Origin of the sequence: Streptomyces sp. NPDC021012 (assembly GCF_044333355.1) — a bacterium.
Taxonomy (GTDB): domain Bacteria; phylum Actinomycetota; class Actinomycetes; order Streptomycetales; family Streptomycetaceae; genus Streptomyces.
In genome coordinates this window covers 1-113,442 of the sequence record NZ_JBIRQU010000006.1, presented here as the reverse complement: position 1 = coordinate 113,442, position 113,442 = coordinate 1, and the positions used below count along the sequence as shown (strand labels likewise).

The 113,442-nt window shown below is 72.8% G+C and carries 98 protein-coding genes, 2 tRNA genes and 1 riboswitch; of the genes, 57 read left to right on the top strand and 43 right to left on the bottom strand.

The features are described 5' to 3' along the window. Position 1: 1 nt before the first annotated feature. The gene (locus tag ACH4TP_RS20935) at positions 2-925 is read right to left on the bottom strand and encodes a serine hydrolase (protein WP_389227732.1); all 924 of its coding nucleotides are present in this window, start codon (positions 923-925) and stop codon (positions 2-4) included. A 194-nt stretch (positions 926-1,119) separates the two neighbouring features. After that, the gene (locus ACH4TP_RS20930) at positions 1,120-2,868 is read right to left on the bottom strand and encodes a dolichyl-phosphate-mannose--protein mannosyltransferase (protein WP_398188081.1); all 1,749 of its coding nucleotides are present in this window, start codon (positions 2,866-2,868) and stop codon (positions 1,120-1,122) included. A 52-nt stretch (positions 2,869-2,920) separates the two neighbouring features. On the opposite strand from ACH4TP_RS20930, the gene rsmI reads away from it, so the two are divergent. From rsmI to ACH4TP_RS20900, 6 genes are all read left to right on the top strand, one after another. Beyond that, positions 2,921-3,808 carry a 16S rRNA (cytidine(1402)-2'-O)-methyltransferase gene (gene rsmI / locus ACH4TP_RS20925; RefSeq protein ID WP_398188078.1) on the top strand — a complete coding sequence of 296 codons (888 nt, stop codon included), beginning with the start codon at positions 2,921-2,923 and terminating at the stop codon, positions 3,806-3,808. Between the two features lie 138 nt (positions 3,809-3,946). Further along, positions 3,947-4,366: a hypothetical protein gene (locus ACH4TP_RS20920; protein WP_389227740.1), complete on the top strand. Its 420-nt coding sequence runs from the start codon at positions 3,947-3,949 to the stop codon at positions 4,364-4,366. Between the two features lie 40 nt (positions 4,367-4,406). Further along, on the top strand, positions 4,407-5,276 hold the full coding sequence (locus ACH4TP_RS20915; protein ID WP_398188075.1) for a TatD family hydrolase: 870 nt from the start codon (positions 4,407-4,409) through the stop codon (positions 5,274-5,276). Positions 5,277-5,358: 82 nt separating this feature from the next. After that, on the top strand, positions 5,359-6,642 hold the full coding sequence (locus ACH4TP_RS20910; RefSeq protein WP_398188072.1) for a ubiquitin-like domain-containing protein: 1,284 nt from the start codon (positions 5,359-5,361) through the stop codon (positions 6,640-6,642). 71 nt (positions 6,643-6,713) lie between these two features. Further along, a complete protein-coding gene (rsmA, locus tag ACH4TP_RS20905) occupies positions 6,714-7,598 on the top strand; it encodes a 16S rRNA (adenine(1518)-N(6)/adenine(1519)-N(6))-dimethyltransferase RsmA (RefSeq protein WP_389227749.1) in 885 nt (294 codons plus the stop codon). Then, on the top strand, positions 7,595-8,539 hold the full coding sequence (locus ACH4TP_RS20900; RefSeq protein ID WP_398438767.1) for a 4-(cytidine 5'-diphospho)-2-C-methyl-D-erythritol kinase: 945 nt from the start codon (positions 7,595-7,597) through the stop codon (positions 8,537-8,539). Before rsmA ends, ACH4TP_RS20900 begins: the two co-directional genes overlap by 4 nt. Positions 8,540-8,546: 7 nt before the next feature. On the opposite strand, the gene ACH4TP_RS20895 is transcribed toward ACH4TP_RS20900, so the two are convergent. Next, on the bottom strand, positions 8,547-9,518 hold the full coding sequence (locus ACH4TP_RS20895; protein WP_398438765.1) for a hypothetical protein: 972 nt from the start codon (positions 9,516-9,518) through the stop codon (positions 8,547-8,549). A gap of 303 nt (positions 9,519-9,821) precedes the next feature. Here ACH4TP_RS20895 and ACH4TP_RS20890 point away from each other — a divergent pair, with 303 nt between their 5' ends. The 9 genes from ACH4TP_RS20890 to ACH4TP_RS20850 all read left to right on the top strand — a co-directional run bounded on the left by ACH4TP_RS20890 (position 9,822) and on the right by ACH4TP_RS20850 (position 21,937). Further along, the gene (locus ACH4TP_RS20890) at positions 9,822-11,111 is read left to right on the top strand and encodes an acyltransferase (RefSeq protein WP_398438764.1); all 1,290 of its coding nucleotides are present in this window, start codon (positions 9,822-9,824) and stop codon (positions 11,109-11,111) included. Between the two features lie 92 nt (positions 11,112-11,203). Then, the gene (locus tag ACH4TP_RS20885) at positions 11,204-13,009 is read left to right on the top strand and encodes an ABC-F family ATP-binding cassette domain-containing protein (protein ID WP_398438763.1); all 1,806 of its coding nucleotides are present in this window, start codon (positions 11,204-11,206) and stop codon (positions 13,007-13,009) included. Between the two features lie 139 nt (positions 13,010-13,148). After that, positions 13,149-14,984 (top strand): hypothetical protein, encoded by a 1,836-nt coding sequence (locus tag ACH4TP_RS20880; protein WP_398438762.1) that lies wholly within the window; start codon positions 13,149-13,151, stop codon positions 14,982-14,984. A gap of 13 nt (positions 14,985-14,997) precedes the next feature. Beyond that, positions 14,998-16,833, top strand: coding sequence for a PQQ-binding-like beta-propeller repeat protein (locus ACH4TP_RS20875; protein WP_398188056.1), 1,836 nt, complete (start codon positions 14,998-15,000; stop codon positions 16,831-16,833). A gap of 142 nt (positions 16,834-16,975) precedes the next feature. After that, positions 16,976-17,659 (top strand): LuxR C-terminal-related transcriptional regulator, encoded by a 684-nt coding sequence (locus ACH4TP_RS20870; protein WP_398188451.1) that lies wholly within the window; start codon positions 16,976-16,978, stop codon positions 17,657-17,659. A gap of 114 nt (positions 17,660-17,773) precedes the next feature. Next, the gene (gene galT, locus ACH4TP_RS20865; RefSeq protein ID WP_398188053.1) at positions 17,774-18,817 is read left to right on the top strand and encodes a galactose-1-phosphate uridylyltransferase; all 1,044 of its coding nucleotides are present in this window, start codon (positions 17,774-17,776) and stop codon (positions 18,815-18,817) included. Continuing rightward, positions 18,814-19,794, top strand: coding sequence for a UDP-glucose 4-epimerase GalE (gene galE, locus ACH4TP_RS20860; protein ID WP_398188050.1), 981 nt, complete (start codon positions 18,814-18,816; stop codon positions 19,792-19,794). Before galT ends, galE begins: the two co-directional genes overlap by 4 nt. Next, positions 19,791-20,930: a galactokinase gene (gene galK / locus ACH4TP_RS20855; RefSeq protein WP_398188047.1), complete on the top strand. Its 1,140-nt coding sequence runs from the start codon at positions 19,791-19,793 to the stop codon at positions 20,928-20,930. Before galE ends, galK begins: the two co-directional genes overlap by 4 nt. 242 nt (positions 20,931-21,172) lie before the next feature. Then, positions 21,173-21,937, top strand: a complete 765-nt coding sequence (locus ACH4TP_RS20850) for a LuxR C-terminal-related transcriptional regulator (RefSeq protein ID WP_389227779.1) — start codon at positions 21,173-21,175, stop codon at positions 21,935-21,937. On the opposite strand, the gene ACH4TP_RS20845 is transcribed toward ACH4TP_RS20850, so the two are convergent. Further along, on the bottom strand, positions 21,896-22,393 hold the full coding sequence (locus ACH4TP_RS20845) for a MarR family winged helix-turn-helix transcriptional regulator (protein ID WP_389227782.1): 498 nt from the start codon (positions 22,391-22,393) through the stop codon (positions 21,896-21,898). The two genes, ACH4TP_RS20850 and ACH4TP_RS20845, sit on opposite strands and share 42 nt — an antisense overlap. 164 nt (positions 22,394-22,557) lie before the next feature. Between ACH4TP_RS20845 and ACH4TP_RS20840 the strand changes: the two genes are divergently transcribed. Beyond that, complete coding sequence (locus ACH4TP_RS20840) at positions 22,558-23,391, top strand: trans-aconitate 2-methyltransferase (protein WP_398188041.1); 834 nt, start codon at positions 22,558-22,560, stop codon at positions 23,389-23,391. Between the two features lie 59 nt (positions 23,392-23,450). On the opposite strand, the gene ACH4TP_RS20835 is transcribed toward ACH4TP_RS20840, so the two are convergent. From ACH4TP_RS20835 to ACH4TP_RS20820, 4 genes are all read right to left on the bottom strand, one after another. Continuing rightward, on the bottom strand, positions 23,451-25,163 hold the full coding sequence (locus ACH4TP_RS20835; protein ID WP_389227788.1) for an FG-GAP repeat domain-containing protein: 1,713 nt from the start codon (positions 25,161-25,163) through the stop codon (positions 23,451-23,453). Positions 25,164-25,370: 207 nt separating this feature from the next. Beyond that, positions 25,371-27,095: an FG-GAP repeat domain-containing protein gene (locus ACH4TP_RS20830; protein WP_398188035.1), complete on the bottom strand. Its 1,725-nt coding sequence runs from the start codon at positions 27,093-27,095 to the stop codon at positions 25,371-25,373. 184 nt (positions 27,096-27,279) lie between these two features. Further along, positions 27,280-27,975 carry a TetR/AcrR family transcriptional regulator gene (locus ACH4TP_RS20825; protein WP_389228071.1) on the bottom strand — a complete coding sequence of 232 codons (696 nt, stop codon included), beginning with the start codon at positions 27,973-27,975 and terminating at the stop codon, positions 27,280-27,282. After that, positions 27,975-28,958, bottom strand: a complete 984-nt coding sequence (locus ACH4TP_RS20820; protein WP_398188032.1) for an acyl-CoA desaturase — start codon at positions 28,956-28,958, stop codon at positions 27,975-27,977. Before ACH4TP_RS20820 ends, ACH4TP_RS20825 begins: the two co-directional genes overlap by 1 nt. A 243-nt stretch (positions 28,959-29,201) precedes the next feature. Between ACH4TP_RS20820 and ppc the strand changes: the two genes are divergently transcribed. Then, complete coding sequence (gene ppc, locus ACH4TP_RS20815; RefSeq protein WP_398188029.1) at positions 29,202-31,931, top strand: phosphoenolpyruvate carboxylase; 2,730 nt, start codon at positions 29,202-29,204, stop codon at positions 31,929-31,931. Between the two features lie 63 nt (positions 31,932-31,994). Here ppc and ACH4TP_RS20810 read toward each other — a convergent pair whose 3' ends face one another. From ACH4TP_RS20810 to ACH4TP_RS20790, 5 genes are all read right to left on the bottom strand, one after another. Beyond that, positions 31,995-32,906 (bottom strand): LPXTG cell wall anchor domain-containing protein, encoded by a 912-nt coding sequence (locus ACH4TP_RS20810; protein WP_398438761.1) that lies wholly within the window; start codon positions 32,904-32,906, stop codon positions 31,995-31,997. Between the two features lie 124 nt (positions 32,907-33,030). After that, a complete protein-coding gene (locus ACH4TP_RS20805; protein WP_398188023.1) occupies positions 33,031-33,474 on the bottom strand; it encodes a hypothetical protein in 444 nt (147 codons plus the stop codon). A gap of 40 nt (positions 33,475-33,514) precedes the next feature. Then, positions 33,515-34,111: an aminoacyl-tRNA hydrolase gene (gene pth, locus ACH4TP_RS20800; protein ID WP_389227805.1), complete on the bottom strand. Its 597-nt coding sequence runs from the start codon at positions 34,109-34,111 to the stop codon at positions 33,515-33,517. A gap of 98 nt (positions 34,112-34,209) precedes the next feature. After that, a complete protein-coding gene (locus tag ACH4TP_RS20795; protein ID WP_389227808.1) occupies positions 34,210-34,794 on the bottom strand; it encodes a 50S ribosomal protein L25/general stress protein Ctc in 585 nt (194 codons plus the stop codon). Between the two features lie 185 nt (positions 34,795-34,979). Further along, positions 34,980-36,587, bottom strand: coding sequence for a penicillin-binding transpeptidase domain-containing protein (locus ACH4TP_RS20790; protein WP_398438760.1), 1,608 nt, complete (start codon positions 36,585-36,587; stop codon positions 34,980-34,982). Between the two features lie 87 nt (positions 36,588-36,674). Between ACH4TP_RS20790 and ACH4TP_RS20785 the strand changes: the two genes are divergently transcribed. Next, positions 36,675-37,622 carry a LysR family transcriptional regulator gene (locus ACH4TP_RS20785; protein ID WP_398438759.1) on the top strand — a complete coding sequence of 316 codons (948 nt, stop codon included), beginning with the start codon at positions 36,675-36,677 and terminating at the stop codon, positions 37,620-37,622. After that, the gene (locus tag ACH4TP_RS20780; protein WP_398188014.1) at positions 37,619-38,491 is read left to right on the top strand and encodes a serine hydrolase; all 873 of its coding nucleotides are present in this window, start codon (positions 37,619-37,621) and stop codon (positions 38,489-38,491) included. The genes ACH4TP_RS20785 and ACH4TP_RS20780 overlap by 4 nt, the downstream gene beginning before the upstream one ends. 70 nt (positions 38,492-38,561) lie before the next feature. Here the strand turns inward: ACH4TP_RS20780 and ACH4TP_RS20775 are convergent, their stop codons facing one another. From ACH4TP_RS20775 to ACH4TP_RS20760, 4 genes are all read right to left on the bottom strand, one after another. Next, on the bottom strand, positions 38,562-39,536 hold the full coding sequence (locus ACH4TP_RS20775; protein WP_030690291.1) for a ribose-phosphate diphosphokinase: 975 nt from the start codon (positions 39,534-39,536) through the stop codon (positions 38,562-38,564). 121 nt (positions 39,537-39,657) lie between these two features. Next, positions 39,658-41,106, bottom strand: a complete 1,449-nt coding sequence (gene glmU, locus ACH4TP_RS20770) for a bifunctional UDP-N-acetylglucosamine diphosphorylase/glucosamine-1-phosphate N-acetyltransferase GlmU (protein ID WP_389227818.1) — start codon at positions 41,104-41,106, stop codon at positions 39,658-39,660. 110 nt (positions 41,107-41,216) lie between these two features. Beyond that, positions 41,217-41,287 (bottom strand) — tRNA-Gln (locus tag ACH4TP_RS20765). A gap of 11 nt (positions 41,288-41,298) precedes the next feature. Further along, positions 41,299-42,171, bottom strand: coding sequence for a hypothetical protein (locus tag ACH4TP_RS20760; protein WP_398438758.1), 873 nt, complete (start codon positions 42,169-42,171; stop codon positions 41,299-41,301). Positions 42,172-42,286: 115 nt separating this feature from the next. Here ACH4TP_RS20760 and ACH4TP_RS20755 point away from each other — a divergent pair, with 115 nt between their 5' ends. After that, positions 42,287-43,600 (top strand): sensor histidine kinase, encoded by a 1,314-nt coding sequence (locus ACH4TP_RS20755; protein ID WP_398188446.1) that lies wholly within the window; start codon positions 42,287-42,289, stop codon positions 43,598-43,600. Here ACH4TP_RS20755 and ACH4TP_RS20750 read toward each other — a convergent pair. Both ACH4TP_RS20750 and ACH4TP_RS20745 read right to left on the bottom strand, forming a co-directional pair. Continuing rightward, positions 43,597-44,091, bottom strand: a complete 495-nt coding sequence (locus ACH4TP_RS20750; protein WP_389227823.1) for an SUKH-3 domain-containing protein — start codon at positions 44,089-44,091, stop codon at positions 43,597-43,599. The two genes, ACH4TP_RS20755 and ACH4TP_RS20750, sit on opposite strands and share 4 nt — an antisense overlap. Before the next feature lie 10 nt (positions 44,092-44,101). Further along, complete coding sequence (locus ACH4TP_RS20745) at positions 44,102-44,614, bottom strand: YwqJ-related putative deaminase (RefSeq protein WP_389227826.1); 513 nt, start codon at positions 44,612-44,614, stop codon at positions 44,102-44,104. Between the two features lie 282 nt (positions 44,615-44,896). On the opposite strand from ACH4TP_RS20745, the gene ACH4TP_RS20740 reads away from it, so the two are divergent. The 4 genes from ACH4TP_RS20740 (at position 44,897) to ACH4TP_RS20725 (ending at position 50,096) form a co-directional block, all read left to right on the top strand. Then, the gene (locus ACH4TP_RS20740; protein WP_389227829.1) at positions 44,897-45,895 is read left to right on the top strand and encodes an SMI1/KNR4 family protein; all 999 of its coding nucleotides are present in this window, start codon (positions 44,897-44,899) and stop codon (positions 45,893-45,895) included. A gap of 7 nt (positions 45,896-45,902) precedes the next feature. Further along, the gene (locus tag ACH4TP_RS20735; RefSeq protein WP_398438757.1) at positions 45,903-48,527 is read left to right on the top strand and encodes an SUKH-4 family immunity protein; all 2,625 of its coding nucleotides are present in this window, start codon (positions 45,903-45,905) and stop codon (positions 48,525-48,527) included. A 116-nt stretch (positions 48,528-48,643) separates the two neighbouring features. After that, a complete protein-coding gene (locus tag ACH4TP_RS20730; protein ID WP_398438756.1) occupies positions 48,644-49,588 on the top strand; it encodes a cellulose-binding protein in 945 nt (314 codons plus the stop codon). A 121-nt stretch (positions 49,589-49,709) separates the two neighbouring features. Then, entirely contained in the window at positions 49,710-50,096 is a 387-nt protein-coding gene (locus ACH4TP_RS20725; protein ID WP_398438755.1) for a VOC family protein, read from the top strand. 10 nt (positions 50,097-50,106) lie between these two features. Here ACH4TP_RS20725 and ACH4TP_RS20720 read toward each other — a convergent pair whose 3' ends face one another. After that, complete coding sequence (locus tag ACH4TP_RS20720) at positions 50,107-51,015, bottom strand: LysR family transcriptional regulator ArgP (protein ID WP_398438753.1); 909 nt, start codon at positions 51,013-51,015, stop codon at positions 50,107-50,109. Positions 51,016-51,096: 81 nt separating this feature from the next. On the opposite strand from ACH4TP_RS20720, the gene ACH4TP_RS20715 reads away from it, so the two are divergent. Further along, a complete protein-coding gene (locus ACH4TP_RS20715; protein ID WP_398187992.1) occupies positions 51,097-51,720 on the top strand; it encodes a LysE/ArgO family amino acid transporter in 624 nt (207 codons plus the stop codon). Between the two features lie 21 nt (positions 51,721-51,741). Here ACH4TP_RS20715 and ACH4TP_RS20710 read toward each other — a convergent pair whose 3' ends face one another. Next, positions 51,742-52,602, bottom strand: coding sequence for an ArsR family transcriptional regulator (locus ACH4TP_RS20710; RefSeq protein WP_398438752.1), 861 nt, complete (start codon positions 52,600-52,602; stop codon positions 51,742-51,744). 78 nt (positions 52,603-52,680) lie between these two features. Here ACH4TP_RS20710 and ACH4TP_RS20705 point away from each other — a divergent pair, with 78 nt between their 5' ends. The 3 genes from ACH4TP_RS20705 to ACH4TP_RS20695 all read left to right on the top strand — a co-directional run bounded on the left by ACH4TP_RS20705 (position 52,681) and on the right by ACH4TP_RS20695 (position 58,576). Beyond that, the gene (locus tag ACH4TP_RS20705; protein WP_398438751.1) at positions 52,681-53,916 is read left to right on the top strand and encodes an MFS transporter; all 1,236 of its coding nucleotides are present in this window, start codon (positions 52,681-52,683) and stop codon (positions 53,914-53,916) included. A gap of 45 nt (positions 53,917-53,961) precedes the next feature. Further along, positions 53,962-56,211 (top strand): FG-GAP repeat domain-containing protein, encoded by a 2,250-nt coding sequence (locus ACH4TP_RS20700; protein ID WP_398438750.1) that lies wholly within the window; start codon positions 53,962-53,964, stop codon positions 56,209-56,211. A gap of 85 nt (positions 56,212-56,296) precedes the next feature. Further along, complete coding sequence (locus tag ACH4TP_RS20695) at positions 56,297-58,576, top strand: FG-GAP repeat domain-containing protein (protein WP_398438749.1); 2,280 nt, start codon at positions 56,297-56,299, stop codon at positions 58,574-58,576. Positions 58,577-58,853: 277 nt separating this feature from the next. On the opposite strand, the gene ACH4TP_RS20690 is transcribed toward ACH4TP_RS20695, so the two are convergent. The 3 genes from ACH4TP_RS20690 to ACH4TP_RS20680 form a co-directional block, all read right to left on the bottom strand. Beyond that, a complete protein-coding gene (locus ACH4TP_RS20690) occupies positions 58,854-59,162 on the bottom strand; it encodes a hypothetical protein (protein ID WP_398438748.1) in 309 nt (102 codons plus the stop codon). Positions 59,163-59,467: 305 nt separating this feature from the next. Continuing rightward, positions 59,468-59,803, bottom strand: a complete 336-nt coding sequence (locus ACH4TP_RS20685; protein ID WP_398438747.1) for a hypothetical protein — start codon at positions 59,801-59,803, stop codon at positions 59,468-59,470. A 71-nt stretch (positions 59,804-59,874) separates the two neighbouring features. Further along, positions 59,875-61,380 (bottom strand): MFS transporter, encoded by a 1,506-nt coding sequence (locus ACH4TP_RS20680; protein WP_398438746.1) that lies wholly within the window; start codon positions 61,378-61,380, stop codon positions 59,875-59,877. 193 nt (positions 61,381-61,573) lie between these two features. On the opposite strand from ACH4TP_RS20680, the gene ACH4TP_RS20675 reads away from it, so the two are divergent. Both ACH4TP_RS20675 and ACH4TP_RS20670 read left to right on the top strand, forming a co-directional pair. Then, the gene (locus ACH4TP_RS20675; protein ID WP_389227881.1) at positions 61,574-62,362 is read left to right on the top strand and encodes an ABC transporter ATP-binding protein; all 789 of its coding nucleotides are present in this window, start codon (positions 61,574-61,576) and stop codon (positions 62,360-62,362) included. Further along, the gene (locus ACH4TP_RS20670; protein ID WP_398187956.1) at positions 62,359-64,932 is read left to right on the top strand and encodes an ABC transporter permease; all 2,574 of its coding nucleotides are present in this window, start codon (positions 62,359-62,361) and stop codon (positions 64,930-64,932) included. The genes ACH4TP_RS20675 and ACH4TP_RS20670 overlap by 4 nt, the downstream gene beginning before the upstream one ends. Positions 64,933-65,145: 213 nt before the next feature. On the opposite strand, the gene ACH4TP_RS20665 is transcribed toward ACH4TP_RS20670, so the two are convergent. Next, positions 65,146-65,391, bottom strand: coding sequence for a type II toxin-antitoxin system Phd/YefM family antitoxin (locus ACH4TP_RS20665; RefSeq protein WP_398187953.1), 246 nt, complete (start codon positions 65,389-65,391; stop codon positions 65,146-65,148). Between the two features lie 251 nt (positions 65,392-65,642). On the opposite strand from ACH4TP_RS20665, the gene mfd reads away from it, so the two are divergent. Further along, entirely contained in the window at positions 65,643-69,173 is a 3,531-nt protein-coding gene (gene mfd / locus ACH4TP_RS20660; RefSeq protein ID WP_398187950.1) for a transcription-repair coupling factor, read from the top strand. Between the two features lie 31 nt (positions 69,174-69,204). Here the strand turns inward: mfd and ACH4TP_RS20655 are convergent, their stop codons facing one another. After that, entirely contained in the window at positions 69,205-69,798 is a 594-nt protein-coding gene (locus ACH4TP_RS20655; RefSeq protein WP_398187947.1) for a TetR/AcrR family transcriptional regulator, read from the bottom strand. A gap of 94 nt (positions 69,799-69,892) precedes the next feature. Here ACH4TP_RS20655 and ACH4TP_RS20650 point away from each other — a divergent pair, with 94 nt between their 5' ends. The 3 genes from ACH4TP_RS20650 (at position 69,893) to ACH4TP_RS20640 (ending at position 72,365) form a co-directional block, all read left to right on the top strand. Further along, entirely contained in the window at positions 69,893-70,756 is an 864-nt protein-coding gene (locus ACH4TP_RS20650; RefSeq protein WP_398438745.1) for a hypothetical protein, read from the top strand. A 142-nt stretch (positions 70,757-70,898) separates the two neighbouring features. Continuing rightward, positions 70,899-71,564 carry an HNH endonuclease family protein gene (locus ACH4TP_RS20645; protein WP_398438957.1) on the top strand — a complete coding sequence of 222 codons (666 nt, stop codon included), beginning with the start codon at positions 70,899-70,901 and terminating at the stop codon, positions 71,562-71,564. Between the two features lie 54 nt (positions 71,565-71,618). Continuing rightward, positions 71,619-72,365: an N-acetyltransferase gene (locus ACH4TP_RS20640; protein WP_398438744.1), complete on the top strand. Its 747-nt coding sequence runs from the start codon at positions 71,619-71,621 to the stop codon at positions 72,363-72,365. 70 nt (positions 72,366-72,435) lie between these two features. Here ACH4TP_RS20640 and ACH4TP_RS20635 read toward each other — a convergent pair whose 3' ends face one another. Together ACH4TP_RS20635 and ACH4TP_RS20630 are read right to left on the bottom strand one after the other, a co-directional pair. Further along, the gene (locus ACH4TP_RS20635; RefSeq protein WP_398438743.1) at positions 72,436-73,188 is read right to left on the bottom strand and encodes a hypothetical protein; all 753 of its coding nucleotides are present in this window, start codon (positions 73,186-73,188) and stop codon (positions 72,436-72,438) included. Between the two features lie 80 nt (positions 73,189-73,268). Next, complete coding sequence (locus tag ACH4TP_RS20630) at positions 73,269-74,018, bottom strand: DUF4190 domain-containing protein (RefSeq protein WP_398438742.1); 750 nt, start codon at positions 74,016-74,018, stop codon at positions 73,269-73,271. Between the two features lie 184 nt (positions 74,019-74,202). On the opposite strand from ACH4TP_RS20630, the gene ACH4TP_RS20625 reads away from it, so the two are divergent. From ACH4TP_RS20625 to ACH4TP_RS20610, 4 genes are all read left to right on the top strand, one after another. Then, on the top strand, positions 74,203-76,317 hold the full coding sequence (locus ACH4TP_RS20625; RefSeq protein WP_389227901.1) for an N-6 DNA methylase: 2,115 nt from the start codon (positions 74,203-74,205) through the stop codon (positions 76,315-76,317). 121 nt (positions 76,318-76,438) lie between these two features. Beyond that, a complete protein-coding gene (locus ACH4TP_RS20620) occupies positions 76,439-77,011 on the top strand; it encodes a hypothetical protein (RefSeq protein WP_389227904.1) in 573 nt (190 codons plus the stop codon). Then, positions 77,008-78,630 carry a protein kinase gene (locus ACH4TP_RS20615; protein ID WP_389227907.1) on the top strand — a complete coding sequence of 541 codons (1,623 nt, stop codon included), beginning with the start codon at positions 77,008-77,010 and terminating at the stop codon, positions 78,628-78,630. Before ACH4TP_RS20620 ends, ACH4TP_RS20615 begins: the two co-directional genes overlap by 4 nt. Before the next feature lie 157 nt (positions 78,631-78,787). Then, positions 78,788-79,099, top strand: a complete 312-nt coding sequence (locus ACH4TP_RS20610; protein ID WP_389227910.1) for a hypothetical protein — start codon at positions 78,788-78,790, stop codon at positions 79,097-79,099. 62 nt (positions 79,100-79,161) lie between these two features. On the opposite strand, the gene ACH4TP_RS20605 is transcribed toward ACH4TP_RS20610, so the two are convergent. The 3 genes from ACH4TP_RS20605 to ACH4TP_RS20595 are packed head-to-tail and all read right to left on the bottom strand — an operon-like array spanning position 79,162 to position 80,624. Next, on the bottom strand, positions 79,162-79,524 hold the full coding sequence (locus ACH4TP_RS20605) for a hypothetical protein (RefSeq protein WP_398438741.1): 363 nt from the start codon (positions 79,522-79,524) through the stop codon (positions 79,162-79,164). Continuing rightward, the gene (locus ACH4TP_RS20600) at positions 79,521-80,147 is read right to left on the bottom strand and encodes an RNA polymerase sigma factor (RefSeq protein ID WP_398438740.1); all 627 of its coding nucleotides are present in this window, start codon (positions 80,145-80,147) and stop codon (positions 79,521-79,523) included. Before ACH4TP_RS20600 ends, ACH4TP_RS20605 begins: the two co-directional genes overlap by 4 nt. 60 nt (positions 80,148-80,207) lie before the next feature. After that, the gene (locus ACH4TP_RS20595) at positions 80,208-80,624 is read right to left on the bottom strand and encodes a hypothetical protein (protein WP_398438739.1); all 417 of its coding nucleotides are present in this window, start codon (positions 80,622-80,624) and stop codon (positions 80,208-80,210) included. Positions 80,625-80,889: 265 nt separating this feature from the next. On the opposite strand from ACH4TP_RS20595, the gene helR reads away from it, so the two are divergent. Next, positions 80,890-83,055 (top strand): RNA polymerase recycling motor ATPase HelR, encoded by a 2,166-nt coding sequence (gene helR, locus ACH4TP_RS20590; protein WP_398438738.1) that lies wholly within the window; start codon positions 80,890-80,892, stop codon positions 83,053-83,055. A 43-nt stretch (positions 83,056-83,098) separates the two neighbouring features. Next, positions 83,099-83,533, top strand: coding sequence for a VOC family protein (locus tag ACH4TP_RS20585; RefSeq protein ID WP_389227916.1), 435 nt, complete (start codon positions 83,099-83,101; stop codon positions 83,531-83,533). Positions 83,534-83,571: 38 nt separating this feature from the next. On the opposite strand, the gene ACH4TP_RS20580 is transcribed toward ACH4TP_RS20585, so the two are convergent. The 4 genes from ACH4TP_RS20580 to ACH4TP_RS20565 all read right to left on the bottom strand — a co-directional run bounded on the left by ACH4TP_RS20580 (position 83,572) and on the right by ACH4TP_RS20565 (position 85,997). Beyond that, positions 83,572-84,297 carry a hypothetical protein gene (locus tag ACH4TP_RS20580; RefSeq protein WP_398438737.1) on the bottom strand — a complete coding sequence of 242 codons (726 nt, stop codon included), beginning with the start codon at positions 84,295-84,297 and terminating at the stop codon, positions 83,572-83,574. An 80-nt stretch (positions 84,298-84,377) separates the two neighbouring features. After that, positions 84,378-84,986, bottom strand: a complete 609-nt coding sequence (locus ACH4TP_RS20575; protein ID WP_389227921.1) for a GNAT family N-acetyltransferase — start codon at positions 84,984-84,986, stop codon at positions 84,378-84,380. 55 nt (positions 84,987-85,041) lie between these two features. After that, positions 85,042-85,626, bottom strand: a complete 585-nt coding sequence (locus tag ACH4TP_RS20570; protein ID WP_398187915.1) for an HAAS signaling domain-containing protein — start codon at positions 85,624-85,626, stop codon at positions 85,042-85,044. Continuing rightward, the gene (locus tag ACH4TP_RS20565) at positions 85,623-85,997 is read right to left on the bottom strand and encodes a PadR family transcriptional regulator (protein ID WP_389227927.1); all 375 of its coding nucleotides are present in this window, start codon (positions 85,995-85,997) and stop codon (positions 85,623-85,625) included. The genes ACH4TP_RS20570 and ACH4TP_RS20565 overlap by 4 nt, the downstream gene beginning before the upstream one ends. A gap of 66 nt (positions 85,998-86,063) precedes the next feature. Here ACH4TP_RS20565 and ACH4TP_RS20560 point away from each other — a divergent pair, with 66 nt between their 5' ends. Together ACH4TP_RS20560 and ACH4TP_RS20555 are read left to right on the top strand one after the other, a co-directional pair. After that, on the top strand, positions 86,064-86,792 hold the full coding sequence (locus ACH4TP_RS20560) for a DUF2625 domain-containing protein (RefSeq protein ID WP_398438736.1): 729 nt from the start codon (positions 86,064-86,066) through the stop codon (positions 86,790-86,792). Then, a complete protein-coding gene (locus tag ACH4TP_RS20555) occupies positions 86,789-87,304 on the top strand; it encodes a GNAT family N-acetyltransferase (RefSeq protein ID WP_398438735.1) in 516 nt (171 codons plus the stop codon). Before ACH4TP_RS20560 ends, ACH4TP_RS20555 begins: the two co-directional genes overlap by 4 nt. A gap of 46 nt (positions 87,305-87,350) precedes the next feature. Here the strand turns inward: ACH4TP_RS20555 and ACH4TP_RS20550 are convergent, their stop codons facing one another. Further along, complete coding sequence (locus ACH4TP_RS20550) at positions 87,351-89,663, bottom strand: YfhO family protein (RefSeq protein WP_398438734.1); 2,313 nt, start codon at positions 89,661-89,663, stop codon at positions 87,351-87,353. 126 nt (positions 89,664-89,789) lie between these two features. Between ACH4TP_RS20550 and ACH4TP_RS20545 the strand changes: the two genes are divergently transcribed. The 3 genes from ACH4TP_RS20545 (at position 89,790) to ACH4TP_RS20535 (ending at position 92,502) form a co-directional block, all read left to right on the top strand. Further along, complete coding sequence (locus tag ACH4TP_RS20545; protein ID WP_398438733.1) at positions 89,790-90,773, top strand: glycosyltransferase family 2 protein; 984 nt, start codon at positions 89,790-89,792, stop codon at positions 90,771-90,773. Between the two features lie 81 nt (positions 90,774-90,854). After that, on the top strand, positions 90,855-91,505 hold the full coding sequence (locus ACH4TP_RS20540; protein WP_398187901.1) for a SurA N-terminal domain-containing protein: 651 nt from the start codon (positions 90,855-90,857) through the stop codon (positions 91,503-91,505). Between the two features lie 19 nt (positions 91,506-91,524). Beyond that, positions 91,525-92,502 (top strand): nucleoside triphosphate pyrophosphohydrolase, encoded by a 978-nt coding sequence (locus tag ACH4TP_RS20535; RefSeq protein ID WP_389227945.1) that lies wholly within the window; start codon positions 91,525-91,527, stop codon positions 92,500-92,502. Here the strand turns inward: ACH4TP_RS20535 and ACH4TP_RS20530 are convergent. Beyond that, positions 92,499-93,713, bottom strand: coding sequence for a globin domain-containing protein (locus tag ACH4TP_RS20530; RefSeq protein WP_398438732.1), 1,215 nt, complete (start codon positions 93,711-93,713; stop codon positions 92,499-92,501). The genes ACH4TP_RS20535 and ACH4TP_RS20530 overlap by 4 nt on opposite strands. An 86-nt stretch (positions 93,714-93,799) precedes the next feature. Between ACH4TP_RS20530 and ACH4TP_RS20525 the strand changes: the two genes are divergently transcribed. From ACH4TP_RS20525 to ACH4TP_RS20485, 9 genes are all read left to right on the top strand, one after another. After that, positions 93,800-95,071, top strand: coding sequence for a cytochrome P450 (locus ACH4TP_RS20525; protein ID WP_389227951.1), 1,272 nt, complete (start codon positions 93,800-93,802; stop codon positions 95,069-95,071). A 94-nt stretch (positions 95,072-95,165) separates the two neighbouring features. After that, entirely contained in the window at positions 95,166-96,200 is a 1,035-nt protein-coding gene (locus tag ACH4TP_RS20520) for a transglycosylase family protein (protein ID WP_398438731.1), read from the top strand. A 258-nt stretch (positions 96,201-96,458) separates the two neighbouring features. Beyond that, a riboswitch (cyclic di-AMP (ydaO/yuaA leader) is annotated at positions 96,459-96,632 on the top strand. 3 nt (positions 96,633-96,635) lie between these two features. Beyond that, a complete protein-coding gene (locus ACH4TP_RS20515) occupies positions 96,636-97,355 on the top strand; it encodes a transglycosylase family protein (protein WP_398438730.1) in 720 nt (239 codons plus the stop codon). Positions 97,356-97,663: 308 nt separating this feature from the next. Continuing rightward, a complete protein-coding gene (eno, locus tag ACH4TP_RS20510; protein ID WP_388862385.1) occupies positions 97,664-98,950 on the top strand; it encodes a phosphopyruvate hydratase in 1,287 nt (428 codons plus the stop codon). Positions 98,951-99,040: 90 nt separating this feature from the next. Next, positions 99,041-99,511 (top strand): septum formation initiator family protein, encoded by a 471-nt coding sequence (locus ACH4TP_RS20505; protein ID WP_389227960.1) that lies wholly within the window; start codon positions 99,041-99,043, stop codon positions 99,509-99,511. A gap of 33 nt (positions 99,512-99,544) precedes the next feature. Further along, positions 99,545-100,084 (top strand): DUF501 domain-containing protein, encoded by a 540-nt coding sequence (locus ACH4TP_RS20500; protein ID WP_093875752.1) that lies wholly within the window; start codon positions 99,545-99,547, stop codon positions 100,082-100,084. Continuing rightward, entirely contained in the window at positions 100,081-101,001 is a 921-nt protein-coding gene (locus ACH4TP_RS20495) for an exopolyphosphatase (RefSeq protein WP_389227963.1), read from the top strand. Before ACH4TP_RS20500 ends, ACH4TP_RS20495 begins: the two co-directional genes overlap by 4 nt. Positions 101,002-101,371: 370 nt before the next feature. Continuing rightward, positions 101,372-102,757 (top strand): NAD(P)/FAD-dependent oxidoreductase, encoded by a 1,386-nt coding sequence (locus ACH4TP_RS20490; RefSeq protein WP_389227966.1) that lies wholly within the window; start codon positions 101,372-101,374, stop codon positions 102,755-102,757. Between the two features lie 182 nt (positions 102,758-102,939). Next, positions 102,940-104,232, top strand: coding sequence for a class I SAM-dependent methyltransferase (locus ACH4TP_RS20485; RefSeq protein ID WP_398438729.1), 1,293 nt, complete (start codon positions 102,940-102,942; stop codon positions 104,230-104,232). Between the two features lie 65 nt (positions 104,233-104,297). On the opposite strand, the gene ACH4TP_RS20480 is transcribed toward ACH4TP_RS20485, so the two are convergent. Both ACH4TP_RS20480 and ACH4TP_RS20475 read right to left on the bottom strand, forming a co-directional pair. Next, complete coding sequence (locus tag ACH4TP_RS20480; protein WP_398438728.1) at positions 104,298-106,829, bottom strand: ABC transporter permease; 2,532 nt, start codon at positions 106,827-106,829, stop codon at positions 104,298-104,300. Positions 106,830-106,882: 53 nt separating this feature from the next. Then, on the bottom strand, positions 106,883-107,653 hold the full coding sequence (locus ACH4TP_RS20475) for an ABC transporter ATP-binding protein (RefSeq protein WP_389227975.1): 771 nt from the start codon (positions 107,651-107,653) through the stop codon (positions 106,883-106,885). 379 nt (positions 107,654-108,032) lie between these two features. Here ACH4TP_RS20475 and ACH4TP_RS20470 point away from each other — a divergent pair. Then, positions 108,033-108,117: transfer RNA gene (locus ACH4TP_RS20470), tRNA-Leu, on the top strand. Positions 108,118-108,124: 7 nt separating this feature from the next. Here ACH4TP_RS20470 and ACH4TP_RS20465 read toward each other — a convergent pair. Further along, positions 108,125-108,739 (bottom strand): hypothetical protein, encoded by a 615-nt coding sequence (locus tag ACH4TP_RS20465; protein ID WP_389227978.1) that lies wholly within the window; start codon positions 108,737-108,739, stop codon positions 108,125-108,127. A 182-nt stretch (positions 108,740-108,921) separates the two neighbouring features. On the opposite strand from ACH4TP_RS20465, the gene ACH4TP_RS20460 reads away from it, so the two are divergent. Beyond that, positions 108,922-109,824, top strand: a complete 903-nt coding sequence (locus tag ACH4TP_RS20460) for a Bax inhibitor-1/YccA family protein (protein WP_398187883.1) — start codon at positions 108,922-108,924, stop codon at positions 109,822-109,824. Between the two features lie 75 nt (positions 109,825-109,899). Here the strand turns inward: ACH4TP_RS20460 and ACH4TP_RS20455 are convergent, their stop codons facing one another. Further along, a complete protein-coding gene (locus tag ACH4TP_RS20455; protein WP_389227984.1) occupies positions 109,900-110,130 on the bottom strand; it encodes a DUF4287 domain-containing protein in 231 nt (76 codons plus the stop codon). Positions 110,131-110,239: 109 nt separating this feature from the next. Here ACH4TP_RS20455 and ACH4TP_RS20450 point away from each other — a divergent pair, with 109 nt between their 5' ends. After that, the gene (locus tag ACH4TP_RS20450; RefSeq protein WP_389227987.1) at positions 110,240-110,569 is read left to right on the top strand and encodes a hypothetical protein; all 330 of its coding nucleotides are present in this window, start codon (positions 110,240-110,242) and stop codon (positions 110,567-110,569) included. Positions 110,570-110,584: 15 nt separating this feature from the next. On the opposite strand, the gene ACH4TP_RS20445 is transcribed toward ACH4TP_RS20450, so the two are convergent. After that, positions 110,585-111,418, bottom strand: a complete 834-nt coding sequence (locus ACH4TP_RS20445) for a hypothetical protein (RefSeq protein ID WP_398187877.1) — start codon at positions 111,416-111,418, stop codon at positions 110,585-110,587. Between the two features lie 363 nt (positions 111,419-111,781). Next, positions 111,782-113,002: an acetyl-CoA C-acetyltransferase gene (locus ACH4TP_RS20440; RefSeq protein WP_389227993.1), complete on the bottom strand. Its 1,221-nt coding sequence runs from the start codon at positions 113,000-113,002 to the stop codon at positions 111,782-111,784. Positions 113,003-113,442: the final 440 nt, after the last annotated feature.

Genomic DNA, 113,442 nt, shown 5'->3' with positions numbered 1-113,442 from the left:
GTCAGCCCTGGGGCACCGCCACGTACGCCTCCATGGGCGTGGCGGTCGGCGTGTAGCGGGTGGTGGTGGTCGTGGTCGGGACGAGGTCCCGGTGGATGACCTTGGCCACGGCCTGGATCGTGTTCACGCCGTAGGTCATCGTGCTGTTGCCGTCGGTGAGGACGGAGATGGTGTAGTCGTGGCCGCCGCCGTTGAACGTGCCGACGCTGTGGACGCGCCAGCCGCGCGTGGCGCGCTGCAGCCAGCCGTTCTTGACGTGCACGGCGACGGAGGAGGGCGCGCCGGCCGGGGTGCCCCAGCGCTGCGAGGTGATGACGCTCCCCATGAGCTTGAGGATGTAGGCGCGGGCGTTGTCGCTCAGGACGGTGTTCCTGGCGGTGATCAGCGAGAGCAGTCGCTGCTCGTCGGTGACGTTGATCTGGGTGAGCCCCCAGTAGCCGCCGGACCCCGGCACCGTCCGCGTCATGCCGGCGGCCGCCAGGAAGCCCTTCACCTTGGTGACGCCGAGCTGGTTCCACAGGGAGGTGGTGGCCGTGTTGTCGGACTTGGTGATCATGGCGGTGGCGAGGGTGGTCTCGCGCGAGGTCAGGTACCGGTTGGTCTTCTTGGCGTCCCAGAGGAGCGTGGCGAGGACGGTCACCTTCACGACGCTGGCCGAGTCGTAGGAGGTGGTGGCACGCAGGGTGCAGGTGGTGTTGGTGGTGCGGTCGCGCAGGCCGACGGCGACCGTACCGGTGCGGGTGGCGAGGGCGGCGGTGATGTCCCGCTGGAGCTTGGCGGCGAGCCCGGCCGTGTTGGACGTGCAGCTGACCTGCGGCGCGGTGGCGGCGGAAGCGGGCGTCGCGCCCGCGACGACGGGCACGAGCAGCCCGGCCGCGACCACGGCGGGAAGCGCGCGGGCGCGCAGGGATATGCGGTGAGTCATGTGGGGTCCCCCTGGAGACGGAACGAACACGCCTACGGCGTGCCGCTTTACATGACTCCTGAGCGTGCGGATGGTTGTACGAATCCGGCGAAGTCGGCGGGGCCGGCGAGGCCGGGGGAGGGGGGCCGGGGCGGCCGCCCGCAACGGCGGAGAGGGCGCGACCGCCGGTCGCGCCCTCTCGCCTCAATTCCCCACTAGACCCACGTGTCGAGCCACATCCGGTTTCTCCACTGGTCCAGCGGAATCGGCGTCCCGGTGTACAGGGGCCAGAAGTAGATGAAATTCCAGACGATGAGCAGGACCAGACATCCCGCCGCCACCGCGCCGAAAGTCCGGCGCCTTTCCGAGGAGCCGCGGGGGCCGATGACCGCGCCCAGCATCATGGCCACCGCCAGGCACAGGAAAGGCACGAAGACGACCGCGTAGAAAAGGAAGATGGTGCGTTCCTGGTAAAGGAACCAGGGGAGCCAGCCGGCGGCGATGCCGCAGGCGATCGCGCCCGCGCGCCAGTCGCGGCGGAAGGCCCAGCGCCACAGGACGTACAGGATCGCGAAGCACGCCGCCCACCACAGGAGCGGGGTGCCGAGGGCCAGGACCTCCTGGGCGCACTTCTCCTTCGCGGTGGCCGGGCAGCCGGCCGTGCCGGGGGCGGGGGACTCGTAGAAGTACGAGACGGGGCGGCCGAGGACGATCCAGGACCAGGGGTTCGACTGGTAGGTGTGCGGCGAGGTGAGGCCGACGTGGAAGGTGTACACCTCGGACTCGTAATGCCAGAGGCTGCGCAGCCAGTCCGGGAGCCAGCCCCAGGTGCCGCCGCCGACCGCCTTGTCGTGGTCCTCGGCCCAGTGCCGGAAGTAGCCCTTGTCGGTGACCAGCCAGCCGGTCCAGGTCGCCAGGTACGTGCCGATGGCCACCGGGACGACGGAGACGAACGCCGGGACCAGGTCCTTCCTGATCACCGCGGCGTACGGGCGGACCGCACCGGCCGTGCGGCGGCCGCCGACGTCCCACAGGACCGTCAGGAGACCGAAGGCGACCATCACGTACAGGCCGTTCCACTTGGTGGCCGCCGCGAGGCCGAGGGAGACGCCGGCCGCGAGGCGCCACGGCCGCCAGCCCAGGCGGAGGGTCTCCGCGATCTCCGCGTCCGGCCGCAGCACGCCCTCCTCGTCCTCGGGGAGGGCGGCCGCGAGCCGCGCCCGCGTCCGGTCCCGGTCCAGGACGAGACAGCCGAAGGCGGCGAGCACGAAGAACATCAGCACCTGGTCGAGCAGCGCGGTGCGGCTCATCACGAAGTGCAGTCCGTCGACGGCGAGGAGCAGGCCCGCCAGGCAGCCCAGGAACGTCGAGCGGAACAGGCGGCGGCCGATGCGGCACAGCATCAGCACCGACAGCGTGCCGAGCAGCGCCACCATGAAGCGCCAGCCGAAGGGCTCGAAGCCGAAGAGCTTCTCGCCGACGCCGATCACCCATTTGCCCATCGGCGGGTGCACGACATAGCCGGGGTCGGTCGGGATCAGGACCGAGCCGGGGTCGGTGAGGATCGTCTTGTCGATGTCCTTCGGCCAGGCCCCCTCGTACCCCTGGTTGATCAGGGCCCAGGCGTCCTTCGCGTAGTACGTCTCGTCGAATATCACCGCATGCGGCTTGCCCAGGTTCCAGAACCGCAGCAGGCCCGCGACCGCCGTGACCAGGAGCGGACCGCCCCAGGCCAGCAGCCGCCAGAGGCGCTCGGCGCCGCCGGGGCCGATGCCGAGCAGCGACCACGTCCGCTCGGAGGGCCGGGTGTACGGGGGGACGAGCCGCTCCCGCAGCCCGATCGGCTCCGCGGCCGGCGGCGCGTAGCCGAAGCGCCGCAGCCGCTGCTGCCAGGAAGAGGGCTCTGCCACGGGCGCCGCCACGGGGTGCTGGCCCTCCAGGGCCTCGGGTGCGGTACTGGTCACCGCGCCATCGTAGGGACTGCGCCTGTGCGCGTCGCCTGTCCGGGCTGGGAGGATGTCCCGTGTGACAGGAACGCTGGTACTCGCAGGGACCCCCATCGGCGACATCGCGGACGCCCCGCCCCGCCTCGCCGCCGAACTGGAGCGGGCCGACATCGTCGCCGCCGAGGACACCCGGCGGCTGCGCGGGCTGACCCGCGCGCTCGGCATCCACACCACGGGCCGGGTCGTCTCGTACTTCGAGGGCAACGAGTCCGCCCGTACGCCGGAACTCGTCGAGGCCCTGGCCGGCGGCGCGCGCGTGCTGCTGGTGACCGACGCGGGCATGCCGTCCGTCTCGGACCCCGGCTACCGGCTCGTCGCCGCCGCCGTCGAGCAGGACATCAAGGTGACGGCCGTCCCCGGCCCGTCCGCCGTGCTCACCGCGCTCGCCCTCTCCGGCCTCCCCGTGGACCGCTTCTGCTTCGAGGGCTTCCTGCCGAGGAAGGCCGGCGAGCGCCTCGGCCGCCTCCGGGAGGTCGCGGGCGAGCGCCGCACCCTCGTCTACTTCGAGGCCCCGCACCGCCTGGACGACACCCTCGCCGCGATGGCCGAGGTCTTCGGCGCCGACCGCCGGGCCGCCGTCTGCCGCGAGCTGACCAAGACGTACGAGGAGGTCAAGCGCGGCCCGCTCGGCGAGCTCGCGGACTGGGCCAAGGACGGCGTGCGCGGCGAGATCACCGTCGTCGTCGAGGGCGCCCCGGAGACCGGCCCCGCCGAGCTCGACGCGGAGGAGCTGGTGCGCAGGGTGCGGGTGCGCGAGGAGGCGGGCGAGCGCCGCAAGGAGGCCATCGCCGCCGTCGCGGCGGAGGCCGGACTTCCCAAGCGCGAGGTCTTCGATGCGGTGGTCGCGGCAAAGAATGCGGACGCGTCGGGCCCTGGAAACGGTAAAGGACTAATCTGAAAGGCAAAGCCGAACCCGGCGCCGGGACTCTTCGCAGGGCGCTTGGCAAGGGAACGCCAAAGAGCATTCCATGGTTCGTCCCCCGCTGATGCGCTCCGGCCGGAAAAGGCGTCCACTGATCAGTGGAGAGGAGCTGGCATGAGCGAGATCACCGGCACCGGCATATCCGTCGCCCATGAGGCGTACGCCTTCGCCTGCATGCGCTGTGGATACGGCTGGGAGCAGGCGTACGACATCGAGCACCACGTCGACGCAGCCGGCCAGGAATTCGTCGTCTACAAGGCCGACGGAGAGCGGGTACCGTCCCCGCTGTCCAGCCCCACCTGCATGAACTGCGGCGGCCACGTCGTCCGCATCATGCGCGCGGGGCAGGTGTCGTCGGTGCTCGACCTGATCGCCGCGACCGAGAAGCACCAGCAAGGGGCGCGGGCGACGAAGCCCGTCTCGCCGGCCGGACCCATCGGCCAGGAGTTGACAGAAGACGCCCCGGAGAAGCCGCCGGTGCCGCACCACTGGCACCTGTCGGACCTGCTCCACCCCTTCCGGCGTCACCAGTAGGCCACGCGCCGGCACTCGTGGCCCTCGTACGATCGGGGCCATGAGTGCCAAGGACGCCCCGCCGCCGCTGCCCGAACCCCTCCTCGTGGAGGTCGCGGACTCGCACACCCACATGGACCTGCAGTCCGGGACCGTCGAGGAGGCCCTGACCAAGGCCGCCGCCGTCGGCGTGACCACGGTCGTCCAGGTCGGCTGCGACGTGAAGGGCTCGCAGTGGGCCGCCGAGACGGCCGCCGCCCACGAGAACGTGCACGCCGCCGTCGCGCTGCACCCCAACGAGGCCCCGCGGATCGTGCTCGGGGACCCCGACGGCTGGTCCCGGCAGGGCGCCCGCCAGGGCGGCGGCGACTCCGCCCTCGACGACGCCCTGGGCGAGATCGACCGGCTCGCCGCCCTCCCGTACGTGCGCGGGGTCGGCGAGACCGGCCTCGACTTCTTCCGCACGGGCCCCGAGGGCATCGCCGCGCAGGAGCGTTCCTTCCGCGCCCACATCGAGATCGCCAAGCGGCACGGCAAGGCCCTCGTCATCCACGACCGCGAGGCCCACGCCGACGTCCTGCGCGTCCTGGACGAGGAGGGAGCCCCCGAGCGGACCGTCTTCCACTGCTACTCCGGCGACGCCGCCATGGCCGAGATCTGCGCCGCCAAGGGCTACTACATGTCCTTCGCCGGCAACGTCACCTTCAAGAACGCCCAGTACCTGCGCGACGCCCTCGCGGTCGCCCCCCTGGAGCTGGTCCTCGTCGAGACCGACGCCCCCTTCCTCACCCCGGCGCCCTTCCGCGGCCGCCCGAACGCCCCCTACCTGATCCCGGTCACCGTCCGGGCCATGGCCGAGGTGCGCGGGATGGAGGAGAACGAGCTCGCCGGGGCGATCGCCGTGAACACGGCCCGCGCCTTCGACTACTGAGCATCACCGATGCATAACGGTTACGTGTCGTAGTCGGGTCGTTCGGGAGAGTCACGTCCGGCGGGGCTAGGGTCCCGGCCTCGTGAGCACTTCCCAGGGCAGTCACCGAGCCGGAGGGCCGGGCGCGACCGCGACCCTGCCCGTGCACGAGCAGCCGACGCAGGCCGCGCCCCTCGTCGTACCCGCCGCACTGCCGGGCGCCGTGCCCGGGCAGGGCGCCCGCGCCGGGGCCCGCCGCACCGCCCGCCGCCGCAAGGCCTCCGGCGGCACGGGCGAGGGCCTGCGGAGACTCCTCCCGCAGGCCCTCGTCGTCGCCTTCCTCGCCGGCGGCACCAGCGCCTTCCTCGCCGACGACAAGGCCGTCGAGCTCACCGTCGACGGCACCCCGCGCACCCTCCACACCTTCGCCGACGACGTGCGGGAGCTCCTCGCCGACGAGGGCGTCGCCGTCGGCGAGCACGACATCGTCGCCCCCGGCCCCGGCGCGGCCCTGGCCAGCGGCGACGAGGTCGTCGTCCGGTACGGGCGGCCGGTCTCCCTCACCCTCGACGGGCAGCGCCGCCAGGTCTGGACGACCGCCGAGACCGTCGAGGGGGCGCTGCGCCAGCTCGGGGTCCGCGCGGAGGGCGCCTACCTCTCGGCCTCCCGGGGCGCCGCCATCTCCCGCCAGGGACTCGCCCTCGACGTCCGCACCGAGCGGGCCGTCACCTTCCTGGCCGACGGGCGCGAGCGGACGATCCGTACGAACGCCGCCACCGTCCGGGAGGCCCTCGCCGAGGCCGGGATCACCCTCTCCGGGCAGGACACCACCTCCGTCCCCTCCGGCTCCTTCCCCCGCGACGGCCAGACGGTGAACGTCATGCGGATCACCGGCTCCCGGCAGGTGCGGGAGGAGGCCGTCCCGTACGCCGTCGAGCGGGTCCGCGACCCCGAGCTGTTCGCCGGCACCGAGGTCGTCGAACGGCCGGGCGTCCCGGGCGTCCGCCGCGTCACGTACAGCCTGCGCACCGTCAACGGCGTCAGGCAGCGGCCCCGCCGCACCGGCGAGGAGATCGTCCGCGAGCCCGTCAGCCGCAAGGTGCGGGTCGGCACCCGGCCGCTGCCCGCCTCCGTCGCCGGCGCCGACGGCCTCGACTGGGGCGCGCTCGCCGCCTGCGAGTCCGGCGGCCGCCCGAACGCCGTCGACCCCTCGGGGACGTACGGCGGGCTCTACCAGTTCGACCCCGGCACCTGGCACGCCCTCGGCGGCACCGGCACCGCCCAGAACGCGCCCGCCGCCGAGCAGACCTTCCGCGCCAAGAAGCTCTACGTGCAGCGGGGGGCGAGCCCGTGGCCCCACTGCGGGCGCCGGCTCACGCACGGCTAGCCGCCCGGGTGGCCGCCGCCCGTACCGGTGAGCCGTAGGTCGGCCCCACCCGGGCCCCGTACGCTGTACCGGTGAGCACCACCACCGGCCCCGAAAGCCCCGACGCCCTCCTCGGCCCCGCCGACATCCGTGAGCTGGCCGCCGCCCTCGGCGTGCGCCCCACGAAGCAGAAGGGCCAGAACTTCGTCATCGACGCCAACACCGTCCGGCGGATCGTCCGCACGGCCGAGGTGCGGCCCGAGGACGTGGTCGTGGAGGTGGGGCCCGGCCTCGGCTCCCTCACCCTGGCCCTCCTGGAGGCCGCCGACCGCGTGACGGCCGTCGAGATCGACGACATCCTCGCCGCCGCGCTGCCGGCGACGATCGCCGCCCGCATGCCGCGGAAGAAGGACCACTTCGCGCTGGTCCACTCCGACGCGATGCTCGTCGAGGAACTCCCGGGGCCGCCGCCCACCGCGCTCGTCGCGAACCTGCCGTACAACGTGGCCGTGCCCGTCCTGCTGCACATGCTGGAGCGCTTCCCGAGCATCGAGCGGACCCTCGTCATGGTCCAGGCCGAGGTCGCCGACCGGCTCGCCGCGAAGCCCGGCAACAAGGTGTACGGGGTCCCCTCCGTCAAGGCCAACTGGTACGCCGAGGTCAAGCGCGCCGGCGCCATCGGCCGCAACGTCTTCTGGCCCGCGCCGAACGTCGACTCCGGCCTCGTCTCCCTCGTCCGCCGCACCGAACCGCTGCCGACCACCGCCACCCGGCAGGAGGTCTTCGCGGTCGTCGACGCGGCCTTCGCGCAGCGCCGCAAGACCCTGCGGGCCGCGCTCGCGGGCTGGGCCGGCTCCCCGGCCGCCGCCGAGGAGGCCCTGGTGAAGGCCGGGATCTCGCCGCAGGCGCGGGGCGAGTCGCTGACGGTCGAGGAGTTCGCGCGGATCGCGGAGAACAAGCCGGAGGCGAAGGCATGAGCGGCGGTACGGAACCCCGGGGCGCCCGGTCCGCGCCGGCCGCCGTGCCCGGCGTGACCGTACGCGTCCCCGCCAAGGTCAACGTGCAGCTCGCGGTGGGCGCAGCCCGCCCCGACGGCTTCCACGACCTGGCGAACGTCTTCCTCGCCGTCTCCCTGTACGACGAGGTCACCGCCACCCCCGCCGACGAGCTCACCGTCACCTGCGAGGGCCCGGACGCCGACAAGGTGCCGCTGGACCGCAGCAACCTGGCCGCCCGCGCCGCCGAACTGCTCGCCGCCCGGCACGGCATCTCCCCGGACGTGCACCTGCACATCAGGAAGGACATCCCGGTCGCCGGCGGCATGGCGGGCGGCAGCGCGGACGGCGCGGGCGCCCTGCTCGCCTGCGACGCGCTCTGGGGCCTGGACACCCCGCGCGAGACGCTCCTCGACATCTGCGCCGAGCTCGGCTCCGACGTGCCGTTCAGCCTCGTCGGCGGGGCGGCGCTCGGCACCGGGCGCGGCGAGAAGCTGACGGAGCTGACGGTCGGCGGCGCCTTCCACTGGGTCTTCGCCGTCGCCGACGGCGGTCTGTCGACCCCGGTGGTGTTCGGCGAGTTCGACCGCCTCACCGAGGGCGTCGAGGTCCCCGAGCCGGCCGCCTCCCCGGCCCTCCTGGAGGCCCTGGCGACCGGCGACACCACCGCGCTCGCCGCCACCCTCGCCAACGACCTCCAGGCCCCGGCGCTCTCCCTGCGCCCCTCGCTCGCCGCGACCCTGGCGGCCGGCACGGAGGCGGGCGCCCTCGCGGCGCTGGTCTCCGGCTCGGGGCCGACGACGGCGTTCCTGGTGAAGGACGCGGAGGCGGCGGCCGCGGTCGCCGCCGCCCTCACCGCCTCCGGCACCTGCCGCACGGCCCGGGTCGCGACCTCGCCGGCGCCGGGCGCGACGGTCCTCTAGAGCCTGTTCAGAGCTTGTTGCGGGAGATCCGGGCCAGCAGGAGGTTCGGGTCCGGGTTCTGGGTGGCGTAGTAGGCCGCGCTCGGGACGTACAGGGTCTTGGCGCGGACCGCGACGGAGGTCGGGTTCCGGAGGCCGTCCGCGGCCGTGAGGACGGTCTTGTGGCTGCCGTCGGGGCGGACCAGTTCGAGCCTGCTGTCCAGGATCAGCGCGGCCAGCGCCGTGTCGCCGTGCCCGGTGAAGGTGAAGTCGTCGATGCCGGTGAGGCCGGTCGCCCGGGTCTCGATCGGTCCCGCGGTCCGGTCCTCCTCGACGGGGATGCGGAGCAGGGTCGAGCGGGCGCTGTTCGACACCCACACGGCGCCGTCGTGGAGCTTGAGGCCGTTGGCACCGAAGGGCAGGGCGGTGGTCGGCAGGAGTGCCGTCCCGGTGGCCCAGACGGTGGGCTCGCCCCCGTCCGCCGGCACGCTCCACACGACGCCGCGCGCCGAGTCCGCGGTGTAGAGGGTGCCGCACTCCTCGTCGATGGCGAGCCCGTTGGGGAAGGTGTCGGCCGGGAACTGGGCGATCTGCTCGGGCGTGCCCCCGCCGGGCGGGATGCGCCAGACGCCGGTCTCGGCGGTGCCGGTGACGTAGTTGACGTACAGGGTGCCGTCGTGGGCGCGCGCGATGCCCGAGACGATCGCCGCGCCGATGTTCGGGGTCTGCGGGTCGGCCACCTCGGGCAGCGTGGCGAGGACCGTCCGCACGCCCTCCTTCGTGACCCGGACGACCTGCCGGGCGTAGGAGAAGGTCAGATCGGCGGAGCCGTCGGGCTCCAGGGCGATGTTCTCCGGCCTCTCCCCGGCGGCGGCGTCGAAGTGGGCGACGACGCGCGGATCGGACACGGTCGGATCACCCGCCGAAGCGGGACCCGCGGCGAGCACGGTGAGGGCGGCGGTGGCGGTGACGACGGCGGCCAGACGGGGGTGCCTCGACATGGACTTCTCCTCGGGCATACGGGATACCGGGTGACTATGGGAAGAGGCTTCCGCCTCCACGACCGGCGACCCGGGCAGCCCCGGCCGGGAGGTCGCCCGCGTGGCCGACGGCATGGGGCCGGTTGGCAGCGCGCGGCGCACGAGCGGGCTTCGGGGCGTACGCAGCCCCGGGTGGCGGTCGGGGCCCGTACCCGGCCCCGGTCGGCGGCGCAGGCCCTCCGGGCCGTACTCAGCGGCTGGTTGAGTATCCGCTGAGTACGCGCGCCCTGACGGCGGGCCGGGCGGCGGCGGGACCGTGGCCGTATGGGATCCAGCGCACGCGAACTCGCCGCCGCCACGCCCGCCTCGCGCGACCGCTACGTCGACTTCCTCCGGGTCGCCTCGCTCGCGGTCGTCGTCCTGGGGCACTGGCTGATGGCGGCCGTCACCGCCGACGGACAGGTCGGGAACCTGCTCGCCGTGGTGCCGGAACTGCAGGTGGTGACCTGGGTGTTCCAGGTGATGCCGGTGTTCTTCTTCGTGGGCGGCTTCTCGCACGCCCTCGCCCACCGCTCCCGCCCGGGGTACGCGGCCTTCCTGCGGGCCCGGCTCCAGCGGCTGCTGCGGCCGACGATGGTGTTCGTCGGGGTGTGGGGCGCGGCCGCGCTGCTGCTCCAGCTGTCGGGCGCGGACGGGGGGCTCACCGGGGTCGCGCTGCGGCTCGTCACCCAGCCGCTGTGGTTCATCGGGATCTACCTGGCGATGGTGGCGTTCACGCCGCCGCTGCTGAGGCTGCACGAGCGGTGGGGCTGGGGCGCGTTCGGCGCGCTCGCCGGCGGGGCGGTCGCGGTGGACGCGCTGCGGTTCGCGGCGGACGTCCCGTTCGTCGAGTTCCTGAACTTCGCGTTCGTGTGGCTCGCGGTCCACCAGCTCGGCTTCCTCCGCGCCGACGGCATGATCCGCCGCCCGGCCCTGCTCGCCGGCGCGGGCCTCCTCGGCGCGACCGCGCTGGTCGCCCTCGGCCCGTACCCGCTGTCGATGGTCGGGATGCCGGGCGAGGAGGTGTCGAACATGGCCCCGCCGACCCTCGCCCTCCTCTGCCACGGCCTGTGGCTGGTCGGCGCGGTCGAACTCCTCAAGGGCCCGGGCGCGCGGCTCCTCGCCCGCGCCCGGGTGTGGCGGACGGTGGTCGCCGCCAACGGCATCGCGATGACGGCCTTCCTGTGGCACCTGACGGCCATGCTCGGGGTCTACGGGGCACTGCTCGCCCTCGGCGCGGAGCTCCCCGCCCCGGCCTCGGGCGCCTGGTGGGCCCAGGTCCCGCTCCGCTTCGCCGCGGCGGCGCTCCTCACGGCCCTGCTCGTCGCCGTCTTCCGCCGCTTCGAGGCCCCGGCCGCGGCCCGCCGCGAAGGCGGCTCCGCGCCCCTGGCCGCCCTGGGCGTCACGCTGGCCCTGTTCGGGATCCTCGGCCTGTCGATGACCGGCCTCGGCGGCCTCCTGGAGGGCCACACGGCGACCCTGATCGCGGTCCGCGTCACCGCCCCGGCGGCGGTGGCGATGACCCTGGCGGGCTGGCTCCTGGTGGAGCGGCCTCCCTCCCGCCGCTCGCGGTAGCCGCCGGACCGCGACCAAGGCATCACGGAGAGTCACCGGTCGCCCCACGGTCTACCCTGGACGTCGATCGATCACCCCGTACAGGAGTCAACGTGGCCGTCAACCTGGTCAATGTCGAGAACGTCAGCAAGGTGTACGGCACCCGTGCCCTGCTCGACGGGGTCTCGCTCGGTGTCTCCGAAGGGGACCGGATCGGGGTGGTGGGGCGCAACGGCGACGGCAAGACCACGCTGATCCGGATGCTCGCGCGGCTGGAGGAGGCCGACAGCGGCCGCGTCACCCACAGCGGCGGGCTGCGGCTCGGGGTGCTCACCCAGCACGACTCCCTCGACCCGGAGGCCACCATCCGGCACGAGGTCATCGGGGTCATGGCCGACCACGAGTGGGCGGGCAGCGCGAAGATCCGGGACGTGCTCACCGGCCTCTTCGGCGGTCTCGACCTCCCCGGGTTCGAGAAGGGGCTCGACACGGTCATCGGGCCGCTGTCCGGTGGTGAGCGGCGGCGCATCGCGCTCGCGAAGCTGCTGATCGAGGACCAGGACCTGATCGTCCTCGACGAGCCCACCAACCACCTCGACGTCGAGGGCATCGCCTGGCTCGCCAAGCACCTCCAGGAGCGGCGCTCGGCGCTCGTCTGCGTCACCCACGACCGCTGGTTCCTCGACCAGGTCTGCACCCGCATGTGGGACGTGCAGCGCGGGGACGTGCACGAGTACGAGGGCGGCTACTCCGACTACGTCTTCGCCCGCGCCGAGCGCGAGCGGATCGCCGCCACGGAGGAGGCCAAGCGGCAGAACCTGATGCGCAAGGAGCTGGCCTGGCTGCGGCGCGGCGCCCCCGCCCGCACCTCCAAGCCCCGCTACCGCATCGAGGCCGCGAACGAGCTGATCGCCGACGTGCCGCCGCCGCGCGACACCAGCGAGCTGATGAAGTTCGCCAACGCCCGCCTCGGCAAGACGGTGTTCGACCTGGAGGACGTGAGCATCACCGCCGGGCCCAAGGAGCTGCTCAAGCACCTCACCTGGCAGCTCGGCCCCGGCGACCGCATCGGCCTCGTCGGCGTCAACGGCGCGGGCAAGACCTCACTCCTGCGGGCGCTCGCCGAGGCGGCCGTCAGCCAGGGCGAGAAGCAGCCCGCCGCCGGGAGGATCGTCGTCGGCAAGACCGTCCGGCTCGCCTACCTCTCGCAGGACGTCACCGAACTCCCCGCCACCCTGCGCGTCCTGGAGGCCGTGCAGCAGGTCCGCGACCGGGTCGACCTCGGCAAGGGCCGGGAGATGACCGCCGGGCAGCTCTGCGAGCAGTTCGGGTTCTCGAAGGAGAAGCAGTGGACGCCCGTCGGCGACCTGTCCGGTGGTGAGCGCCGCCGTCTCCAGCTGCTCCGCCTGCTGATGGACGAGCCGAACGTCCTCTTCCTCGACGAGCCCACCAACGACCTCGACATCGAGACCCTGACCCAGCTGGAGGACCTCCTCGACGGCTGGCCGGGCTCCATGGTCGTCATCTCCCACGACCGGTTCTTCATCGAGCGCACCACGGACCGGACGTTCGCGCTGCTCGGCGACAAGACCCTGCGGATGCTGCCGCGCGGCATCGACGAGTACCTGGAGCGGCGCCAGAAGATGATCGAGGCGTCCGTCCCGGCGCCCGCCGCCGCGCCCGCGCAGGCGAAGTCCGGCGTCTCCGCCGCGGACGCCCGCGCCGCCAAGAAGGAGCTGCAGAAGGTCGAGCGGCAGCTCGACAAGCTCTCCGACAGGGAGGCGAAGCTGCACGCGCAGATCGCCGACAACGCCACCGATTTCGAGAAGGTGGCGAAGCTCGACGCGGAGCTGCGGGAACTCGCGGGGGAGCGGGAGGAATTGGAGATGCGCTGGCTGGAGCTGGCCGAGGACGCCTAGGTCTCGACCCGGTAGAGGCGCATAACGAGGGCATCACAGGCCGGTCCTCCCTTGGGTACAAGGGGCGGACCGGTCGCTTTTGCGCCACGGCGTGAGTGGTAGAAAGAAAACCCGTTCACGTCAAGGGGGAAGAACGCTCATGACCCAGCCGCCGAGCAACCAGCCGCCGGGGGGCTTCGGAGCCCCCCAGGATCCGAACCAGGCCCCGGGCATGCCGCCCGTGCCGCCGGTCCCGCCGCAGGCTCCGCAGACGCCGCCCGCGCCGCAGTCCCCGCCGCCCGCCGCGCCGGGACCGTACGGGCAGGCGCCGCAGCCCGGTTACGGATACCCGCAGCAGCCGGGACAGCCGCAGCAGCCGGGCCAGTCCCCGTACGGCCAGCCCGGTCCCTACGGCCAGCCCGGCCCGTACGGCCAGCCGCAGCAGCCCTACGGCTACCCGCAGCAGGGCCAGCCCGGCCCGTACGGCCAGCAGCAGAACCCCTACGGCGGCTACCCCGCCCAGCAGCCCCCGGCCCCCGGCGGCAACGGCGGCGGCCCGTTCAAGGGCCGTACCGGAATCGTCGCCGGCGTGGCCGCCGCGGCCGTCCTGGTCGCCGCCGTCACGACCTGGGCCGTCGTCGGCGGGGACGACGAGAAGGACCCGGTCGCCAAGCCCACCGCCACGGCCACCTCCACCACCGCCCCGAAGCCCACCGCGTCGGTGGACCAGGGCGACGGCTCGGGCGACGGCGAGAACGGCGAGGAGGACCTCAACGCGGGCCGCGCGGCCGGCGAGGCGAAGGTCGACTGGCTGCTCAAGAACAACGTCGACCTGCCCCGGAACGGCTCGGACGTCTTCGGCCCGTGGATCGTCGGCGACACCGTCGTCAAGGCGATGTACAAGGGCGTCGACGGCTACGGCCTGACCGACGGCAAGCCCAAGTGGCACATCGACCTGCCGTTCGTGCTGTGCGCGGCCCCGCCGGAGCCGGCCGCCGACGGCCGCATGGTCTTCGGCTACGCCGAGAGCGCCAAGGACGGCGCCAAGTGCACCCAGATGCAGGAGGTCGACCTCAAGACCGGCAAGGCCGGCTGGAAGAAGGAGATCCCGAAGGCCACGGGCTTCTTCGCCTTCTCCGACAACACCCTGGCCATCAGCGGCAACACGGTCACGGCGGCCGGCTCCAGCAGCGCGTACGGCTTCTCGCTCGCCGACGGCCACCAGCTCTTCAAGGGCGCCGACACCGGCTGCAAGCCCTTCGCCTACGCGGGCGGCAGCAAGCTGATCGCCGCCATGGACTGCCCGTCGGGCAGCACGAGCAAGAAGATCCAGGCGGTCGGCGTGGTCGACCCCAACACCGGCAAGCCGAAGTTCACCTTCCAGCTGGAGGCGAACTGGGAGGTCGACAAGGTCTACTCGGTCGACCCGCTGGTCGTCTCGGCGACCCAGCGCGAGCAGAAGAAGTGGTCCATCTTCGCGCTCGACGCGAACGGCAAGCCCCGCTCGCAGATCCAGGGCGGCAAGGACACCTTTGCGCCCTCGTGCGGCGGCAGTTTCGTCATCTTCGGTCACAACCTCCAGGGCTGCACCGGTGTCGCGGCCGACGCGAACACCTTCTACATGGCCACCGAGGGCGGCTACGGCAAGACGAACGAGGTCATCGCCTTCGACCTGAACACCGGCAAGGCCAAGTGGCGTTCCAAGGCGCCCGAGGGCCGGACGGTGACCCCGCTGCGCATGGAGGGCTCCGACGTCCTGCTGTACGCGGCCCCGCTGTACGACAAGGGCGGTTTCGTCGCCACCCTCGCCCCGACCGGTGGCGCGCCGAAGGTCCTGCTCCAGCACCCGGTCTCGACCTCCGAGATCGAGAGCAGCTTCTACGACGCGAGCTACGCCTACGGCAGTGGCGTCTTCGTCGTGGCGAGCGGGCGTGTGTCGGCGTCCAACGACAAGGAAGAGATGCAGGTCAAGACGATGATGGCCTTCAGCAAGTGAGGTACGCGGACCGATGACGCAGCCACCCCCGCCCCCGCCGAACCAGCCCCCGGACCCGCGGCAGGGCGGCTTCGGCGCCCCGACGCCCCCGCCGCCGCAGGACCCGGGCTACGGCTATCCGCAGCAGCCGCCCCAGCCGGAGCCCGGCTACGGCTACCCGCAGCAGCCGCCGACCCAGCCCGACCAGGGCTACGGCCAGCCGCAGCAGCCCCCGGCGTACGGCTACCCGACCGCGCCGCAGCAGCCGCAGCAGTACGGCGGTTACCCGCAGCAGCCGCAGCAGCCGGTCCCGCCCCCGTACGGCTATCCGACGCAGCCCCAGCAGCCGCAGTACGGCGGCTACGCCCAGCCCGCCCCGCCCCCGGCGCCCGGCGGCGGCAAGAAGCTGTCGGCGCAGCTCCAGATCGTCATCGCGGCGGTCGTCGCCGTCGTCCTGATCATCGGCGTCGGCATCTGGTACGCCAACTCCGGTGACGGTGACGGGGGCAACGAGGCCAAGGGCTCGGGCGGTTCCTCGCAGGGCACCGGCGGCGGGAGCACCGGCGGCAACGGGCTCGGCGGTGGCGGCAAGGAGAAGGTCCCGGCGAGCACCCAGGCGAAGATGGCCTACACGGTCGCGGAGCCGAAGGTCCAGGACCTCACCGACGTCTCCGGCTCCTGGCTCACCGACAAGTCGTTCGTGAAGCCGGGCGTCAACTCGCTCGTCGCGTACGACCTGGACAAGAGCACCGTGCAGTGGACGCTGCCGCTGACCGGCCAGGTCTGCGGCGCCTCGCGGCACGTCACGGCGGACAACAGGACGGCGATCCTCTTCGAGGCCGCCAAGCGGACCGCGCCGCGCTTCTACCAGAACTGCACCGAGGTCGGCGTGGTCGACCTGAACACGGGCAAGCTGCTGTGGTCGACCTCGGTCACCGGCGGCACGGCCGGCGACGGGAAGGCCCGGTTCAGCGAGGTCACGCTCAGCGGGACGACCGTCGCGGCCGGCGGCACCGACGGCGGCGCCGCCTTCGACCTCGCCAACGGCAACCCGCGCTGGAAGCCGCAGGCCAACGACCAGAACTGCTACGACCTGGGCTACGGCGGCGGGGAGGGTCTCGTCGCGGTCCGCAAGTGCGGCTCGTACGACAACCCGAGCGTGCTGATCCAGAACCTCAACCCGACCACGGGCGCCCCGGTCTCGCAGTACAAGATGCCGCCCGGCGCGAAGTACGCGTCGGTCGTCTCCACCAAGCCGCTGGTCGTCGCGGCCGACGTCGGCGACTCCGCCGGTGACGGCAGCGGCATCTCGGACTTCTTCTCGATCGACGAGAAGACCGGGAAGCTGAAGGCGAAGATCACGGCGGACGCGGACCAGTACGCGGCCCGCTGCCGTTCGACGAAGGTAGAGGCCTGCTCGCAGGCGCTCGTCGGCAACGGCCGGCTGTACGTGCCGACCGAGGAACACGAGGGCAGCACCGGCGACTTCGGCTCCGAGACCAACGAGATCATCGCCTTCGACCTGGCCACCGGGCGCACGGTGCCGGAGAAGGCCGACGCGGGCGACAAGTACACCTTCGTCCCGCTGCGGATGGACGGCGGCAACCTCATCGTCTACAAGGCCCCGCCCTACGACAAGGGCGGCCGGATCGTCTCGGTCGACGGCGGCACGATGAAGGAGACGCTGCTGCTCGAGAACCCGGCGGACAAGTCGGTCCACAACGCCGAGACCAGCTTCAGCCTCAACGGCTCCGAGATGCTCTACGGGAACGGCCGGTTCTTCATCTCGGGAACCATGGTCAGCAAGCCGAGGGACACCGCCTCGGACATCAAGGAGTACCTGATCGTCGCCTTCTCCGCGGGGCACTGACGATCCGCCGTCCGCCTGTGGGCCCTTCCGGTGATCCGGAGGGGCCCACGCGCATGTCGGCGCCCGGGGCGGGGCAGCGTGTAGCTTTCCGGGTCGGGCCGCCGGGGCATCCGGCGGGCCAGGAGGAGGGGGGATGACCGGGATGGGCGTACGCCTCGTGGTGGTGGACGACCACCGCCTGCTCGCGGAGGCGCTCGCCTCGGCGCTGAAGCTGCGCGGGCACCGGGTGCTCGCGGCGGCCGCGCCGGCGGCGGGGGCCGCGGAGCTGGTGGTGGGCCGGGCGCCGGAGGTCTGCCTGTTCGGCACGGCGGCGCCGGACGCGCCGGGGACCTTCGACCCGGTCGTGCGGATCAAGCGGGAGCGGCCGCAGGTGGCCGTGGTGGTGCTCGGCCCGGTGCCGTCGCCGCGCGGGATCGCGGCGGCGTTCGCGGCCGGGGCCTCGGGGTACGTCCGCCACGACGAGCGCATCGAGGGCGTGGAGCGCGCCCTGGTGAAGGCGCGGGCGGGGGAGTCGGCGGTGGCGCCGCAGCTGCTCCAGGGGGCCTTCGCGGAGCTGCTGCACCCCTCGGAGCAGCCGGACGACGAGGCGCAGCGGCTGCTGCGGCTGCTGACCCACCGGGAGGTGGAGGTCCTCGTCCGGGTCGCGGAGGGCGAGGACACCCGGCTGATCGCGGCGGGGATGGGGATCGCGTCGAGCACGGCGCGGACGCACGTGCAGCGGGTGCTGATGAAGCTGGGGGTCGGTTCGCGCCTGGAGGCGGCGGCGCTCGCGGCCCGTACGGGGCTGCTCGACCGGGCGGTGCCGGGGCAGCGCAAGCCGTACTGAGTTCCGGGTCCGTTTCCCTTCGGGTGCGGGTCCGGGCTTCGCCATTGACTCGGATGTTTGATTGTGGTTCTTTGTGCGTGGTTCTGTTTGGTCCGCCCTGGAGGGCACACCCCCGTGAAGAAGACCGTCACCACGCTCGCCGACGGGCGCGAGCTCATCTACTACGACACGCGCGAGGACGCCGTCCGCACCGCCGTCGACCCGCGCCCCCTCAGCCGCGTCGTCTCCCGCTCCGAGATCCGGTACGACGAGCTGACCGGCGACCACGTCGCCGTCGCCTCGCACCGGCAGACCCGCACCTACCTCCCGCCGGCCGACGCCTGCCCGCTCTGCCCCGCCCGGGACGGCCGGGAGAGCGAGGTCCCCGAGGAGAGCTACGAGGTGGTGGTCTTCGAGAACCGCTTCCCCTCCCTCTCCGGCGGCGTCGGCCGCTGCGAGGTCGTCTGCTTCACCGACGACCACACGGACTCCTTCGCCGACCTCACCGAGGAGCGGGCCCTGCTCGTCCTCGACGCCTGGACCGACCGCACCGCCGCGCTCTCCGCCCTGCCCGGCGTCGAGCAGGTCTACTGCTTCGAGAACCGGGGCGCGGAGATCGGCGTCACGCTGCCCCACGCGCACGGCCAGATCTACGCCTTCCCGTACGTCACGCCCCGCACGTCCGCCGTGCGCCGCCGCGCCGACGAGCACCGGGCGGCGACCGGACGGAACCTCTTCGACGACCTCGTCGCCCGGGAGCGGGCCGACGGCGAGCGGGTGGTCCTGGAGACCGAGCACTGGATCGCCTTCGTGCCGTACGCCGCCCACTGGCCGTACGAGGTCCACCTCCACCCCAAGCGGCGGGTGCCCGACCTGCTCGGCCTCGACGCGGCGGAGCGCACAGAGTGCGCACAGGTCTACCTGGAACTCTTGAGGCGCTTCGACCGGATCTTCGGCCCGGACGAGCCGCCGACGCCCTACATCGCCGCCTGGCACCAGGCGCCGTTCACGGACGAGCGGCGCGAGGACCTCGGACTGCACCTGGAGCTCTTCACCGTCCGACGGGCCCCTGGCAAGCTGAAGTTCCTCGCGGGCACCGAGTCCGGCATGGGCGCGTTCATGAACGACGTACGGCCCGAGGACGCGGCCCGACGACTCCGAGAGGTGGCAAGCGCATGACGTCTCCGAAGAGGTACCTGGTGACGGGAGGGGCCGGGTACGTGGGCAGCGTGGTCGCCGCCCACCTCCTGGAGCGGGGCCACCGGGTCACCGTCCTCGACGACCTCTCCACCGGCTTCGCCGAAGCCGTCCCCGAGGGCGCCGAGTTCATCGAGGGCCGCGTCCAGGACGCGGCGCGGTGGCTCGACGACTCCTACGACGGCGTCCTGCACTTCGCCGCCTTCTCCCAGGTCGGCGAATCGGTCGCCAGGCCCGAGAAGTACTGGGAGAACAACGTCGGCGGCACCATGGCCCTGCTCGCCGCCATGCGGTCGGCCGGGGTCCGCAGGCTGGTCTTCTCCTCCACCGCCGCCACCTACGGCGAGCCGGAGACCGTGCCGATCACCGAGACCGCGCCGACGGCGCCCACCAGCCCGTACGGGGCGAGCAAGCTGGCCGTCGACCACATGATCGGCGGCGAGTGCGCCGCCCACGGCCTGGCCGCCGTCTCGCTGCGCTACTTCAACGTGGCGGGGGCGTACGGCGCGCTCGGCGAGCGGCACGCGCCCGAGTCCCACCTGATCCCGCTCGTCCTCCAGGTCGCCCTGGGCCGGCGCGAGGCGATCTCCGTGTACGGCGAGGACTACCCGACCCCGGACGGCACCTGCGTCCGCGACTACATCCACGTCGCCGACCTCGCCGAGGCCCACCTCCGCGCGCTCGACGCCATGACGCCGGGGGAGCACCTGATCTGCAACCTCGGCAACGGCAACGGCTTCTCCGTCCGCGAGGTCGTCGAGACCGTCCGCAAGGTCACCGGCCGCCCGATCCCCGAGATCACCGGCCCGCGCCGCCCCGGCGACCCCGCCGTCCTGGTCGCCTCCGCCGAGGCCGCCCGCGAGCGGCTCGGCTGGACGCCGTCCCGCCCGGACCTGGCCGAGGTCGTCGCCGACGCCTGGGCGTTCGCGCGCCTTCGCCATGAGGAGGAGGGCGCATGAGCCTCGCCGCCGACTTCGAGGCGCTGTACGGCGCCGCCCCCGACGGCGTCTGGGCCGCCCCCGGGCGGGTCAACCTCATCGGGGAGTACACCGACTTCAACGACGGCTTCGTGCTGCCGCTCGCGCTGCCGCACACCACCGTCGCCGCCGTCTCCCGCCGGGAGGACGGCGTCCTGCGCCTGCACTCCGCCGACGTCGACGGCGGGGTCGCCGAGCTGGCCGTGGACGCCCTGGAGCCGCTCTCCGGCGGCGGCTGGGCCGCCTACCCGGCCGGTGTCGTCTGGGCGCTGCGGGAGGCCGGGCACCCGGTCACCGGGGCCGACGTCCACCTCGCCTCGACCGTGCCGACGGGCGCCGGGCTCTCCTCCTCGGCGGCCCTGGAGGTCGTCACCGCGCTCGCCCTGAACGACCTGTTCGGGCTCGGGCTCTCCCGGCCCGAGCTCGCCCGGCTCGCCCAGCGCGCCGAGAACGCCTTCGTCGGCGTGCCCTGCGGGGTCATGGACCAGATGGCCTCCGCCTGCGCCGAGGAGGGCCACGCCCTCCATCTGGACACCCGGGACCTCTCGTACCGTCAGGTCCCCTTCGACCTGGCGCGCGAGGGGCTCCGGCTGCTCGTCGTCGACACCCGCGTGAAGCACGCGCTCGGAGACGGCGCGTACGCCGAGCGGCGCGCCGGTTGTGAAGCGGGCGCGCGGGCGCTCGGCGTCACCACCCTGCGCGAGGTGAGCGCCGCGCATCTCCCCGAAGCGCTCGCACGTCTGAGCGACGAGACGGTTCTGCGGTACGTGCGGCACGTGGTTTCGGACAACGCCCGGGTCGAGCGGACCATCGCGCTGCTCGACGCCGGCGACACCCGGGCCGTCGGTCCGGTCCTCACCGAGGGCCACGCCTCCCTCCGGGACGACCTGCGGGTCTCCTGCCCGGAGCTGGACCTCGTCGTCGAGGCGGCGAACGCGGCCGGGGCGCTCGGCGCCCGGATGACCGGCGGCGGCTTCGGCGGCTCGGCGCTCGTCCTCGTCGAAGCGGAGCGGGCGGAGGCGGTCACGGCCGCCGTCGGGAAGGCCTTCGCCGAGGCCGGGTACGTGGCCCCGGGCGTCTTCCCGGCCGTGCCGTCGGCGGGGGCGCGCCGCCTCTGATCCCACCGCCCGCGTCCGCACGGCTTCGGACGGTTTCCTGGAATCGGCCCCCACCGCGGCGCCCCGCCCCTACTCTGTTGGGCAGCGCCGGTGGGGGCCGGTGCCGTTCAGGGGGCGAGACCCGTCGGGTACGGCGCCAGAAGCGGGGTAGCAGTCAACGCACGGCGGCGGCCGCGCGTTCGGCGGACCCGCCTCCGGCGCCGTACCCGCGTCGGTCCGTTCCTCGACACTTGGGAGTGTCCGTGGCACGCATCCGCGTCCTGGTGGTGGACGACCACCGCGTCTTCGCCGAATCGCTGGCCGCCGCCCTCGCGGCGGAGCCCGACGTCGACGTCGCCGCCGCCGGCAGCGGCCCGGCGGCCCTGCGCTGCCTGGAGCGCGGCGCGGCGGAGGGGCGCCGGTTCGACGTGCTGCTCGTCGATGCCGAGCTGGGCGCGGGCCCCGCCGGCTCGGCGCGCGCGGTGCCCGAGGACGCCGAGGGCGCCGTGGACGGGATCTCGCTGGTCATGGGCGTGCGCCGGGCACAGCCCGCGCTGCGGACGGTCGTCCTCGCGGAGAAGGACGACCCGCGCCGGGCCGCGCTCGCGCTCCAGGCCGGGGCCTCCGGCTGGGTCGCGAAGGACTGCTCGCTGCAGCGGCTCCTCGCCGTCGTGCGGGGCGTGCTGCGGGACGAGACGCATCTGCCGCCCGCGCTGCTCACGGGCGTCCTGCGGGAGCTGACGGCGGCCCGCAAGCACCGGACGGACAGCGAGCGGCTCGTGGAGTCGCTGACCCCGCGCGAGCGGGAGGTGCTGCGCTGCATGGTCGCGGGCCTGGGCCGCAAGGCGGTCGCCGAGCGCCTCTTCCTCTCCCCGCACACCGTCCGCACGCACATGCAGAACGTCCTGGGGAAGCTGGGCGTGCACTCGACGCTCGCGGCGGTCGCACTGGCCCGCCGGGCGGGCGTGGGCCCCGCCGAACCGGTGCTAGCCGGGGACGTTGTCGAACGGGGCGGTCAGCCGGCGTAGCAGTCCGGCCAGCTCGCCGCGCTGGGCGGTGGAGAGCTGGGCCAGGATGGCGCGCTCCTGGGCGAGGAGTCCGGCGAGCGCCTCGTCGGCGCGGTCGCGGCCCTCGGGGGTGAGCCGGACGAGGACCCCGCGCCGGTCGCTGGGGTCGGGGAGCCGCTCGACGAGGCCCTTCTTGGTGAGCCGGTCGATGCGGTTGGTCATGGTGCCCGAGGTGACCAGGGTCTGGGTGAGGAGCTGGCCGGGGGAGAGCTGGTACGGGGCTCCGGCCCGGCGCAGGGAGGTGAGGACGTCGAACTCCCAGGGCTCCAGCTGGTGCTCGGAGAAGGCGAGCCGACGGGCACGGTCGAGGTGACGGGCGAGCCGCGAGACGCGGCTGAGCACCTCGAGCGGTTCCACGTCGAGGTCCGGGCGCTCGCGGCGCCATGCTGCGACCAGTCGGTCGACCTCGTCCTCCATGACGATCAGTGTAGAGGGTCTGTTGACATAAAGTCTCTTGTGTTCGAGTTTCTCGATGTCGAGTATCTTGGTATCGAGAAATATTCGACTGGACCACGGGGAAGGGACCCGCCCGGCAACGCCGTTCCGCTTCGGCACCTCGCACCAGCAAGGGGGCTTCGAACATGCATTCCGCGCAACCCGCCGCACCGACCTGGGACCCGCAGCAGTACCTCCACCACTCCGGCCACCGCACCCGTCCGTTCCTCGACCTGCTCGCCCGAATACCGAGCCTGCCGGCCCAGGACCGGCCCGCCCGCATCGCCGACCTCGGCTGCGGACCCGGCAACGTGACGGTCCTCCTCGCCGACCGGTGGCCCGACGCCCACATCACCGGCTTCGACCTCTCGCCCGAGATGCTGGAGCGCGCCGGGAAGGACTGGGCGGGCACCACCCGGGGCGGCGGCTGGCTCGACTTCCGGCAGGCCGACGCCGCCCACTGGACCCCCGACGAGCCCTACGACCTCATCGTCTCCAACGCGGCCCTCCAGTGGGTCCCCAACCACCCCGAGTCCTTCGCCCCCTGGATCGACGGACTCCGCCCCGGCGGCACCCTCGCCTTCCAGGTCCCCGGCAACTTCACCGCGCCCAGCCACGCCCTCCTCGGCGAGCTCTGCGGGACCTCCGAGTGGCGGGCCCGCCTCGGCGACCAGGGCCGCCGCTTCGTCCACGTCCTCGACACCGACGAGTACCTCACCCGGCTCGCCGACCTCGGCTGCGAGACGGACGTCTGGGAGACCACGTACTGCCAGCTCCTCCAGGGCGAGGACCCCGTCCTCGACTGGGTCAAGGGCACCGCGCTGCGGCCCGTCCTCACCGCCCTGGGCGACGACCGGGAGGCGACCGACGCCTTCCTCGCCCAGTACCGCGCGCTGCTCCGCGAGGCCTACCCGCCCGGCCCGCACGGCACGGTCTTCCCCTTCCGCCGCGTCTTCGCCGTCGCCCGCAAGAAGCCGTGAACGCGCGGGCGCCCCGCACCGGAACTCCGGTGCGGGGCGCCCGTGGAACCCTCCGCCCGTCACTGGACGAAGTTGTAGATCCCGTAGCCGTAGCCGATCCGGACCCGCGGGGCGAACTTGCCCGGGGCGGTGTTCAGGTAGCGGTAGACGTCGCCGCCGGAGGTGATGCCGAGCAGGTCGGCCTTCCCGTCGGCGTTGAGGTCGCCGGGGGCGACCAGCTTGCTGTACGCGTTCCAGCCGTAGCCGATCTTCACGCGGCCCTTGAACGGCGACGCGGCGACGCCGGTGCCGGCGTACAGGTACAGGTCGCCGCCGGAGGTGCGGGCGATCAGGTCGGCGCGGCCGTCGCCGTTGTAGTCGCCGGCGCCGAGGAGCCGGTCGTACGCGCCCCAGCCGCCGCCGATCCTCACCCGGGAGCCGACCGCGGTGCCCGCGCCGTTGCCCCGGTAGAGGTACAGGTAGCCGGAGCGGTCGCGGGCCAGCAGGTCGCCCTTGCCGTCGCCGGTCAGGTCACCGGTGCCGACGAGCGCGTTGAAGGCGCCCCAGCCGCTGCCGAGGTCCTGGCCCTGGACGTAGAGGTGGTTGTCGTAGACCACCGCGAGGTCCGACTTGCCGTTCGTGTCCATCGAGGACAGGTGCGCGAGGCTGAGGCCCTTCCAGCCGCCCGCGTCGCCGTACTGGTCGCGCGCGGCGAGCGTGCCGGTGCTCCGGGTGCCGTACCAGAACATCGTGCCGGCGTTGTCCCGGGCCAGGACGCCTTCCTTGCCCAGGACCGGGAGGCCGCCCGACCCGCCGAACTGCGGGAGCCCGGCCCAGCCGCCCGTGTCGCTGGTCTGCTGGCGCGCGGAGAGGGTGCCGTCGCCCTTGCCGGTGTAGTACCAGAGCGTGCCGTTCAGGTCGCGGGCGAGCAGCTCGCCGTTGCCGTCGCCGTTGTCGTCGCCGACGGGGAAGATCGCGTTGTAGATGTCCCAGCCGGTGCCGATCTGCCTCCGCCCGGCGAACGGCTTGGTCTTGTCGCCCGTACCGGCGTAGAGCCACAGCTTGCCGGCGGTGTCACGGCCGAGGAGGTCCGCCCAGCCGTCGCCGTTGTTGTCGCCGATGCCGAAGAGCTGGTCGTAGATGTTCCAGCCGGCGCCGAGCTTCACCCGCGCCGAGAACGGCGCGCTGCGGTTGCCGGTGGCGTAGTACAGCCACAGGACGCCGTCCTTGTCGCGGGCCACCAGGTCCGCGCGGCCGTCGTCGTTCACGTCGCCGGGCGCGACGACCTTGTTGTAGATGCCCCAGCCGCCGCCCGACCAGGCGTACGCGGCGCTGGTCGGCGTGGCGTCCGTGTAGAGGTTGAGCCGGCCCTGCTGCGAGAGCGTCAGGACCTCGGGGCCGCTCGGGTACGCGTCCTGGTTGCCGATCGGGATGACGTCCAGCACGGGCTCCGAGGTCTCTCCGTTGAAGAGGCCGCCCCCGCCGGAGGTCGCGAACGTGTAGAGGTTGCCGTCCCAGTCGCGGTAGATCAGGTCGCCGCTGCCGTCGCCGTCGAAGTCCGACAGCTGCGGGGAGGCGCCGACCCCGGAGGCCGCCGCGGCACCGGCACGACCCGCGCCGCTCACCGGGCGCGTCAGCGGCGGCGGGGTGAAGTGGGCCGCCGGCTGCTCGGCGACCGGGACCGGCGACGGCGTGCCGGCGGACGCCGGGCCCGCGAGGAACATGCCGGCGGAGAGGACGAGCGCGGTGCAGGCGGCGAGCCGACGCGCGCGCGTGGAGGAACGGAAAGACAAGGGATCCCCCCAGGGACCAGAGGTGTGGAAGAACCGGAGAGGGGGCTGGCGCAGCGCGGAACGGCGTCGGCGCGGGCCGGAAGGGGCCACACGGAGACGACCTCGTTCGCGGGCCGGAGCGTCCCTCGGACGGTCGAACGGGAGTCTACTCACGGAGCCGGGGCGGCCCCGCACCGGAGTCCCGGTGCGGGGCCGCCCGACGGCCCGTCAGTACAGGGTGTCGTAGATCTGGTAGCCGTAGCCGATCTTGACCCGGGCGCTGATGGCGGAGCCGGTGCCCGTGCCCAGGTAGCGGTACAGCTCGCCCGCCGCGTTCACCCCGAGCAGGTCGGCCTTGCCGTCGCCGTTCAGGTCGCCCGGCGTCACCAGCTTGGTGTACGTGCCCCAGCCCGTGCCGATCCGCACGCGTCCGGCGAACGGAGCGGTCGCGGAACCGGTGCCCTTGTACAGCCACAGGTTGCCGGAGCCGTCCCGGGCGAGCAGGTCCGCCCGGCCGTCGCCCGAGAAGTCGCCCGCGCCCAGGAGCCGGTTGTACGCGCCCCAGCCGGAACCGACCTTGATCCGGGAGGCGACGCCCGTGCCCGCGCCGTCGCCCCTGTACAGCCACAGGACACCGGAGGCGTCCCGGGCCAGCAGGTCGGAGTTGCCGTCCCCGGACAGGTCGCCGGGGCCGACGAGCAGGTTGTAGATCTGCCAGCCGCCGCCGAGGTCCCGGTCGACGTTGTAGAGGTGGCCCTGGTAGATCTCCAGGAGGTCGGCGAACGCGCCCTCGTCCAGGGCGGAGACGTACGAGAGGTTCATGCCGGCCCAGTAGCCGGTGGCGCCCCACTGCGCGCGTGCGGTGAGCTTGCCGTCGTTCTGGTCGCCGTACCAGAAGAGCGTGCCGCCCTTGTCGCGGCCGAGGAACCCGCTCCTGCCGGCGGTGGGGATGTTGCCCGCCCCGGCGAACTGGTCCACGCTGAGCCAGCTGCCGGAGAGCTTCACCGGCGCCGTGTACGCGCCGTTGCCGAGACCGCTGTAGGCCCAGAGCGCACCGGACTGGTCCCGGGCGAGCAGATCGGCCTTGCCGTCACCGTTGCGGTCGTCGGGGGCGACGATCTGGTTGTAGACCTGCCAGCCGCCGCCGATCTCCTTGCGCGGCTTGAACGGGGCGGCCGGGTCGCCGGTGCTGCCGTAGAAGTACAGCTTGCCGTCCGGGGTGCGGGCCACGACGTCGCCGAGGCCGTCGCCGCTGTTGTCGCCGACGCCCACGACCTGGTCGTAGGCGCCCCAGCCGTAGCCGACCTTCACCGGGGCCGCGAAGGGCGCCGTCGGCACCCCGGTCGCCCGGTAGGAGTACAGATCGCCGTTGTACTGCCGGGCCAGCAGGTCGGCCTTCCCGTCACCGTCGACGTCACCGGGCGAGAACACCTTGTTGTAGACGTTCCAGCCCTTGCCCGACCAGGTGAGCGTGCCGGAGGTCGAGGTGGCCTCCGCGTACAGCCGCAGCACGCCGTTCCGGGAGACCGCGAGCACCTCGGGCCTGCCCGTGCCGTCCTGGTCCCCGAGCGGAACGAGGTCGAGGTTGTGGGTGAGGAGCGAGTCGTCGGCCAGGAACTTGACGGCCGCCGCCGTGGCGGTCGGCGCGACGTACGTCCGGCCGTCCTGCTTGCGGTGGATCAGATCGGTCCTGCCGTCGCCGTCCACGTCGAAACGGGACGGCACGACGGCCGTCGCCCCGGCCGCACGGACCGAGCCCGTCCCGACGGCCGGCTGCGACATGTCCAGCCTCGGCGTCGTCGTGTCGGCGATCAGCGGCTGCTCCACGACGGGCCGGGGCGGCCGGGGCGCCGTGTCGGCCACGGCGGGAGACGCCAGCAGCATGCCGGCGGAGAGGGCGAGCGCGGTGCAGGTGGTGACACGACGCGCACGCCCGGAGAGTGCGGAACGCAAAAGATCCCCCCCTGGGGAACGTAGAACTCAGGGCCGGAACGAGGGCTCCGCGACACCTCCGCACGGCCACGGGCACGCGCGGAGGGCGAACACCCCCCCGGATGTGGGCAGGAGTGTACTCCTGCGCGGAAGTGGCCGGTCCAGCCGTTTTCCGCAGTCCGTCAGCTCGTACGTCCCGCGGCGCTCAGTTCTTCCGGTGCCCTATCAGCCGCGGCTTCTGCTCCAGACCGTCCAGACCGTGCCACGCCAGGTTCACCAGGTGCGCCGCGACCTCCGCCTTCTTCGGCTTGCGGACGTCCAGCCACCACTGGCCCGTCAGCGCCACACTGCCCACCAGGGCCTGCGCGTACAGCGGGGCCAGCTTCGGGTCGAAGCCGCGGGCCTTGAACTCCAGCCCCAGGATGTCCTCCACCTGCGTGGCGATGTCGCTGATCAGCGAAGCGAACGTGCCCGTCGACTGCGCCACCGGCGAATCCCGTACGAGGATCCGGAACCCGTCCGTGTAGTTCTCGATGTAGTCGAGCAGCGCGAACGCCGCCTGCTCCAGGAGCTCCCGCGGATGCCCCGCCGTCAGCGCCCCCGTCACCCCGTCGAGGAGCTGCCGCATCTCCCGGTCGACCACGACCGCGTACAGCCCCTCCTTGCCGCCGAAGTGCTCGTACACCACCGGCTTGGAGACCCCGGCCTTCGCCGCGATCTCCTCCACCGACGTGCCCTCGAAGCCCTTCTCCGCGAAGAGCGTGCGACCGATGTCGAGCAGCTGCTCACGGCGCTGCGCGCCCGTCATCCGCACCCGGCGTCCCCGCCGGGCGACCGGCTTCTGCTCTCCGCCGCCGCTGCCCGTACCGCCGGTCCTGCCCTCGATCGCCACGTCTTCCATCATGCCGCGTCGGCGGGCGCGCTCTGGCGGCGGGCTTCGATGCGGGACTTCGCCGGCCAGCGCACGTCGCTCGCCCAGCCCAGCTGCTCGAACCAGCGGATCAGCCGCGCGCTGGAGTCGAGCTGGCCGCGCAGCACCCCGTGCCGGGCCGAGGTCGGGTCGGCGTGGTGCAGGTTGTGCCAGGACTCGCCGCAGGACAGCACCGCCAGCCACCACACGTTGCCCGAGCGGTCACGCGACTTGAACGGACGCTTGCCCACCGCGTGGCAGATCGAGTTGATCGACCACGTCACGTGGTGGAGGAGCGCCACCCGCACCAGGGAACCCCAGAAGAACGCCGTGAACGCGCCCCACCACGACATCGTCACCAGCCCGCCCACCAGCGGCGGGATCGCGAGCGACACGATCGTCCACAGCACGAACTGGCGCGAGATCCGCCGGATCGCCGGGTCCTTGATCAGATCGGGCGCGTACTTGTGCTGCGGCGTCTGCTCCTCGTCGAACATCCAGCCGATGTGCGCCCACCACAGGCCCTTCATCAGCGCCGGAACCGTCTCGCCGAACCGCCACGGCGAGTGCGGGTCACCCTCCGCGTCCGAGAACTTGTGGTGCTTGCGGTGGTCCGCCACCCAGCGCACGAGCGGCCCCTCCACGGCCAGCGAACCCATGATCGCGAGCGCGATCCGCAGCGGCCGCTTCGCCTTGAAGGAACCGTGCGTGAAGTACCGGTGGAAACCGATCGTGATCCCGTGGCAGCCGACGTAGTACATGACCACCATCAGCCCCAGGTCCAGCCAGCTCACCCCCCAGCCCCAGGCCAGCGGCACCGCCGCGAGCAGCGCCAGGAACGGCACCGTGATGAACAGCAGCAGGGTGATCTGCTCGATCGAACGCTTGCTGTCCCCGCCCAGCGTGGCGGAGGGCAGGGCCGCGGAGTCGTCCGGCGTCGCGGACGCCGCCGTCATCTCGGGGCTCATGGTCATGGATGTCCCTGGTGAGTGAGTGAAAAAAGGGGGAACGCGTCGAAGGCGAAGTCGTGGCTACGCCTCCGTAACCTACGGCGTCGTAAGTATGGCAGCGCAGTGGCGCGCGGCAAGAGGGCGCAAAGATGGGACCTGCCCGCCGCCCACCATGTGGACACCTATCCTGGACGCGTCGGACAGCGCGGTCCGCAAGCCTCCGGAAACCCCTCCAGACGTGCTCAAACGCTGCAAGGAGCCGCACCTGTGAGCAGTGCCGACCAGACCCCCACCGCCAGCGCCGAGCTGCGCGCCGACATCCGCCGACTGGGCGACCTCCTCGGCGAGACCCTCGTCCGCCAGGAAGGCCACGAACTCCTCGACCTCGTCGAGAAGGTCCGCCGCCTCACCCGCGAGGACGGCGAGGCCGCCGCCGAGCTGCTCCAGGGCGTCGAACTCGAGACGGCCGCCAAGCTCGTACGCGCCTTCTCCACCTACTTCCACCTCGCGAACGTCACCGAGCAGGTCCACCGCGGCCGCGAGATGCGCGAGAAGCGCGCCGCCGAGGGCGGCCTCCTCGCCCGCACCGCCGACATGCTCAAGGACGGCGACCCCGAGCACGTCCGCGAGACCGTCAAGAACCTCAACGTGCGGCCCGTCTTCACCGCGCACCCCACCGAAGCCGCCCGCCGCTCCGTCCTCAACAAGCTCCGCCGCATCGCCGCCCTCCTGGAGACCCCCGTCAGCCAGGTCGACCGGCGCCGCACCGACCTGCGGCTCGCCGAGAACATCGACCTCATCTGGCAGACCGACGAACTCCGGGTGGTCCGCCCCGAGCCCGCCGACGAGGCCCGCAACGCCATCTACTACCTCGACGAACTGCACGCCAACGCCGTCGGCGACGTCCTGGAGGACCTCGCCGCCGAACTGGAGCGCGTCGGCTTCGAACTGCCCGCCGGCACCCGCCCCCTCACCTTCGGCACCTGGATCGGCGGCGACCGCGACGGCAACCCCAACGTCACCCCGCAGGTCACCTGGGACGTCCTGATCCTCCAGCACGAGCACGGCATCACCGACGCCCTCGAACTCGTCGACTTCCTCCGCGGACTGCTCTCCAACTCCATCCGCTACACCGGAGCCACCCAGGACCTCCTGGACTCCCTCCAGCGCGACCTGGACCTCCTCCCGGAGATCAGCCCCCGCTACAAGCGCCTCAACGCCGAGGAGCCGTACCGCCTCAAGGCCACCTGCATCCGGCAGAAGCTCGTCAACACCCGCGAGCGCCTCGCCCACGGCACCCCCCACCAGGACGGCCGCGACTACCTCGGCACCGCCGACCTCCTCCGCGACCTCACCCTCATCCAGACCTCCCTGCGCGAGCACCGCGGCGCCCTCTTCGCCGACGGCCGCATGGACCGGGTCATCCGCACCCTCTCCGCCTTCGGCCTCCAGCTCGCCACCATGGACGTCCGCGAGCACGCCGAGGCCCACCACCACGCCCTCGGCCAGCTCTTCGACCGCCTCGGCGAGGAGTCCTGGCGGTACGCGGACATGCCCCGCGACTACCGGCAGAAGCTGCTCGCCAAGGAGCTCCGCTCCCGCCGCCCGCTCGCCCCGACCCCGGCCCCGCTGGACGCCGCCGGCGAGAAGACCCTCGGCGTCTTCCACACGATCAAGGAGTCCTTCGAGCGCTTCGGCCCCGAGGTCATCGAGTCGTACATCATCTCGATGTGCCAGGGCGCCGACGACGTCTTCGCCGCCGCCGTCCTCGCCCGCGAGGCCGGCCTGATCGACCTGCACGCCGGCTGGGCCAAGATCGGCATCGTGCCGCTCCTGGAGACCACCGACGAGCTCAAGGCCGCCGACGTCATCCTCGACGACATGCTCGCCGACCCCTCCTACCGGCGCCTCGTCTCGCTCCGCGGCGACGTCCAGGAGGTCATGCTCGGCTACTCCGACTCCTCCAAGTTCGGCGGCATCACCACCAGCCAGTGGGAGATCCACCGCGCCCAGCGCCGTCTCCGCGACGTCGCCCACCGCTACGGCGTCCGCCTGCGCCTCTTCCACGGCCGCGGCGGCACCGTCGGCCGCGGCGGCGGCCCCTCGCACGACGCGATCCTCGCCCAGCCCTGGGGCACCCTGGAGGGCGAGATCAAGGTGACCGAGCAGGGCGAGGTCATCTCCGACAAGTACCTGATCCCCTCGCTCGCCCGCGAGAACCTCGAACTGACCGTCGCCGCCACCCTGCAGGCCTCCGCCCTGCACACCGCGCCGCGCCAGTCCGACGAGGCCCTCGCCCGCTGGGACGCGGCCATGGACACCGTCTCGGACGCCGCCCACACCGCGTACCGCAAGTTCGTCGAGGACCCCGGCCTGCCGGCGTACTTCCTCGCCTCCACCCCTGTCGACCAGCTCGCCGACCTGCACCTGGGCTCACGGCCCTCCCGCCGCCCCGGCTCCGGCGTCTCCCTCGACGGACTCCGCGCCATCCCCTGGGTGTTCGGCTGGACCCAGTCCCGCCAGATCGTCCCCGGCTGGTACGGCGTCGGCTCCGGCCTCAAGGCCCTGCGCGAGGCCGGACTCGACGCGGTCCTCGGCGAGATGTACGAGAAGTGGCACTTCTTCCGCAACTTCCTCGCCAACGTCGAGATGACGCTCGCCAAGACCGACCTGCGGATCGCCCGCCACTACGTCGACACCCTGGTCCCCGACGACCTCAAGCACGTCTTCGACGCCATCGAGGCCGAGCACGAGCTGACCGTCGCCGAGGTCCTCAAGGTCACCGGCGGCGAGAAGCTCCTCGACTCCAACCCGGTCCTCCAGCAGACCTTCGCCATCCGCGACGCCTACCTGGACCCGATCTCCTACCTCCAGGTCGCGCTCCTCGCCCGCCAGCGCGCGGACGCCGAGCGCGGCGAGGACCCGGACCCGCTGCTCGCCCGGGCCCTGCTCCTCACGGTGAACGGCGTGGCGGCGGGCCTCCGCAACACCGGCTGACGCCCGTCCCGTAGGCATGACGAAGCCCCCGTGGAATCCTCCACGGGGGCTCTGTCATGGGCCTTAGTTCTGCGAGGCCTTGCGACGGCGGGTCACCAGGACCGCGCCGGCGGCCGCGAGGGCCAGAGCGGCGGCGGCGATGATGCCGACCGGGGCGCTGGAGCCCGTCTCGGCGAGGTTGCCCTCCTTGCCACCGGTGGTCGAACCGCCGTTGGTGTCGGCGCCGGTGGAGCCGGTGGAGCCGCCCGCGGTGGTGGTGTCACCCGTGGTGGTCTCGCCGGTGGTGGAGCCGCCGGTCGCGGTGGTCTCACCGGTGGTGGTCTCACCCGTGGTGGTCTCGCCCGTGGTGGTCTCGCCGGTCGTGGTCTCACCGGTGGTGGTCTCGCCGGTGGTGGTCTCGCCCGTGGTGGTCTCACCGGTGGTGGTCTCACCGGTCGTCGTCTCACCCGTGGTGGTCTCACCCGTGGTGGTCTCGCCGGTCGTCGAACCGCCGGTGGTCTGCTCACCGGTGGTGGAGCCGCCCGTGGTCTGCTCGCCGGTGGTGGAGCCGCCCGTGCTGCCGGTCTCGGTGGCCGGGCAGGTGTGGGACAGGTTGAACCAGCCCTGCTTGATGACACCGTCGACGTCGGCCTCGGCCGAGACCAGCTTCGCGCCCGGCGCGGAGGCCACGTACGCGTGCTTGTCGGACGGCGGACCGAAGGAGGTGATGACCTGCTCGCCGCCGGGCTCGAACGTCACCGTCAGCTTGACGAAGTTCACGGTGCTGCCGGGGATGACGAAGTGCCAGCCGTCCTGGCCGGCCGGGATCGTCTTGCAGTCACCGTGCTCGTCGAAACCGGCGGCGGTGATCGGCGTCGGCTGGTGGAGCTTGTAGTGGTAGGAGCCGTCCGACGCGAAGGCGGCGGGGGCCAGAGCCAGGGAGGAGCCCGCCATGGCCGCGACAAGAGCGGCTGCGGGTATGAGGGAGCGTCGCATAGTCGTCCATCTGTGGGATGAGGATGCCGTGGGAGGTGGCTGGGGCAGCCTATCCGTCGCCTTAAGTCGCCTTTAAGCCAGCAGTCCATAACGATTGGCTCAGGAAACAGGTTTAAACGGGGCATCAGAGGGCGAAGAACGCGGCCACCAGTACCGCCCCACCGGCCCCCGCCAGCGACCACGCCGTCCGCGGCAGCCGCATCCCGCCGCCGACCAGCGGCGCGGCGAGGATCAGCGCACCGCCCAGCGGGAGCCAGGCGTGCAGACCACCGCCCCAGCCCGTCCGCACGCCCTCGTCCGTCCCCGGCTTCACCACCACCGGGATCGTCACGCCCTTCTCCGCCGCCACCGACCGCGCGATCGTCAGCGTCCGGCGCGTCGACGACGGATCCTCCGGGACGTAACGGCCGCTGCACGTCTCGTCGGTGCAGTCGGTCACCGTCAGCGTCCCGTGCTCGCGGCCCTGGGAGAGCAGGACGTGCTGGGCGGAGTTCCACGAGGCCCAGGCACCCGCGACGACGAGGAACAGGGCGACCAGGGCCATGGCTGCGGTACGGACGTGCGTCATGACCCGCGATCGTACAGTCGTACGTCCCGACCGTCGGGTCCTAGGAGTTGTACGCCGACTGGGCCCGCTCCAGGCCCTCCGCCACCAGGCACTCCACCGAGTCCGCCGCCCGGTCCACGAACCAGTCCAGGTCCTTGCGCTCCGTCGACGAGAAGTCCTTCAGGACGAAGTCCGCGACCTGCATCCGGCCCGGCGGCCGCCCGATCCCGCACCGCACCCGGTGGTACTCCGCGCCCATCGCCTTCGTCATCGACTTCAGGCCGTTGTGCCCGTTGTCGCCGCCGCCCAGCTTCAGCCGCAGCACCCCGTAGTCGATGTCCAGCTCGTCGTGGATCGCCACCACGTGCGCCGTCGGCACCTTGTAGAAGTCCCGCAGCGCCGTCACCGGACCGCCCGAGAGGTTCATGTAAGACATCGGCTTCGCGAGGATCACCCGGCGGTTCTCGGGCCCCGGAGGCCCCATCCGGCCCTCGACGACCTGCGCCTGCGCCTTCTGCGCCCGCTTGAACGAGCCGCGGATCCGGTCCGCGAGCAGGTCCACGACCATGAAGCCGATGTTGTGGCGGTTGGCCGCGTACTCGGGCCCCGGGTTGCCGAGACCGACGATCAGCCAGGGGGCGTTCGCGTCGTCCGTCATGTGCGCAGCTCTCCTCGTATCCGCGTGTCCGTACAAGAGAAACGGGGTGACGGGCCCGTACGGCCCGTCACCCCGTCACGTCAGGCAGAGCCTACGGCTCAGGCCTCGGCGCCCTCGGCCTCGGCCTCGGCGGCCGGCTCCTCGGCCTGGGCGGCCAGGACCTGGAGGACGACGGCGTCGGCGTCGGTGGCCAGGGTCACGCCCTTCGGGAGGGTGATGTCCTTGGCGAGGACGGAGGCACCGGCCTCCAGGCCCTCGACGGAGACCGTGAGGGCCTCGGGGAGGTGGGTGGCCTCGGCCTCGACGGAGACGGTGGAGAGGACGTGCTCCAGCAGGTTGCCGCCGGCGGCGAGCTCACCCTCGGCGTGGACCGGGACCTCGACGGTGACGGTCTCGCCGCGCTTCACGAGGAGCAGGTCGACGTGGACCAGGAAGCCCTTGATGGCGTCGCGCTGGACGGCCTTCGGGATCGCCAGCTCGTTGGTGCCGTCGATGTCCAGGGAGAGCAGGACGTTCGGCGTACGGAGCGCCATGCCGAGCTCGTGGGCCGGGAGGGTGACGTGGACCGGCTCCGAGCCGTGGCCGTAGAGGACACCGGGAACCTTGGCGTCACGGCGGATGGCACGGGCGGCACCCTTGCCGAACTCCGAGCGGACGGAAGCGGCGAGCTTGACCTCGGACATGTTGCACTCCTCGTAGAAGGTGACGAAAAAGGTGGTCACCCGGCCACGACTGGCGATGGCCTGCTACGAAGAGCGCGTCGATAACGGACCGCCGTGACCCTGAACGGGCACGGCCTCCCTCGCCGAGCAACTACGGCAGTCTACCCGCTGCCCCCGACCCCGCCCAAATGGATCAGCGGGGCACATCAACCCGCCAGCTCGTTCAGCAGGTCGCGCAGGACCGGGCCCGCCGAGCCCGAGCCGCTCTCCGCCTCCTCCACCACGCACGCCACCGCGATCTTCCCGTCGTACGCGACCAGCCAGCCGTTGTTGTTCCCGTCCTCCGTCACCTCGGCCGTCCCCGTCTTCGCCCCCACCTCGCCCGGCACCCCCGCGAGGACCTTCGCCGAACCGTCCGTCACCGTGTCCCGCATCAGCGACCGCAGCCCCGCCACCACCCCGCGCGGCAGCGGCTTCGTCACCACCGACGGCTGCTCCGTCCCCTTCACGAGCAGCGGCTGGTGGAACGTCCCCGACACCGCCGTCGCCGTCACCGACGCCATCGCCAGCGGATTCGTCCGCAGCCGCCCCTGCCCGAACAGCGAAGCCGCCTTCTCCGGCTCGTCCGCCGGCACCGGCACCTCCGCGTCCACCGAACTCACCCCCGTCTTCCACTCCGGCCCCAGCCCGAAGTACTCCTTCGCGAACACCGTCATCTCGTCGTGTCCGAGGCGCCCCCGCAGCGCCACGAACGCCGTGTTGCACGAATGGATGAAGTCCTGCCGGAACGTGGCGTCCGGGATCTCCGAGGTCTCCACGTTGTGGAACTGCTTCCCCACCGTCAGGTACTTCGGACAGTCCACCCGCGACTCCGGCGTCACCGCCCCCTTCGCGAGCAGCGCCGCACTCGTCACCACCTTCCACGTCGACCCCGGCGCGTACGTCCCCTGGAACGCCCGGTTGAAGCCGCCCGCCGGACCGTTCACCACCGCGACCACCTCGCCGCTGTCGATCCGCACCGCCACCAGACCCGCGTTCCGCCCCGCCGCATGCCGGGCCAGCGCCTTCTCCGCCGCCGCCTGCGTCCGCGCGTCGATCGTCGTCCGCAGCGGACCCCCGTCCTTCCCCGGATCCGGCCCGAACCGCACCGCCGTCCCCCTCGTCTCCCCGGTGATCCGGTCCACCACCCGCACCTCGCCCCGGGGCCTGCCCCCGCCGAGACCCAGCACCGACACCAGCGAGGGATGCTCCGCCGCCGAGATCGCCCTCCCGTCCCGGTCCACCGCCGCCAGCTCCGAGGAATCCTCCTCCACCAGCTTGAACCGCTGCTTGTCGTTCAGCTGCGGATGGATCAGCGGCAGCTCCCACCGCACCCGCCACCCCGCCTCCGTACGCACCACCGCCAGCTCCGAGCCGTACGACCAGGTCCCGAGCCCCGCGACCGGCATCCTCGCCGCGAACGCGACCCGCGCCCCCGCCTCGCCCTCCGGCCGCGCCGCACCCGCCGTCAGCACCGGCTTCGCGATCTCCAGACCCGCCGTGAAGTTCCGCAGCGTCTCCTCCGCCTTCACCGGCGCATCCGTCAGCCGCCCCGCCGCCGCCAGATCCCCCGCCGCCCAGCTCCCCAGAAACGCCTTCGCCGTCCGTACGGCCTCCGGATCCGCCACCACCGGCCCCTCCGCACCCGGCTTCAGCGGCCCGTACACCACCGCCCACCCGGCGGCCCCCGCCACCAGCGCCCCCGTCACCACCACCGCCGGCCACCTGCGCCGACGGCCCCGTACATGTCCCCGATGCGTCGTTTGTTTCGTCATACCGGGCAGCGAAACAGACACGCGTACGACCAGTCCAAGACTCATATCGGGATACGAGCCATAGGCACACGCCTATCCTTGCTGATCATGGACCTGCTCCTGCACCTGCGGTACTTCAGGACCGTCGCCGAAGAACAGCACTTCGGCCGCGCCGCCGCCCGACTGCGCATGGCCCAGCCCTCCCTCTCCCAGCGCATCCAGCGCCTCGAACGCGAACTCGGCGTCCGCCTCCTCGACCGCGGCCCCCGAGGCGCCGCCCTCACCCCCGCCGGCCGCCTCGTCCTCACCGAGACCGAACACCTCCTCGCCGCCGCCGACCGGCTCACCGCCACCGTCGCCCGCGTCCACAGCGGCGCCCTCGGCACCCTCCGCGCCGCCGTACCCCCCGGACTCGGCGCCACCGCCGTCGGCCACCTCCTCACCGCCTTCCGCACCCGCTCACCCGGCGCCGACCTCGAACTCCGCGAACTCCCCACCACCGAACAGACCGCCGAACTCACCGCCGGCACCCTCGACGCCGGCATCGTCCGCCACCCCTGCCCCGCCCCCGGACTCGCCTTCGGCCCCACCCTCCACCAACCCCTCGGCGCCCTCCTCCCCGCCGACGACCCCCTCGCCACACCCCCCGAACTCCCCACCCCCGCCCTCACCGGCCGCGACCTCGTCCTCTTCCCCCGCGCCGAAGCCCCCGCCCTCCACGACGAGACCCTCACCGCCTGCGCCCGCCACGGCTGCACCCCCGCCACCGTCCACGAAGCCGCCGGACCCGACTTCACCCGCGCCCTCGTCCTCTCCGGCCGCGCCGTCGCCCTCGTCCCCCGCACCCCCGACGGAGACGGCACCGTCTGGCGCCCCCTCCGCGGCTCCCCCGTCACCTGGCGCACCTCCACCGCCTGGCCCGAGGGCAAGGACAGCCCCGCCGTCCGCCTCTTCACCGACACCGCCCACGAGATCCTCCGCGAGCACGCCGACATGCGGCCCGCCCCATCCGCCAGGATGGTCTTCCCCCGCCCCGCATCGGAGTTCCCCCTGTGACCCCCCACCCCGCCACCCGCCGCATCACCGCGGCCTTCGCCGACGCGGGCGTCACCGGCCGGCTCCACGCCACCGACATCGACACCGGCACCGCCCTCGGCATCGGCTCCGACACCCTCGTACCGACCGCCAGCGTCCACAAGCTCTGCCTCGTCGCCACCCTCTACCGGCAGGCCCACCTCGGCCTCGTCGACCCCACCCGCCCCGTCGACATCCCCGCCACCGGCCGCGCCCCCGGCTCCACCGGCCTCTCCGTCATGCGCGACGCCGCCCGCCTCTCCCTCCGCGACCTCGCCGGCCTCGCCGTCGCCGTCAGCGACAACACCGCCGCCGACCTCCTCTGGGACGCCCTCGGCCTCGACACCGTCAACGCCACCATGGCCGACCTCGGCCTACGGCAGACCCTCGCCGTCCAGACCATGACCGAGCTGTACGCCACCCTGCGCGAGGACACCGCCGGCGACCCCGCCGGCTACACCGACCCCACCGTCCTCGCCCGCCTCCGCGCCCTCGACCCCACCCGCACCAACCGCTCCACCCCCCGCGAGATCACCGCCCTCCTCGCCGCCGTCTGGCGCGACGAACTCTGCCCCGGCCCGTACGGCCAGGAGCTCCGCGCCCTCCTCGGCCTCCAGGCCTGGACCCACCGCCTCGCCGCCGGCTTCCCCTTCGACGACGTCCGCGTCAGCGGCAAGACCGGCTCCCTGCCCACCCTCCGCCACGAGGCCGCCGTCGTCGAATACCCCGACGGCGGCCGGTACGCCGTCGCCGTCTTCACCCGGTCGGCCTCCACCGACGTCACCCTCCCGGCCGCCGACGCGGCGATCGGCAGGGCGGCGAGGATCGCGGTCGACGCGCTGCGGGCGTGAAGCCGCGGGCATGACGAAGGGCCCTTCCCCCGGGCGGGGAAAGGGCCCTTCTCAGCTACTCAGCGGGGGCTCAGTGCTCCTCGAAGAGGCTCGTCACCGAACCGTCCTCGAACACCTCACGCACCGCGCGCGCGATCGTCGGCGCGATCGACAGCACCGTGATCTTGTCCAGCTCAAGGGCGCCCGGCACCGGCAGCGTGTCCGTGAAGACGAACTCGCTGACCTTCGAGTTCTTCAGCCGGTCCGCGGCCGGACCCGACAGGATGCCGTGCGTGGCCGTCACGATGACGTCCTCCGCACCGTGCGCGAACAGCGCGTCCGCGGCGGCGCAGATCGTGCCACCCGTGTCGACCATGTCGTCCACCAGGACACAGACGCGGCCCTTCACGTCACCGACGACCTCGTGCACGGTGACCTGGTTGGCGACGTCCTTGTCGCGACGCTTGTGCACGATCGCCAGCGGGGCGTCCAGACGGTCGCACCAACGGTCGGCGACCCGCACGCGACCCGCGTCGGGAGACACGATCGTCAGCTTCTCGCGGTCGACCTTCGCACCCACGTAGTCCGCCAGGACCGGCAGCGCCGACAGGTGGTCCACCGGACCGTCGAAGAAGCCCTGGATCTGGTCCGTGTGCAGGTCCACGGTCAGGATGCGGTCCGCACCCGCCGTCTTCAGCAGGTCCGCCACCAGACGCGCCGAGATCGGCTCACGGCCGCGGTGCTTCTTGTCCTGACGGGCGTAGCCGTACGACGGGATGATCACGGTGATGCTCCGGGCGGAAGCCCGCTTCAGAGCATCGATCATGATCAGCTGCTCCATGATCCACTTGTTGATCGGAGCCGTGTGGCTCTGGATCAGGAAGCAGTCCGCGCCGCGCGCCGACTCCTGGAAGCGGACGTAGATCTCACCGTTGGCGAAGTCGAACGCCTTGGTCGGAACGAGACCGACGCCCAGCTGGTGCGCGACCTCCTCGGCCAGCTCGGGGTGGGCGCGGCCGGAGAAGAGCATCAGCTTCTTCTCGCCGGTCGTCTTGATCCCGGTCACAGCACTGTCTCCTCAGACGTGTTCTCTGGCCGCGACCCTCGCGCAACCGTGCGCGCGTGCGAACCAGCCGAATTTGTGTGCACGTATCACGGTACGCCGAGTTCGACGTACCCGTTTCCGGTCAGCTTTCGCCGGCGGACTCCTCAGCGGCCACCTGAGCGGCCTGCGCGGCAGCGCTTCCGGGCCGCTTCCGGGCCACCCAACCCTCGATATTCCGCTGCTGGCCCCGGGCCACGGCCAGCGAACCGGCCGGCACGTCCTTCGTGATCACGGACCCCGCGGCGGTGTAGGCCCCGTCCCCGATGGTGATAGGAGCCACAAACATGTTGTCCGAACCCGTACGGCAGTGAGAGCCGATCGTGGTGTGGTGCTTCGCCTCACCGTCGTAGTTCACGAACACGCTCGCGGCGCCGATGTTCGTGTACTCGCCGATCGTCGCGTCACCCACGTACGACAGATGGGGGACCTTCGTACCCTCACCGATCGTCGCGTTCTTCATCTCGACGTACGTACCGGCCTTCGACTTCTTCCCGAGGTTCGTCCCCGGACGCAGGTACGCGAACGGCCCCACGGACGCGCCCTCACCGACGACGGCGGAGAAGGCCACGGTGTTGTCGACGCGGGCACCCTTGCCGACGGTGACGTCCGTCAGACGCGTGTTCGGCCCGACGACGGCGTCCTCCGCGATGTGCGTGGTCCCCAGCAGCTGCGTACCCGGCAGGATCACGGCGTCCGCCTCGAACGTCACGGTGACGTCCACGAAGACCGAGGCGGGGTCCTGGACGGTGACGCCGGCCATCATGGCCGCCTCGAGCAGCCGCTGGTTCAGCAGCGCACGGGCCTCGGCCAGCTGCACCCGGTTGTTGATCCCGAGGATCTCCCGGTGGTCGGGGGCGACGGACGCGCCGACCCGGTGACCGGCCTCGCGCAGGATCGACAGCACGTCGGTGAGGTACTCCTCGCCCTGGCTGTTGTCCGTCCGCACCTGGCCCAGCGCCTCGGCGAGCAGCTTCCCGTCGAACGCGAACACACCGGAGTTGATCTCCCGGATCGCGAGCTGCGCCTCGGAGGCGTCCTTGTGCTCGACGATCGCCGTCACGGCACCCGTCCCGGCGTCCCGCACGATCCGCCCGTACCCGGTCGAGTCCGGAACCTCGGCCGTCAGCACGGTCACGGCGTTGCCGTCGGCGGCATGCGTACCGGCCAGCGCCTTCAGCGTCTCCCCGGACAGCAGCGGCGTGTCACCGCACACCACGACGACGGTCCCCTCGGGCACCTCGACGAGCTCCTCCAGCGCCATCCGCACCGCATGCCCGGTGCCGTTCTGCTGCTCCTGGACGGCGGTCCGGGTCCCGGCGTAGTACGCGTCCAGGTGCTCCTTCACGAGCTCCCGGGCGTGCCCGACGACTACGACGAGGTGCTCGGGCTCCAGCTCCCGGGCTGCGGACACGACGTGCCCGACGAGCGAACGCCCGGCGATCTCGTGCAGGACCTTGGGGGTCTTCGACTTCATGCGGGTGCCCTCACCCGCTGCGAGGACGACGACGGCTGCCGGGCGGTTGGCGCTCACGGGAATGCCCTTCGGCTTTGGGTGGTGGACGCACGAAGGATACCGGGGGGCCGGTGTGCGGGCATGAGTGCGGGTCCTGACCTGGACGGTCAGGACCCGCAGTGCCTGGGCTCCCGGAGAAGGATTCGAACCCTCATTCAATGGACCAAAACCATTTGTCCTGCCCTTAGACGATCCGGGATAGTTCGCCCTCTATGTCCGATTCCCTGTTGGGGAGATCGAGACGGCCCCTACTATGCCGCACCAGGCACCCTCAATGCGACGGTACAGATCGGCGCTCCCCAGGATTCGGATCGCGAGGCAGCCGTGATAGTCGGCGCTCACGTTCTTGCGATTGGTCCGCGGGTTGTGCCGCTTGACGGTCGTCTTGCCGAAGGTCGAGGGATCGACGCCGACGAGATCGCCCCAGTGCCGCTCGGCATCGCCCGCGTCCGCGGTCTCGTGGATCATCACGTAGTACTTCCGCCGCTCGGGTTCGACGCCGAGGAGGTCGAGCCATGCGGTGAAGACCTGGATCATCCCGGGGTCGCTGTTCACGAAGACCACGCGTTCACGGCGAGCATGCGGCTTGTCCTTCGTGCCCTCCGCCCAGTAGAGGCCCACGCCGAGCAGGAAGAGTTCCCGTTCGGACATGGCCCCGATTTCTGCGGCCGCCGTGCGTTTGACTGCCTGGCGCTCCTCCTCGCGTCGGCGCAGCGTGACCTCCCAGCCCCGCCGGGCGATCTCTGACGCCTCCTCCTGGGTCCGTTTCCGCTCCGGCTTCGGGAGGTCCCGGACCCACAGCGAGATCGAGCTCTTCGAGCAGCCCAGTTCGACCTGGATCTGGTCGTAGGTCCAGCCCTGGAGGCGGAGCTCCCTCGCGCGGTCGCGGAGGTCGTCCTTCGCGTTCGGGCGCTTCGTCCACTCCGGTGGGGGCTCGCCTTCGAGCAGGCGGTTGAGGAGGTCGTTGTTGTCGACGCGGAGGCGGTCGCGGATCTGACGGCGGCTGAGGCCCTCGCGGCGGAGGGTGATCGCCTGTTCGCGCAGGTTCTCGAAGTCCGCGTACTTGCTGGTGGCGACTGTCATACGAACACCATCGTCCGGAATGCGGACATCCGGATCGAAAGTGCGGGCGATTCAACAGTTCGAGGGACTCGTGTGCGCAGCGTTGACGTGGGGGGCCACCCGTAGGGTGGTGGGTATGACCACAACGGGGGCAGACCGGGACGCTGGGGGCGTCGGGAGTTGGTGGTGGTGGGGGAGACGGCGGAGTGCCGTTCTCGATGTGGGGCTGGCGGTCGTGTCCGCGCTGGAGTGCGGGATCGAGGGCGTCGGCTTCGCGGAGAAGGCCTCGCTGCCCGTGCCCGTGGGGGTGGTGTTCGGGCTGATGGTGGGGTCCGTGCTGCTGTTCCGGCGGCGGTGGCCCATCGCCGTCGTGCTGGTGTCGATCGCGGTCGCGCCCGCCGAGATGGCCTTCCTGATGGGGATCGTCGGGCTGTACTCGCTCGCCGCCTCCGAGGTGCCCCGGCGGATCACGGCGGCGCTCGCGGGGATGTCGACGCTGGCCGTGTTCGTGGTGACGATGGTGCGGATGCGGCAGGACGTCGCGCAGGTCGATCAGGGGTCGCCGGACATCGATCCGAGTGGCTGGTACGTGCCGAGCGTGGCGCTGTTCATGACGCTGGGGCTCAACGCGCCGCCGGTGCTTTTCGGCCTGTACATAGGGGCCCGGCGCCGGCTCATGGAGAGCCTGCGGGAGCGGGCGGATTCGCTGGAGCAGGAGTTGTCGCTGCTGGCGGACCGGGCGGAGCAGCGGGCGCAGTGGGCGCGGCGGGAGGAGCGGACGCGGATCGCGCGGGAGATGCACGACGTGGTGGCGCACCGGGTGTCGTTGATGGTGGTGCATGCGGCGGCGTTGCAGGCGGTGGCGTTGAAGGATCCGCAGAAGGCCGTGCGGAACGCGGCGCTCGTCGGGGACATGGGGCGGCAGGCGTTGACCGAGTTGCGGGAGATGTTGGGGGTGCTCCGGGAGGACGGGGGTCCCGTCGGGCCCGCCGCCGTGCCGCTCGCCGCCGTGGGGCGCGCCGCTGCTGCCGCGGCCGAGGCCGCCGCGGAGGACGGGCCGTGTCTGGACGCCCTGGAGGCGTTGTGCGAGCAGTCGCGGCTGGCGGGGGCGGCCGTGGAGCTGGTGGTGCTGGGTGAGGCGCGTCCGTACGCCCCGGAGGTGGAGCGGACGGCGTACCGGGTGGTGCAGGAGGCGTTGACGAACGTCCACAAGCATGCGGCGGGTGCGAAGGTCGTGGTGCGGTTGGCGCACCGGGTCGCGGAGGTCGCGATGCAGGTGGAGAACGGGCCTTCGGACGGGGCGGTGGCGGATGTGGGGCTGCCGAGCGGGGGGAACGGGCTCGTGGGGATGAAGGAGCGGGTCGTGCGTCTCGGGGGTGTGTTCGTGTCGGGTCCGACCGACGCGGGCGGGTTCAAGGTGTCGGCGGTGCTGCCGACGGGGCCCGCCTAGCCCGCTGCCGTGAGGCGGGTCGGCTGGGCCCCCGTGATCAGGGTGGAGAGGGCGGCGTCGATGTCCTTGCCGAGGTACCAGTCGCCGGCGTGGTCGAGGCTGTAGACGCGGCCTTCGACGTCCATGGCGAGGACGGCCTGGTGTTCGCCCTCCTCGCCGAGCGGGGCGAGCTCGGTGTCGAGGGCGCGGCCGAGGTCGGCGAGGGTGCGGGAGAGGTGGAGGCCGGCGAGGGGGTCGAAGCGGATGGCGGCGGGTGCTATCTGCCGGCCGTGGCCGGGTGCGGTGACGCGGAGGCCGCCGAATTCGGCCCAGGCCTCCACGGCGGCGGGGAAGACGCTGTGCCGGTGTCCGGCGGGGGAGACGTGGGCGCGCAGGGTGTCGGCCCATTCTTCGGCGAGCTTGATGTCCCAGCGGCCGGGCTGCCAGCCGGCCTCGCGGAGGGCGGCGTCGACGTTGACCGGGAAGCGGGTGGTGCTGAGGTGGTCGGGCATGGGTGTGCGGTCAGCCGTTCTCGACAGGCGTGGTGGGGTCGACGGCGCGGACGCCGAAGTGGGCGAGCATCGCCGTACAGGAGCGGCAGGGTGCGGCGTAGCTGCCGTGGAGCGGGTCGCCGTCCTCGCGGATGCGCCGGGCGGTGAGTTTGGCGTGTTTGAGGGAGCGGCGGGCCTCGCTGTGGGTGAGCGGTTTGCGCTGGGCGCGTTTGGAGCGGGCGCTCTCGGTGGCGGTGAGGTGCCGGGAGAGCAGGATCGCCTCGGGGCAGCGGCCGGTGAACCGTTCCCGCTGGCTGCTGGTGAGGGTGTCCAGGAAGTCCTGGACGAGGGCGTGCAGGACGGGGGGCCGGTCGCCGCGGCCCGCGGTGCACGTGAGTGTCTCGCCGCGGACGGAGAGGGCGGCTCCGACGGTGGGGAGGATTCCGTCGCGGCGGTGACGCAGTAAGGGTGCGCGGGTGGCCTCGGCGCTGCTGCTCCAGTTGAGGCGTGGGTCACCCTGTGTGGGCGTTGTTGCTACGTGCATGGTGCTGGTCTTCCCCTCCTGCAATCCCCCGAGTTGCGTGGACAGCCTGCCAAATAGGGAGCCATATGGGGAAGCTGGGTCGGCGAAACACGTCTTCGGTGTGTCGGAATCATGGTGCACCCGTCATGGCTTCGTGACAGTTGGTCACCGCCGGTGGCCGCCGGGTGGTCGTCGCTTCGGGCCCGGTTCGGCCTCTTGTGGCAGCGCATAGGCTGTGCGGAACCAGGCTGTGCGAATCAGCCTGGAGCAGCAGTCAGCGACGCCATGCAGGGGGCAACCGCCATGACGACAGGTCGGCTCGGGCAGGACACCGCGCCACCGAACGCGGCCTACGCCGGGCAGGTCGTGCACTTCCCGGATCCGGTCCGCGCCTCCCGTCACCCCAGAGGGGTGCGGGTGGACGAGCACGGCTACCCGGATTTCTCGCCGTACGCGCGGGCGGCGGCGGAGATCGCCGATCCGCCGGAGGGTTTCGGCGTCGACGAGCTGCGTCTGACGGACTACGTGTCGGCGAACGCGGCGCTGGCGGCGACCGGCCATGAGCTGTGGGACACGATCCCGGCGGTGGCGACCCCGCACGGCTGGACGTGGCACCACGTGGCGGGTTCGCGGCGGATGGAGCTGGTCCCGGTCGAGGTGAAGGCGCTGCTTCGCCACCACGGCGGGGTGGCGACGGCGGCGGTGGACCAGTCGAAGCGGGGGACGCGTCCGCTGCAGGAGACCCGGCCGGTGCACTTCGGGCTGCCGAAGGGCCGGGTGTCGGTGTCGGAGCAGCAGCTCCAGGGTGTCGAGGAGGACCTCGGCTACCGGCTGCCGGGGGCGTACCGGACGTTCCTGAAGGCGGCGGGCGGGTGCGCTCCGGTGGGGGCGGCGCTCGACGCGGAGCTGGGGCTCCTGGTGGACCAGCCGTTCTTCACGGTGCGGGAGGAGGCGGGGGTCAACGACCTCGTCTACGTCAACAAGTGCCTCCGTGACCATCTGACGAAGGACTATCTGGGTGTCGCGTTCGTCCAGGGTGGTCTGATCGCGCTGAAGGTGCGGGGCGCGGCGGTCGGTTCGGTGTGGTTCTGCGCGTACGACGACGCGCGGGACTCCGGCGAGGTGGCGGCCGGCTGGACGGTGAACGAGCGGGTGGAGCGGCTGCTGCTGCCCTGCGGCGCGGACTTCGACGCGTTCCTCGGGCGTCTGGCGGGCAATCCGCCGGAGCTGGAGACGGTGGCGAACCTGATGGTGGACGGCGGCTTCGCGCGTGCCGTGCCCGTGGTCCCGGTGGGGGAGTGAGCTGGCTGTGGTGACGTTCGCGCAGGCGCAGGAGCGCGCCGAGGAATGGATCAACGGCGACCTGCCGTCGTACCAGCACCGTGAGGTGCGGGTGCGGGAGTTCGAGCTGGGGTTCGTGGTGTGGGCGGAGGACCGCGAGGGCGGTCCGACGTCGGACGGCGGGCGTCAGCGTCTGGTGATCGCGCGCAGTGGTGAGGCGACGCTGTGGCCGGGGCTGCCGGTGGGTGAGGTGATCCGGCGGTACGAGGAGGAGTACGGGGCGGCGGACGAGGTTCCGGCGCAGGCGGCGGTGCCGGCGGCGCGGATCGATCTGAACCAGACGTCGTTCCTGCTGAGTCCGCCGGAGTGGTTGCAGGACGCGGCCGACAAGATCGGGCTGCCGCGGGAGGAGTCGCACGCCTCGCAGGAGAGCGCGAGCGCGTCGGCGCCGGTGGACGACGTGTCGGACGGCGTGGAGGCGGGGGAGCCGGGGCCTTCGGCTTCGGTGGCCTCTTCCGTTTCGGTGGCGTCTTCGGCTTCCGAGGTCGCTACGGCTCCGGTTCCGGCCGCGCCCGCCGCGCCCGCCGTGGCCCCCGTGGCTCCGGCTTCCGAGGACGAGGCGTACGTGCCGACGGCGATGGACGGCGTACCGGCGACGCCCGCGTCCGCGCCGGTGGCCCCGCCGGTGCCCGTGCCCGCTCCCGTTCCCGCGTCCGACAGTCCGTGGGTGGACGCGAACGCGAGTTCCGGGGGTGCCGACGGGGCGGTGCCGCTGCCCGCGACCGTCTTCGCGCCGCCGCTGTCGGGGACGGACGACGAGGACACCCCGCCGCCGTCGGTGGGCGCGGACGCGCCGACGGCCCTGATGAAGGGGGGCAGTGCGCTGCCCCCGACCGCGATCGCCCCCCGCCTCGACCCGGCTGCCCCGGCCCCGGCTCAGCCGCAGGCTCAGGCCCCGGGTGTCGTGCCGCAGACCCCGCCGGCGCCTCCGGCCCCGCCCGTGCCGCAGCCTTCGCCGGCTCCCGTACAGGCTTCCGCTCCGGCTCCCGCGCAGGCCGGTCCGGGTGTGCCGCCGCCTCCGCCGCCCGCGCCCCCGGTGTCGGGTACCGGGGACATCGCGGACGCCGCGACCAGCAAGGCCACCCCGCCTCCGAAGGCCGGGCGCGGTCCGACGCCGCCCCCGCCGCCGGGTGTGCCGGGCGTCCCGGGTGGTTCGCAGGGCTCCAACGCGTACATCCCGACCCAGCTGGTGTCGCAGCTCGGCCCGGAGGGGCCGCAGCCGCCCGCGCAGCCGGGTCCGCCCGGTCCGCCGCCTCCGCCGGCCCCGCCGGGTCCCGTGACGCCGCCGCAGCCGGTGCACCACGCGGCGACGATGCTGGCGCACCCGAACCAGGGTGGCCCGGGCGCGCCTCCGCCGCCCCCGCCGCCGCCGGGCGTGCCGGGTGGCGGTACGCCTCCGGGCGGCATCGCGCAGGCGGCGACGATGCTGGCGCACCCCGGTCCGGGGGGCCCGGGTGGTCCGGGGGCTCCGCCGCCCCCGCCCGCGCCGGCGCCGCCGGTCGGTGGGCACGTGCCGCCGCCCGCGCCCGGTCCCGTGCCTCCGGGGCCGGTGCCGCCGGGCCCGGGTCCCGTGGCTCCGGGGCCGGTCCCTCCGGCGTACGGCTATCCGCAGCCGACCGGGCAGCCGACGGTCGGTCCCGGCTACCAGGCGGTGCTGCGGTACCGGGCGCCGGACGGTTCCGAGGCGCAGATCATCCGGCGTTCGGCGCCGGGCACCCCGCACCCGGAGTGGCAGATCCTGCACGAGCTGCGCGCGATGAACGTGCCGCCGCAGCAGGTGCTCGAACTCCACACGGAGCTGGAGTCCTGTGAGCTGCCGGGCGGTTACTGCGCGCGGATGATCCGGGAGACGTGGCCGCAGGCGCGGATCACGAGCATCGCCCCGTACGGCCGCGACCACGCGGGCCGGCAGCAGGGTATGCGGCAACTCCTGACGCATCAGGGCGAGTTGCACCAGGTCGCGGACGGTCCGGCGCGTCCGGCTCCGGTACGGGCTCCGCTGCCGCAGGTGCAGCCGGCGCCGCCGATCCCCCCGGAGGGGGTCGCGCAGGAGCTGGCGGGCGCGTTCGGTCCGGGGATCCTGCGCTTCGACCAGCGGGCGGTGTCCCGGCAGGGCGTGCCGGAGCTGGTGGCGCGCACGCTGGTGTGGGCGGGGCTTCCGGCGGACTTCGGTCCGTTCTTCTGGGCGCAGCCGGCGGTGCCGGTGGTGCCGACGCTCGCGGAGCTGGCGGCGCAGCGGCAGGTGCAGGCGGCGCCGGACGCGAGTTCGTACCTGGTGCTCGGTTCGGACTTCGGTCGGGCGATCTGCGTCCAGTACGGGACCGCGCACATCGTGGCGGTGCCGGTGGAGGCCGGTCCGGGCGGGCAGTCGGTGCCGCCGCAGTTCGTGAACACGGGGCTGCCGGAGTTCGCGCGGTCGATGGCGCTGCTCGGGCGGATGTGGCGGCTGCGGTTCGGTCTCAACCCGGAGCAGGCGGGCCGTTGGACGGTCGACTTCCAGGCGCAGCTGGCGATGCTGGACCCGGCGGCGCTGTCGTCGCCGGAGAACTGGTGGTCGGTGCTGCTCGAACAGATGTGGGACGGCCTGCTGTAGTCGGAGGCGGGTCGAATGTGATGAAAGGCGCTCGGCGTGTGTTCACGTTGGGCGCCTTTTGTCCGTTCTGATGGCGCATCCTGGTTGTTCGAGGCCAACGGGAAGGGGCGTCAGGGATGGGTTTCGCCGTCGGACGGGGGCGCGGTTACCGCCCCGAGCAGGTCGACCGCCACCTCGCCGCGCTCTCCGATGAGCGGGACGCGGCCTGGGAGCGGGCGGCGCGGCTCACGGTCCTCGCGAAGGAGATGGAGACGGAGGCCGCCGGGCTCCGCCTGGCCGTCAAGCAGCTCGCGCCGCAGCGGTACGAGTCCCTCGGCGAGACCGCGCAGAAGATCCTGGCGCTGGCCGAGCAGGAGGACGAGCGGCTCGTACGGGCCGCCGAGGCGGAGGCGCAGTCCCTCGCCGAAGCCGCCGAGGAGGCGGCCCGGGAGGCGACGGAGGCCGCCAGCGCGTACGCGGAGGGCGTCAGGACGGCGGCGGACGCGGCGGCCCGGGCGGCCCTGGAGGAGGCCCGCGCGCGGGCCGGGGAGATCGGGGCGATCGCCCGCCGGGACGCCGAGGGGGCCCACGAGGCCGCCCGGGAGGCTTTCGAGGAGACGGAGCGCCGGGCGCAGGCGCTGCTCGCGCAGCAGCGGGAGGAGCAGCGGACCGCGCGGGAGGAGGCGGAGCGCGCGGCCGAGGCGGAGGCGGCGGCCCTGGACGCCCGCCACGAGGAGCTGGTCGCGGCGGCGGAGGCGGGGCTCGCGGAGACGCAGCGGGCCCTGGCCGAGACGGAGGAGCAGGCCCGGCACGGCCAGGAGGACGCCGAGGCCCGCGCGGCGGAGCTGCTCGCCGAGGCCAGGATGAAGGCGGAGCGGATCGAGCGCGAGACGGAGCGGGTGCTGCGGGAGCACGAGGAGGCGCGGGACGAGATCCACTCCCACATGGAGCACATCCGCAACTCCCTCGCGGCGCTGACGGGCCGCCCGACGGCACCGGCACCCGAAAAGGCCGAGGGGCGGGGGGACTTGGAGGCCGAGGGCGAGGGCGGGAACGGGGAAGGCCCCGGGGCCACCGAGTAGCCTCCGGCTGGCCCGGCTGGCCCGGCTGGCCCGGCTGGCCCGGCTGGCCCGGCTGGCCCGGCTGGCCCGGCTGGCCCGGCTGGCCCGGCTGGCCCGGCTGGCCCCCGTAGGCTCCCACCCCATGCTCATGAAACTGACGGCCGTCACGCTCGACTGCGACGACCCCATGGCCCTGGCCGCGTTCTACCACCGGGCCACGGGGATCCCGCTCGCCGACCGGTCCGATGACGAGTTCGCGGGGCTGCGTGGCGCGGACGGCGGTCTGTTCCTCGGCTTCCAGCGCGTCGAGGGCTACCGTCCCCCGTCCTGGCCCGGCCAGGAGGTCCCGCAGCAGCTGCACCTCGACTTCGACGTCGAGGACCTGGACGAGGCCACGGCCCGGCTCGTGGAGTGGGGTGCGACCGTTCCTGCCGAGCAGCCCCGGCCGGACCTGTGGCGGGTGGTCCTGGACCCGGCGGGGCATCCCTTCTGTCTGACGATCCCGCGAGGGCCCCTGACCACGCCGTGAGGCGGCGGCGTCAGACGCTTCCGGGTGCCACCAGGGCTTCGGCGGCGGCCGCCGCCACCGCCCGGGCGACGGCGGACAGGGCGGGCGAGTCCAGCTTCCACTGCTGCCAGTACAGCGGGACGTCCATGGGGCGCGTCGGCGCCAGTTCCACGAGGCGGCCGGAGCGCAGGAGCGGCTCCGCCTGGGGTTCGGGCACCAGGCCCCAGCCGAGGCCGAAGGCGACGGCGTCCCGGAACCCGTCGGACGCGGGCACCAGGTGACGGACGGACCCGGCGCCCGAGCGGCCCCGGGTGAGGGAGCGTACGAAGGCGTCCTGGAGGGCGTCGCGCCGGTCGAAGACCACGGTCGGGGCCTCGCACAGGTCCTCCGCCAGGGCCCCGGTGAGGTGGCGGGCGGCGAACTCGGGTGTGGCCACGGCCCGGTAGCGGGCCAGTCCGAGCCGCCGTACCGTGCAGCCGGCCACCGGGTCGGGCTGCGAGGTCACGGCCGCCATCACCTGGCCCTCGCGCAGCAGGGCGGTGGTGTGGGACTCGTCCTCCCGGTGGAGCTCGAAGCAGACCGGCGGGTCCTGCGGCACCCGGGTGAGCGCGGGCAGGAACCAGGTGGCCAGGGAGTCGGCGTTGACCGCGATCGGCACCCGGGCCGGGCCCTGCCCGGTCTCCAGGCCCAGTTCGGCGCGGGCGTCCCGTTCGAGCCGCGCCAGCTGGCGGGCGAACCGCACCACCACCTCGCCGGACCCGGTGGGGCGCACCGGCTTGGTGCGCATCAGCAGGACCCGGCCGGTGCGCTGCTCCAGGGCCTTGACGCGCTGGCTGACGGCGGAGGGGGTCACGTGCAGGGCGGCGGCCGCGGCGTCGAAGGTGCCTTCGTCGACCACCGCGAGCAGCGTCCGGACCTGGTCCAGGGGAAGCTCGTCCACAAGGACGAGCATAAGCAGGGCTAACGGTACTGAAGAATCCTTAGCTGTACTCATCCGGAATCGGTCCCTACGGTCGAAGCCATGACCAGCAGCCTCCTCGCCGCCGCACTCGCCGGATTCGGAACCGGCCTCTCCCTCATCGTGGCCATCGGCGCCCAGAACGCCTTCGTCCTGCGCCAGGGCGCCCGCCGGCACGCCGTCCTCGCGGTGGTCGCGATCTGCGCCGTGTCGGACGCGGTCCTGATCGCGCTCGGTGTGGCGGGGGTGGGCGCGGTGGTCACGGCGTGGCCTGCGGCGCTGACCGCGGTGGGTCTGCTCGGCGGGGCGTTCCTGCTCGGCTACGGCCTCCTCGCGGCCCGGCGCGTCCTGCGCCCCGACCCGGCCGCCGCCCTGACCGCGGGCGGGCCGGAGGCCGGCTCGGCCCGCCGGGCGGTCCTGACCTGCCTGGCCATGACCTGGCTGAACCCGCACGTGTACCTGGACACCGTGCTCCTCCTCGGCTCCCTCGCCTCCGACCGCGGCGACCTGCGCTGGGCCTTCGGCGCCGGCGCCGCCCTGGCCAGCCTGAGCTGGTTCCTCACCCTGGGCTTCGGCGCCCGCCTCCTGACCGGCCTCCTCTCCCGCCCGAAGGCCTGGCGCGTCCTGGACGGCCTGGTCGCGGCGACCATGCTCGCCATGGGCGGAATGCTGGTGGCGGGCGCCTGAGCGGTTCGTGCCGGGGAGCGGCTACTCCGAGTCCCCCGGCTCGCCGAGCAGCGCCCGGCCGAGTTCGCTCGCCCGGTAGTACACCTCGCGCCGGTAGCGGTGCGAGGTCACCAGGCCCGCGTCCCGCAGTACCGCGAGGTGCTGCGAGACGGCGCCGACGCTGAGCCCGGTCTGGTGGGCGAGGCCCGTGGTGGTGGCCGGGGTGCTCGTACGACCCAGGAGTCCCGCCCGGCTGCGGCCGAGGAGCCGCGCGAGCCCGTCGCCGGGCTCGGCGCGCCGCTCCCACAGGGTGCCGACGGCACGCGCGGGATAGACGAGGCACGGCGGTACGCCCTTCCGCCCCGGGAGCAGGACGCAGCGGGTCGTGAAGGCGCTCGGGGCGAGGGTGATCCCGCCGCCGTCCAGGGCGGGGCCCCGGGCCGGGAGGCCGGGCCCGGAGAGCCGGTCCTCCGCCCATCGCAGGCTGGGGTGGAGGTGGGCGAGGACCTCCTGGATGCCGTCCTCGGCGAGCTGCCGGGTGCGGTACGCGAGGTCGGCCTCCAGTACGGCCCTGATCCGGGGCCAGTACGGCCGCACCCCGGCCGCCCACCAGTCGAGCAGGGCCTCCGCGCGGTCCGGTGGACCCGGGAAGAGGGCGAGCTCCTCCTCGATCTCGGCGAGCGGGCAGCGCGGCGGAGGCGCGAGGGCTTCGAGCTCGGGCAGGTGCGGGAGCAGTCCGGTGCGCTCCCGGCCGACGGCCGACGCCGTTTTGATCCACGGGAGATGGAGGGCGTGGCGCCCCGGGTCGGCGGAGGCCCGCAGCGCCGCGACGGACTCCCACAGGGGTGACACGGCGAACCGGAGCTGCGCCAGGTCGTCGACCCCGAACCGTATCTCTCCCACCGGCCCCCCCACCCATGAGCTTTTCGCCCAGACTAAAACAATGGTCGGCCCCGGCCGGGGGTGATGGTGTTCGCCGACATGACCACCGCGACCCTCGAACGACCTCGGCTCTTCCGGCTCCAGGACTTCCGCCGGCTGTGGATCGGCGACACCGTCAGCCAGGCCGGTACCGCCGTCACCGCCCTCGCGCTCCCCCTCGTGGCGATCGGCCCGCTGGGCGCGTCCCCGTTCCAGGCGGGGCTCTTGGTGACCTGCGAATTCCTGGGCTTCCTCCTCCTCGGGCTGCCCGCCGGGGCGTGGGTGGACCGGATGCGCCGCCGCCGCGTGATGATCGCGGGCGATCTCGCCCGGGCCGCGCTGCTCGCGAGCCTCCCGCTGGCCGCGTGGCTGGGCGTGCTGACGCTGCCCCAGCTGTACGGGGTGGCCTTCGGGCTGTCGGTCTGCACGGCCTTCTTCGACATCGCGTCCCAGAGCCACCTGCCCCAACTCGTCGACGAGGACCGGCTGGTGGAGGCGAACGTGGCCCTGGAAGCGTCCCGTACGGTCGTGGCCGCCGGCGGTCCCGGCGCGGGCGGCGCGCTCGTCGCGGCGGTGACGGCCCCGCTGGCACTGGCGGTGGACGCCGTCAGCTTCCTCGTCTCCGCGCTGCTCCTCTCCCGCGTCCGCCGCCCGGACCCCCGGCCCGCGCGGGCGCCCGGGGCCCGGCTGCGGGACGAGATCGCCGAGGGCCTGGGGTTCGTGGCGCGCGACCGGCTGCTGCGGGCGCTGACGCTCACCGCCACGATCTCCAACGCGTGCGGCACGGTCGGCGCCTCCATGCTCCTGGTGCTGCTCGCGGGGGAGCTGGGCCTGTCGCCGTTCCTGTGCGGGCTCGTGTTCACGGCGGAGGCACTCGGCGGCTTCCTCGGCAGCCTCCTCGTCACCCGTGCCGCGACCCGGCTCGGAGAGGGCCGCGCGATGATCGCCTCCGTCGTGGTCAGCGGGACCCTGTGGCTGCTCGCGGTGCCGTTCTTCCACGCGGACGCGCGGTACGCGGTGGCCTGCCTGCTCCAGGGCCTCGGCTGGACCGCCTTCATGACCTTCAAGATCACCACCGTCTCCCTCCGCCAGCGCCTCACCCCCGCCCCCCTCCTCGGCCGCGTCAACGCCACCTTCCGCTTCCTGGCCTGGGGCTCCATGCCCCTCGGCGCCCTCGCGGGCGGGCTCGTGGGCCAGTACGCGAGCGTGCGGGCGGCCCTGTGGACGGGCGCGGTCGGCGAACTCCTCGCGGTGATACCGCTGGTGGTGGCGGTACGGAGGCGGAAGGAGGCGTGACGGGAGGGGGCCGCTACTCTCCTCTTCTCCAGGGGAGGGAACGACTTGAAGCACGTACGCACACCCGGCCGCCGTCGCCTCGCGGCGGCGGCCGCCATCACCGTCCTCGCGACGACGGCCGGCGCGATGGCCGCGATCCCGGCGACGGCCGCACCCGGCCCGGCCCCGGCGACGGCCGCCGACGAACCGCCGCGGACCACCACGGCCCGTTTCCCGCTGAACGCGGAGGTCGTGAGCGCGGGCACGACGGGGTTCCTGTCCCGGACCAGCGGTCCCGGCCCCGAGCTGCGCTGGACCCGCTACGCCGACGGCACCTCCACCGTGCTGCCGCCGAGCCCCCTGCGCGGAGGAGCCTCCGACGTCGTGGTGACGGGGGACCACGACACCGACATCACGAAGTTCCGCGTCGTGGAGATCCACGACATGGCCACGGGCGCGGCTCCCGTCGAGGTCGACCTGAACGCCCTGGGCGAGAACTACCTCTACCGCGGAGCCGTCGGGGCCACTCTGGTGGTCGGGGTGAAGCAGGCGGACGGCACGATGGAGGTGCGGCTGCTCACCAAGACGGGGGGCGTCCTCGACGAGCGCACGGTGACCGGCCTGCCCGTCGGCACGACGGGCTTCTCGGTGACGGCGGTCTCCGCGGACTCCTTCGCCCTCGTCGCGGCGGCCGGCCCGGCCGAGGCGCGCACCTACCACCGCGCGGCCGTGGACGTCCGCACCGCGGCGGTCACCGACCTGTACGGGACGACGGGGACCCAGAGGGTCGAGGGGGCCCTCTCGCCCACCCTCATGACCTGGCGCGAGGACGAGGGCCCGACGCTCGTCGTCGGCAAGCGGGGGACCACCGAGACGCGGAGGCTTCCGCTCGACGGCCTCGTCCGGTACGGCCTGGTCGGGGACTGGCTGCTGGCCGCACGCCCGTACGTCCTCGGACAGGACACCCGTACGGACCCGCGGCGGGCACTCGTCGCGGTGAAGCCGGACGGTTCCGGCGGGCGCGTCCTCCTTGAGCACATGTCCTCGTCCGTTCCGGGCCCCGACGGCTCCGTGCTGGTCAGGGGAGGAACGGCCGAGCACGGCGAGGGCCTGTACCGCGTCGCGCTCGGCGAGGACGGCACGCCCGCCGCGGAGCCGGTCGCCCCCACGGGGGAGCCGACCTCCGTCACGCTCCTCGGCAGTGACGTACCGGCGGTGATCGACCTGGATCGCGAGAAGGACGGCATCGACTTCGCCTGGCGTCTCTCGCGCAAGAACGTGAAGGTGTCCCTCACCCTCGCCCGGAAGGGCGGGCCCGAATGGTCGGCCGGGACGATCTGGATGCCCGGAGGCCCCTACCCGGACCTGGGGCCGGGGAAGGTCGGCTGGACCTGGCACGGTGAGAACGTCGAGGCCCCGCAGCGGAGCGCGCCCGGCGGCGAGTACGTCTGGACGATCTCCGTGCTGCCCCTCGACGGCATCGGCCCGGCCGTCCGCGCCTCCGGCAGCGTCACCGTCCACCGCACCCCGGGGGCACACGACTACGACGGGAACGTCGACCCCGAGCTCTTCGCGCGGGACGCGTCCGGAAAGCTGTGGGTGGCACCCGCGTTCTACGACGGGTCGACAGGCTCGCTCGTCGGGTTCGCGTCCCCCGTCGGCAGCGGATGGGGCGTCTACGACCGGCTCGAATCGTCCGGCGACCTCGCCGGTACGGCCGTGGCCGACACCCTCGCCCGCGACAAGAGCGGGGTCCTGTGGCTCTACCAGGGCTCCGGCGACGCGGCGAAGCCCTTCCTCGGCCGGGTCAAGGTCGGCGCCGGCTGGCAGACGTACGACAAGCTCGCGGGCGGCAGCGACCTCACCGGCGACGGCCGCGCGGACCTCGTCGCCACCGACAAGGCGGGCGACCTCTACCTCTACAAGGGCACCGGCAGCGCCACCGCCCCCTTCGCGCCCCGCAGGAAGACCGGCTTCGGCTGGGGCGTCTACAACGACCTGACCGCCGTCGGGAACCTCGCCGGCGGCCCCGCCGGCGACCTCGTCGCCCGCGACAAGGCCGGCGTCCTCTGGCTCTACCTCGGCAAGGGCGACGGCACCTTCGCCAGCAGGACCCGGATCGGCAGCGGCTGGACGCCGTACACGCAGCTCATCGGCGTCGGCGACGCCAACCGGGACGGCAGGCCGGACCTCCTGGCGCGTATCGGATGGCAGTCGTACCTCTACGCCGGTACGGGGGACTGGCGGGCCCCCTTCCAGCAGGCCCGCGACGGACAGGTGCTCGGCGAGCTCCCCGGTTACGACGAAGCGTTCTGACCCGCCCCACCAGCACAGGGGTGGCCGCGAGGCGCGGTCCGAGGGGCGACTAACCTCCTTCTTCCCAAGGGAGGGGAACCCGCACTTGAACCGCGCACGCACGCACGGCCGCCGACTCGCGGCCGCCACCGTCACCATCGTCCTCGCCGCCACGGGCGGCACGCTCACCACACTCCCGGCCACGGCCGCACCGGCCGCCGCGCAGGAGGCACAGCAGACCACTGTGCCGTTCCCGCGCAACGCGGACGTCATCGGCGCCGGCCCCAGCGGCTTCCTGTCGCAGACCCGCGGCGCCACGCCCGAGTTCCGCTGGACCTGGTACGCCGACGGCTCGTCGGTCGTGCTGCCCGGCGCCACCGTCGCGGCCGCCGGCGGCTCGGACCTCGTCGTCACCGTCGACAACGCCGCCCCGGTCGCCGGCCGGGTGCTGCGGGTCTACGACCTGTCCACGCCCGCCACGGCCGCCCCGACCCCGCGGGAGGTCGACCTCGAAGCCCTCGGCGACGGCTACTTCTTCGAGGGGGTGGCCGGAAACACCCTGCTCCTCGGGAAGTACGAGGAGGACAAGCCCACGGGGCAGTACACCGTCACGCTCGACGGCGGCACGCCGAAGCCCGAACGGGTGATCGGAACATCCGGACTCGACTGCTCCAACGGCCACGAGGGCTGGACCGACACCGGTTCCGCGCTGTACGAGTGCCAACTCGAAGACATCCGGATGCAGGTCAAGGTCCTCGTCGACCTCGCCTCGGGTTCGTCGACCTGGTACCCCCAGACGGAGGACCAGTGGGCCCGCGACGGCGCCGTCTCCGCCACGCACGTGGCCTGGCGGGAGGCGCGGATGTCGGGAGGTACCTCCATCCAGGGGATCGTCGCCCACCGGCGCGGCACGACCAAGGAGCTGTGGCTCCCGTCGGACGAGGACCTGTCCGACCCGGTGTACCTCGTCGGCGGCTGGGTGGCGTCCGGCCAGAAGGCCCACATCGATTCGTTCACCTACACGGGCGGCGGGTCCTACCCGGCGACGCGTCCGTTCACCGTCCAGTCCGTCGAGACCGGGGAGAAGGCCGTCCTCCTCACCGCGTTCTCCTCCGCCGTCGCCGGCCCCGGCGGCAGCCTCCTCGTGCGCGGTGGCACCCCCGAGCACGGCGAGGGCCTCTACCGGATCTCGCCACGCGCCGACGGCGGCCGCCCGGACGTCGAACCGGTCGCGTCCACCGGGCAGTCGACGGTCGTCACTCTCACCGGCTCCACCACCCCCAAGACGCTCACCGGCGACGAGGTCGCGCGGGGGGTCGACTTCGGCTGGGACCTGTCCCGGGCGGACAGCCGGATACAGCTGACCCTGACCCACGTGCGCAGCGGGACGACGGTGGACGCCGGGTTGCTCGCCGCGCACCCCTACGTCCCCGGGATGCCGGGCCATGTCTCCTGGCACTGGAGCGGCAAGGACCTGGAGGACCCCTACTGGGCGCGCCCCGCCCGCAACGGCGAGTACGAGTGGAAGCTCACCGCCCGTCCGGACGACGGCATCGGCCCCGAGCTGGTCGCCACCGGCCGGTTCACCGTGACCCGGCCCGCCGCCGCACACGACTTCGACGACGACGGCACGGCCGACCTCCTCATCCGGGACACCGGCGGCGCGCTGCGGCGCTTCGGCACCCGGCCCACCGCCCCCGGCGGCTCCCTGGCGGGCGCCGGCGCCTCGCGGGTCGGCAGCGGCTGGGGCATCTACGACCGGCTCGAAACCGTCGGGAACATCGCGGGCTCGGCCGCGCCCGACGTCGTCGCCCGCGACAAGGACGGCGTCCTCTGGCTCTACCAGGGCACCGGCGACCGGGACAAGCCGCTCGCGGTCCGTACGAAGATCGGCGCGGGCTGGCAGGCCTACAACGAGCTCGCGGGCGGCAGCGACCTGACCGGCGACGGCCGCCCCGACCTGGTCGCCACCGACAAGGCGGGCGACCTGTACCTGTACAAGGGCACGGGCTCCGCCACCGCCCCCTTCGCGACCCGCAAGAAGATCGGCACCGGCTGGGGCGTCTACAACCAGCTCTCCGCCACCGGCGACCTCGCCGGCGGCCCCGCCGGCGACCTCCTCGCCCGCGACAAGGCCGGCGTCCTCTGGCTCTACCTCGGCAAGGGCGACGGCACCTTCGCCGCCCGTACGAAGGTCGGCGCCGGGTGGGGTGCCTTCACCGGGCTCACCGCCGTCGGCGACGCCAACGGCGACGGACGCGCCGACCTCATCGCCTCGAACGGCGGCGAGACCTTCTACGCGGGCACGGGCAACTGGGCGGCTCCCTTCAAGCGCGGCGTGGAAGCGGTCCTGACAGCGGGCACGTCCTACAACGCCGCCTTCTAGCCCGGCCCCTCACACGAGGGCGCACTCCGCCCACACCGTCTTCCCCGGCGCACCGAGCCTCGGGCACCAGCCCCACCGCTCGGCCAACCCCTCGACGAGCAGCAAGCCCCGGCCCCCTTCCGCGAGTTCCGGCTCCGGAAGGCGGCCGGGGCGGGGCGGTACGCGCTCGGCGCGGGTGTCGCTGACCTCGATCCGCGCGAAGGTCCTGCCGCCCGGGCCGGATGGCAGGACCCTCCGGTCGACTCGCGCTCGTCGAGATCGATGGAGCGGCGGCTTGTCACGTCATCGCCGGCAAGGGGTCCGAGAACCAGGTGGCCCTGACCTGCGGGTTGTTGATGTCGACGGTTTCGCCCGAGAGGCGCAGGTCGAGGCCGAGATGGCCGGTGTACCGCCCCTTCGGGCCGTTGTCCCACTCGATGGTGACCAGGAAGTCGTCGCCTCGGACGAATCCCTGGCAGCCGCCGTGAACGCCGTTGACCAAGGCGTAACCCGATATGTTTCCGGCCTGGTCCTGGTCCAGGTTCATGTGCACCGTGGCGCCGTTGGTCTGGTATGCCGCCCAGTTGCCTCTGGAATCGACTGTCATCGGGCTCTCCTTCTTCCCTCGTGCTCCGGCAGTCGGAGACGCCGTCCCGGTTCGCGGTCGGGCTTGGCCGCGCGTCAGGCAGGCTGTCGTGCCGTCAGGTGAGCAGTGGGCACCCGCGAGGTGGCTGCCGGAGGAGTTCGGCGTACCAGCGAGACACCTCAGGGGTGTTTCGTGTGCCGTTTTGTGGAGCCCCTATTCCAGTAGGCGTCGCTTTCGCGGCGATGTCAACCAGACGGCTGGCGACGGCGAATGGCACGGCGCACCTGGTTGACCGGTCAATTCACGTGGTGTGACGGCGGGGCGGATCAAGCCGCCCGGACCACGAGGCCGACCGCGATCGAGCAGACCGCGAGGCCGGTGACGAGCAGGCGGCCCGGGACGGACAGGCGGCGGACGGCGGGGGTGCAGAGGAGGCCGATGGGTACGGCCGCGATGCCGAGGCAGATCGGTACCCAGTGGGGAGGGAACCCCTCGGTCGGCCCCCTGTCCGCCTCCGCCCACAGTGCCAGGAACCCCAGACCCCAGAGCAGGAACAGGGCGACCGACCACAGCAGGGCCGCCGCCGCGGCGACGCCGGCCCCGCGGCGGGACGGTGTCGGGCGGGTGGGGCCGTAGAGCGTCGCGTACGTGTCGGGGTTCATGACCCCATCGTCGGGTCCGGGGCGCCGTCCGGGCATGGGTGCGGCTGCTCATCCACGGACCGGGTGCGTACTCAGTCCTCTTCCTTGAGGACCGGGAAGCGGCGGGGCGCCAGCGTGAGGAGGGCCAGGAGGGCGAGGGCGGCGGCGCCCGCCGCGCCCAGGTAGACCCAGTCCACCGCCGCGTCGACGGCGCGGCGGGTCTCGTCGGTGGCGGCCAGGGAGCGGGCCAGCTGGTCGAGGTCGGTGTCGGTGCCGAGGCGGGAGGCGAGGACGCCGTTGGCGATGGCGCCGAAGAGGGCCGCGCCGACGCTCTGGCCGACCTGGCGGCAGAAGAGGACGGAGGCCGTCGTCGTGCCCCTCTCCTCGTACGGGACGGTCGACTGCACGCCGACGATCAGGGGCAGTTGGAAGAGGCCGAGGGAGCCGCCGAGAAGGAGCATGAGGAGGGCGGGCTGCCAGGGTTCGCCGGGGAACGGGAGGAAGGGGAAGGCCAGGAGGAGGAGCAGGGCGAGGGAGATGCCGAGGATCGCGGTGAGGCGGAAGCCGATGCGGGTGTAGACCCGGTTCGACAGCGCGGCCGTGATGGGCCAGCTGAGGGTCCAGGAGGAGAGGACGAAGCCGGCGGCTATCGGGCCGAGGCCGAGGACGGACTGGGCGTACGTGGGAAGGAAGACCGTCGGGGCGACCATCAGGAGGCCGAGGGCGCCGAGGGAGAGGTTGACGGCGGCTATCGTGCGGCGGCGCCAGACCCAGCCGGGGATGATCGGTTCGGCGGCGCGGCGCTCGATGGCGACGGTGAGGGCGGCGAGCGCGGCGGCCGCGCCGAGGAGGCCGAGGGACGGGGCCGAGAGCCAGGGCCAGGCGACGCCGCCCTGGACGAGCGCGGTGACGAGCACGGCGCCGGTGGCGAAGATCGCGAGGGCGCCGGCCCAGTCGATGCGGACCCGGGACCGGGGCTCGGTGCGGGCGGGTTCCCGCAGGTGGCGGGCGAGGAGCCAGAGGGCGAGCAGGCCGACGGGCAGGTTGATGAGGAAGATCCAGCGCCAGTCGGCATAGCCGGCGAGGAGGCCGCCGAGGGCCGGGCCCGCGATGGAGGAGGTGGCCCAGACGGAGGACAGCTTGGCCTGGATCCTGGGCCGTTCCTTCAGGGGGTAGAGGTCGGCGGCGAGGGTCTGGACGGTGCCCTGGAGGGCGCCGCCGCCGAGGCCCTGGACGACGCGGAAGGCGATCAGGGAGGCCATGTTCCAGGCGGCGGAGCAGAGCACGGAGCCGACGAGGAAGAGGACTGTTCCGGCGATGAGGACGGGCTTGCGGCCGAAGGTGTCGCTGAGTTTCCCGTACACCGGCAGGGTGACGGTGACGGCGAGCAGATAGCCGGAGAAGAGCCAGGAGAAGACGGAGAGTCCGCCGAGGTCGCCGACGATCTGGGGGACGGCCGTCGACACGATCGTCCCGTCGAGGGCGGCGAGTCCCATGGCCAGCATCAGGGCTGCCACTACGGGGCCGCGGCGGGCGGTGCTGGGGGTGGACGCGGGCGTCGGATCGGCGTCCGCCCGGGTCGTCGACGGTTCCGTCACCGCGCACCCTTCCTTTCTTCGTACACCTAAATGGGCGCGGTCAGGGTCTCACTGGGACCAGGGGTGGAGGAACCCCTAGGGGCCTCTCCCCCATGCGGCCCAGGGATCGTTCGTACCGGCGGAGGACGAGAAGCGCGGCGGCCGGTTCTTGACTGGGACTTGCCAACCCACCCACCGCTCCAAGGAGAGATCCGTGACTTCGGCTGTGACCATCCCCAGGCACGGGGGTACTGGAGAGGGGACGGCCGTCGCCGCGCGGGCGCGTCAGGTCGTCAAGGCGTACGGCTCGGGGGAGACCCGGGTCGTGGCGCTCGACTCCGTCGACGTGGACATCGCCCGCGGCCGGTTCACCGCGATCATGGGGCCGTCGGGCTCCGGCAAGTCGACCCTGATGCACTGCCTCGCCGGGCTCGACACCGTCAGCAGCGGGCAGATCTTCCTGGACGAGACCGAGATCACCGGTCTGAAGGACAAGAAGCTCACGCAGCTGCGCCGGGACCGGATCGGCTTCATCTTCCAGGCGTTCAACCTGCTGCCGACGCTGAACGCCATCGAGAACATCACGCTGCCGATGGACATCGCCGGGCGGAAGCCCGACGCGGAGTGGCTGCGGCGGGTCGTCGACACCGTCGGGCTGTCGGAGCGGCTGAAGCACCGGCCGAACGAGCTCTCCGGCGGTCAGCAGCAGCGCGTCGCCGTGGCGCGGGCGCTCGCCGCACGGCCCGAGATCATCTTCGGCGACGAGCCGACCGGAAACCTCGACTCGCGGGCCGGCGCGGAGGTCCTCGGCTTCCTCCGTACGTCCGTGGACGAGCTGGGGCAGACGATCGTCATGGTGACCCACGACCCCGTCGCCGCCTCCTACGCGGACCGGGTGCTCTACCTCGCCGACGGGCGGATCGTGGACGAGATGGAGCGGCCCACCGCCGACGCCGTCCTCGACCGCATGAAGGACTTCGACGCGCGCGGGCGGACGTCGTGACCGTGCTCAGGACCTCGCTGCGCAACTTCCTCGCGCACAAGGGGCGGATGGCGCTCTCCGCCGTCGCCGTCCTGCTCTCCGTCGCCTTCGTCAGCGGGACGCTCGTCTTCACCGACACGATGAACACGACGTTCGACAAGCTCTTCGCCTCCACCGCCTCCGACGTCACCGTCAGCCCGAAGGGCGACGCGGACCCCGACGAGATGCCGCAGAGCGGCCGCCCCGAGTCCCTGCCCGCCTCGCTCGTCGAGCGGGTCGGGAAGGTCGAGGGCGTCAAGGACGCGCAGGGCGCGGTCGTGTCGACGAGCGTCACCGTCGTCGACACGAAGAACGAGAACATCGGCCCGGACGGCGGCGCCCCGACGCTCGCCCTCAACTGGTCGCCCGAAGCGCTGCGTTCGGTGGAGATCGCGTCCGGCCACGAGCCGCGCGGCCCCACCGAGGTCGTCGTCGACGGCGCCACCGCCGAGAAGCGCGGCCTGAAGCTCGGGGACGAGCTGCGGACCATCGCCGTCACCGGCGACTTCACCGCGAAGATCTCCGGCATCGTCGACTTCCGGGTCACCAACCCGGGCGCCACCGTCGTCTACTTCGACACCGCCACCGCGCAGCGCGAACTCCTCGGCAAGGAAGGCCTGTTCACCCAGGTCGACGTCGACGCGAAGCCCGGCGTCGGCCACGACGCGCTCAAGAGGGACATCGCCGCCGCGCTCGGCGGCGGCTACAAGCTCCAGACCGCCGCCGAGGCCGCCGACGCGGGCCGCGCCAGCATGGCGGGCTTCCTCGACGTCATGAAGTACGCGATGCTCGGCTTCGCCGCCATCGCCTTCCTCGTCGGCATCTTCCTCATCGTCAACACCTTCTCGATGCTGGTCGCGCAGCGGACCCGCGAGATCGGCCTCATGCGGGCCATCGGGTCCAGCCGCAAGCAGGTGAACCGTTCCGTCCTCGTCGAGGCGGTCCTCCTCGGCCTCGTCGGCTCCGTCGCCGGTGTCGCCGCGGGCGTCGGCCTCGCCGTCGGGCTCATGAAGATCATGTCCTCGATCGGCATGGAGCTCTCCACCCGCGACCTCACCGTGAAGTGGACGACCCCCGCCGTCGGCCTCGCCCTCGGCATCGTCGTCACCGTCCTCGCCGCCTACGTCCCCGCCCGCCGGGCCGGGAAGGTCTCCCCGATGGCCGCCCTGCGCGACGCGGGCACCCCCGCCGACGGCAGGGCCGGACGGGTACGGGGCCTGCTCGGGCTCGTCCTCACCGCCGCCGGAGCGGCCGCCCTGGTCGCGGCGGCCCGCGCCGCGGAGGCCGGACCCGGCTCCCTCTGGCTCGGCCTCGGCGTCGTCCTCACCCTCCTCGGCTTCGTCGTGATCGGCCCGCTCCTCGCGGGCGGGGTGGTCCGCGGCCTCGGCGTCGTCGTCCTGCGGGTCTTCGGGCCCGTCGGCCGGATGGCCGAGCGCAACGCGCTCCGCAACCCGCGCCGCACCGGCGCCACCGGCGCCGCCCTCATGATCGGCCTCGCGCTCGTCGCAGGCCTCTCCGTCGTCGGCTCCTCGATGGTCGCCTCGGCCACCGAGGAACTCGACCGCTCCGTCGGCGCCGACTTCATCGTCCAGTCCGGTACGGGACAGCCGATCGTGCCGCAGGCGCGGGCCGCGCTGTCGAAGGTCCCCGGCCTGGACCACGTCACCACGTACAAGTGGGTCGACGTCACCGTCACCGACCCGCACGGCAAGGCCGACAAGCTCGACCTGTCCGCCACCGACCCGACGTACGTGAAGGACGTCCGCCGCGAGATCACCGCGGGCACGCTCACCGACGCGTACGGCAAGGACGCCATGTCCGTCGGCAGCGAGTACGCGGCGAAGCACCGCGTGAAGGTCGGCGACGTCCTCACCGTCGCCTTCAGGGGCGGCGACACGGCGAAGCTGAAGGTCGCGGCGATCACCGCGGACACCGGGCAGGTCGACAACGGGGCGATGTACACGAACGTCTCCACCGTCGCCTCGTACCTCCCCGCCGACCGGGTGCCGAACAGCCTGCTCATCCTCGCCGGTGCCCGGGACGGCCAGGAGACCGCCGCGTACGAGGCCCTCAAGGCCGCCCTCGCGCCGTACCCGCAGTACAAGGTGAGCAACCAGGCCGACTACAAGGAGCAGTTGCGGGACCAGGTCGGCCAGCTCCTCAACATCGTGTACGGGCTCCTCGCCCTCGCCATCGTCGTCGCGATCCTCGGCGTCGTGAACACCCTCGCCCTCTCGGTCGTCGAGCGCACCCGCGAGATCGGCCTCATGCGCGCCATCGGCCTCTCCCGCCGCCAGCTGCGCCGCATGATCCGCCTGGAGTCCGTCGTCATCGCCCTCTTCGGCGCGCTCCTCGGCCTCGGCCTCGGCATGGGCTGGGGCACCGCCGCCCAGAAGCTCCTGGCCCTGGAGGGGCTCGGGGTCCTGGAGATCCCCTGGTCGACGATTCTCACGGTCTTCGTCGGCTCGGCCTTCGTGGGACTGTTCGCGGCACTGGTGCCGGCGTTCCGGGCGGGGCGGATGAACGTCCTGAACGCGATCGCGAGCGAGTAGCGAGCGCGCGCGGGACGGAACGGGGGACGGCCCCGGTGGACCCTGCCGGGTCCGCCGGGGCCGCGTCGTTGCCGGGCCGCCGCCCCCGTTGTGGGCCGCGCCCCGCCGTTGTGGGCAATCGTTCCGCTCGAGCAGGGGGGACCCCCTCGCCCCAGCGGGACGATTGCCCACACGGTGGTGGGACGGGGGCCGGACCCGCGCGACTGGTGGGGGCTACTCGTCGACCCCGAAGGCCTCGTCGAAGGCCTCCGGGGCGTCGTCGAAGTCGTCGGAGACGGCGACGCGGCCCTTGAGCGAGCCGAAGTCGCGTCGACGGGACCTGCCGGCCGGGGGGACCACCTTCGCGACCGGTTCGCCGGACCTGCTGATGATCACCTCCTCGCCGGTGGCGACCGCTTCCAGGATCTTGGAGAAGTGGCTCTTCACCTCGTGGACGTCGTACTGCCGGGCTGCTTCCATGGCGGCCTCACACCGTGGGGAGGGCTCACAGCTGAGTGTGTGCGGGGTGGACCGGGAGTATGAACTAAAGCCTAGTGCGACGAGCCGACCAGCGGCCTGCTCCGTCACCCTCCCGAGCGGCCCCCGTCCTTCGGGCGAGTGACAGCGGCACGTCGTAGGCTGGGGACGCGCCGGGCCGTGGGGGTCCGGCATCACCCGGCCCGTGAGACGTGTCGGGTCGTTCGCGTTGTCCGAACCGGGGATGGAAGTCCATGAGTCTGCACGGTCTGCTCGACGTCGTCGTCAAGGACGCCGCCCTCGCCGAGGCGGTGAAGGCCGCGGCCGACGGGAACCGCCCGCAGGTGGACCTGGTGGGGCCGGCGGCGGCGAGGCCGTTCGCGGTGGCGGCGCTGGCGCGGGACTCGGGGCGGCCGGTGCTGGCGGTGACCGCGACGGGCCGGGAGGCCGAGGACCTGGCGGCGGCGCTGCGGTCGCTCCTCGACCCGGACACGGTCGTCGAGTACCCCTCCTGGGAGACGCTGCCGCACGAGCGGCTCTCGCCCCGTTCCGACACGGTCGGGCGCCGGCTCGCCGTGCTGCGGCGGCTCGCGCACCCGAGCGCGGACGACCCCGCCGCCGGCCCCGTCTCCGTCGTCGTCGCGCCCATCCGGTCCGTACTCCAGCCGCAGGTCAAGGGGCTGGGGGATCTGGAGCCGGTGGCGCTGAGGTCGGGCCAGACCGCCGATCTGAACGAGGTCGTCGAGGGGCTCGCGGCCGCCGCGTACTCCCGTGTCGAGCTCGTCGAGAAGCGCGGTGAGTTCGCCGTGCGCGGCGGCATCCTGGACGTCTTCCCGCCGACCGAGGAGCACCCGCTCCGGATCGAGTTCTGGGGCGACGACGTCGAGGAGATCCGGTACTTCAAGGTCGCCGACCAGCGGTCCCTGGAGGTCGCCGAGCACGGACTGTGGGCGCCGCCCTGCCGGGAGCTGCTGCTGACCGACGAGGTGCGCGAGAGGGCCGCGGCGCTCGCCGAGGAGCACCCCGAGCTGGGCGAGCTGCTCGGCAAGATCGCCGAGGGGATCGCGGTGGAGGGCATGGAGTCCCTCGCGCCGGTCCTCGTCGACGACATGGAGCTGCTGCTCGACGTCCTGCCCAAGGGGTCGATGGCCGTCGTCTGCGACCCGGAGCGGGTGCGGACCCGGGCCGCCGACCTCGTCGCCACCAGCCAGGAGTTCCTCCAGGCCTCCTGGGCGGCGACCGCCGGCGGCGGCGAGGCCCCGATCGACGTCGGCGCGGCCTCCCTGTGGGGCATCGCGGACGTACGGGACCGGGCGGGCGAGCTGGGCATGGCCTGGTGGTCGGTGTCGCCGTTCGCGGCGGACGCCGACCAGGCGGCCGACACGCTCACCCTCGGGATGCACGCCCCCGAGTCGTACCGCGGCGACACCGCCCGCGCGCTCGCCGACACCAAGGGCTGGCTGGCCGACGGCTGGCGGACGGTGTACGTGACGGAGGCCCACGGCCCCGCGTCCCGCACGGTCGAGGTCCTCGGCGGCGAGGGCATCGCCGCCCGCCTCGACGCGGACCTCGCGGAGATCTCGCCGTCGGTCGTGCACGTGTCGACGGGTTCCATCGACTACGGCTTCGTCGACCCGGCGCTCAAGCTGGCCGTGCTCACCGAGACCGACCTGTCGGGGCAGAAGGCGGCCGGCAAGGACGGGCAGCGGATGCCCGCCAAGCGCCGCAAGACGATCGACCCGCTGACCCTGGAGGTCGGCGACTACATCGTGCACGAGCAGCACGGCGTCGGCCGGTACATCGAGATGGTGCAGCGGACCGTGCAGGGCGCGACCCGCGAGTACCTCCTCGTCGAGTACGCGCCCGCGAAGCGCGGCCAGCCCGGCGACCGGCTGTACATCCCGACCGACCAGCTGGAGCAGGTCACCAAGTACGTGGGCGGCGAGGCGCCGACGCTGCACCGGCTCGGCGGCGCGGACTGGACGAAGACGAAGCAGCGCGCGAAGAAGGCCGTGAAGGAGATCGCGGCCGATCTGATCAAGCTGTACAGCGCGCGGATGGCGGCCCCCGGGCACGCCTTCGGTCCGGACACCCCCTGGCAGCGGGAGCTGGAGGACGCCTTCCCGTACGCGGAGACGCCCGACCAGCTGTCCACCATCGCCGAGGTGAAGGAGGACATGGAGAAGACGGTCCCCATGGACCGTCTGATCTGCGGCGACGTCGGCTACGGCAAGACGGAGATCGCGGTGCGGGCCGCCTTCAAGGCCGTCCAGGACGGCAAGCAGGTCGCGGTCCTCGTCCCGACGACGCTGCTCGTGCAGCAGCACTTCGGCACGTTCAGCGAGCGGTACTCGCAGTTCCCGGTGAAGGTGCGGGCGCTGTCCCGCTTCCAGACGGACACCGAGTCGAAGGCGACCATGGAGGGGCTCCGGGAGGGCTCGGTCGACGTCGTCATCGGCACCCACCGCCTCTTCTCCTCCGAGACGAAGTTCAAGGACCTGGGCCTGGTCATCGTCGACGAGGAGCAGCGCTTCGGCGTCGAGCACAAGGAGCAGCTGAAGAAGCTCCGGGCCAACGTCGACGTCCTGACGATGTCCGCCACCCCGATCCCGCGCACCCTGGAGATGGCGGTGACGGGGATCAGGGAGATGTCGACGATCACGACGCCCCCCGAGGAGCGGCACCCGGTCCTCACCTTCGTCGGTCCGTACGAGGAGAAGCAGATCGGCGCCGCGATCCGGCGTGAACTCCTGCGCGAGGGCCAGGTCTTCTACATCCACAACCGGGTCGACTCCATCGACCGGGCGGCCGCGCGGCTGCGCGAGATCGTCCCCGAGGCGCGGATCGCGACCGCCCACGGCCAGATGTCGGAGCAGGCTCTGGAGCAGGTCGTGGTCGACTTCTGGGAGAAGAAGTTCGACGTGCTCGTCTCGACGACGATCGTCGAGTCCGGCATCGACATCTCCAACGCCAACACCCTCATCGTCGAGCGCGGCGACAACTTCGGCCTCAGCCAGCTCCACCAGCTGCGCGGCCGGGTCGGACGAGGCCGGGAGCGGGGTTACGCGTACTTCCTCTACCCGCCGGAGAAGCCGCTCACGGAGACCGCGCACGAGCGGCTCGCGACGATCGCCCAGCACACCGAGATGGGCGCCGGCATGTACGTCGCCATGAAGGACCTGGAGATCCGCGGCGCGGGCAACCTGCTCGGCGGCGAGCAGTCCGGCCACATCGCGGGCGTCGGCTTCGACCTGTACGTGCGGATGGTCGGCGAGGCCGTCGCCGACTACCGGGCGCAGATGGAGGGCGGCGTCGAGGAGGAGGCCCCGCTGGAGGTGAAGATCGAGCTCCCGGTCGACGCCCACATGCCGCACGACTACGCGCCGGGCGAGCGGCTGCGGCTCCAGGCGTACCGCTCGATCGCCTCCGCGAACTCGGAGGAGGACATCCGGGCCGTACGCGAGGAGCTCACCGACCGGTACGGCAAGCTGCCCGAGCCGGTGGAGAACCTGCTCCTCGTCGCGGGCCTGCGGATGCTCGCACGTGCCTGCGGGGTCGGCGAGATCGTCCTCCAGGGCTCCAACATCCGCTTCGCGCCGGTGGAGTTGCGCGAGTCCCAGGAGTTGCGCCTCAAGCGCCTCCACCCGAAGTCCGTCATCAAGCCGGCCGTCCACCAGATCCTGGTGCCGCGCCCGACGACCGGCAAGATCGGCGGCAAGCCGGTGGTGGGCCGTGAACTCCTCGCGTGGACGGGCGAGTTCCTGACGACGATCCTCGGCGGCTGAGGCCGCTGTCGTCGTGCGGCGCCCCCTGGTCTCAGGGGGCGCCGTGCTGTTCACCGGCCTGCGAGAAGAGCAGGCCGGTGAGCGAGCGGAAGTACTCCTCGGGGTCGAGCTCGCCGACCGCCTCCCGCACGTTGTGGGTGAGGAGCAGCGTCGCGAAGCCGTGGGCGAGCGACCAGGCGGCGATGCCGGCGGTACGGGGGTCGGGGGCGCCGCGCAGACCGGCGACGCCCGCGCGGAGTTCGGCGGAGGCGCGCTCCTTGGCGGCGAGGAGGTCCGGGTCGTCGGCGCGCAGCAGCTCCGGCTGGAACATGACCTGGAAGTGCGCCGGGTGCTCCCGCGCGAAGCGCACGTAGCGCACTCCCCGTTCGCGCAGGTCGGGCGTCCCCGCGAGGCCGGTGGCGAGGAGCTCGTAGCCCTGGGCGGCGATCGCGGTGAGCAGGCCCGTGCGGTCCTTGAAGTGGTGGGCGGGCGCGGCGTGCGAGACGCCCGCGCGGCGCGCGAGGTCGCGCAGGCTCAGCGCCCCGGGGCCCTCGGCGGCGATCACGTCGAGTGCGGCGGCGAGGATCGCCTGCCTCAGGTCGCCGTGGTGGTAGGTGCTCCGGCTCGTCTTGTTCTCGCTCGTCATGGCAGCAGCCTAGCCCTCGTCTAGTCATTGACAAGTTCTCGCCCGGCGCGCAATCTTGTCAGTGGCAAGATGTGGATGAAGCCGGGAGGACACCATGGACACCGCTCGCGTACGTCAGATGTGGCACCTGCTCGAACCCCTGCACGCCGTGCTCTACTACGCCCCCGAGGCCTTCGACGAGGCCGGGGCCCTCGGGTACGAGACCGCCGACCGCTGGCCCTCCTACTTCGCCTGGCGCGCCGCCGCCCTCGGGCCCGTCGGACCCGTCCGGGTCGCCTCCGCCTTCTACGGCTTCAGCCCCGAGAAGGTCGCCCGGCACGTCCCCGCAGCCTGGGAGGTCGCCGCCCCCGCCGAGGTCCTCGCCGCCCGGCTCCGCGCCGTCGACCGGACCTACCGGGCCCTCCTCGGCGCGGAGGCCGTCGAAGGCCCCGCGCTCGCCGAGGCCGCCGGGATCGCCCGCCGCGCCGCCGAGGCGGCCGCGCTCGAAGGCCGCCCGCTCGCCGCCGCCCACGCCGAGCTGCCCTGGCCCGACGCCCCGCACCTCGTCCTCTGGCAGGCGGCGACGATCCTCCGCGAGCACCGGGGCGACGGCCACATCGCCGCCCTGATCGCCGCCGGCCTCGACCCGGCCGAGTCGCTCGTCTCCTTCGCGGCCGTCGGAGCCGCGCCGGAACCGGTCTTCGAGAGCCGGGGCTGGAGCGCGGAGGCGTGGAAGGCGGCCCGCGAGCGGCTCGCCGCACGCGGTCTCGTCGACCCGGAGGGGGCGGCCACCGACGCCGGCCGCGCCCTGCGCGCCGAGGTCGAGCGCCGTACGGACGAACTGGCCGCGGGCCCGTGGGAGGCCCTCGGCGCGGAGGACACCGCCCGGCTCGACACCCTCCTGGGCGGGCCCTGGCTCACGATCGTCGGCTCCGGTCTGCTGCCCGCCGAGAACACCCTCGGCATCGGAAAGATCTGAGGGAGGGATCTGGGGGAGGGATCTGGCGGAAGGATCTGGGGGAAGGATCTGACGGCGCGTCGATCCCGGGACCTTCGGTCCGTCCGATTCGGGACCGAAGATCCCCAGGTCCCGGCGTGCCACGGCCTAGGATCCGAGGGTGCTGACACGTCGAACGATCCTGCCCGCGGCCCTCGCCGTCACCGTCGCGCTCACAGCCGGCGCCTGTTCACAGAACGGGGGCGGCTCGGGCGGGAGGGCCGGCGCGCCCGGCACGGCGCTCGCCGCCGTGGACACGCTCACCGTCAAGGGCCGCGCCCCGAAGACCGGGTACGAGCGGGAGAAGTTCGGCCGCGCCTGGGTGGACGTCGACAGGAACGGCTGCGGCACCCGTGACGACATACTCAAGCGGGACCTGACCGGCGTCCGCTTCACGGACGGCCGCTGCAAGGTCGCCTCCGGGACCCTCACCGACGACCCGTACACCGGCACCACCGTCCGCTACGTCCGGGGCCGCTCCAAGGTCGACATCGACCACGTCGTCGCGCTCTCCGACGCCTGGCAGAAGGGGGCGCAGAAGTGGGACGGCGAGACCCGGCGCCGCTTCGCCAACGACCCGCTCAACCTCCTCGCCGTCGACGCCGCCGCCAACCGCGGCAAGTCCGATGGCGACGCCGCCACCTGGCTGCCGCCGAACCGGGCCTACCGCTGCACGTACGTGGCCCGGCAGGTCGCGGTGAAGAAGAAGTACGGGGTGTGGGTGACGGCGGGGGAGCGGGACGCGATGAAGAAGGTCCTCGGCACCTGCCCGCAGCAGAAGCTCCCGTAGCTTCCTCGGGAAAAACGTTTGAGCGGCCTGGTGGGCGATCTTTAACCTCGCCGCATGGACATTCACATCACCACCCTCGCCGAACGACCCGAGCTCGAAGGGGCGATGTGGTCCATGAAGGACCTGTGGCCCGAGTTCATGCTGTACGACCCGGTCGGCTGGGCCAACATGGGCCGGATCGTCCGGGAGTTCCCGGAGTACGTGCTCGTCGCCACCGACGCCGGGGGCGCGGTCGTCGCCCGGGGCTTCAGCGTGCCCTTCCGGCTCGACGCGGAGGGCCGCGGCGAGCTGCCCGCCCGGGGCTGGGACGAGGTCCTCAACTGGGCCTTCTCCGACCTGCGGCACGGCCGGGAGGCCGACACCGTGAGCGCGATCGAGATCACCGTCGACATCGGCCACCTGGGGAAGGGCCTCTCGCACACGATGCTCGCCGCCATGCGGGAGAACGCCGGCCGACTCGGTTTCGCCGAGCTGGTCGCCCCGGTCCGCCCCAACGGCAAGCACCTGGAGGCCGAGGCCTCCATCCACGAGTACGCCTTCCGGACGCGGGAGGCCGACGGCCTGCCGCACGACCCGTGGCTCCGCGTCCACGTGCGCGCGGGCGGCGTGATCGAGGCGGTGGCCCCGGCCTCCATGACCGTCTCCGGCTCCGTCGAGCAGTGGCGGGAGTGGACCGGCCTCCCCTTCGACACGGACGGCCCGGTCGAGGTCGCGGGCGCGCTGGTCCCGGTCCACTGCGAGGCCACGCGCGGCTACGCGGTGTACGTGGAGCCCAACGTGTGGGTGCGCCACCGCGTCTGACCCGTCCGGCGTACGGGTGAGAGGGCCGTTCCCCCCGGGTGACGGCCCTCTCACGTATGCGGGGTGTCGCTCAGTCGGTCTTGACGACGTCCTTCGCCGCCGGGGCCTTCGCCTCGACCGGCTTTCCGTAGTGGGAGAAGGTGATCGTCCCCGGCTCCTCGCCGCCCTTCGTGACGATCTTCAGGACGTACGGGGTGCCCTGCGTGGCCACGTAGACGGTGCTGCTCTCGCCCTTGCCGTCCGGCTCCGTCAGGGCCAGTGCCTTCTGCCCGCCGACGGTGGTCTCCGCGCCCTTCACGATCCCGCTCGCGCCCTGCTCGAACCCGCCGAGCAGCTGCTTCGGGTCGCAGAGCGCCACCATGTCCTTGTTGTCGGGGTCGGAGACGGACCCCTTCATCCAGCGGCCCCTGAGCTCCTTGAGGGTGGCCTCCTGCACCTCGGCGCTCTCGTCCTTGACCTGCTCGCGCAGGGAGGCCTCGTCGAAGCGCAGGTACACGTTCCTGCGGTCCGGCTTGATCAGCTCGACCGTGCTGGTCGTGCCCGTGGTCAGCGTGCCGGTGCACTGCCCCCGGGTGTCGAGGGACAGGTAGGCCTTGAACGGCTCGGCGGCCTTCCGCTCGTCGATGTCCACGGTCAGGGACTTCGCGCCCTTCGTCGCCGCGAAGGCCTTGTCGACGATCTGCGAACCGCTCAGCTCCCCGAAGGGCCCGGTCGGCTTCGCGTCGTCCGAGAACGGGCCGCAGGCGGTGGTGCCGAGGGCGAGGGCTGCGCCCAGGACGGCGACGAGGGCGGTACGGCGGCGGGAGCGGGGGGAGGCGTGCATGGTGGGGTCTCCGAGAGGGGTCGTACGGGGGGTGGGGCCCCGAAGGGCCCCGGTCCTTGTGGTGCGGGGTCGGGCCTGGGTCAGCCGACCTTCAGCTCCCACTGGGAGGCGTTGTAGTCGAAGCCGGGGTTGACCTCGACGGTCAGGTTCTTGGCGTCCTTGGGGGTGTCGAAGGCGACGGTGACGGTGGCCTTCTTGCCGGGGAGGATGCTGCCCTGGAAGCCCGTGCCGACCTTCTCGTCGAAGATCTGCTCGGCGGTGACGCCGTTCTTGCCGGCCCGCCCGGTCAGGGTGACGCCGACGGCGTCGAACTTCTTCTTGCTGCCGTTCTCGATGACGACGGTCACCTGGTAGGCCTTGTTGCCCGCGGTGTGGCCGGCCGCGAACTCGCTCGGGGAGTACGCCTTCGGGTCCGAGACCGTGACCTTGAGGTTGTCGTCGTAGACCGAGCTGTCGCCGTCCGCGAGGTTCTTCGCCGCCGGGTCCTTCGGGGCCGAGTCCTTGATGCCCTTGTCGATCTGGTCGACCGCGTCCTTGACGGCCGTGAACGTGATGACCGCGCCGACGACCGAGAGGATCAGGGCCGCGAGGCCCAGGATCGCGCCGGTGAGCGCCACTCCCTTGTTGTTCGCCTCGCCGCGCTTCACGCGGCCCTTGCCGACGAGGCCCAGGATCAGGGCGATCAGGCCGAGGATGCCGGCCAGCCAGAAGAAGAGCGGGATGAGACCGGAGACCGTGCCGATGATGCCGAGGATCAGGGCCGCGGTGCCGAGGCCGTTGCGCATGGCCTGCGGAGCGGCGGCAGGCGGGACCTGGGTGTCGTACGACATGGGTGTGTCCTCCCGGACGAAGGCGATGTCTGGTGCGATGGGTCAATCACAGCAGAGCCTGTGAACCGAGTCAACACGGTTCACGAAAAACGAGTCGACTCACACTGTGAAGTGGTGGCGTGCGCGTTCCTCGCTAGGATTGGTGTCACAGCCAGAGGGGCGAGCCACAGGGGAGTTGGGTCACGTGCCGGAGAACGCAGCAGAGGCGGGCGCGGAGCAGCCGGGCGGGACGACGGAGGCCGAGGTGACCGCCGCCGGGATCGCCCGGCTCGCCGGGGTCGGCCGGGCCGCCGTCAGCAACTGGCGCCGCCGCCATCCCGACTTCCCCAAGCCCGTCGGAGGCACGGAGACCAGCCCCTCCTTCGCCCTCGCGGACGTCGAGCGGTGGCTGCGCGCCCAGGGCAAGCTGGCCGAGGTGCCGCTCAAGGAGCGCGTCTGGCAGCAGGTCGCGGGCCACCCGGCCGGCGCCGTCACCGCCCTCGTCCACGCGGGCTGCGCCCTCCTCCTCGTACGGGACAGGTCCGCGGCCTGGCCGGCGCTGGCCGAACTCCCCGACGAGCGGCTCGCGGAGGTGCTGCCCGTCGCCCTGGAGGAGACGCTCACCGAGCGCCTCGGCCCCGAGCGGGCCGTCCTCACCCCCAGCGCCCCCGCCCTCGCCGTCTCCCTCCCGCTGCTGCGCGGGGCCGCCGAGCTCGCGGCCGAGACCGGGGTCCGCGAGGCCTTCGAGTTCCTGCTCGGCCGTCACCTCGACGCCAACCCCCGGCAGTACACGCTCACCCCGCCCGGCCCCGCCGCCCTCATGGCGGCGCTCGCCGCGCCCCCCAAGCCGGACCAGGACGGCGTCCCGCTCACCGTCCTCGACCCCGCCTCCGGGACCGGCGGCCTGCTGAGCGCGGTCGAGCGGCCCGGCGCCGTCTGCGGCCAGGACGCCGACCACGACCTCGCCGCGCTCACCGCCCTGCGCCTGGCGCTCGCCACCGACGCCGACATCCGCGTCCGGTCCGGCGACAGCCTGCGCGCCGACGCCTTCCCGACGCTCGCGGCGGACGCCGTCCTGTGCCACCCGCCGTTCAACGAGCGGAACTGGGGCCACGACGAACTGGCCTACGACCCGCGCTGGGAGTACGGCTTCCCGGCCCGCACGGAGTCCGAGCTCGCCTGGGTCCAGCACGCCCTGGCCCGCCTGCGCCCCGGCGGCACCGCCGTCCTCCTCATGCCGCCCGCCGCCGCCTCCCGCCGCTCCGGCCGCCGCATCCGCGCCGACCTGCTCCGCCGGGGCGCCCTGCGCGCGGTCGTCGCCCTCCCCGCCGGCGCCGCCCCGCCGTACGGCATCCCGCTCCACCTGTGGGTGCTGCGCAGGCCCGTCCCGGGCGAGCGGCACCCCGCCGAACTCCTCCTCGTCGACACCGCGTCCGAGCACGCGGGCCCGGCCCGCGACGCCCGCGACCGGATCGACTGGCCGGCCGTCCACACCGCCGTACTGGACGCCTGGACCTCCTTCGACCGGGACGGGACCCTCGCCGGGACCCCCGGCGCGAGCCGCTCCGTGACCGTCATCGAACTCCTCGACGACGACGTCGACCTCGCCCCCGCCCGCCACCTCCCGCCGCCGGCCGCCGCCGAGGGCGCGGCGCAGCTGACCGGGGTGCGCGAGCGGCTGGACCGGACCCTGCGCCGCACCCGCGAACTGACCCCGCCGCCCGTGACCGACCCGGCCTCCGGCGGCGGCCTCGGCCGGCCCACGACCACCGTCGGCGAACTCGCCCGCGCCGGAGCCCTCGCCCTGCGCTCCGGAGGCACGGGCACCGCCCCCGCCTCCGCCCCGGTCGCCGTCCTCACCGACCACGACGTCCTCGCCGCCCAGCCGCCCTCCGGGACGCTGCCCGACGGCCCGCCCGAGGAGCCGGTCCTCCTCGAAGCCGGGGACGTCGTCGTCCCGGTGCTCGGCGGCGGCGCGGCCGTCCGGGTCGTCGACGCCTCCGCCGAGGGCGCCGCGCTCGGCCGCAACCTCCAGCTGCTCCGCCCCGACCCGGCGACCCTCGACCCCTGGTTCCTGGCCGGGTTCCTCCGGGCCACCGCCAACACCCGGCAGGCCAGCAGCTACGCCTCCACCGCGACCCGCCTCGACGTGCGCCGCCTCCAGCTGCCGCGCCTGCCCCTGGCCGAACAGCGCCGGTTCGGGGAGCGGTTCCGGGCGCTCGCCGAGTTCGAGGAGTCGCTGCGGCTGGCGGCCCGCCTCGGCGACCAGCTGGTGCAGGGCCTGTACGACGGCCTGGCGGACGGCACGGTGGCCCCGTAGGGCGGTCGCGCCGTCCTGCTCCCGATCGGTTCGACAACGGTTCCGGGTATCCCGGAACCGTTGTCCGCGGGGGTGTATACGCTCGTCTCCGCACCCGATCCGTCCGAGCAGGAGCAGCAGGATGTACGGCCCCCCGCAGGCCCCGCAGGTTCCGCAGCCCCCGAAGAGCCCCGCCACCGGTGGCCGGGTCGCGCTGCTCGTCCTCTTCTGCGCCCTCGCGCTGCTCAGCTGCGGCTTCCTGGCCTGGGCGCCGATGCTGCGCGTCGCGGTCCTCACCCGCAGGGCGCTGGACTGGGTGCTGTTCGGCGTGACGTTCGCGGTGGGGGCGGGTCTGTTCGCGTACGCGGCCGCGACCGGCGACAAGGAGGGCAGCACCGCGGAGGCCTTCGTCGCCGTCGGCATCATGATGCTCCTGGTGGCGGGCCCCATCACGTACTACCTGGTGACGGAGATCCGCCGGATGGACCGGGGCGGCGCGGCCCCCGCGTACCTCCCGCCGGGCTACGACCCCGCCTCCGCCGTCACGGTCCCGAGCGCGATCGGCGACCAGAACCCGTACGCCCGCCCGGTCGCCCCGCCGCCCGCCGCGCCCGGCCCCCGCATCGACCAGGTCCGCGCCGAGCTCGACGAGCTGAGCGACCTGCTCAGGAGGGACACCGGCGACAACTCCGGGGAAGGCGAAGGCCGTAGGTGAACGGGCGGGTCATCGGCGGGCGTTACGAGCTCGCCACCGTCATCGGCCAGGGCGGGATGGGCCAGGTCTGGACGGCGTACGACGGACGCCTCGACCGCCGGGTCGCGGTGAAGCTGCTCCGCCCGGCCACCATGACCGGCCCCGCCACCGCCGCCGAGGAGCTGCGGCGCCGCTTCGTGCGGGAGTGCCGGGTGACCGCGCAGGTCGACCACCCCGGCCTGGTGACCGTGCACGACGCCGGCAGCGACGGCGACGACCTCTACCTCGTCATGCAGTACGTGGAGGGCTCCGACCTCGCCGACCACCTCGCCGAGCACGACCCGTACCCCTGGGAGTGGGCGGTCTGCGTCGCCGCGCAGCTCTGCGCGGTGCTCGCCGCCGTGCACGCCGTGCCGATCGTGCACCGCGACCTCAAGCCGCGGAACGTGATGGTCCGCCCGGACGGGGCGCTGACCGTCCTCGACCTGGGCGTCGCCTCCGTCCTGGACACCGACACCACCCGGCTCACCCAGACCGGTTCGCCCATCGGCAGCCCGGCGTACATGGCGCCGGAGCAGGCCATGGGCGGCGCCGTCGGCCCGTCCACCGACCTGTACGCGCTCGGCATCCTGCTGCACGAACTCCTCAGCGGGAACGTGCCGTTCGCCGGATCCACCGCGCTCGGCGTGCTCCACCGGCACCTGTACGAGCCGCCCGCGCCGCTCCGGCAGCTGCGGCCCGAGGTCCCCGAGGCGCTCGAAGCGCTGGTCCTGCGGCTGCTCGCCAAGGACCCGCAGGCGCGGCCGTCCGGCGCGCACGAGGTGTACGAGCACCTGCTGCCGCTGCTGCCCGCGCGCGGCGCCCCGGCGGGACCGCTGGACCCGACCCGACCGTTCCTGCGCCCGCACGCGCCCTGGCCGGACCGCGCGACGGCGAGGGCGGCGCACGTGCCCCCGCCGGTCCCGCCGATGCCCCCGTCCGCGCCGGCCGGTCCCCGCGCCGACGCCCGTACGGATGCCCGCACCGATCCCCGTACCGACCCCCGGATCTACGCGAGCGGGTCGACCTCGCCGGCGCCGCCGCCGCGGCCCGACGTCGCCGCGGCCGTCGACGAGGTGAAGCGGCTGCTCGGGGAGGGCTCGCTCACCCAGGCCGTGGACCTCCTCGGCGGCATCCTGCCCGCCGCCGCGGCCGAGCACGGCGAGCGGTCGCCGGTCGTCCGCATCCTGCGCAAGCAGTACGCCTCCACGCTGATGGACGACGGCCAGTACCGGCGCGCGCTGCCGGAGCTGCGCCGGCTCGCGGAGGACCGCGGCGCGGAGGCGGGCCCGACGGACCCGCAGTTCCTCCAGTTCCGTTACGACGCGGCCCTGTGCCTGGAGCAGCTGGGGGAGACGGCCGCCGCGCTCGCGGAGTTCCGCGCGGTCCTGCCGTACTACGCGCAGGACCTGGCCCGCGCCTTCGACATCCGGCAGCGGATCGGGCTGCTGCTCCTCGCGGCGGGCGAGCACACGGCCGGTCAGGACGAGCTCCAGCGGCTCCTGTTCGACGCGGAGCGCGCGTACGGCCCGTACCACGCGCTCCCGGTGGACCTGCGGCGGTCCCTGGACCACCAGCGGCAGCTGGGGCGGCGGCCCTGAAAGGGACCCTTCGGGCGTACTGGTCGTGACCTGGGGGAGGCGAGGGGATCACGACTCGACAACTGATCGGGAAGTGGATCTTCATGATCACTTTTGCCCGTTTTGATGCATGTAACGTTCGCGTCTGATCATGCCCGCGTCCCCCAAGGAACTTTCCATGCTCAAGAAGGTCGGCGGCGTCATCGTCGCGATCATCGTTGCCGTCGCCGTGAAGCTCGGCATCCCGTACCTCACGGGCGACACCCCGGTGCACGCCAAGGCCGGCGAGTGCGTCACGGTCAGCGGCCCCGACAACGACCCGAAGGTCGACACCGTCGACTGCTCCTCCGGGAAGCCCGACCTGTTCAAGGTCGTCAAGGTCATCGACAACACCTTCGACCTGAACAAGTGCGGCGACGAGCACTCGGCGCTGGCGCAGCAGTGGGACGCCGACAAGTTCGTCCTCTGCCTCGACGAGGTCAAGAAGTAGGACCCGCGCGGCAGAGACAGCCCGGAAGGCCGGAACCGATCGGTTCCGGCCTTCTCCGCGTCCTACGGCGACTCCACCGGCCGGGGCTCCGAGACGGACGGGCCGCCCGGGGAGGACGGGGGGGACGGGGAGGGCCGGGCCGGTGCGGGCGTCGAGGGGGCGCCGGTGACCGCCGGGGTACGGGCGGGCGGCGCCGGCACCGGGGTCACGGGCCCGTCCGGGAGCAGCACGAGGGCGCACACGGCGGCCGCGGCGGCGGCCGTCCCGAGCACCGCGCACGCCACCGAGGCCACCCGGCGCGTCCCCCACCGGCGCCCCCGCGGAGGCGGGTCGCGCCGCAGGTCGCGGGAGGTGACGAGCGCGGCGCGGGCGGCGAGCGCGGCGCGCAGCCGTTCCTCGACGGGGGAGGTCGCGGGGGAGTTCATCGGCCCGTCTCCGTTCTCTTCGCGAGCTTCCGCTCCAGGGCGTCGAGCGCGCGGCTCGCCGTGGACTTCACCGTGCCCCGCGAGAGCCCGAGCGTCCGCGCGATCTGCTCCTCCGTCAGCTCCGACCAGTACCGCAGCACCAGGACCTCGCGCTGCCGCCGCGTCAGCTCCGCCAGAGCGTCCAGCACGTCCCGGTGCTCCTCGGCGAGCAGCAGCCCCTCGTCGACGGGCGCGCCGGCACCCGGGTGCGGCGGGACGTACGCGCGCGCGGTGCGGCGGCGGCGCAGCACGGAGCGGGCCGCGTTGACGACGGCGGTGTGCAGATACGCCCCCGGGTCCTGGAGCCCGTCAAGGGAGGTCCCGTAGGCGCGGCACACGGCGGCGAACGCGTCCTGCACGACGTCCTCGGCGGTCGGCAGGTCGTCCACCAGGAACAACGCGAGCCGCACCATGTCGAGACGCCGCGCCAGATAGAGCTCGGTGAGGGTCGGCGGCGCGGTCCCCCCTCCGTGCGGGGCGGCGGCGACGACGCGCAGTCGCGGTCGGCGCTCCCGTACCGGCACGCGCGCGAGCAGCCGGGACCACCAGGACGGCGCCAGGGGCAGGGGAAGGGCGTACGGCATGGGCCTCGATCCGTCGCGGAGCGGGTGGGCCCTCCCCGGGCCCACCCGCTCGCCTGGTGCTTACTTGCCGGGGGCGATCACACGGGGCGCGTCACCGGCGGGGACGGGAACGGGGGAGGGAACGGGCGCGGGGGTCGCCTTCGGCGCGGGAGCCGGCCTGGGCGCGGCGGGCGCGGGCTTCGGGGCCGCCACCGGCTTGGGGGCGGCAGGCGCGGGCTTCGGGGCCGCCACCGGCTTGGGGGCGGCAGGCGCGGGCTTCGGGGCCGCCACCGGCTTGGGCGCGGCGGGCGCGGGCTTCGGGGCCGCCACCGGCTTGGGCGCGACGGGCGCCGGCTTCGGCACGGTCACGACCTTCGGCGCCACGGGGGCCGGCTTCGGCGCCGAGTCGGCGACGGCCTGCGCGACGAAGCCGCCGCCGAGGAGCAGCGCGGCACCGATGGCGACGGCCAGGGTCTTGGGCTTGGCACGGCTGGACATGGGGTTCTCCCGAGGAAGTGTCGGAAACACGGTCTGGAACATCGGTTGAAGGGCGCCTTCAACCCACCAGACGTGCGGCACCGCCCGAGGTTGCGGATCGCGTCCGAGGAATTTCCCGAGAGGGGGATCGCGAGGAGGGAACGACACACCTCCCGCACTTTCAACCTATAGCGCACAGGGGGGCTTGCGGCAAGGCCCCCTCGGTGGCACACAATCGCACCTCGCCTCGAAAAGCCCAGACGACCGAAAGCGGGAGATTCCCTACATGACGTCCCTCATTGCCGGTGTGTTCGACCTCGCCGGCAACCTCTCCCCCAAGGCCGACCCGGCGCTCATCGCCGCCGACGAGCAGCACTTCGCGGCCATCGCCCGCTGCCTCGACGAGACGATCGCCGAGCTGTCCGAGCGGCTCGACGCCGAGCGGAGGGCGCCCGGCGGTGTCGGCCGGGAGGCGATGGACCGGGACGCGGAGATCCACCGGCTGAGCGGCCGCCTGCGGACGCTGCGCCGCTTCGGCCTGGACCTGTGCCTGGGCCGCGTGGTCGGTACGGACGACTCCGAGCCGCTCTACATCGGACGCCTCGGCCTCACCGACAGCACCGGCCGCAGGCTGCTCGTCGACTGGCGCTCCCCGGCGGCGGAACCCTTCTTCGCGGCGACGCACGCCACCCCGATGGGCCTGGCGAGCCGCCGCCGCTACCGCTGGTCCGGCGGCCGGATCACGGACTACTGGGACGAGGTGTTCACCGCCGAGGGCCTCGAAGGCCACGCCGCGCTCGACGACCAGTCCGCGTTCATCGCGAGCCTGGGCGGCAACCGCTCGCCCCGGATGCGGGACGTGCTCGCGACGATCCAGTCCGACCAGGACGCCATCATCCGCGCGGGCTCGCGCGGCGCCCTCGTCGTCGACGGCGGCCCCGGTACGGGAAAGACGGTCGTCGCCCTGCACCGCACCGCGCACCTCCTCTACGCGGACCCGAGGCTCGGGCACCGCCGGGGCGGCGTGCTGTTCGTCGGCCCGCACCAGCCCTATCTGAACTACGTCGCCGACGTCCTGCCCAGCCTCGGCGAGGAGGGCGTACGCACCTGCACCGTGCGGGACCTGGTCGCCGAGGGCGCGAAGGCGCCGGCGGAGACCGACCCGGAGGTGGCCCGCCTGAAGTCGACGGCGGACATGGTGAGGGCGATCGAGAAGGCGGTCGCGTTCTACGAGGAGCCGCCCACCGAGGACATGACCGTCTCCACCCACTGGTCGGACATCCCGCTGACGGCCGCCGACTGGGCGGAGGCCTTCGACGCGGCGGAGCCGGGCACCCCGCACAACGAGGCCCGCGAGCAGATCTGGGAGCACCTGGTCTCGATCCTCTTCGACAAGTACGACGGCGAGGAGGTCCCGGAGGCGCAGTTCCGCAAGTCCCTGCGGCAGGACCGGGAGCTGACCGGGGCCCTGAACGGCGCGTGGCCGATGCTGGAGGCGGCCGACCTCGTCGGCGACCTGTGGACGGTCCCCGCGTACCTGCGGATGTGCGCGCCCTGGCTGGGCCCCGACGAGGTGAAGCGGCTGCGGCGCGCGGACGCCCAGGCGTGGACGGTCTCGGACCTGCCGCTCCTGGACGCGGCGCGGCAGCGGCTCGGCGACCCGGCGACGGCCCGGTTCAACCTCCGGCGCAAGGCCACCGTCGCCGCCGAACGCGAGCGGATGGCCGGCGTCATCGACAGCATCGTCGCGGCCGACCCCGACGGCGAGGGCGCGGTCACGATGCTGCGGGGCAAGGACCTCCAGGAGAGCCTGGTCGACGAGAACGCCCTGCCCACGGCCGGACGGGAGCCGCTGGACGGCCCGTTCGCGCACATCGTGGTCGACGAGGCGCAGGAGCTCACCGACGCCGAGTGGCAGATGCTGCTGCTCCGCTGCCCGTCCCGCAGCTTCACGATCGTCGGCGACCGCGCCCAGGCCCGGAACGGCTTCACCGAGTCGTGGCGCGAGCGCCTGGAGCGGGTCGGCGTCGACCGCGTCGACATGACGTCGCTGAGCATCAACTACCGCACGCCGGAGGAGGTCATGGCGGAGGCCGAGCCGGTCATCCGGGCCGCGCTCCCGGACGCGAACGTGCCGACGTCCATCCGGGCCAACGGCATCCCGGTCGTCCACGCCCCGGTCGCGGACCTCGACGGGATCCTCGACGCCTGGCTCGCCGAGAACGCCGAGGGCGTCGCCTGCGTCATCGGCGCCCCGGCGTTCCGCGAGCGTCCCCGCGTCCGCTCGCTCACCCCGTCCCTCTCCAAGGGCCTCGAATTCGACCTGGTGGTCCTCGTCGACCCGGAGGGCTTCGGCGAGGGCGTCGCGGGCGCGGTCGACCGGTACGTGGCGATGACCCGCGCGACCCAGCGCCTGGTGATCCTGGAGAGTGCCCCAACTCGCCTTCCCTGAAAAGGAGATGATCGCCGTCGGGCCCCCTTGCTACGGTGGCCCGATGGCAGCGATCAAGGAAGTCCAGGTCACCATCGACTGCGCGGAGCCCGCGCGCCTCGCCGCTTTCTGGTGCGAGGTCCTGGGGTACGTCCTCCAGCCGGTCCCGGAGGGTTTCGCCACCTGGGAGGAGTACCACCACTCGCTGCCGCCCGAGGAGCGGCCCGTCCACTTCGCCTGCTCCGACCCCACGGGCGCCGGCCCGCGCCTCCTCTTCCAGCGCGTCCCCGAGGGCAAGGTCGTCAAGAACCGCGTCCACCTCGACGTACGGGCCGGCAAGGGCCTCGTGGGCGACGAGCGCCTCGCCGCCCTCGAAGCCGAGTGCGCCCGCCTGGTCGCCCTCGGCGCGACCCACCTGAAGACGCTGTACGCCGACGAGGAGAACGAGTCCTGCATCAACATGCAGGACATCGAGGGCAACGAGTTCTGCCTCGACTGAGCGTCCGACGGCACCCGGCGGTGAGGGCTCGCCCCGGTTCAGCAGGGGCGGGAGGCGGGGCCCTTGAACCGGGCCCAGATCGGGGTCCAGTCGCTGGTGTAGAGGACGAGGTTGGTGTCGGTCTGGACCCGCAGCCAGGCGCCCAGGCCGCCGCACCCGTAGGTGCCCGTGTTCCACAGGGGGTTGCCCTGCCCGTCGTAGAGGACGACGTTGCCGTCGTGCTGCATCCACAGCGTCGCGTTCGAGGCGCGGGTGTTGGTCTGCCACTTCGCCGTGTAGAACGGGGCGCCGTGGAAGTAGAGGACGAGGTTGCCGTCGCTCTGCATCCACAGCTCGTACCAGCCGCCCGGTTCGCTGTTGACGGCGATGTACGTGTCCGGCGTCAGGCACTCGCCGGGGGCGAGGTAGTCGTGGTAGCCCCAGCCCTGCGGGGGCGTGGTGCAGTCGTAACCGGGGAACGCCTGCGCCGTCGCGCCGCCCCCGGCCGTCACCGGCCCGGCGAGGAGGCCCTGCTTCCGGGCCTCCCGCAGGGTCGGAAGGCCCTTGAGCGGCGCGGACGGCAGGACCGGGACCTTGGTGTCCCCCTGCTTCGGCCGGACGGATCCGCCGGGGGCCGGGTGGGCCGTGGCGGCGGCCGCGTGCGTGGCCGTCCGGACGGTCGTGGGTGTGGTCGTGGGTGCGGCCGCCTGCGCGGTCGCGAGGGGGCCGCAGGCCAGGGCGGCGGCGAGGGCGGCGGTGACGAGTGCGCTTCTTCTGGGCTTCATGCGGCCCATGGCACCGTCCGGATGTCATCACCCGGTCAACAGACGTTGAACGGACCCGCCCCACCGCCCTCCGCGGACCGTCAGACGCCCCGCGGCTCCCGCTTCATCGACCACAGGACCGGGCCGCCGCCCGGCAGGGAGAACTCGCCCTGGACCGTGAAGCCGAAGTGCTCGTAGACCGGGAGGTTGTCCGGCTTGGAGGACTCCAGGTAGACCGGCAGGCCCGCCGCGTCGGCCTTGGCGAGGCCCGAGCGGAGGAGGGCGGAGCCGTGGCCCCGGCCCCGGGCGGCGGGGTCGGAGCCGATGACGGCGAGGTACCAGTGGGGTTCGGCCGGCCCGTGCTCGGCGGCCGCCGTGACGGCCTCCTTGAAGACCGGGGCGCGGTCGCCGAGGATCTCCACGAGCTCCTGGATCGTCCCCGCGTCGGGGACGGCCTTGTCCGCGCCCTCGGGCGCCACCCAGAACGCGGCGGCCGAGCCGGTCCGCTCGCAGACGCCGTGCGGGCCGTACTGCCGGGTGAAGAGGGTCGTGAAGTAGCGGCCGAGGTCCGCCTCGCGCCTCGCGTCGTCGGGGAAGAACCAGCGCATCATCGGGTCGTCGCCGAAGGCGGACGCCAGGGTGCGGGCGACCGTGTGCGCGTCGTCGATCAGGGCCGGTTCCGGTGTGTTCGACAGGGTCATACGGGTCATTCTGCACCCGTGATGATCTTGGTCGGTCGATGGGGGGTCCCGTGCTCCGGACCGGTCAGGCCGCCGCGGGCGGGGCGGTGCGGAGCAGGCGTACCGCCGCGGTGGCCGGCAGGGCGATGCCGAGGACGAGGATGGTGAGCAGCTCCGTCGGGCCGAAGCGGGCGGCCAGGAAGAGGCCGCCGAGCGCGACCACGATCGGGGTCGCGAGGGTGAGCGAGGTCGCCAGGACCTTGGTGCCGCGGTCCCACGCGTCGGACGTCCACAGCAGGATCAGGCCCACGATCAGGGCGGCGACGGCGGGGAGGGAGCCGCCGAGGCCGGCGAACCCCGTGAGGCCGAGCAGGACGGCCGTGACGACCGCCCGCGTCCGGGGCTGCGTCTTCGGGGCGGCGACGGTCGCGGTCGCGGCGGGGGCCTCCGGCTCCTCCGCGCGGGCGGCGGCGACGATCGCGGAGGGGCTGCCGAGCCGTTCGAGGGCCGTGCGGACGGCCGCCGGGTCCTCCTCGTCCCCGACGGCGACCGCGAGGTGCTCGCGCAGGTCGGCGAGGAGTTCCTCGCGGCGGCCCGCGGGCAGGAAGGACGCCTCCCGCTCGATCGTGGCCAGGTAGTCGGTCACGAGGGGGTGTTCGGTGCCGGTCATGCGGTGCCTCCGTGGGGTGCGGTCAGGAAGTGGTCGACGCCGTCGCGGAAGCGCGGCCAGCTCTCGGCGAACTCGGTGAGCGCGGTCCTGCCCGGCGCGGTGAGCGTGTAGTAGCGGCGGGCGGGGCCGGTGGCCGACTCGCGCAGCTCGGTGTCGACGAGCCCGTCGCGGCGGAGCCGGGACAGCAGGGGGTAGATCGTGCCCTGGCTGGTGGTCATCACGCTGACCGCCGCCAGCTCGTCGAGGATCTCGACGCCGTAGCGCGGGCCGTCGCGCAGCAGGGCGAGGACGCAGTACTCCAGTACGCCCTTGCGCAGCTGACTGGCGACCTTTCCGGCCGCCGTCTCGGATCTTGCTTCGCCAGGAACCATGTAATGCAAGATACCCCTGAGAGTGCCCCCGATCAACGCCCCGCCACCGCGTGCGACGATTTCCCCATGCGTGAACTGAGCGAGCTGACCGAGGTCGACGAGCCGGCGTGGTCGCTGCTCGAAGAGGAGCTGCGGACGGCGAAGGTGCCCGTCGAGGTGCTGGACGCCGACCCCGGGCAGGCGGCGGCCACGCTCCTCCAGACGCAGGTCACCGTCCGCTCGTACCTGGGCGCGTTCCTGTTCCGCACCGGCGGGATGCTCGTCGACGACGGCTGGCTGCGGGTGTACGGCAGCCCCGCCGCCCACAACGAGCGGCGCCTGCCCGGCCTCGCCCGGATCAACGGCTACCCCGCCGAGCCCGACGCCGACTGGCGGCCCGCCGCCGGGCTCGTCGTCGCCCACGACGTCCTCGGCGGGACCTTCGCGATCCAGGGCGGCACGGCGGAGGAGACCGGACTGCCCGGCCGGCCCGGCGAGGTGGTCTACTTCGCGCCCGACTCGCTGCGCTGGGACGCGACCGGCGCCGGATACGGCGCCTGGCTGTCCTGGCTGCTCGCCGGGGGCGCCGAGGAGTTCTACGAGGGCCTGCGCTGGCCCGGCTGGCGCGAGGAGGTCCCCGGACTGACCGGCGGCGAGGGCCTCAGCCTCTACCCGCCGCTGTGGTCCGCCGAGGCGCACCAGGACCTGGCCGGAACCAGCCGCGCCGTCGTCCCCCTGGAGCAACTGCTCGGATTCGCACGGGACACGGCCCTCCAGCTCGACGGCACCGACCCCGGCTTCCTGGGCGAGGCGTGAGCGACGGACCCGGCGACGCGACCGTACGGACGGCCCGCCTCGACCTCCTCCCCCTCTCCGTCGCACACGCCGACGAGATGGCCCGCGTCCTCGCCGACCCCGCCCTCCACACCTTCACCGGCGGCACCCCGCTGACCGCACCCGAACTGCGCGCCCGGTACGAACGCCTGGTCGCCGGCTCACCGGACCCCGCGGTCCTCTGGTGCAACTGGGTGGTCCGACTCCGCGCCGAGGACCGGCTCACCGGGACCGTCCAGGCGACGGTCACCGAGGGCGGGCGGACCGCCGAGGTCGCCTGGGTGACCGGCACCGAGTGGCAGGGCCGGGGCATCGCCCGCGAGGCGGCCGGGGCGCTGGTGGACCTACTCCTCGCCCGGGGCGTCCGTACCGTCCTCGCCCACATCCACCCCGACCACACGGCCTCCGCCACCGTCGCCCGCGCGGCCGGCCTGACGCCGACGGACGAGGAACAGGACGGCGAGGTCCGCTGGGAACTGCGGAACGCCCCGTAGGCGGGGGCGTCCCGGCGGGAGCGGCTCGGCGGACTCGCCCCCGTGCTCAGCGGTCACTGGCCTCTCGTGGCCCGCCGAGTCTGGTCCTGACACGCGCCAGGACCAGGCACAGACCCAGGAGCGCCACTGCCCCCGCCGCCAGGCCCGCCCGCAGGCCCGGGGGACGGAACGTGCACGAGAGTTGGCCGTCGTGGGCCGGGACGGCGAGGAGGCCGCCGTACGAGGTGGCCGGGGCGCCTGAGCAGTGCCAGCCCGCGATGTGGGGGGCTGCCACGACCGCCGTGCCGGTGGAGCCCGGCGGGAGGGTGGCCCGGATGCCGTCGGAGGTGACCTGGACCGAGGTGGCGGCGCGGGCGCGGAGGGACGTGATCGCCGCGCGGAGGCGGTCGTGGTCCAGGCAGCCGAGTTCGCCGGGGCCGGGGAGGGTGGGCTTCATGCCGGGGACTCGCTGGACGCCGAGGGAGGTCAGGGCCGCGCGGCGTTTCGGTCGGCCGCCGAGGAGGCGGGTCTCGTGGTCGCCGAGGCGGGCCGGGCCGGTGGCGTCGGGGGCCCAGAGGAAGACCTCCGTGCCGACGGGGCACGCGCCCGCGTGAGGGGGCTCGTAGACCTGGGCGCCGAGGAGGAGTTCCTGGTTGCGGAAGGGGGACGTGCCGTAGGACGGGGGCGGGCCCGGGGGCCGTACCGTCACCAGGGGGAGGCGGACGTCCGTACGGACCACCGCGCCGTCACGCCATCGGGCGCCGACGCCGAACAGGGCGTCCGTCACCGGGTTGTCCAGGCTCAGCAGGTTGCGGCCGCGTGAGGTCCAGCCGCCGCCGAGGGCGGCGAGGGTCTCGGTGAGGACCGCCGGGGTGTGGCTGCTGTAGTACGCGGCGCCCTGGCCGCCGAGGAGGAGGGGGTCGTTGCCCGCGACCCGGGGGAGGCCGGAGTCCGTGCGGTACGCGGGCCAGCCGTCGGCCGCCGCGAGGGCCGCCGCCCGCCGCTCGTGCTCCGCGCCCCAGGGCGGGTAGTCGTCGAGCCGGGCGAGCCGCTCCCGGTCCGCGTACGCCGTGGTCGCCGCCGCCTGGCCGAGCAGGGTCCCGGCGACGAGGAGCGCGGCGAGGACGCCGTGCCGGCCCCGGCGGGGGAGGAGGAGCGCGCCCGCCACCGCCGCCAGGCCCACGGCCGCGAGGAGCAGGGACCAGGAGGTGAGGAGGGGGCTGGGGAGGGCCCCGGCGGCGAGGGCCAGGACGACCGCCGTGCCGCCGAGGAGCGCGCGGCGGTCCGGGAGGCCGTGCGCGAGACCCGTCCAGGCGGCGAGGACGAGGACGCCGGACAGGACGAAGGTCTGCCGGTACGGGCTGCCGTTCGGGGTGGCGAAGACGTGCCAGAGCAGGTGCGTCGGGGTCCACTGCATCGACAGGGCCACCGCCGCGCACAGCCCGCCCCACAGCCACCGCTCCCGCCCCGGCACGTCCCGGCGGAAGAGCAGCGCCCCCGCGAGCAGCGGCACCGCCGTGCAGACGAAGGCCGCCGGCGTCGAGAAGCTGTAGGTGACCGGCAACAGCCGGGCCAGGAAGTCCGTGCCGGCCGCCGGGGCGAAGTCCCGGACCACGCCCGGGTAGGCGTGCCGGGAGCCGAGGAAGACCGGGACCAGGACGGGGGCCGCGAGGCCGATGCCGAGGGCCGTCGTCAGCGCAGCCCGGAGCAGGGTCCGCCACCGGAAGGAGTCCGTGACCGCCAGGCGGACCAGGAGCACCAGGGCCGCGCCCAGGGTCGCCATGTACGCGGTGTAGAAGTTCGCGAACCAGCAGACCGCCACCACCAGCGGGCCCAGGAGCGGGCGCCGGCCCTCCCGCGCCCACTCGCCGACCAGGCAGAGCAGCGGGAAGGCGATCAGGCCGTCCAGCCACATCGGGTTGTACGTGCCCTCCGCGAGCGACCAGCCGCACAGCGCGTACGAGGCGCCCAGGACCGAGGCCCACCACCAGGCGCCCGGTCCGAGGCGGCGCAGCAGGAACGTCATCGCCGCCGCCGCGACCGCCGTCTTCAGGACGGTGACCGCGTACACCGCGTACTCGACGTCCCCGCGCGGGAAGAGCGCGACGAGCGGCGCGAAGGGGCTCGACAGGTAGGTGCCGTAGTCGGGCAGGAAGCTCGTGCCCCAGCCGGCCCGCCAGTCGAGCAGCAGCCCGCCGTCGGCCCGGCCGTGCAGCAGGTCCCACAGGTGCGCGTGGAACGGCACGAACTGGTTGGCGAGGTCGTTGACGGCCCGGTGGCGCGGCCCGAAGGGGAAGACCCGGGCGACGGCGTCCCCGCCGCAGACGGCGAGGGCGGCGAGGAGGGCGGAGAGCAGGTACGAGCGCGTGGTTTTCGGCATGGCGGATCGAATATGACAGCGGACGCCACGGAAATGACCGGCCCGCCGGGCCAGTTCACGCGATGGTCTTCTGCTCGCCATCCACGCGGACCGGCCGGGTCACCGTGCTCCGTTGTCGTGGTCCGCGTGCTGCTCTCGATCGTCGTCCCGTGCTTCAACGAGGAGGACGTCCTCGCCCGCTTCCACGACCACGTGACCGCCGAACTCGCCCGTCTCGAAGGTGAGTTCGAGCTCGTCTACGTGGACGACGGAAGCCGGGACCGGACCCTCCCGCTCCTCCGGGAGCTCGCCGGAGCCGACCCGGACCGGGTCCGCTACCTCTCCTTCAGCCGCAACTTCGGCAAGGAGGCCGCGATGCTCGCCGGGCTCCGGCATGCCGCCGGGGACGCCGTCGTGATCATGGACGCGGACCTCCAGCACCCGCCGGAGCTCGTGCACCGCATGGTCGCCCTGCACGCCGAGGGGTACGACCAGGTCGTCGCCCGCCGCACCCGCGAGGGGGACCGGGTCACCCGTACCCTCACCGCCCGCCTCTACTACCGGGCGATCAACCGGCTCGTCGACGTCGAGCTCGTCGACGGCGTCGGCGACTTCCGGCTGCTGTCCCGCCGCGCCGTCGACGCGGTCCTCGAACTCGGCGAGTACAACCGCTTCTCCAAGGGCCTCTTCTCCTGGGTCGGCTTCCCCACCACGACCTTCTCCTACGAGAACGCCGTCCGGGAGCAGGGCCGCTCCAAGTGGACCTTCGGCAAGCTCCTCAACTACGGCCTCGACGGACTCCTCTCCTTCAACAACAAGCCCCTGCGGGCCGCCGTCCACCTCGGCCTCCTCCTCACCGTCATCGCCCTCGGCTACGCGGCCTGGATCGTCGGCGACGCCCTCGTCAACGGCGTCACCACCCCCGGCTACGTCACCCTCCTCGTCACCGTCACCGCCCTCGCCGGCATGCAGATGGTGATGGCCGGGCTGATCGGCGAGTACGTCGGACGCATCTACTACGAGGTGAAGCGGCGGCCGCACTACCTGCTGAAGGAGACGGGCGGAGGTGCGGAACCGGCCGACACCCGGGTGACGGGTGAGTCGTTGTGGGAAACAGTCGCTCCGAAGTAGTGGCTCCGGCCCCGGCGACTCCCTACCATCGATCACCGCAAGGTCGTTCAACTTGACGCACGACCAGCCCGGGAGGCTCCTTTGCACCGCCGCACTGCGCTCACCGTCTCCGCCGCCCTCCTCGCCGCGGCCCCGCTGCTCACCGCCTGCGGCGGCGACGCCCATCCGGGAGCGGCGGCCGTCGTCGGCGGCGAACGGATCGAGGTGTCCAGCCTCCAGGCCCAGGTGAAGGACGTACGGGCCGCCCAGGCGGCCTCGCCGCAGTCCGCCCAGCTGGTGGCCGCCACCGGTGACCTCGGCCGCCGCAAACTCAACGCCATGATCTTCGACCGGGTCGTCGACAAGGTCGCCGAGGACAACGGCGTCAGCGCCACCCGCGCCGAGCTCCAGCAGACCCGCGCCGCCTTCGTCCGCCAGTCCGGCGGCGAGGACCAGCTCGCGGCCGTCCTCCTCCAGGAGCAGGGCGTGGCGCCCGGCCAGATCGACGACGTCGTCCGCCGCAACGTCCTCATGAACAAGATCGCCAAGAAGCTGGGCGTCACCGAGGACCCCGCCGGCCAGAAGAAGCTCACCGAGGTCTTCTCCGCCGCCGCCAAGGACCTCGCCATCGACGTGAACCCCCGCTACGGCCGCTGGGACAACTCCCAGATCCGCCTCGACACCGGCTACGACGGCGCGCCCTGGCTCCGCCAGATCAGCCAGGACCCCACGGCCGTGCAGGCGGGCGCCTGACCCGGGGTAGGTTCGAAGGGTGACTTCTGAGAGCCCCGGCCGCATCGTTCTGCTCACCGCCAGCCACCGCGTGGCCCCCGGACTGCTGTCCTGGCCCGCCTGGCAGGCGCTGCACGGGGCCGACCGGGTGCTCTGCCCCGACGAGGACCACCCCCAGCTGCCGTACCTGCGGGAGGCCGGCGTCGCCGTCGAGCACGCCCGGCCCACCGCCGAGGAGCTCGTCGAGGCCTGCGCCGGCGGCCGTACGGTCCTGCTGCTGCCCTCCGGCGAGGGGGACAGGGCGCTGACCGACGGCCTCGCCCGGCTCGCCGGCTCCGGCCGGGTGTCCATGCCCGACCTGGAGCTGCTGCCCGGCTCGTACGACCTGCCCGGCGCCCGCCTCCTCGACCTCGTGCAGGTCATGGACCGCGTCCGCCGGGAGTGCCCCTGGACCTCGCGCCAGACCCACCGGGGGCTCGCCAAGTACGCCATCGAGGAGGCGTACGAACTCGTCGAGGCGATCGAGGAGGGGGACCGGCAAGAGCTCCGCGAGGAGCTCGGGGACGTCCTGCTCCAGGTCGTCTTCCACGCCCGGATCGCCGAGGAGGACGCGGAGGAGCCGTTCTCCGTGGACGACGTCGCCGGGACGCTCGTCGAGAAGCTGATCCACCGGCACCCGCACGTCTTCGGGGACGCCACCGCCGAGACCCCCGAGGACGTCCAGGCGCACTGGCAGCGCACCAAGGCCATCGAGAAGCAGCGCGAGTCCGTCACGGACGGGGTGCCGCTCGGGCAGCCGGGGCTCGCGCTCGCCGCGAAGCTCGCGGGGCGGGTCCGGGCCGCCTCCCTCGACGTGAAGCTCCCGGCCGGAGACGGCACCGGCGACGGCATCGGTTACGAACTCCTCGCCCTCGCGGCCCGCGCCGAGGCCGCCGGAGTGGATCCGGAGGCGGCCCTGCGCGCGGCGGCCCGCACGTACCGGGACGCGATCCGGGCGGCGGAGGGCCTGGACGCCTAGGTCCGTTCGCGCGGCGCCCGGGCCTCCGGGTCGTGCCAGAGGGGGGCCGGCGGGCCCAGGAGGCGTTCGGCGGCGGTGTGGGGGCGGGTGGTGAAGCGGCCCACGGACGGCAGGGTGTCGTGGCGGATCCGCGCCGGGTCGGTGCCCAGCTCCTCCAGGGCCTCGGCGACCTCCGTCACGAAGCCCGGCGGCCCGGCGAGGTAGACGTCGTGCGCGGGCCAGTGCCCGCAGGCCCGCAGGGCCTGGAGGAGCCGCTCGGTCGCCCGGTCCCTGCGCTGCCGGGGCGCGGCCGTGATGTAGGTGACGTTCAGCCCGGGGAGGCGTTCCTTCAGGCGCTCGGCGTCCTCGCGCCCGTACAGGTACTCCCTCGCGCGGGCCACCACGAACAGCCGCCCTTCGAGCTCCGGCTCGCGCTCGGCGGCCTCCGCGAGCAGCGCCCGCACCGGGGCCCAGCCCGTGCCGCCGCATATGTAGGTGCGGAGTCCGCCCGGCGCGGTCCGCGCGGTGAGCCCGCCGCCGGGGGCGCTGAGCCGCAGCACCTCGCCCGGCCGCGTCTCGTCGACCAGCGCGGTGCTCATCGCGCCGCCCGCGATCCGGCTCACGTGCAGCTCGACCGTGCCGTCCGGGCGGGGCGCGTCGGCGAGGGAGTAGGTGCGCCAGACGCGCGGGACCCGCAGCGAGCTGACGCTGACGTACTGGCCGGGGAGGTGGGGGAGGGGCCGGCGGGGGCGGAGGGTGAGGACGGCCAGGTCGTCGCCGTACAGCTCGTGCCGGACGACGTCCGCGTCCCACCAGGCGGGCTCCCCGGCCTCCTCCGACGCGGCGGCCCCGGCCAGCATCAGATCGGCGACGAGCCCGTACGCCTCGGTCCAGGCCTTCTCCGCCTCGATGGTCCAGGCCGAGCCGGCGGCGTGCGCGAAGGCGGCGAGGAGGCTCTGGCCGACCCCGGCGTACAGCGCGGGGGAGGCGAGGAACTTGCGGTGGTCGCGGCCCAGTCGGCCGAGGTAGTCGGCGAGTCCGGGGTCCTCCAGGTGGGTCACCACGTGGGCGAGCGCGGCGAGGAGCCGGTCCCGCTGGGGGAGCATGTCCTCGGGGAAGAGCTCGCGCACACCGGGGTTGTGCCAGAAGAGGTGCGAGTAGAAGAACGTCACGGCGTGCTCGGCGCGTCTCTCGACGACCGCGAACGTGCTCCTGAGCAGCTGATGATCCACTGACAAGAATCTAAGGCACGACCTGCACCGCTTGGTGCGGGTTCTCCGGGAACGTGCCGCCCGGGGCCGCCCTGTACGGTCGTGGCGTGAGTACGACCCCCGGCCCCGCCCCCGCGCCCGACCTCTTCACCTGGGAGTTCGCGAGCGATCCGTACCCCGCCTACGCCTGGCTGCGGGAGCACGCGCCCGTCCACCGGACGACGCTGCCCAGCGGGGTCGAGGCCTGGCTGGTGACCCGGTACGCGGACGCCCGGCAGGCCCTCGCGGACCAGCGGCTCTCCAAGAACCCCGTGCACCACGTGGAACCCGGGAAGACCGGAATCCCCGGCGAGCGCAGCGCGGGCCTGATGACGCATCTGCTCAACATCGACCCGCCGGACCACACCCGGCTGCGGCGGCTCGTCTCGAAGGCCTTCACCCCGCGCCGGGTCGCCGAGTTCACCCCGCGCGTGCAGGAGCTGACGGACCGGCTCATCGACTCCTTCGTGGAGCGGGGGAGCGCCGACCTCATCCACGAGTTCGCCTTCCCGCTGCCGATCTACGCGATCTGCGACCTGCTGGGGGTGCCGGAGGAGGACCAGGACGACTTCCGGGACTGGGCCGGGATGATGATCCGGCACGGCGGGGGGCCGCGCGGCGGGGTCGCCCGGTCGGTGAAGAAGATGCGCGGCTACCTCGCCGAGCTGATCCACCGCAAGCGCGAAGAGCCGGGGGACGACCTCATCTCGGGGCTCATCAAGGCCTCCGACCACGGCGAGCACCTCACCGAGAACGAGGCCGCCGCGATGGCGTTCATCCTTCTCTTCGCCGGCTTCGAGACGACCGTCAACCTCATCGGCAACGGCGTCTACCAGCTCCTTCGCCACCCCGAGCAGCGCGAGCGGCTCCAGGCCTCGCTCGCCGCCGGGGAGACCGGGCTCCTGGAGACCGGCGTCGAGGAGCTGCTCCGCTTCGACGGGCCCGTGGAGATGGCGACCTGGCGGTACGCGACGCGGGCGCTGACCATCGGCGGGCAGGAGATCCCGGCGGGCGACCCGGTGCTGGTGGTGCTCGCCGCCGCCGACCGGGACCCGGAGCGCTTCGACGGGCCCGACGTCCTCGACCTCGCCCGGCGCGACAACCAGCACCTGGGGTACGGGCACGGCATCCACTACTGCCTGGGCGCGCCGCTCGCCCGCCTCGAAGGGCAGACGGCGCTCGCGACCCTGCTGACTCGCCTGCCGGACCTGCGACTTGCCGCCGATCCGGCCGAACTGCGGTGGCGCGGTGGGCTCATCATGCGTGGTTTGCGCACGCTTCCGGTGGAGTTCTCCCCTTCCGTACCGGTCTTGGTTACTGACGAACCATCAGAAATGTGATCTTTACGTGATCGGGGGGCGATCGGCTTGTGACGGGCGTTCGAATGCGGCTACGTTTCCCGGCAGTCTCAGCCGTCACGCGAAAGGCGCTTCTATGCGTTCCGGGAACGGACGACACCGTCGCCCCCGTCAGGCCCCCGCCCTCGTCGTCGCCGCGGGCGTGACCGGATCCGCCATGGCGCTGCCGCTGCTCGCCACCGGATCCGCCTCCGCCGCCGACGCCGCCACGTGGGACCGGGTCGCCGAGTGCGAGTCCGGCGGCCAGTGGAGCGCCAACTTCGGCAACGGGATGTACGGCGGCCTCCAGTTCACCCAGGACAGCTGGGAGCGCAACGGCGGCCTCGCGTACGCGCCCAGCCCCGACCTGGCCAGCCGTGCCCAGCAGATCGCGGTCGCCGAGAAGGCGCTCGACCGCGGCAGCGACGAGTGGGCGACCTGCGCCCCGATCGCCGGCCTGAAGAACGACGGCAAGGTCACCGGCGTGAACCCCGGCCCGGCGGTCGTCCCGACGACCCCCACGGGCCCCCTCCCCGAGTCCAACCGCACCGCGGGCGCCGACGGGACGGCCGGGCGGTCCGCCACGTCCGCGACGCCCACCGCTCCCGCGACCCCGGCCGCGCCGACCGGTCCGGCGGGCTCCGCCACCCCCGCCGCGCCGACCACGCCGGCCGTGCCCGTCACCCCGTCGGCCCCGGTCACGCCCGACGCGTCCGTTACGCCCGGTACGCCGGATTCGTCCGACACGCCGAAGGGTGACGCGCCGTCGGCCTCGCCCGGCACCGGCAAGCACCGGGGCGAGGCCGCCCCGGAGGAATCCGGCACGACGGACGGCGCGGCCGAATCCGGCCGGCACGCGGCGGGCGCGGACGCGGCCGCAGGGGCGGTCGACACCCGTTCGGCGACCGGCGAAGCGGAGAAGTCGGACACAACGGACAGTCAGGGCGCTTCGGGCGAGTACACCGTGCGGCCGGGTGACAGCCTGTCCGGCATCGCGGAGGAGAACGCGCTCCCCGGGGGGTGGACCGCCCTCTATGACGCCAACAAGAAGACGGTCGGCGCCGATCCGAACCTCATCCTCCCTGGTCAGAGCCTCGACCTGACGGAGGGTTCGACGGCGGCGGCAGGTTAGTTCGCGGGCTTATGTCCGGTTCTGGGCAAGTGAGACATGGGTCTCTTCGTCCCAACTGGCGTGTCACGTCCGCAAACTTTGCTTCCGTCACCTCCCACCTGCGCAAACACCCCCCACCGGAGGGCAAGGAAGGGCGATATTTCCGCAATCGGCCTCTTTGAACTTCCGGTGGGTCTGTGTCTACGGTCTTCACCGCTCGCCACCGCGGGCCCCGTCGACCGAAACGCCGAATCCTGCCGTCGGTCGCCGGGAACAGTCGTCGCGCAAGCGCCGAAGGCAGGAGTGGGGGACCCAAGGTAAGTGCCGGGCCCGGCCGTTGAGACAGACGGCCGACGACCGGCTTGGGGTGAAGCCGCGTGCTAGGACACGCGGCCGGGCAACTTTCCGGCCCGAACCCGACAGCTCACCTCACAGGCGTCGGTGAGGAGAATCCCCATGCTGTTTTCCGCCAAGGGCAAACACCGTCGTCCCTCCAAGGCCGCCCAGGTCGCCACGCTCGTCGGCGTCACCGGTGTCGCCGTCGCCGCCCCGCTGCTGACCGCGGGCACCGCCTCGGCCGCCACCACCGCCGAGTGGGACACCGTCGCCCAGTGCGAGTCCGGTGGCAACTGGTCCATCAACACCGGCAACGGCTTCTACGGCGGCCTGCAGTTCACCAACTCCACCTGGGCCGCCTTCGGTGGCACCGCCTACGCCCCGCGCGCCGACCTGGCGTCCAAGGCGCAGCAGATCGCCGTCGCCGAGAAGGTCCTCGCGGGCCAGGGCAAGGGCGCCTGGCCGAGCTGCGGCGTCGGCCTCTCCGGTGCCTCCTACGACGGCGGCGCCGCCGAGAGCACCCCGCAGCAGCCCGCCCCGGAGCAGACCCGGCAGGCCGCCCCGAAGCAGGAGGCCGCGCCGAAGCAGCAGGAGCGTCGCGCCGAGCAGCCGACCACCCGCAGCGAGCACCGCAAGGCCCCGAAGACCGTCACCACGCCGACCGGCAAGAAGGTCAAGAAGGGCGACGGCGAGTACAAGGTCGTCACCGGCGACACCCTCAGCAAGATCGCCCAGGCGCACGGCGTCAAGGGCGGCTGGGCCAAGCTCTTCGAGCTGAACAAGGACGTCGTCGAGAACGCCGACCTCATCTACCCGGGTCAGCAGCTCCACCTGAAGTGAGCCCGGCGGTCCGCGTGAGTCCGGCGGTTCACGCGGCCCCGACGACCCTCCCGCGGTGACCACCCCGGTCCGACGCGCCTCTCCCCCGTGCGCGCCGGACCGGGGTTTCCCCTTTCGGGGGACCTGATGGTTACTGTCCAGTAGATTCGGTGGCCTTCGTCCCGTGATGCGTGCCCTTGGGTCCTTTTTCGTCCCAGGGGGCGGGCGCGCGGCGGGCCGGAGCCCCCGCGCCGGTTAGGCTCTTGTCGCAAGGCCAAGCGACCCTGCATCGACCTTGCGTCACATCCAGCGTCACATCCCAGAAGGAGATGCTCGTGCCGTCCATCGACGTCGTCGTAGCCCGGGAAATCCTGGACTCCCGAGGCAACCCCACGGTCGAGGTCGAGGTCGGCCTCGACGACGGCAGCACCGGCCGTGCTGCTGTCCCGTCCGGCGCCTCCACCGGTGCGTTCGAGGCCATCGAGCTTCGCGACGGTGACCCGAACCGCTACCAGGGCAAGGGTGTCGAGAAGGCCGTCCTCGCCGTCATCGAGCAGATCGGACCGGAGCTCGTCGGCTACGACGCCACCGAGCAGCGCCTGATCGACCAGGCCATGTTCGACCTGGACGCCACGGAGAACAAGGGCTCGCTCGGCGCCAACGCCATCCTCGGCGTCTCCCTCGCCGTCGCGCACGCCGCCTCCGAGGCCAGCGACCTCCCGCTCTTCCGCTACCTGGGCGGCCCGAACGCGCACCTGCTGCCCGTTCCGATGATGAACATCCTCAACGGTGGGTCGCACGCCGACTCCAACGTCGACATCCAGGAGTTCATGATCGCCCCGATCGGCGCGGAGTCCTTCTCCGAGGCCCTCCGCTGGGGCACCGAGGTCTACCACACCCTCAAGGCCGTCCTGAAGGGCAAGGGCCTCTCCACCGGCCTCGGCGACGAGGGCGGCTTCGCCCCGAACCTGGACTCCAACCGCGAGGCGCTCGACCTCATCCTGGAGGCCATCAAGCAGGCCGGTTACGTCCCGGGCAAGGACATCGCGCTCGCGCTCGACGTCGCCGCGTCCGAGTTCTACAAGGACGGCAAGTACGAGTTCGAGGGCAAGTCCCGCTCGGCCGCCGAGATGACCGAGTACTACGAGGAGCTCGTCTCCGCGTACCCGCTCGTCTCCATCGAGGACCCGCTGTTCGAGGACGACTGGGCCGGCTGGAAGGTCATCACCGACAAGCTCGGCTCCAAGGTCCAGCTCGTCGGCGACGACCTGTTCGTCACCAACCCGGAGCGCCTCGCCCGCGGCATCGAGGAGGGCACCGCCAACGCCCTCCTGGTCAAGGTCAACCAGATCGGCTCGCTGACCGAGACCCTGGACGCCGTCGAGCTCGCCCAGCGCAACGGCTTCAAGTGCATGATGTCGCACCGCTCCGGCGAGACCGAGGACGTCACCATCGCCGACCTCGCCGTCGCCACCAACTGCGGCCAGATCAAGACCGGCGCCCCGGCCCGCTCCGAGCGCGTCGCCAAGTACAACCAGCTCCTGCGCATCGAGGAGATCCTCGACGACGCCGCGGTCTACGCCGGCCGCAGCGCCTTCCCGCGCTTCAAGGGCTGAGCTTCTCGCTGAAGCAGCCTCCGTACGTCCCCGCACTCGGTCCCGTACCGTGTGCGGGGACGTCCGCGTGAACAGGGGAGGCGACACGACATGGCCGCGAAGGACCGGGACCGGTTCTCGACCGCGACCCGGATCAGACTGCTCGGCGAGCAGACAGCCGCCCGTGTCTACCGCTCCCAGACCCGCCGCCAGGCCCGCCGCTCCCGGCTCACCGGCCGCGCGGCCTTCCTCGCCCTCGTGGTCTGCTCCCTCGTCGTGGCGCTCGCCTACCCGATGCGGAGCTACGTCTCCCAGCAGGGCGAGATCGCCGAACAGGAGCGCCGGGCCGCCGAGGCCGCCCGGCGGGTCGAGGAACTGAAGGACGAGAAGGCCCGCCTCCAGGACCCGGCCTACGTCCGCCGCCTCGCCCGCGAGCACCTGCACTACCTGCTCCCCGGCGAGACCGGCTTCACCGTGGACGACCCCGACGCGGAGCAGCGGCCCCGCGCCGACCAGGGCGCGGAGGACCGCCCCTGGTACGACAACCTCTGGGACGGCGTCGACCACGCCGACCGCCCCTGACCCCTCCTCCGCGACACACGAATCAAGGCAGACATGGAAACGCCCCCTCCGCAGACCGAACGCACCGAGCCCACCGAGAAGGACATCGCCGCCTTCGAGCTCCAGCTCGGCCGCCCGCCCCGCGGCCTGCGCGCCATCGCGCACCGCTGCCCGTGCGGCAACCCCGACGTCGTCGAGACCGCGCCCCGGCTCCCCGACGGCACGCCGTTCCCGACCACGTACTACCTGACCTGCCCCCGGGCGGCCTCGGCCATCGGCACCCTGGAGGCCAACGGGGTCATGAAGGAGATGCAGGCCCGGCTCGCCACCGACCCGGAGCTCGCCGCCGCCTACCGGGCCGCGCACGAGGACTACATCGCCCGCCGCGACGCCATCGAGGTCCTGGAGGGCTTCCCGAGCGCCGGCGGCATGCCGGACCGGGTCAAGTGCCTGCACGTCCTCGTCGGCCACTCGCTGGCCGCGGGACCGGGCGTGAACCCCTTCGGCGACGAGGCGCTCGCGATGCTGCCGGAGTGGTGGGCGAAGGGCCCGTGCGTGAACCCGTGCACCGACGAAGGGAAGTCCTCCGAATGACCCGGGTCGCCGGAATCGACTGCGGTACGAACTCCATCCGCCTCCTCGTCGCCGACCTCCACCCGGACACGGGCGAGCTGATCGAGCTGGACCGGCGGATGACGATCGTCCGGCTCGGGCAGGGCGTCGACAAGACGGGCCGGCTCGCCCCCGAGGCCCTGGAGCGGACCTTCGCGGCCTGCCGCGAGTACGCCGAGGTCATCAGGGAGTTCGGGGTCGGCGCCGAGCGGCTCCGCTTCGTCGCCACCTCGGCCTCCCGCGACGCCGAGAACCGCGAGGACTTCGTGAACGGGGTCGTGGAGATCCTGGGCGTGGAGCCCGAGGTCATCACCGGCGACCAGGAGGCCGAGTTCTCCTTCACCGGCGCCACCGGCGAGCTGCACGGGGACGACCGCCGCCTGGTCGTCGACATCGGCGGCGGCTCGACGGAGTTCGTCGTCGGCAACAAGCACGTCGAGGCCGCCCGCTCCGTCGACATCGGCTGCGTCCGGCTCACCGAGCGGCACGTCCGCCACGACCCGCCGACCGCCGAGGAGGTCGCCGCGATCCGCGCCGACGTCCGCGCCGCGCTCGACCTGGCCGCCGAGACCGTCCCGATCGACGCGGCCGAGACCCTCGTCGGGCTCGCCGGCTCCGTCACCACGGTCGCCGCGATCGCCCTCGGGCTCCCCGAGTACGACTCCGAGAAGGTCCACCACTCCCGGATCTCCGCCGCGCAGGTCGCCGAGGTGACCGACCGCCTCCTCGCCTCCACCCACGACGAGCGGGCCGCGATCCCCGTCATCCACCCCGGTCGGGTCGACGTGATCATCGCCGGCGCCCTCGTCCTGCGGGAGATCGTGGAGCGCGTCGGGGCCCGCGAGGTCGTCGTCAGCGAGCACGACATTCTCGATGGGATCGCCCTATCCGTGGCATAGCGGGCGACTATCGAGCCCTCCCGGGAGGGTCTTTCGATAGAAGTTCGTGAAGTTCTTCACAAGGAAAAGGGCCCTGATGGCGCCGGAGGAAGGTCTTTAGGCCCTCCGAGGGGCGTCTCAGGGCCCTTTCGCAGGTGCGAGGGCTACTTCGCTCGCTGTTTCCATCGTGTGAACGCACCGTGCGCGCCGACGTGAACAGGCCCTCTCCAGGCCAGTTCACAAGGGGTGAACAACGTTCGCCCTTGCACCCTGGTTCCTTTGCAACACCATGACATGGATCACGTGGGCGGCGGAGTGTAGCAGAGGTGTCTCCGAACCTTGTGAAGGGGCGCACGAGCACCCCCCTCGGGCGGGGTGGATACTCGATCCCATGAGCACCACGGAGCGTCCCAGGATCCTCGTAGTAGGCGGCGGGTACGTAGGCCTGTACGCAGCTCGGCGCATCCTCAAGAAGATGCGCTACGCGGAGGCGACCGTCACGGTCGTCGACCCGCGGTCGTACATGACCTACCAGCCCTTCCTGCCCGAAGCCGCCGCCGGCAGCATCTCGCCGCGTCACGTCGTCGTCCCGCTGCGACGCGTCGTCCGCGGAGCGGAGGTGCTCACCGGCCGGGTCACCACCATCGACCAGGACCGCAAGGTCGCCACGATCGCGCCGCTCGTCGGCGAGGCGTACGAGCTGCCGTTCGACTACCTGGTCATCTCGATGGGCGCGGTCTCCCGCACCTTCCCGATCCCCGGCCTCGCCGAGCAGGGCATCGGCATGAAGGGCATCGAGGAGGCCATCGGCCTGCGCAACCACGTCCTCGAGCAGCTCGACAAGGCCGACTCGACCACCGACGAGGAGGTCCGCCGCAAGGCGCTGACCTTCGTCTTCGTCGGCGGTGGCTTCGCCGGCGCCGAGACGATCGGCGAGGTCGAGGACATGGCCCGCGACGCCGCGAAGTACTACACGAACGTGTCCCGCGAGGACATGCGCTTCGTCCTGGTCGACGCGGCCGACAAGATCCTTCCCGAGGTCGGCCCGAAGCTCGGCCAGTACGGCAAGGAGCACCTGGAGTCCCGCGGCATCGAGATCTACCTCGAGACCTCCATGGACTCCTGCGTCGACGGCCACGTCGTGCTGAAGAACGGCCTCGAGGTCGACTCCAACACGATCGTCTGGACCGCCGGTGTGAAGCCGAACCCGGCGCTCTCCCGCTTCGGTCTGCCGCTCGGCCCCCGCGGCCACGTGGACTGCAACGAGAAGCTCCAGGTCAACGGCATGGACTACGTCTGGGCCGCGGGCGACAACGCCCAGGTCCCGGACATGGCCGCGATCAAGGCCGGCGTCCCGCGCGAGCGCGCCTGGTGCCCGCCGAACGCCCAGCACGCCCTGCGCCAGGCCAAGGTCCTCGGCGACAACGTGGTGGCCGGTATGCGCGGCTTCCCGCAGAAGGAGTACAGCCACGCCAACAAGGGCGCGGTGGCTGGCCTCGGCCTGCACAAGGGCGTCGCGATGATCGTCATGGGCAAGATGAAGATCAAGCTCAAGGGCCGTCTCGCCTGGTACATGCACCGTGGCTACCACGGCATGGCGATGCCGACCTTCAACCGCAAGATCCGCGTCTTCGCCGACTGGACCCTCGGCATGTTCCTCAAGCGCGAGGTCGTGTCGCTCGGTGCCATGGAGACGCCGCGCGAGGAGTTCTACGAGGCGGCCAAGCCCGCCCCGGCGCCGGCCGCCCCGGCGCAGGAGAAGGCCAAGGCCTCGTAAGACCCCTGCGACGACAGCAGTAACACGCAAGGCCGTAAAAGGGCCGTCCGCCATCCGTGGTGCGGACGGCCCTTCGCGTGTTTTGCCGACTTGTTGCGCGGCGGCGGGACTGGAAACGCCTACGTACGGTGTTCCCTTGGTGACGAGCATTTCTGGGGCATGAGATCACGGAGGTGTGCACCATGGCCGACGCCGCGTCGCGGCTGACGACTCTCGCCGAGGAACTCCTCGGAGGACCGCTCCCGGTCCGCCTGCGAGCCTGGGACGGCAGTGAGGCCGGACCTGAGGGCGGCCCCGTCCTGATCGTCCGCGACCGCCGGGCCCTGCGCAGGATGATCTGGAAACCCGGCGAACTGGGCCTGGCCCGCGCCTGGGTGGCCGGCGAGATCGACGTCGAGGGAGATCTCTACGCCCTCCTGGACCGGCTCTCGGGCCTCCTGTGGGAGCGCGGCGAGGAGACCAGGAGCCTGCTCGACTCCGCACGCGACCCGAAGCTCCGGGCCGCCGCCCGCGAACTGCTGCTGCTCGCCGGTCCCCTGCCGCCGCCGCGGCCCCCGGCCGAGGAGATGCGCGGCCGCAGCGGCAGCCGGCACAGCAGGCGCCGCGACAAGCAGGCGATCAGTCACCACTACGACGTGGGCAACGACTTCTACGAACTGGTCCTCGGACCCTCGATGGTCTACTCGTGCGCGTACTGGACCGAGAACGGCACCCTGGAGGACGCCCAGCGCGACAAGCTGGACCTCATCGCCCGCAAGCTGAACCTCAAGGAGGGCGACCGGCTCCTCGACGTGGGCTGCGGCTGGGGCTCCATGGCCATCCACGCCGCCCGCGAGTACGGCGCCCGGGTCGTCGGCATCACCCTCTCCCGCGAACAGGCCGCCTACGCCCGCAAGCGGATCGCCGACGAGGGCCTCACCGACCTGATCGAGATCCGCGTCCAGGACTACCGGGACGTCCCCGACGGCCCGTACGACGCGATCTCCTCGATCGGCATGGCCGAGCACGTCGGCACCGTGAAGTACCGGGAGTACGCCGACACCCTGTACGGCCTCCTCAAGCCCGGCGGGCGGCTCCTCAACCACCAGATCTCCCGGCGCCCCGAACCCGACGAGGAGGCCTACGAGATCGACGTCTTCATCGACGCGTACGTCTTCCCCGACGGCGAACTCGCCCCCATGGGACGCACCCTGACGACCCTGGAGGACGCCGGCTTCGAGGTGCGGGACGTGGAGGCGATCCGCGAGCACTACGCCCTCACGCTGCGCCGCTGGGTGGCGAACCTGGAGGCCGACTGGGACCGGGCGGTACGGCTCACCTCGCCCGGCCGGGCCCGGATCTGGCGGCTCTACATGGCGGCCTCGGCGGTCTCCTTCGAACGCAACCGGATCGGCGTGAACCAGTTCCTGGCGGTGAAGACCCCGGTGTCCGGGGTGAGCGGGACGGCGCTGCGGCCGCGCGTCTGGCAGGAGTGACGTTCCGGTGGAACGACGAAGGGCCGGCCTCCCCGACGGGGAGACCGGCCCTTCGCGCATCCGTGCTACTCGGCCTTGATGGCGGAGAGCATGTTCAGCTTCGCCGCGCTCCGGGCCGGCCACAGGGAGGCGAGGACGCCGACCAGGGCGGCCAGGACCACGAAGAGGCCGACGCGGTCCCAGGGCACGACCAGGCCGTAGCCCGGCAGGCTGCTCTCGAAGGTCTTGCCGAGGGCCCAGGCGAGGAAGGTGCCGAGGCCGATGCCGACGACCGCGCCGAACACCGAGATGACCACGGCCTCCAGACGGACCATCCGCTTCACCCGGCGCCGGTCGAGACCGATCGCCCGGATCATGCCGATCTCCTGCTGCCGCTCGAAGACGGACATCGCGAGGGTGTTGACGACACCGAGGACGGCGATGACCAGGGCCATCGCGAGCAGGCCGTACATGATGTTCAGGAGCAGGTTGATCTGCCCGCCGAAGGTGTCGCGGATGTCCTTCTGGTCCAGGACGGTGATGGCCGGGTTGTCGCCCATGGCCTTGGCCAGCGCCCGCTCGTTCGCGTCGCTCGGGCCGCCGTCGGTGGAGACGAAGATCTGCGGGATGTACGGCTGCGGGTCGTGCGCGTCGAGGATCTTCGCGTCCACGAGGACGGGGGAGAGGAACTCGCTGTCCTGGTAGATCGCGCCGACGGCCAGCGTGTCCTTCTTCTTGTCCACGTACTCGACCGGGACGCCGGAGCCGACCTTCAGACCGCGGCTCTTGGCCGTCTTCTCCGCGACGGCGATCTTCCCCTCGCCGAGGGACGCCAGCGAACCGTTCACGACCTCGACCTTGAGGACCTTCCCGATGTCGCCGGGGGTGACGCCGGAGGCGGAGACGTACGTGCCCTTGAGGTCGAAGGCGCCCGCCTGCTGCGGGGAGACGGCGGTGACGCCCGGGGCCTTCTCCAGGGCCGTCAGGGCCTCGTGCGACAGACCGCCGCCGCTGGCCATGGTGACCATGTAGTCGGCCTTGATCTGGTCGACGGTCATCTTGTCCAGGGCCTGGCCGGCGCTGACGCCGATGACCGAGAGGCCGGTGACCAGGGTGAGGCCGATGGCGAGCGCGGAGCCGGTGGCGCCGGTGCGGCGCGGGTTGCGGACCGCGTTGAGGCCGGCGAGCTTTCCGGAGATCCCGAAGAGCATCTCGAAGAGGGGACGGATCAGGGCGATCACGGGCCGGACGAGGAACGGGATGAGGATGATGACGCCGATGAGGGTGGCGAAGGCGCCGCCCGCGATGGTCATGCGGCCCTCGTCGCCGCCGGCGTTCGCGCCGAGCACGATGAGGACGGCGCCGATCGCGGTGATCGCGGCGCCGATCGAGTTCCGTACGACCAGCGACTTGGCGTTGGGCGTCGCGTGGACGCTGTTCATCGCGGCGACCGGCGGGATCTTCGCGGCCCGGCGGCCGGGCAGCCAGGCGGCCAGCGTGGTGATGACGACGCCGACGCCGAAGGCGGCCACGGCCGGGGTGGCGCCGAGGACCAGGTCGCCGTCCGGGACCTTCATGTCGAAGGCGGCCATGCCGGAGCGCAGGGCCACGGCGAGCCCGATGCCGAGGACGTATCCGACGGTGGAGGCGAGCAGGCCGACGATGCCGGCCTCGGCCAGGACGGAGCGGGTGATCTGCCGGCGCGAGGCGCCGACCGCGCGCATCAGGGCCAGTTCCTTGGTGCGCTGGGCGACCAGCATCGTGAAGGTGTTGGAGATCAGGAAGATGCCGACGAAGAGCGCGATGCCGGCGAAGCCCAGGAGGACCTGGTTGAGGGCGCCGAGGCCGTCCTCGATCTGCTTGGCCTGCTCGTCGGCGAGGGCCTGGCCGGTCTGGGCGGTGGCGGCCTTCGGGACGACCTTCAGGACCTCGTCGCGGAGCTTCTCGGCGTCGGCGCCGGGGGCCGCCGTGACGTTCATGTCCGAGTAGTAGCCGGGCTTCAGGTAGAGCTTCTGGGCGACCGGCGCGTCGAAGACGACGAGGCTGCCGCCCGCGTTGACGGCACCGTCCTCGGTGGTGAAGACGCCGGAGAGGGTGAACTCCTTCACCGGGCCGTTGGTGGCGACCCGCACCCGGTCGCCGACCTCGTAGCCGCCCTTGTCGGCGGTGTCCTTGTCGAGGGCGACCTGATCGGCCGCGACCGGGCCGGTCCCGGCGGTGAAGGCGAGGGCCGGGTCCTTGCCGTCCTTGCCGGGGGCGAAGTTGGTGCCCTTGTTGGACCAGCCGGCGCCGATCAGCTTCCCGTTCTTGTCGGGCACGCCGGCGAAGCCGTCGACGCGGGGGGCGACGGCGGTGACGCCGTCGAGCTTCGCGACCTCGTCGACGGTCCGCTGGGAGAGGCCGGGGTTCTTGACGGCCTCCTCCGGGTTCGGCCGGAGGCTGACGGCGACGGCCACGTCGTCGTAGCTCTTGGCCGACTGGTTGCGGAAGGCCTGGGAGAGGGTGTCGGTGAAGACGAGGGTGCCGGAGACGAAGGCCACGCCGAGCATCACGGCGAGGACGGTCATCAGCAGCCGCGCCTTGTGCGCGAGCACGTTGCGCAGGGCGGTACGGAACATGGCGGGGTCCTGAAGTTCGAGAAGGCGGAGGGCGGGAGCGGCTCGGGGCCGCGTCAGCTCGTACGGCCCTTGGCGTCGAAGGCCTTCATGCGGTCGAGGACGCCGTCCGCCGTCGGGCGCAGCATCTCGTCGACGATCCGGCCGTCCGCGAGGAAGATCACGCGGTCCGCGTAGGAGGCGGCCATCGCGTCGTGGGTGACCATGACGACGGTCTGGCCCAGCTCGCGCACCGAGTTGCGCAGGAAGCCGAGGACCTCGGCGCCCGAGCGGGAGTCCAGGTTTCCGGTCGGCTCGTCGCCGAAGATGATCTCGGGGCGGGAGGCGAGGGCGCGGGCCACGGCCACGCGCTGCTGCTGGCCGCCGGAGAGCTCGGAGGGGCGGTGGCTGAGCCGGCCGGAGAGGCCGAGCATGTCGATGACCTGCTGCACCCACTGCTTGTCGGCCTTGCGGCCCGCGATGTCCATCGGCAGCGTGATGTTCTCCAGGGCCGTCAGCGTCGGCAGCAGGTTGAAGGCCTGGAAGATGAAGCCGATCTTGTCCCGGCGCAGCTGGGTGAGCTGCTTGTCCTTCAGGGTGGAGAGCTCCGTCTCGCCGATCCGGACCGAGCCGGAGGAGAAGGAGTCCAGGCCGGCGACGCAGTGCATCAGCGTCGACTTGCCGGAGCCGGAGGGGCCCATGATCGCGGTGAACTCGCCCTGGCGGAAGTCCACGCTGACCCGGTCGAGCGCGACCACCTGGGTCTCGCCATGGCCGTAGACCTTCGAGAGGTCCGTGGCGCGGGCGGCCACCGCGGTGGCACGGGACACGGTGGGGGTGGTGGTCACGGGAGGACTCCTGTCACTGGGACTGCGATGCGGGAACCCCTTCATCGTGTCGAACGTTCACGCGCTCGACGTCAGTCCACGTGCCCGTTCCGGGGGCAGCCTCCAGTCGGACCAGGGGTCCGGTCCCTCCTCCTTTGGGATGACAGGACCCCTGACACGATCCACCGGGTGGAGGTGACAGACCTGCGGCGACTTTTCGTCATTCCAGCGGGTACGGCTTTGCGCCTGCGACCCCCGTCACAGTTTGCCGAAACGGCCCCCACCTGCGCTGACGCACCCTCAGACGTCAATAAAATAAGACAACATCGGCCCGATGTTCCGCTGATCGAGGGAAAGCGTCCCGATAGGCTCATGTGCCGACGCGGAGCTTCGCGGCGACGCCCGGATGGTGGAACGCAGACACGGCGAGCTTAAACCTCGCTGGCCTTCGGGCCGTACCGGTTCGAGTCCGGTTCCGGGCACCACGGTTCGTCAGGACGGCAGGCGGTCGAGCAGCCAGGAGCCGTACTCCTTGGAGAGGAGCGGGCCGGCCTCGCCCGCCTCGCCGGTGATCGTCTCGTCGGCGTCCCCGTCGGTCAGGCCGTCGGCCGCGCCACCGTCGACCATGCGCAGGAAGAGCGGCCGCCGCGGCCGCCCGCCCATCCGGTCCAGCTCGGCCTCGTCCTCCAGCTCGGGGGCGGCGCCGGCGTGGGAGAAGTGGACCGAGGTCCGGTGGTCGATCCCCTGGTACTCCATGGCCGCGAGGCCGTAGCGGGCGGCGAGGGCGCCGTGCCCGGTGCCGCCGACGGCGAGCGGGGCGGAGCCGTACCGCTCGGCGACCGCGCGCAGGACCGTGTTCTGGACGGCGCCGCCGTCGCCGGTCATGGAGCCGTCCTCGGAGAGGGCGAGCAGGATCAGGTCGTACCCGCGCGCGTGGAGCTCGGCGCGGAGCGGGTACGCGTCGTGGTCGGCGGCCTCGGTGAGGGTGGTGAGGTCGGTGCCGGAGTCGCCGACGAGGATCACGGGCCTCGTGAGGTGCTCGCCCGCGAGGAAGACCCACGCGGTCGCGTTGCGCAGGGTCCAGACGGCGTTCGGTGCGGTGGTCATCGGCGCTCCCGTGGAGGGGGTGGTTCCTGACGGGGCGAGCCTGGCGGAGCGGGACCGCCCGCCGCCGACGAAGATCGAAAGATGACGGGAAAAGATCCTCCCCGAGCACTAGGGAGTTTCTTTTGCCTACGCATTACTCTTGACGAAGGCCCGCGCCGTGCGGGCCGCCATGGAGGAGTGAGATGAGGAGCAGCAACCCGGTCTTCTCGCGACGGGGGTTCAGCCGCGACGCCGGCTACGCGGGCTTCAACGCGCAGCAGCCGCAGGCCGGGGGCCCCGCCGTCGGAACGAACCCGTACGCCACCGGCAACCCGTACGCCCAGGGCGCGGCGAACCCGTACGCGACCAACCCGTACGCCCCGCAGGACACCCAGCTCGGCGCCCCGCAGCAGGCCCGCGGCAACGTGATGACGATCGACGACGTCGTGAGCCGTACGGCCATGACGCTCGGCACGGTCGTGCTCACCGCCGTCCTGTCCTGGCTGCTGCTGCCGGTCGACCCGGCGAACCTCAACAAGTCGTACGGCATCGCCATCGGCGCCGGCCTGGTCGCCATGGTCCTGTCGCTGGTGCAGTCCTTCAAGCGCAAGCCGTCGCCGGCGCTGATCCTGGCCTACGCGGCCTTCGAGGGCGTCTTCCTCGGCGTCATCTCGGCCGCCGTCTCGACGTACATCGCCGACGGCGTGGTCGTCCAGGCGGTCCTGGGCACGATGGCGGTCTTCGCCGGCGTGCTCATCGCCTACAAGATGGGCTGGATCCGCGTCACCCGCCGCTTCTACGGCTTCGTGATGGCCGCCGCGATGGGCTTCGTGATCCTCATGGCGGTCAACCTGCTGTTCTCGATCTTCGCCGGTGGTGACGGCCTCGGCTTCCGCAGCGGTGGCCTCGGCATCGTCTTCGGCATCGTCGGCATCATCCTGGGCGCCTGCTTCCTCGCCCTCGACTTCAAGCAGGTCGAGGACGGCGTGACCTACGGCGCGCCGCGCGAGGAGGCCTGGCTGGCCGCCTTCGGTCTCACCATGACCCTGGTGTGGATCTACCTGGAGATGCTGCGTCTGCTGTCGATCCTCCAGGGCGACGACTGACGGGTCGCGCACCGACCCCGAAGGGCCCGTCCGGCTTCGCGCCGGGCGGGCCCTTCCGCGTGTCCGGGGTGCGGCTCAGAGCAGCCTGCGGGCCGCCCGCCGCAGGTCGTACTCGTGGATGATCGCCTTCGCGTAGCCGTACGTCAGCTCGTGCGCGCCGCGGAGCCAGCTGACGCGCTCCTCGAAGCGGAGGAGGGAGGGGCCCTCCTCGACGGTGCGCATCCAGTCGGAGATCTCACGACCGGTGCGGCGGGGGATCCGGGCCATCAGGTTGCGGTGGGTCTCCGCGGAGAAAGTCTGGGACATCGGCGCCTCCGGACGCTTCGTACCGTGCACTCCTCGTACTCCTTCCCGTCACCGTGCCGAAGGGCAGGTCCGTTGGCAAGGGTGCCGGGCGGACGCGTAGGGTCGCGGCGTGCACGATACGAGTGAGTTGACCGCCGCCGTCGAGCGGTTCGCCGACCGGCTGCGGGCGGCCCCGCACAGCCGCCTCCAGAAGGGCGCGGCGGCCGAGGGCCTGGCCCTCGCCAGGGAGCTGGCGGCCCGCGCCCAGCGCGCCGAGGACCCGGACCGGGAGCCGAGGACCATGCCGGACGCGGGCCTGTTCGCGGTCGGCGACCAGGTCGCCGTCGCCGGGAACGATCTGGCCGAGATCCTGCGAACGGCCCCGGCCGGCTCCCACGAGGGGGAACTGGACGAGGCCGTGAGGCTGGTGCGGGAGGCCGTGGAGCGCTCGGGGCTGTAGAAGCCCCTGGGGGGCTTACAGGGAGGCGATGACGCGGTCCGCGAGGATGTAGACGTTCTCCTCGTCCGAGTCGCCGTACGAGAAGGTCAGGGCGAAGGCGCCCGAGACGCCCGAGCCGCCGAGCAGGACCGGGGTGCGGCCCGAGCGCAGGGCCTCGGCGAGGCGCTCCGCGGTCTCGCGGTGGCCCGGGGTCATACAGAGCGTGGTGCCGTCCGCGAAGACGTACACGTCGAGGGTGCCGAGCGGGCCCGGGCGGACGTCGGTGAGCGCGGTGCGGGTGTCCGCGAGCTCCTCCAGGCGGGCCACCGTCCGCTCGTGGTCGGTGACGACCGGGGTCTGCACCGGCACGAAGTCCGGGTGCGAGGGGTGCCGGCGGCGGGCCGCGGCCAGCTCGGCCGAGTCCTCGGGGTACTCGTCGAAGGTGTCGAAGGCGTCCAGCGGGTCGGGGCCGTCCAGCGCGGCGGCCTCCGCTTCCATGGCCTCCAGGGCCATCGCCTCCAGGCCCACGAAGTCGGCCTGGCGCGGCACGAAGAAGGCGCCCTCGTCGACCGGGCCGACCGGACCGCCGAGCAGGGACGGGGCGTCGGCCGCGTCACGGGCCTCCTGCGCGGCCCAGAAGGCGCGCGCCTCGGCGAGCTCGCGCTCGCGCTCCTCGGCCAGCGCCTCGGCGACCGCGGCCCGTATCTCCGCGGCGGGCGTGGCGCGGGCCGCGGGGACCGTGGCGCCGTGCCCGGCGGTCAGCTCGCCCCGCAGGGCGCTGACCTCCTTGCGGAGACCGTGGACGGCGTGCAGGGCAGCAGCGCCCACGGCCGTGGCAGCGGCCGTGGTCAGCAGCAGGGCAAGAGACATGGCGCTCACTGACGTACTCCCGATTCCGAGTCGATCCCCCGACTTCCTACATCAGCTTGTCCCGGGGCGGTGCCCGCTGTCAGTGCATTACGTCACGAATTGGACAGGTATTTCTGCCAGGCGTTTAGTCCTGAAACGCCTCTGACCTGGGAAAACAATCTCCCCCGGGATATAGGTCACATCCTGGGGGAGATTCGGTCACGGCTCGGACGCGGTGCGGTTGACGCGCTCGGTCCGTGGAGAGCGGGGGGTCCCGCTCCGGCTCAGCTCAGTCGCTCGCTTCTCCGGTCGCACTGAGCCTCGCCACCGCTGCGGGCAGGTGCCGCCTTCGTTCCTCAGGCGACCCCTACCCTCCGCTACGGCTCAGCTCAGTCGCTCGATGACCATCGCCATGCCCTGGCCGCCGCCGACGCACATGGTCTCCAGGCCGAACTGCTTGTCGTGGAACTGGAGGCTGTTGATCAGCGTGCCGGTGATCCGGGCGCCGGTCATGCCGAAGGGGTGGCCGACGGCGATGGCGCCGCCGTTGACGTTCACCTTGTCCAGGTCCAGGCCCAGGTCCTGGTAGGACGGGATGACCTGGGCGGCGAAGGCCTCGTTGATCTCGGCGAGGTCGATGTCGCCGATGGTCAGGCCGGCGCGCTTGAGGGCCTGCTTCGAGGCCTCGACCGGGCCGAGGCCCATGATCTCGGGGGAGAGGCCGGAGACGCCGGTGGAGACGATCCGGGCCAGCGGGGTCAGGCCGAGCTCGCGGGCCTTGGTGTCCGACATGATCACGAGGGCGGCGGCGCCGTCGTTCAGCGGGCAGCAGTTGCCGGCGGTGACGAGGCCGTCGGGGCGGAAGACGGGCTTGAGGCCCTGCACGCCCTCCAGGGTCACGCCGGCGCGCGGGCCGTCGTCCTTCGACACGACCGTGCCGTCGGGCAGCGTCACCGGGGTGATCTCGCGCTCCCAGAAGCCGTTCTTGATGGCCTGCTCGGCGAGGTTCTGCGACCGTACGCCGAACTCGTCCATCTCCTGGCGGCTGATGCCCTTCCAGCGGGCCAGGTTCTCCGCGGTCTGGCCCATCGCGATGTACGCGTCGGGGACGAGGCCGTCCTCGCGCGGGTCGTGCCAGGTCGAGCCCTCGGACTCGGCGACGGCCTTGGTGCGGGCCTCGGCCTCGGCGAACAGCGGGTTGTGCGTGTCCGGCCACGAGTCGGAGTTGCCCTTGGCGAAGCGGGACACCATCTCGACACCGGCCGAGATGAAGACGTCGCCCTCGCCCGCCTTGATCGCGTGCAGCGCCATGCGGGAGGTCTGCAGGGAGGAGGAGCAGTACCGGGTGATCGTGCAGCCCGGCAGGTGGTCCATGCCCATCTGCACGGCGACGATGCGGCCCAGGTTGTTGCCCTGCTCACCGCCGGGCAGACCACAGCCCAGCATCAGGTCGTCGATGTCCCGCGGGTCCAGCTCCGGCACCTTCGCCAGGGCCGCCTGGATGATCGTGGCGGTCAGGTCGTCCGGCCGCAGGTCCTTCAGCGAGCCCTTGAAGGCCCGGCCGATGGGGGAGCGGGCGGTCGAGACGATCACGGCTTCGGGCATCACGGCTCCATGAGGGTGCGGTGGGGGCGGACTGAAAGGGAAGTTACCTGTACGTACCGCACGGGTCACCGCCCTGACGGTGTGACGCGGGCCTCTTTTCTAAGCAACCGCTCAGCCACGGGCCCGCGGCTGAGCGGGGCGGCGCCCTCCGCCTGGGGCTTCGCCCCCGCCCGTGGGGGCCGCGCCCGTGCGGGGCGGTGCGCTTCGCCCGGGGCTTCGGCCACGCCCCGTGTGGTGCCCGCACCCGCCTGGGGCTCCGCCCCGCCCCGTGTGGGGCCCGCGCCCGGCGGGGCGGTGCGCTTCGCCTGGGGCTTCGCCCCCGCCCCGTGTGGGGCCCGCACCCGCCCCGTGTGGGCCGCGCGCCCGGCGGGGCGGTGCCCCCTCCCACCCGCCGTGTGGGCAATCGTCCCGCTGGGGCGGGACGGGTGGGCACACGGGAC

Coding starts and splice junctions, on each gene's coding strand:
- ACH4TP_RS20730 (WP_398438756.1), top strand. CDS start 48,644: ATGGGTTTCGCCGTCGGACGGGGGCGCGGTTACCGCCCCGAGCAGGTC.
- ACH4TP_RS20690 (WP_398438748.1), bottom strand. CDS start 59,162: ATGACAGTCGATTCCAGAGGCAACTGGGCGGCATACCAGACCAACGGC.
- ACH4TP_RS20935 (WP_389227732.1), bottom strand. CDS start 925: ATGACTCACCGCATATCCCTGCGCGCCCGCGCGCTTCCCGCCGTGGTC.
- ACH4TP_RS20790 (WP_398438760.1), bottom strand. CDS start 36,587: ATGACGAAACAAACGACGCATCGGGGACATGTACGGGGCCGTCGGCGC.
- ACH4TP_RS20570 (WP_398187915.1), bottom strand. CDS start 85,626: ATGACCGGCACCGAACACCCCCTCGTGACCGACTACCTGGCCACGATC.
- ACH4TP_RS20870 (WP_398188451.1), top strand. CDS start 16,976: ATGGGCGTACGCCTCGTGGTGGTGGACGACCACCGCCTGCTCGCGGAG.
- mfd (WP_398187950.1), top strand. CDS start 65,643: ATGAGTCTGCACGGTCTGCTCGACGTCGTCGTCAAGGACGCCGCCCTC.
- galE (WP_398188050.1), top strand. CDS start 18,814: ATGACGTCTCCGAAGAGGTACCTGGTGACGGGAGGGGCCGGGTACGTG.
- ACH4TP_RS20440 (WP_389227993.1), bottom strand. CDS start 113,002: ATGCCCGAAGCCGTGATCGTCTCGACCGCCCGCTCCCCCATCGGCCGG.
- ACH4TP_RS20465 (WP_389227978.1), bottom strand. CDS start 108,739: ATGACCACCGCACCGAACGCCGTCTGGACCCTGCGCAACGCGACCGCG.
- ACH4TP_RS20785 (WP_398438759.1), top strand. CDS start 36,675: ATGGACCTGCTCCTGCACCTGCGGTACTTCAGGACCGTCGCCGAAGAA.
- ACH4TP_RS20805 (WP_398188023.1), bottom strand. CDS start 33,474: ATGACGCACGTCCGTACCGCAGCCATGGCCCTGGTCGCCCTGTTCCTC.
- ACH4TP_RS20495 (WP_389227963.1), top strand. CDS start 100,081: ATGACCCGGGTCGCCGGAATCGACTGCGGTACGAACTCCATCCGCCTC.
- ACH4TP_RS20825 (WP_389228071.1), bottom strand. CDS start 27,975: ATGGAAGACGTGGCGATCGAGGGCAGGACCGGCGGTACGGGCAGCGGC.
- ACH4TP_RS20520 (WP_398438731.1), top strand. CDS start 95,166: ATGCGTTCCGGGAACGGACGACACCGTCGCCCCCGTCAGGCCCCCGCC.
- ACH4TP_RS20460 (WP_398187883.1), top strand. CDS start 108,922: ATGAGGAGCAGCAACCCGGTCTTCTCGCGACGGGGGTTCAGCCGCGAC.
- ACH4TP_RS20445 (WP_398187877.1), bottom strand. CDS start 111,418: ATGTCTCTTGCCCTGCTGCTGACCACGGCCGCTGCCACGGCCGTGGGC.
- ACH4TP_RS20705 (WP_398438751.1), top strand. CDS start 52,681: ATGACCACCGCGACCCTCGAACGACCTCGGCTCTTCCGGCTCCAGGAC.
- ACH4TP_RS20455 (WP_389227984.1), bottom strand. CDS start 110,130: ATGTCCCAGACTTTCTCCGCGGAGACCCACCGCAACCTGATGGCCCGG.
- helR (WP_398438738.1), top strand. CDS start 80,890: ATGACGTCCCTCATTGCCGGTGTGTTCGACCTCGCCGGCAACCTCTCC.
- ACH4TP_RS20920 (WP_389227740.1), top strand. CDS start 3,947: ATGAGCGAGATCACCGGCACCGGCATATCCGTCGCCCATGAGGCGTAC.
- ACH4TP_RS20565 (WP_389227927.1), bottom strand. CDS start 85,997: ATGGTTCCTGGCGAAGCAAGATCCGAGACGGCGGCCGGAAAGGTCGCC.
- ACH4TP_RS20595 (WP_398438739.1), bottom strand. CDS start 80,624: ATGTCCAGCCGTGCCAAGCCCAAGACCCTGGCCGTCGCCATCGGTGCC.
- pth (WP_389227805.1), bottom strand. CDS start 34,111: ATGACGGACGACGCGAACGCCCCCTGGCTGATCGTCGGTCTCGGCAAC.
- ACH4TP_RS20750 (WP_389227823.1), bottom strand. CDS start 44,091: ATGCCCGACCACCTCAGCACCACCCGCTTCCCGGTCAACGTCGACGCC.
- ACH4TP_RS20795 (WP_389227808.1), bottom strand. CDS start 34,794: ATGTCCGAGGTCAAGCTCGCCGCTTCCGTCCGCTCGGAGTTCGGCAAG.
- ACH4TP_RS20655 (WP_398187947.1), bottom strand. CDS start 69,798: ATGACGAGCGAGAACAAGACGAGCCGGAGCACCTACCACCACGGCGAC.
- ACH4TP_RS20500 (WP_093875752.1), top strand. CDS start 99,545: ATGGAAACGCCCCCTCCGCAGACCGAACGCACCGAGCCCACCGAGAAG.
- ACH4TP_RS20515 (WP_398438730.1), top strand. CDS start 96,636: ATGCTGTTTTCCGCCAAGGGCAAACACCGTCGTCCCTCCAAGGCCGCC.
- ACH4TP_RS20490 (WP_389227966.1), top strand. CDS start 101,372: ATGAGCACCACGGAGCGTCCCAGGATCCTCGTAGTAGGCGGCGGGTAC.
- ACH4TP_RS20875 (WP_398188056.1), top strand. CDS start 14,998: ATGACGCAGCCACCCCCGCCCCCGCCGAACCAGCCCCCGGACCCGCGG.
- ACH4TP_RS20560 (WP_398438736.1), top strand. CDS start 86,064: ATGCGTGAACTGAGCGAGCTGACCGAGGTCGACGAGCCGGCGTGGTCG.
- ACH4TP_RS20745 (WP_389227826.1), bottom strand. CDS start 44,614: ATGCACGTAGCAACAACGCCCACACAGGGTGACCCACGCCTCAACTGG.
- ACH4TP_RS20845 (WP_389227782.1), bottom strand. CDS start 22,393: ATGGAGGACGAGGTCGACCGACTGGTCGCAGCATGGCGCCGCGAGCGC.
- ACH4TP_RS20915 (WP_398188075.1), top strand. CDS start 4,407: ATGAGTGCCAAGGACGCCCCGCCGCCGCTGCCCGAACCCCTCCTCGTG.
- ACH4TP_RS20580 (WP_398438737.1), bottom strand. CDS start 84,297: ATGAAGCCCAGAAGAAGCGCACTCGTCACCGCCGCCCTCGCCGCCGCC.
- ACH4TP_RS20480 (WP_398438728.1), bottom strand. CDS start 106,829: ATGTTCCGTACCGCCCTGCGCAACGTGCTCGCGCACAAGGCGCGGCTG.
- ACH4TP_RS20725 (WP_398438755.1), top strand. CDS start 49,710: ATGCTCATGAAACTGACGGCCGTCACGCTCGACTGCGACGACCCCATG.
- ACH4TP_RS20820 (WP_398188032.1), bottom strand. CDS start 28,958: ATGACCATGAGCCCCGAGATGACGGCGGCGTCCGCGACGCCGGACGAC.
- ACH4TP_RS20605 (WP_398438741.1), bottom strand. CDS start 79,524: ATGAACTCCCCCGCGACCTCCCCCGTCGAGGAACGGCTGCGCGCCGCG.
- ACH4TP_RS20620 (WP_389227904.1), top strand. CDS start 76,439: ATGTACGGCCCCCCGCAGGCCCCGCAGGTTCCGCAGCCCCCGAAGAGC.
- ACH4TP_RS20575 (WP_389227921.1), bottom strand. CDS start 84,986: ATGACCCGTATGACCCTGTCGAACACACCGGAACCGGCCCTGATCGAC.
- ACH4TP_RS20610 (WP_389227910.1), top strand. CDS start 78,788: ATGCTCAAGAAGGTCGGCGGCGTCATCGTCGCGATCATCGTTGCCGTC.
- ACH4TP_RS20630 (WP_398438742.1), bottom strand. CDS start 74,018: ATGTCGTACGACACCCAGGTCCCGCCTGCCGCCGCTCCGCAGGCCATG.
- galK (WP_398188047.1), top strand. CDS start 19,791: ATGAGCCTCGCCGCCGACTTCGAGGCGCTGTACGGCGCCGCCCCCGAC.
- ACH4TP_RS20550 (WP_398438734.1), bottom strand. CDS start 89,663: ATGCCGAAAACCACGCGCTCGTACCTGCTCTCCGCCCTCCTCGCCGCC.
- ACH4TP_RS20880 (WP_398438762.1), top strand. CDS start 13,149: ATGACCCAGCCGCCGAGCAACCAGCCGCCGGGGGGCTTCGGAGCCCCC.
- ACH4TP_RS20890 (WP_398438764.1), top strand. CDS start 9,822: ATGGGATCCAGCGCACGCGAACTCGCCGCCGCCACGCCCGCCTCGCGC.
- ACH4TP_RS20665 (WP_398187953.1), bottom strand. CDS start 65,391: ATGGAAGCAGCCCGGCAGTACGACGTCCACGAGGTGAAGAGCCACTTC.
- ACH4TP_RS20740 (WP_389227829.1), top strand. CDS start 44,897: ATGACGACAGGTCGGCTCGGGCAGGACACCGCGCCACCGAACGCGGCC.
- ACH4TP_RS20650 (WP_398438745.1), top strand. CDS start 69,893: ATGGACACCGCTCGCGTACGTCAGATGTGGCACCTGCTCGAACCCCTG.
- rsmI (WP_398188078.1), top strand. CDS start 2,921: ATGTCCCGTGTGACAGGAACGCTGGTACTCGCAGGGACCCCCATCGGC.
- ACH4TP_RS20755 (WP_398188446.1), top strand. CDS start 42,287: ATGACCACAACGGGGGCAGACCGGGACGCTGGGGGCGTCGGGAGTTGG.
- ACH4TP_RS20900 (WP_398438767.1), top strand. CDS start 7,595: ATGAGCGGCGGTACGGAACCCCGGGGCGCCCGGTCCGCGCCGGCCGCC.
- ACH4TP_RS20685 (WP_398438747.1), bottom strand. CDS start 59,803: ATGAACCCCGACACGTACGCGACGCTCTACGGCCCCACCCGCCCGACA.
- ACH4TP_RS20810 (WP_398438761.1), bottom strand. CDS start 32,906: ATGCGACGCTCCCTCATACCCGCAGCCGCTCTTGTCGCGGCCATGGCG.
- ACH4TP_RS20600 (WP_398438740.1), bottom strand. CDS start 80,147: ATGCCGTACGCCCTTCCCCTGCCCCTGGCGCCGTCCTGGTGGTCCCGG.
- ACH4TP_RS20840 (WP_398188041.1), top strand. CDS start 22,558: ATGCATTCCGCGCAACCCGCCGCACCGACCTGGGACCCGCAGCAGTAC.
- ACH4TP_RS20640 (WP_398438744.1), top strand. CDS start 71,619: ATGGACATTCACATCACCACCCTCGCCGAACGACCCGAGCTCGAAGGG.
- ACH4TP_RS20505 (WP_389227960.1), top strand. CDS start 99,041: ATGGCCGCGAAGGACCGGGACCGGTTCTCGACCGCGACCCGGATCAGA.
- ACH4TP_RS20895 (WP_398438765.1), bottom strand. CDS start 9,518: ATGTCGAGGCACCCCCGTCTGGCCGCCGTCGTCACCGCCACCGCCGCC.
- ACH4TP_RS20585 (WP_389227916.1), top strand. CDS start 83,099: ATGGCAGCGATCAAGGAAGTCCAGGTCACCATCGACTGCGCGGAGCCC.
- eno (WP_388862385.1), top strand. CDS start 97,664: ATGCTCGTGCCGTCCATCGACGTCGTCGTAGCCCGGGAAATCCTGGAC.
- ACH4TP_RS20760 (WP_398438758.1), bottom strand. CDS start 42,171: ATGACAGTCGCCACCAGCAAGTACGCGGACTTCGAGAACCTGCGCGAA.
- ACH4TP_RS20485 (WP_398438729.1), top strand. CDS start 102,940: ATGGCCGACGCCGCGTCGCGGCTGACGACTCTCGCCGAGGAACTCCTC.
- ACH4TP_RS20635 (WP_398438743.1), bottom strand. CDS start 73,188: ATGCACGCCTCCCCCCGCTCCCGCCGCCGTACCGCCCTCGTCGCCGTC.
- ACH4TP_RS20715 (WP_398187992.1), top strand. CDS start 51,097: ATGACCAGCAGCCTCCTCGCCGCCGCACTCGCCGGATTCGGAACCGGC.